This is a genomic window from Stenotrophomonas maltophilia (assembly GCF_900186865.1).
In the GTDB taxonomy this organism is placed as follows: Bacteria; Pseudomonadota; Gammaproteobacteria; order Xanthomonadales; family Xanthomonadaceae; genus Stenotrophomonas; species Stenotrophomonas maltophilia.
In genome coordinates this window covers 4,803,474-4,918,121 of sequence record NZ_LT906480.1, presented here as the reverse complement: position 1 = coordinate 4,918,121, position 114,648 = coordinate 4,803,474, and the positions used below count along the sequence as shown (strand labels likewise).

Annotated in this window: 95 protein-coding genes, 1 tRNA gene, 3 pseudogenes and 1 riboswitch (2 of these 100 running past the window's edge); of the genes and pseudogenes, 66 read left to right on the top strand and 33 right to left on the bottom strand. The window is 67.5% G+C overall.

What is annotated here, in order from left to right; translation table 11 throughout:
* Nucleotides 1-311 carry the final stretch of an autotransporter assembly complex protein TamA gene (locus CKW06_RS23065; protein WP_024957781.1) on the top strand. It extends 1,486 nt beyond the left edge of the window, so the window shows 311 of its 1,797 coding nt (coding positions 1,487-1,797); the start codon falls outside the window, past its left edge; it ends in the stop codon at nt 309-311.
* Entirely contained in the window at nt 308-4,165 is a 3,858-nt protein-coding gene (locus CKW06_RS23060; protein WP_024957782.1) for a translocation/assembly module TamB domain-containing protein, read from the top strand. The genes CKW06_RS23065 and CKW06_RS23060 overlap by 4 nt, the downstream gene beginning before the upstream one ends.
* A 19-nt stretch (nt 4,166-4,184) precedes the next feature.
* Here the strand turns inward: CKW06_RS23060 and CKW06_RS23055 are convergent, their stop codons facing one another.
* Both CKW06_RS23055 and CKW06_RS23050 read right to left on the bottom strand, forming a co-directional pair.
* Nucleotides 4,185-5,798, bottom strand: coding sequence for a J domain-containing protein (locus tag CKW06_RS23055; protein ID WP_024957783.1), 1,614 nt, complete (start codon nt 5,796-5,798; stop codon nt 4,185-4,187).
* Nucleotides 5,795-7,483 carry a molecular chaperone HscC gene (locus tag CKW06_RS23050; RefSeq protein ID WP_024957784.1) on the bottom strand — a complete coding sequence of 563 codons (1,689 nt, stop codon included), beginning with the start codon at nt 7,481-7,483 and terminating at the stop codon, nt 5,795-5,797. The genes CKW06_RS23055 and CKW06_RS23050 overlap by 4 nt, the downstream gene beginning before the upstream one ends.
* Before the next feature lie 127 nt (nt 7,484-7,610).
* Between CKW06_RS23050 and CKW06_RS23045 the strand changes: the two genes are divergently transcribed.
* A complete protein-coding gene (locus CKW06_RS23045; RefSeq protein WP_024957785.1) occupies nt 7,611-9,758 on the top strand; it encodes a S46 family peptidase in 2,148 nt (715 codons plus the stop codon).
* A gap of 207 nt (nt 9,759-9,965) precedes the next feature.
* Nucleotides 9,966-13,412: a hybrid sensor histidine kinase/response regulator gene (locus tag CKW06_RS23040; protein ID WP_005411664.1), complete on the top strand. Its 3,447-nt coding sequence runs from the start codon at nt 9,966-9,968 to the stop codon at nt 13,410-13,412.
* 46 nt (nt 13,413-13,458) lie between these two features.
* On the opposite strand, the gene CKW06_RS23035 is transcribed toward CKW06_RS23040, so the two are convergent.
* The 3 genes from CKW06_RS23035 to acs all read right to left on the bottom strand — a co-directional run bounded on the left by CKW06_RS23035 (nt 13,459) and on the right by acs (nt 17,134).
* The gene (locus tag CKW06_RS23035) at nt 13,459-14,034 is read right to left on the bottom strand and encodes a manganese efflux pump MntP (protein ID WP_024957786.1); all 576 of its coding nucleotides are present in this window, start codon (nt 14,032-14,034) and stop codon (nt 13,459-13,461) included.
* An 88-nt stretch (nt 14,035-14,122) separates the two neighbouring features.
* Nucleotides 14,123-14,212: riboswitch (yybP-ykoY riboswitch) on the bottom strand.
* A 233-nt stretch (nt 14,213-14,445) separates the two neighbouring features.
* Entirely contained in the window at nt 14,446-15,111 is a 666-nt protein-coding gene (locus CKW06_RS23030) for a response regulator transcription factor (protein ID WP_005411662.1), read from the bottom strand.
* Nucleotides 15,112-15,190: 79 nt separating this feature from the next.
* Nucleotides 15,191-17,134: an acetate--CoA ligase gene (acs, locus tag CKW06_RS23025; RefSeq protein WP_024957787.1), complete on the bottom strand. Its 1,944-nt coding sequence runs from the start codon at nt 17,132-17,134 to the stop codon at nt 15,191-15,193.
* Between the two features lie 245 nt (nt 17,135-17,379).
* Between acs and CKW06_RS23020 the strand changes: the two genes are divergently transcribed.
* From CKW06_RS23020 to xth, 4 genes are all read left to right on the top strand, one after another.
* Nucleotides 17,380-18,807: a DcaP family trimeric outer membrane transporter gene (locus tag CKW06_RS23020; RefSeq protein ID WP_024957788.1), complete on the top strand. Its 1,428-nt coding sequence runs from the start codon at nt 17,380-17,382 to the stop codon at nt 18,805-18,807.
* 227 nt (nt 18,808-19,034) lie between these two features.
* Nucleotides 19,035-20,696 carry an MFS transporter gene (locus tag CKW06_RS23015; protein ID WP_005411659.1) on the top strand — a complete coding sequence of 554 codons (1,662 nt, stop codon included), beginning with the start codon at nt 19,035-19,037 and terminating at the stop codon, nt 20,694-20,696.
* Nucleotides 20,697-20,909: 213 nt separating this feature from the next.
* Nucleotides 20,910-22,319, top strand: coding sequence for a coniferyl aldehyde dehydrogenase (locus CKW06_RS23010; RefSeq protein WP_024957789.1), 1,410 nt, complete (start codon nt 20,910-20,912; stop codon nt 22,317-22,319).
* 131 nt (nt 22,320-22,450) lie between these two features.
* Complete coding sequence (gene xth / locus CKW06_RS23005; protein ID WP_024957790.1) at nt 22,451-23,218, top strand: exodeoxyribonuclease III; 768 nt, start codon at nt 22,451-22,453, stop codon at nt 23,216-23,218.
* Between the two features lie 72 nt (nt 23,219-23,290).
* Here xth and CKW06_RS23000 read toward each other — a convergent pair whose 3' ends face one another.
* Nucleotides 23,291-23,542, bottom strand: a complete 252-nt coding sequence (locus CKW06_RS23000) for a GlsB/YeaQ/YmgE family stress response membrane protein (protein ID WP_005411656.1) — start codon at nt 23,540-23,542, stop codon at nt 23,291-23,293.
* A gap of 84 nt (nt 23,543-23,626) precedes the next feature.
* Here CKW06_RS23000 and CKW06_RS22995 point away from each other — a divergent pair, with 84 nt between their 5' ends.
* The 9 genes from CKW06_RS22995 (at nt 23,627) to CKW06_RS22955 (ending at nt 32,230) form a co-directional block, all read left to right on the top strand.
* Nucleotides 23,627-24,226 carry a 4'-phosphopantetheinyl transferase family protein gene (locus CKW06_RS22995; protein ID WP_005411655.1) on the top strand — a complete coding sequence of 200 codons (600 nt, stop codon included), beginning with the start codon at nt 23,627-23,629 and terminating at the stop codon, nt 24,224-24,226.
* A gap of 39 nt (nt 24,227-24,265) precedes the next feature.
* Nucleotides 24,266-24,904: a 16S rRNA (guanine(527)-N(7))-methyltransferase RsmG gene (gene rsmG / locus CKW06_RS22990; RefSeq protein ID WP_005414912.1), complete on the top strand. Its 639-nt coding sequence runs from the start codon at nt 24,266-24,268 to the stop codon at nt 24,902-24,904.
* A gap of 113 nt (nt 24,905-25,017) precedes the next feature.
* Nucleotides 25,018-25,815, top strand: coding sequence for a ParA family protein (locus CKW06_RS22985; protein ID WP_005411653.1), 798 nt, complete (start codon nt 25,018-25,020; stop codon nt 25,813-25,815).
* Nucleotides 25,815-26,738, top strand: a complete 924-nt coding sequence (locus CKW06_RS22980) for a ParB/RepB/Spo0J family partition protein (RefSeq protein ID WP_005411652.1) — start codon at nt 25,815-25,817, stop codon at nt 26,736-26,738. The genes CKW06_RS22985 and CKW06_RS22980 overlap by 1 nt, the downstream gene beginning before the upstream one ends.
* Before the next feature lie 125 nt (nt 26,739-26,863).
* Nucleotides 26,864-27,598, top strand: a complete 735-nt coding sequence (locus CKW06_RS22975; protein WP_024957791.1) for a suppressor of fused domain protein — start codon at nt 26,864-26,866, stop codon at nt 27,596-27,598.
* A 45-nt stretch (nt 27,599-27,643) separates the two neighbouring features.
* Nucleotides 27,644-28,609, top strand: a complete 966-nt coding sequence (locus tag CKW06_RS22970; RefSeq protein ID WP_005411650.1) for an NAD-dependent epimerase/dehydratase family protein — start codon at nt 27,644-27,646, stop codon at nt 28,607-28,609.
* Between the two features lie 89 nt (nt 28,610-28,698).
* A complete protein-coding gene (locus tag CKW06_RS22965; RefSeq protein WP_005420380.1) occupies nt 28,699-29,421 on the top strand; it encodes a glycosyltransferase family 2 protein in 723 nt (240 codons plus the stop codon).
* Nucleotides 29,421-29,768 carry a lipid-A-disaccharide synthase N-terminal domain-containing protein gene (locus tag CKW06_RS22960; protein WP_005414908.1) on the top strand — a complete coding sequence of 116 codons (348 nt, stop codon included), beginning with the start codon at nt 29,421-29,423 and terminating at the stop codon, nt 29,766-29,768. The genes CKW06_RS22965 and CKW06_RS22960 overlap by 1 nt, the downstream gene beginning before the upstream one ends.
* Nucleotides 29,769-30,457: 689 nt before the next feature.
* Nucleotides 30,458-32,230, top strand: a complete 1,773-nt coding sequence (locus CKW06_RS22955; protein WP_024957792.1) for a DUF885 domain-containing protein — start codon at nt 30,458-30,460, stop codon at nt 32,228-32,230.
* 133 nt (nt 32,231-32,363) lie between these two features.
* Here CKW06_RS22955 and CKW06_RS22950 read toward each other — a convergent pair whose 3' ends face one another.
* The 5 genes from CKW06_RS22950 to CKW06_RS22930 all read right to left on the bottom strand — a co-directional run bounded on the left by CKW06_RS22950 (nt 32,364) and on the right by CKW06_RS22930 (nt 39,021).
* On the bottom strand, nt 32,364-35,573 hold the full coding sequence (locus CKW06_RS22950) for an efflux RND transporter permease subunit (RefSeq protein WP_024957793.1): 3,210 nt from the start codon (nt 35,571-35,573) through the stop codon (nt 32,364-32,366).
* A gap of 10 nt (nt 35,574-35,583) precedes the next feature.
* Nucleotides 35,584-36,789 (bottom strand): efflux RND transporter periplasmic adaptor subunit, encoded by a 1,206-nt coding sequence (locus CKW06_RS22945; protein ID WP_024957794.1) that lies wholly within the window; start codon nt 36,787-36,789, stop codon nt 35,584-35,586.
* Nucleotides 36,786-38,039 (bottom strand): TolC family protein, encoded by a 1,254-nt coding sequence (locus CKW06_RS22940; RefSeq protein ID WP_024957795.1) that lies wholly within the window; start codon nt 38,037-38,039, stop codon nt 36,786-36,788. The genes CKW06_RS22945 and CKW06_RS22940 overlap by 4 nt, the downstream gene beginning before the upstream one ends.
* A gap of 56 nt (nt 38,040-38,095) precedes the next feature.
* The gene (locus CKW06_RS22935) at nt 38,096-38,428 is read right to left on the bottom strand and encodes a hypothetical protein (RefSeq protein WP_024957796.1); all 333 of its coding nucleotides are present in this window, start codon (nt 38,426-38,428) and stop codon (nt 38,096-38,098) included.
* Nucleotides 38,429-38,631: 203 nt separating this feature from the next.
* The gene (locus CKW06_RS22930) at nt 38,632-39,021 is read right to left on the bottom strand and encodes a RidA family protein (RefSeq protein WP_024957797.1); all 390 of its coding nucleotides are present in this window, start codon (nt 39,019-39,021) and stop codon (nt 38,632-38,634) included.
* A 108-nt stretch (nt 39,022-39,129) separates the two neighbouring features.
* Here CKW06_RS22930 and CKW06_RS22925 point away from each other — a divergent pair, with 108 nt between their 5' ends.
* On the top strand, nt 39,130-40,023 hold the full coding sequence (locus CKW06_RS22925) for a LysR family transcriptional regulator (protein ID WP_012481623.1): 894 nt from the start codon (nt 39,130-39,132) through the stop codon (nt 40,021-40,023).
* A gap of 55 nt (nt 40,024-40,078) precedes the next feature.
* Nucleotides 40,079-40,588: a DNA polymerase III subunit epsilon gene (dnaQ, locus tag CKW06_RS22920; RefSeq protein ID WP_005411640.1), complete on the top strand. Its 510-nt coding sequence runs from the start codon at nt 40,079-40,081 to the stop codon at nt 40,586-40,588.
* Between the two features lie 13 nt (nt 40,589-40,601).
* Here dnaQ and CKW06_RS22915 read toward each other — a convergent pair whose 3' ends face one another.
* Nucleotides 40,602-41,816 (bottom strand): nucleotide disphospho-sugar-binding domain-containing protein, encoded by a 1,215-nt coding sequence (locus CKW06_RS22915; RefSeq protein ID WP_024957798.1) that lies wholly within the window; start codon nt 41,814-41,816, stop codon nt 40,602-40,604.
* Between the two features lie 278 nt (nt 41,817-42,094).
* On the opposite strand from CKW06_RS22915, the gene rpmB reads away from it, so the two are divergent.
* The 6 genes from rpmB (at nt 42,095) to CKW06_RS22885 (ending at nt 48,396) form a co-directional block, all read left to right on the top strand.
* On the top strand, nt 42,095-42,331 hold the full coding sequence (gene rpmB / locus CKW06_RS22910; protein WP_005411638.1) for a 50S ribosomal protein L28: 237 nt from the start codon (nt 42,095-42,097) through the stop codon (nt 42,329-42,331).
* Nucleotides 42,332-42,341: 10 nt separating this feature from the next.
* Nucleotides 42,342-42,509, top strand: coding sequence for a 50S ribosomal protein L33 (gene rpmG / locus CKW06_RS22905; protein ID WP_169411268.1), 168 nt, complete (start codon nt 42,342-42,344; stop codon nt 42,507-42,509).
* Between the two features lie 301 nt (nt 42,510-42,810).
* A complete protein-coding gene (gene cls, locus CKW06_RS22900; RefSeq protein WP_005414897.1) occupies nt 42,811-44,229 on the top strand; it encodes a cardiolipin synthase in 1,419 nt (472 codons plus the stop codon).
* Nucleotides 44,230-44,274: 45 nt separating this feature from the next.
* Entirely contained in the window at nt 44,275-45,696 is a 1,422-nt protein-coding gene (locus CKW06_RS22895) for an FAD/NAD(P)-binding protein (protein WP_024957799.1), read from the top strand.
* Between the two features lie 9 nt (nt 45,697-45,705).
* Nucleotides 45,706-47,898 (top strand): DNA helicase II, encoded by a 2,193-nt coding sequence (gene uvrD, locus CKW06_RS22890; RefSeq protein WP_024957800.1) that lies wholly within the window; start codon nt 45,706-45,708, stop codon nt 47,896-47,898.
* A gap of 171 nt (nt 47,899-48,069) precedes the next feature.
* Nucleotides 48,070-48,396 (top strand): low molecular weight protein tyrosine phosphatase family protein, encoded by a 327-nt coding sequence (locus CKW06_RS22885; protein ID WP_024957801.1) that lies wholly within the window; start codon nt 48,070-48,072, stop codon nt 48,394-48,396.
* 91 nt (nt 48,397-48,487) lie between these two features.
* Here CKW06_RS22885 and CKW06_RS22880 read toward each other — a convergent pair whose 3' ends face one another.
* A complete protein-coding gene (locus CKW06_RS22880; RefSeq protein WP_024957802.1) occupies nt 48,488-49,114 on the bottom strand; it encodes a hypothetical protein in 627 nt (208 codons plus the stop codon).
* Nucleotides 49,115-49,261: 147 nt separating this feature from the next.
* Between CKW06_RS22880 and CKW06_RS22875 the strand changes: the two genes are divergently transcribed.
* Together CKW06_RS22875 and CKW06_RS22870 are read left to right on the top strand one after the other, a co-directional pair.
* Nucleotides 49,262-49,816, top strand: a complete 555-nt coding sequence (locus CKW06_RS22875) for a hypothetical protein (RefSeq protein ID WP_012481617.1) — start codon at nt 49,262-49,264, stop codon at nt 49,814-49,816.
* 381 nt (nt 49,817-50,197) lie between these two features.
* Nucleotides 50,198-50,644, top strand: a complete 447-nt coding sequence (locus tag CKW06_RS22870) for a universal stress protein (protein ID WP_005411629.1) — start codon at nt 50,198-50,200, stop codon at nt 50,642-50,644.
* Between the two features lie 210 nt (nt 50,645-50,854).
* Here CKW06_RS22870 and CKW06_RS22865 read toward each other — a convergent pair whose 3' ends face one another.
* Nucleotides 50,855-51,139 (bottom strand): DUF2782 domain-containing protein, encoded by a 285-nt coding sequence (locus CKW06_RS22865; protein WP_005411628.1) that lies wholly within the window; start codon nt 51,137-51,139, stop codon nt 50,855-50,857.
* A 98-nt stretch (nt 51,140-51,237) separates the two neighbouring features.
* Here CKW06_RS22865 and polA point away from each other — a divergent pair, with 98 nt between their 5' ends.
* Complete coding sequence (gene polA / locus CKW06_RS22860; RefSeq protein ID WP_024957710.1) at nt 51,238-54,012, top strand: DNA polymerase I; 2,775 nt, start codon at nt 51,238-51,240, stop codon at nt 54,010-54,012.
* Between the two features lie 340 nt (nt 54,013-54,352).
* Complete coding sequence (locus CKW06_RS22855; RefSeq protein WP_024957711.1) at nt 54,353-54,832, top strand: DUF421 domain-containing protein; 480 nt, start codon at nt 54,353-54,355, stop codon at nt 54,830-54,832.
* A gap of 42 nt (nt 54,833-54,874) precedes the next feature.
* On the opposite strand, the gene CKW06_RS22850 is transcribed toward CKW06_RS22855, so the two are convergent.
* The 6 genes from CKW06_RS22850 to CKW06_RS22820 all read right to left on the bottom strand — a co-directional run bounded on the left by CKW06_RS22850 (nt 54,875) and on the right by CKW06_RS22820 (nt 63,276).
* Complete coding sequence (locus CKW06_RS22850; RefSeq protein ID WP_024957712.1) at nt 54,875-56,038, bottom strand: hypothetical protein; 1,164 nt, start codon at nt 56,036-56,038, stop codon at nt 54,875-54,877.
* A 95-nt stretch (nt 56,039-56,133) separates the two neighbouring features.
* Entirely contained in the window at nt 56,134-57,030 is an 897-nt protein-coding gene (gene hemF, locus CKW06_RS22845; protein WP_005414887.1) for an oxygen-dependent coproporphyrinogen oxidase, read from the bottom strand.
* A 54-nt stretch (nt 57,031-57,084) separates the two neighbouring features.
* Complete coding sequence (locus CKW06_RS24145; protein WP_024957713.1) at nt 57,085-58,698, bottom strand: hypothetical protein; 1,614 nt, start codon at nt 58,696-58,698, stop codon at nt 57,085-57,087.
* Nucleotides 58,699-59,896: 1,198 nt separating this feature from the next.
* Nucleotides 59,897-60,457 (bottom strand): hypothetical protein, encoded by a 561-nt coding sequence (locus CKW06_RS22830; RefSeq protein WP_024957714.1) that lies wholly within the window; start codon nt 60,455-60,457, stop codon nt 59,897-59,899.
* A gap of 30 nt (nt 60,458-60,487) precedes the next feature.
* A complete protein-coding gene (locus tag CKW06_RS22825) occupies nt 60,488-60,907 on the bottom strand; it encodes an NUDIX hydrolase (RefSeq protein WP_024957715.1) in 420 nt (139 codons plus the stop codon).
* Nucleotides 60,904-63,276, bottom strand: coding sequence for a S9 family peptidase (locus tag CKW06_RS22820; RefSeq protein WP_024957716.1), 2,373 nt, complete (start codon nt 63,274-63,276; stop codon nt 60,904-60,906). Before CKW06_RS22820 ends, CKW06_RS22825 begins: the two co-directional genes overlap by 4 nt.
* 168 nt (nt 63,277-63,444) lie before the next feature.
* Between CKW06_RS22820 and CKW06_RS22815 the strand changes: the two genes are divergently transcribed.
* Genes CKW06_RS22815 through CKW06_RS22805 form a run of 3 tightly spaced genes read left to right on the top strand, consistent with a single transcriptional unit; the run spans nt 63,445 to nt 64,676 of the window.
* Nucleotides 63,445-63,774: a hypothetical protein gene (locus tag CKW06_RS22815; protein ID WP_024957717.1), complete on the top strand. Its 330-nt coding sequence runs from the start codon at nt 63,445-63,447 to the stop codon at nt 63,772-63,774.
* 36 nt (nt 63,775-63,810) lie between these two features.
* Nucleotides 63,811-64,464 (top strand): RNA polymerase sigma factor, encoded by a 654-nt coding sequence (locus tag CKW06_RS22810; protein WP_024957718.1) that lies wholly within the window; start codon nt 63,811-63,813, stop codon nt 64,462-64,464.
* The gene (locus tag CKW06_RS22805; RefSeq protein ID WP_005411616.1) at nt 64,461-64,676 is read left to right on the top strand and encodes a hypothetical protein; all 216 of its coding nucleotides are present in this window, start codon (nt 64,461-64,463) and stop codon (nt 64,674-64,676) included. The genes CKW06_RS22810 and CKW06_RS22805 overlap by 4 nt, the downstream gene beginning before the upstream one ends.
* Before the next feature lie 90 nt (nt 64,677-64,766).
* Here CKW06_RS22805 and CKW06_RS22800 read toward each other — a convergent pair whose 3' ends face one another.
* Entirely contained in the window at nt 64,767-65,309 is a 543-nt protein-coding gene (locus CKW06_RS22800; RefSeq protein WP_005411615.1) for a hypothetical protein, read from the bottom strand.
* A gap of 307 nt (nt 65,310-65,616) precedes the next feature.
* Between CKW06_RS22800 and CKW06_RS22795 the strand changes: the two genes are divergently transcribed.
* From CKW06_RS22795 to CKW06_RS22685, 23 genes are all read left to right on the top strand, one after another.
* The gene (locus CKW06_RS22795; RefSeq protein WP_024957719.1) at nt 65,617-67,014 is read left to right on the top strand and encodes a cytochrome ubiquinol oxidase subunit I; all 1,398 of its coding nucleotides are present in this window, start codon (nt 65,617-65,619) and stop codon (nt 67,012-67,014) included.
* A 1-nt stretch (nt 67,015) separates the two neighbouring features.
* The gene (gene cydB / locus CKW06_RS22790; protein ID WP_005414876.1) at nt 67,016-68,029 is read left to right on the top strand and encodes a cytochrome d ubiquinol oxidase subunit II; all 1,014 of its coding nucleotides are present in this window, start codon (nt 67,016-67,018) and stop codon (nt 68,027-68,029) included.
* 217 nt (nt 68,030-68,246) lie between these two features.
* Complete coding sequence (locus tag CKW06_RS22785; RefSeq protein WP_024957720.1) at nt 68,247-68,990, top strand: beta-ketoacyl synthase chain length factor; 744 nt, start codon at nt 68,247-68,249, stop codon at nt 68,988-68,990.
* Nucleotides 68,983-69,780, top strand: a complete 798-nt coding sequence (locus CKW06_RS22780) for a lysophospholipid acyltransferase family protein (protein WP_005414875.1) — start codon at nt 68,983-68,985, stop codon at nt 69,778-69,780. The genes CKW06_RS22785 and CKW06_RS22780 overlap by 8 nt, the downstream gene beginning before the upstream one ends.
* On the top strand, nt 69,767-70,024 hold the full coding sequence (locus CKW06_RS22775; protein ID WP_005411610.1) for a phosphopantetheine-binding protein: 258 nt from the start codon (nt 69,767-69,769) through the stop codon (nt 70,022-70,024). The genes CKW06_RS22780 and CKW06_RS22775 overlap by 14 nt, the downstream gene beginning before the upstream one ends.
* A gap of 17 nt (nt 70,025-70,041) precedes the next feature.
* Nucleotides 70,042-70,299: an acyl carrier protein gene (locus tag CKW06_RS22770; RefSeq protein WP_005411609.1), complete on the top strand. Its 258-nt coding sequence runs from the start codon at nt 70,042-70,044 to the stop codon at nt 70,297-70,299.
* A gap of 22 nt (nt 70,300-70,321) precedes the next feature.
* Nucleotides 70,322-70,873, top strand: a complete 552-nt coding sequence (locus CKW06_RS22765) for a COG4648 family protein (protein ID WP_005414874.1) — start codon at nt 70,322-70,324, stop codon at nt 70,871-70,873.
* On the top strand, nt 70,866-72,551 hold the full coding sequence (locus CKW06_RS22760; RefSeq protein ID WP_024957721.1) for an ApeI family dehydratase: 1,686 nt from the start codon (nt 70,866-70,868) through the stop codon (nt 72,549-72,551). The genes CKW06_RS22765 and CKW06_RS22760 overlap by 8 nt, the downstream gene beginning before the upstream one ends.
* Nucleotides 72,541-73,311 (top strand): glycosyltransferase family 2 protein, encoded by a 771-nt coding sequence (locus CKW06_RS22755; RefSeq protein WP_024957722.1) that lies wholly within the window; start codon nt 72,541-72,543, stop codon nt 73,309-73,311. Before CKW06_RS22760 ends, CKW06_RS22755 begins: the two co-directional genes overlap by 11 nt.
* 1 nt (nt 73,312) lies before the next feature.
* Nucleotides 73,313-74,254: a lysophospholipid acyltransferase family protein gene (locus CKW06_RS22750; RefSeq protein WP_024957723.1), complete on the top strand. Its 942-nt coding sequence runs from the start codon at nt 73,313-73,315 to the stop codon at nt 74,252-74,254.
* A complete protein-coding gene (locus tag CKW06_RS22745; RefSeq protein ID WP_005411604.1) occupies nt 74,244-75,794 on the top strand; it encodes an HAL/PAL/TAL family ammonia-lyase in 1,551 nt (516 codons plus the stop codon). The genes CKW06_RS22750 and CKW06_RS22745 overlap by 11 nt, the downstream gene beginning before the upstream one ends.
* Nucleotides 75,781-76,212, top strand: a complete 432-nt coding sequence (locus CKW06_RS22740; RefSeq protein ID WP_024957724.1) for an acyl-CoA thioesterase — start codon at nt 75,781-75,783, stop codon at nt 76,210-76,212. Before CKW06_RS22745 ends, CKW06_RS22740 begins: the two co-directional genes overlap by 14 nt.
* The gene (locus CKW06_RS22735) at nt 76,209-76,838 is read left to right on the top strand and encodes an outer membrane lipoprotein carrier protein LolA (RefSeq protein ID WP_005411602.1); all 630 of its coding nucleotides are present in this window, start codon (nt 76,209-76,211) and stop codon (nt 76,836-76,838) included. The genes CKW06_RS22740 and CKW06_RS22735 overlap by 4 nt, the downstream gene beginning before the upstream one ends.
* Nucleotides 76,810-79,185, top strand: coding sequence for an MMPL family transporter (locus CKW06_RS22730; protein WP_032964027.1), 2,376 nt, complete (start codon nt 76,810-76,812; stop codon nt 79,183-79,185). Before CKW06_RS22735 ends, CKW06_RS22730 begins: the two co-directional genes overlap by 29 nt.
* A 51-nt stretch (nt 79,186-79,236) precedes the next feature.
* Nucleotides 79,237-80,487 carry an NAD(P)/FAD-dependent oxidoreductase gene (locus CKW06_RS22725; protein ID WP_024957726.1) on the top strand — a complete coding sequence of 417 codons (1,251 nt, stop codon included), beginning with the start codon at nt 79,237-79,239 and terminating at the stop codon, nt 80,485-80,487.
* Nucleotides 80,475-81,032: a DUF3261 domain-containing protein gene (locus CKW06_RS22720; protein WP_005411599.1), complete on the top strand. Its 558-nt coding sequence runs from the start codon at nt 80,475-80,477 to the stop codon at nt 81,030-81,032. The genes CKW06_RS22725 and CKW06_RS22720 overlap by 13 nt, the downstream gene beginning before the upstream one ends.
* The gene (locus CKW06_RS22715; protein ID WP_005411598.1) at nt 81,029-82,213 is read left to right on the top strand and encodes a beta-ketoacyl-[acyl-carrier-protein] synthase family protein; all 1,185 of its coding nucleotides are present in this window, start codon (nt 81,029-81,031) and stop codon (nt 82,211-82,213) included. Before CKW06_RS22720 ends, CKW06_RS22715 begins: the two co-directional genes overlap by 4 nt.
* On the top strand, nt 82,210-82,665 hold the full coding sequence (locus tag CKW06_RS22710; RefSeq protein WP_005411597.1) for a hotdog family protein: 456 nt from the start codon (nt 82,210-82,212) through the stop codon (nt 82,663-82,665). The genes CKW06_RS22715 and CKW06_RS22710 overlap by 4 nt, the downstream gene beginning before the upstream one ends.
* Nucleotides 82,662-83,393, top strand: a complete 732-nt coding sequence (locus tag CKW06_RS22705; RefSeq protein WP_005414863.1) for a 3-ketoacyl-ACP reductase FabG2 — start codon at nt 82,662-82,664, stop codon at nt 83,391-83,393. Before CKW06_RS22710 ends, CKW06_RS22705 begins: the two co-directional genes overlap by 4 nt.
* Complete coding sequence (locus tag CKW06_RS22700; RefSeq protein ID WP_024957727.1) at nt 83,393-84,631, top strand: beta-ketoacyl-ACP synthase; 1,239 nt, start codon at nt 83,393-83,395, stop codon at nt 84,629-84,631. The genes CKW06_RS22705 and CKW06_RS22700 overlap by 1 nt, the downstream gene beginning before the upstream one ends.
* Nucleotides 84,632-84,693: 62 nt before the next feature.
* Complete coding sequence (locus CKW06_RS22695; RefSeq protein WP_005411594.1) at nt 84,694-85,134, top strand: hypothetical protein; 441 nt, start codon at nt 84,694-84,696, stop codon at nt 85,132-85,134.
* 160 nt (nt 85,135-85,294) lie between these two features.
* Complete coding sequence (locus CKW06_RS22690) at nt 85,295-85,555, top strand: YcgL domain-containing protein (protein WP_005411593.1); 261 nt, start codon at nt 85,295-85,297, stop codon at nt 85,553-85,555.
* The gene (locus CKW06_RS22685) at nt 85,548-88,886 is read left to right on the top strand and encodes an ankyrin repeat domain-containing protein (RefSeq protein WP_024957728.1); all 3,339 of its coding nucleotides are present in this window, start codon (nt 85,548-85,550) and stop codon (nt 88,884-88,886) included. Before CKW06_RS22690 ends, CKW06_RS22685 begins: the two co-directional genes overlap by 8 nt.
* 169 nt (nt 88,887-89,055) lie before the next feature.
* Here CKW06_RS22685 and CKW06_RS22680 read toward each other — a convergent pair whose 3' ends face one another.
* Nucleotides 89,056-90,834, bottom strand: a complete 1,779-nt coding sequence (locus CKW06_RS22680) for a monovalent cation:proton antiporter-2 (CPA2) family protein (RefSeq protein ID WP_005411591.1) — start codon at nt 90,832-90,834, stop codon at nt 89,056-89,058.
* 343 nt (nt 90,835-91,177) lie between these two features.
* On the opposite strand from CKW06_RS22680, the gene mgtE reads away from it, so the two are divergent.
* Together mgtE and CKW06_RS22670 are read left to right on the top strand one after the other, a co-directional pair.
* Nucleotides 91,178-92,548, top strand: coding sequence for a magnesium transporter (mgtE, locus tag CKW06_RS22675; protein WP_005411590.1), 1,371 nt, complete (start codon nt 91,178-91,180; stop codon nt 92,546-92,548).
* A 177-nt stretch (nt 92,549-92,725) separates the two neighbouring features.
* A complete protein-coding gene (locus CKW06_RS22670; protein ID WP_024958511.1) occupies nt 92,726-95,452 on the top strand; it encodes a bifunctional acetate--CoA ligase family protein/GNAT family N-acetyltransferase in 2,727 nt (908 codons plus the stop codon).
* Nucleotides 95,453-95,487: 35 nt separating this feature from the next.
* Here CKW06_RS22670 and CKW06_RS22665 read toward each other — a convergent pair.
* Nucleotides 95,488-95,598: pseudogene (locus CKW06_RS22665) on the bottom strand (YbjQ family protein); the annotation flags it as partial.
* Between the two features lie 630 nt (nt 95,599-96,228).
* Nucleotides 96,229-96,429 (bottom strand): annotated as a pseudogene (locus CKW06_RS23785) (transposase); the annotation flags it as partial.
* A 159-nt stretch (nt 96,430-96,588) separates the two neighbouring features.
* Between CKW06_RS23785 and CKW06_RS23695 the strand changes: the two are divergent.
* The 3 genes and pseudogenes from CKW06_RS23695 to CKW06_RS22645 all read left to right on the top strand — a co-directional run bounded on the left by CKW06_RS23695 (nt 96,589) and on the right by CKW06_RS22645 (nt 98,731).
* Nucleotides 96,589-96,912: a hypothetical protein gene (locus tag CKW06_RS23695; RefSeq protein ID WP_143568532.1), complete on the top strand. Its 324-nt coding sequence runs from the start codon at nt 96,589-96,591 to the stop codon at nt 96,910-96,912.
* 224 nt (nt 96,913-97,136) lie between these two features.
* A pseudogene (locus tag CKW06_RS22650) lies at nt 97,137-97,902 on the top strand (transposase).
* Between the two features lie 127 nt (nt 97,903-98,029).
* On the top strand, nt 98,030-98,731 hold the full coding sequence (locus CKW06_RS22645) for an alpha/beta fold hydrolase (protein WP_024958515.1): 702 nt from the start codon (nt 98,030-98,032) through the stop codon (nt 98,729-98,731).
* A gap of 119 nt (nt 98,732-98,850) precedes the next feature.
* Here the strand turns inward: CKW06_RS22645 and dkgB are convergent, their stop codons facing one another.
* Together dkgB and CKW06_RS22635 are read right to left on the bottom strand one after the other, a co-directional pair.
* On the bottom strand, nt 98,851-99,660 hold the full coding sequence (dkgB, locus tag CKW06_RS22640) for a 2,5-didehydrogluconate reductase DkgB (protein WP_024958516.1): 810 nt from the start codon (nt 99,658-99,660) through the stop codon (nt 98,851-98,853).
* 125 nt (nt 99,661-99,785) lie between these two features.
* Complete coding sequence (locus CKW06_RS22635) at nt 99,786-101,069, bottom strand: MFS transporter (RefSeq protein ID WP_231910840.1); 1,284 nt, start codon at nt 101,067-101,069, stop codon at nt 99,786-99,788.
* 36 nt (nt 101,070-101,105) lie between these two features.
* Here CKW06_RS22635 and CKW06_RS22630 point away from each other — a divergent pair, with 36 nt between their 5' ends.
* On the top strand, nt 101,106-102,008 hold the full coding sequence (locus CKW06_RS22630; RefSeq protein ID WP_024958518.1) for a LysR family transcriptional regulator: 903 nt from the start codon (nt 101,106-101,108) through the stop codon (nt 102,006-102,008).
* 83 nt (nt 102,009-102,091) lie between these two features.
* Here the strand turns inward: CKW06_RS22630 and CKW06_RS22625 are convergent, their stop codons facing one another.
* Nucleotides 102,092-104,212 (bottom strand): methyl-accepting chemotaxis protein, encoded by a 2,121-nt coding sequence (locus CKW06_RS22625; protein WP_024958519.1) that lies wholly within the window; start codon nt 104,210-104,212, stop codon nt 102,092-102,094.
* Nucleotides 104,213-104,394: 182 nt separating this feature from the next.
* Here CKW06_RS22625 and CKW06_RS22620 point away from each other — a divergent pair, with 182 nt between their 5' ends.
* Together CKW06_RS22620 and CKW06_RS22615 are read left to right on the top strand one after the other, a co-directional pair.
* The gene (locus tag CKW06_RS22620) at nt 104,395-104,850 is read left to right on the top strand and encodes an Rrf2 family transcriptional regulator (protein WP_024958520.1); all 456 of its coding nucleotides are present in this window, start codon (nt 104,395-104,397) and stop codon (nt 104,848-104,850) included.
* Nucleotides 104,840-105,745: an NAD(P)/FAD-dependent oxidoreductase gene (locus CKW06_RS22615; RefSeq protein ID WP_024958521.1), complete on the top strand. Its 906-nt coding sequence runs from the start codon at nt 104,840-104,842 to the stop codon at nt 105,743-105,745. The genes CKW06_RS22620 and CKW06_RS22615 overlap by 11 nt, the downstream gene beginning before the upstream one ends.
* A 95-nt stretch (nt 105,746-105,840) precedes the next feature.
* Here CKW06_RS22615 and CKW06_RS22610 read toward each other — a convergent pair whose 3' ends face one another.
* From CKW06_RS22610 to CKW06_RS22595, 4 genes are all read right to left on the bottom strand, one after another.
* Nucleotides 105,841-107,061, bottom strand: a complete 1,221-nt coding sequence (locus CKW06_RS22610) for an RtcB family protein (protein WP_024958522.1) — start codon at nt 107,059-107,061, stop codon at nt 105,841-105,843.
* A gap of 56 nt (nt 107,062-107,117) precedes the next feature.
* A complete protein-coding gene (locus CKW06_RS22605; protein ID WP_005411579.1) occupies nt 107,118-108,242 on the bottom strand; it encodes a slipin family protein in 1,125 nt (374 codons plus the stop codon).
* Nucleotides 108,243-108,599: 357 nt separating this feature from the next.
* Nucleotides 108,600-108,673: transfer RNA gene (locus tag CKW06_RS22600), tRNA-Thr, on the bottom strand.
* Between the two features lie 649 nt (nt 108,674-109,322).
* Nucleotides 109,323-110,279, bottom strand: coding sequence for an aldo/keto reductase (locus CKW06_RS22595; RefSeq protein WP_024958523.1), 957 nt, complete (start codon nt 110,277-110,279; stop codon nt 109,323-109,325).
* A gap of 169 nt (nt 110,280-110,448) precedes the next feature.
* Between CKW06_RS22595 and CKW06_RS22590 the strand changes: the two genes are divergently transcribed.
* From CKW06_RS22590 to CKW06_RS22580, 3 genes are all read left to right on the top strand, one after another.
* On the top strand, nt 110,449-111,306 hold the full coding sequence (locus CKW06_RS22590) for a class I SAM-dependent methyltransferase (protein WP_012481578.1): 858 nt from the start codon (nt 110,449-110,451) through the stop codon (nt 111,304-111,306).
* A gap of 95 nt (nt 111,307-111,401) precedes the next feature.
* A complete protein-coding gene (locus CKW06_RS22585; protein ID WP_231910838.1) occupies nt 111,402-111,668 on the top strand; it encodes a hypothetical protein in 267 nt (88 codons plus the stop codon).
* A gap of 64 nt (nt 111,669-111,732) precedes the next feature.
* Entirely contained in the window at nt 111,733-112,272 is a 540-nt protein-coding gene (locus tag CKW06_RS22580) for a pseudouridine synthase (RefSeq protein ID WP_024958525.1), read from the top strand.
* A gap of 90 nt (nt 112,273-112,362) precedes the next feature.
* Here CKW06_RS22580 and CKW06_RS22575 read toward each other — a convergent pair whose 3' ends face one another.
* Together CKW06_RS22575 and hrpB are read right to left on the bottom strand one after the other, a co-directional pair.
* Entirely contained in the window at nt 112,363-112,737 is a 375-nt protein-coding gene (locus CKW06_RS22575) for a hypothetical protein (protein ID WP_005411574.1), read from the bottom strand.
* Between the two features lie 211 nt (nt 112,738-112,948).
* Nucleotides 112,949-114,648: the 3' portion of an ATP-dependent helicase HrpB gene (gene hrpB / locus CKW06_RS22570; protein WP_024958526.1), read on the bottom strand. It continues 805 nt past the right edge of the window; 1,700 of the gene's 2,505 nt are visible here — the last part of the coding sequence; its start codon lies off the right edge, out of view — the gene reads right to left on this strand; it ends in the stop codon at nt 112,949-112,951.

Genomic DNA, 114,648 nt, shown 5'->3' with positions numbered 1-114,648 from the left:
GCATCCGCGGCTATGCCTACCGCGAGGTGGGCCCGCGGACCCCGGCACCGGACAAGTACGCGCTGGGCGCCAAGAACCTGGTGATCGGCTCGGCCGAGTATGAGCACTACTTCAATGGTGGCCCCTGGGGTGCGGCGGTGTTCGTCGATACCGGCAGCGCCTTCGACAACACCATTGATCTGCACACCGGCGTCGGCTTCGGCGTGCGCTGGAAATCGCCGGTGGGCCCGGTGCGCGTGGATATCGCGCATGGCCTGAACAACCCGGATTCGCAGTTCCAGCTTTACCTCAACATCGGAGCGGACCTGTGAGCACGCCCGCACCCACCCCGAACACGCCGCCGCCGCGCGTGCGTTTCTACCGCCGCCGCCGCTTCTGGGCGTGGTCCGGCGTGGGCGTGATCGGCCTGGTGCTGCTGGCGTTGCTGGCGGTGTACTGGCTGCTGCAGACCGTGGCCGGCCGCGATGTGCTGTTGGCACAGGTGGTGGCGCGGCTGCCGGTGGGCGCCAGCTTCACCTGGGACAAGGTGGACGGCCCGGTGGCCGGTCCGCTGACCCTGTACAACGTCGACTTCCGCTACGACGACATCCATTTCCACGCCGAGCGCGCGCACCTGGAGCCGGACCTGCGTCCGCTGCTGGGCCGCAAGCTGCTGCTGGACAAGCTGGAGCTGACCAACGCCACGCTGAACCTGGCCAAGAGTGACGAGCCGTTCAAGCTGCCGTCGTGGCCCGATTCGCTGCCGCAGATCGAAATGCCGCTGGCGATCCAGGCCGATGCCATTGCCATCGACGGCTTCCGCATCAGCCAGGCCAACGAGCCGGTGATCGACATCAGCCGTGTGCGGGGTGGCATCGAGATCGCCAACGGCGAGTTCCAGGCGCACAAACTGGTCGTGGACAGCGACATGGGCAATTTCACCGCCCAGGGCCGCTACATCCCGGCCAAGGACTACGACACCGACGTGACCGTCACCGCAGTGTTGCCGGCCCCGCGTGGCCGTACCGCAGCGACGGTGGGGCTGGTGGCACGCGGTGACCTGGCGCACATGGAAGTGGCCGTAGCCGGGCGCGCGCCGAAGCCGCTGCACGCGATGCTGGTGTTCGATGGCCGCACCGATCCGAGCTGGAGCGCCAGCATCCGCAGCGACGAACTGGATCTGGCGCTGCTGTCGCCGGCACTGGCCAGCTCGGCGATCGCACCACTCGCACTGGACTTCACCGCGGCTGGCAAGGGCGGCAACGCCAACCTGCGTGGCAAGGTGAAGCAGGGTGATCAGGAGCTGGAGCTGGCACCGTCGGTGGTGTCGCTGCAGGACCAGGTGCTGAAGGTGTCGCCCCTGCTGGTGAAAGGGCTTGGCGGTGAGGCACGGCTGGAAGGCACCGCCGACTTCAGCCAGGAAGACCAGCAGAAACTCAATTTCTCGGTGGTCGCCCATGACCTGACCTACGTGCCGGCGCCCGATCCGAACACGGCCGGCAGCGCACCGGTGCCGGTCACCCTGAAGGAAGCGCGCTTCGGCCTGGCCGGTACCTTGAAGGCGTGGGCCGCGATCGGCCGTGCCGATGTCGAACGCGAAAAGCAGAAGGCACAACTGCAGTTCGACGTACGCGGCAATGACCAGGCCGCGTCGATCCACCAGCTGCAGGCGCAGACGCCGGGTGGGCAGCTGCAGGTGGAAGGCCAGGTGGCGTGGGCACCGCAGCTGGACTGGGATGCCAAGGCCACGCTGAAGGACTTCGACCCCGGCTATTTCGTGCCGGGCTGGAACGGCCGCCTGTCCGGCAACCTGGCCTCCAAGGGCCGCCAGCTGCCGCCGCCGGCAAACGCGCCGCCGGGCACGGCCGGCACGCTGGAAGCCACGGTCGACCTGCCGTCGCTGAAGGGCATACTGCGCCAGCGCAATCTCGACGCACAGGGCAAGTTCGCGCTGCAGGGCGCGCAGGGCCAGGGCGATCTGAAGCTGTCGCTGGGCAGCAGCCGGGTGACCGCGTCGGGCAAGGTGGGTGATCGCCTCGACATCGACGCGCGTTTCGAACCGCTGCAGCTGAGCGATCTGCTGCCCGGCGCCGATGGCGGCCTGCGTGGACAGGTACAGGTGAAGGGCCCGCGCGATGCGCCGGACATCACTGCCGACCTGGTCGGCAACAACCTCCACTGGGACGGCTACGGCGCCGAGAGCGTGAGCATCAAGGGCCACCTGCCATGGCGCGGCGACAGCGGCACGCTGGCGGTGCAGGGCCAGCAGGTCAACGCCGGCATGCTGCTGGAACGCTTGAACGTGGATGCGCAGGGCAGTGTCTCCAACCTGCGCCTGGCCGCGCAGACCCGCAACGAGATGGGCGCGATCGAGCTGCAGGGCAGCGTCCGCCAGCAGGGCGCGCAGTGGCGCGGCGAACTGGCGTCGCTGCGTATCGCACCGGTGAAGGGCGATGCCTGGTCGTTGCGTGCACCGGCGGCGTTCGCGATCAACGGCAGCACCTACACCCTGTCCGAAGCCTGCCTGGCCGCTGCCAGCAGCGGCGCGCTGTGCGCACAGGCCAACTGGCCGCGTGAGGGCCTGGTGGTGCGCAGTGATGCGCTGCCGCTGGCGCTGGTGCAGCCGTGGCTGCCGCCGCAGTCCGGCCGCCGCATCTACCTGCGTGGCGATGTCAGCCTGGACGCGCAGATCCGCCCGCGCGGCAATGCCTGGGAAGGCCATGTAGAGGTGCGCTCGAAGGAAGGCGGCGTGCGCCTGGGCGAGAACCGCAACACCGTGGGGGATACCACCCGCGGCGAGCTGGTGCGTTATGACCAGTTCTCGCTCAAGCTCGACATGACCCCGGCCAGCATCAAGGGCTACCTGGGCATGGGCTTCCAGGGCAACGGCTTCGTCGATGCCAGGATGCAGACCGGCTGGGAGGCCAGTGCGCCGCTGAACGGCGAGCTCTACCTCAACATGTCGCGACTTTACTGGCTGGAGCTGTTCTCGCCGGACATCGTGCGCCCGACCGGCCTGATCGAGGGCCACGTCAGCCTGCGCGGTACGCGCGGCCAGCCATCGCTGGGCGGTGACGCCCAGCTGAGCAACTTCAAGGGCGAATTCCCCGCGCTGGGCCTGACCTTCGACCAGGGCAAGGGCAGCTTCGTGGCCCAGCCCGACGGTTCGGCAAAGATCACCGCGCAGGCCAACTCGGGCCAGGGCACGCTGTACGTGGATGGTGGCCTGTCGTGGTTTGGTGATGCACAACCGCTGCAGCTGAAGATCCACGGCGAGAACGTGCTGCTGTCCAACACCAGCGAGCTGCGCATCGTCGCCAACCCCAACCTCGACTTCACGTTGGCCAAGGCAGCGATGGAGCTGCGTGGCACCGTGCACGTGCCCGAGGCCGAGATCGACCTGGAGCGCCTGGACCGCGGCACCTCGGTGTCCGAAGACGTGGTGGTGCTCGACCCGGCCGATCCGGAAGAGTCGCGCACCTCGCCGCTGGACATGGACCTGACCGTCAGCCTCGGTGACAAGGTGAAGATGACCGGCTTCGGCCTGAAGGGCGCACTGACCGGCAAGATGCAGGTCTGGGCCAAGCCTGGCCGCGAAATGACCGCCAATGGTGGCCTGGAAGTGAGTGGTCGCTACAAGGCGTATGGGCAGGACCTGACCATCACCCGTGGCAACCTCACCTGGAACTACAACGCGGTGTCCGACCCGCGCATCAACATCCGTGCCGAGCGCCGGATCGGTGATGTCACCGCCGGCATCGACGTGACCGGGCGTGCGCAGCAGCCGCGCGCGGACGTGTGGTCCGAGCCGGCGATGTCGCAGTCCGAGGCACTGGCCTACCTGGTGCTGGGCCGCAGCCTGACCGGTGCCAGCAGCGACCAGGCCCAGCAGGTCAACGCGGCCTCGGCGGCGCTCTCGGCTGGCAGCGACCTGCTGGCGTCGCAGCTGGGCGCCAAGCTGGGCCTGGACGATGCCGGCGTGAGCCAGTCGCGCGCGCTGGGCGGCTCGGTGATCGGTGTTGGCAAGTACATCTCGCCCAAGCTGTACGTCGGCTACGGCGTGTCGCTGGTCGGTGCCGGTTCGGTGATCACGCTGAAGTACCTGCTGCGTCGCGGCTTCGACGTGGAAGTGGAGTCGAGCACGGTGGAAAACCGTGGGTCGATCAACTGGCGGCGGGAGAAATAACCCGCCGCACATGGATGCATCATTGCGGCGATCTGCGCCGCAGCACCTGGGTGCGGGCCCAATAGCCCAGCACGATCACCAGCCCCAACCAGGGAAAAATCAGGCCGGGAATCATGCTGACGCGGTCCAGGGCGCCATGGTCGGCCATACCGAGCCGCTGGCGCTGCGTGGTGGTACCGATGAATGCCACCAACCAGAGCGCGAACACCAGTCCACGAGCCAACAGGATCCCAGACATATCCGGGAACGACTCATGCTGGAACAGCAGCAGAAGGCCGGCACCGACAACGACAGTAACTGGAAGCGAGGCGACCTGCCGCCAGCTTCCAGCCGCAACCGGGTTCACCTGCCAGCTGATCAGCATCCGTAATCCGCAGATCAGGTACCAGCCGAATGGAATCAGCAGCGTGCCGATCGCGAGGCTGAGCGCGGCCTTCGCACCGCCGGTCATGCCGCCCTCGGTGGAGGCCAGTGGCCAGCTGTTGATCACGCCGACCAGGCAGATCGTGCCGCACAGCAGGCCGGCCAACCAGGCCCGAAGGGCGGCCACCTGCGAACGCAGAGGATCCTGACGGCTGCCGAAGCGACTCCAGAACGCCACCTGCGTGGCGGACAGGCCTGGCGGCAGCTCACGATCGGGCCAGTAACGCAGTGCCGCCAACGTCAGCACCGTGACGTCGGGCCGCGACCACGGCAGCGACTCCAGCAGGTTGCGCCAGCGGCTGCGCGGGCGGCGCAACCGGTCCAGTACCGGGCGCATATCCGGGCGCACGATGGAGGTGTCCAGCCGCGAAACATGCCACGCCAGGCGCTGCCGGCCCGCATCCGTGAGCATCCAGGCCTGATCGTAGCGACGCACGATCCGCTGCAGATCCTCGGCATCGAGTCCGTTGCCGATATCATCCCAGCCGAAGCTGCTGGCCACGTGCTCGACCACCTCCCGCGGCAGAGGCGGGGACGCCTCGCGCAGTTGCTCCAGCAGGGACGCCGCGATGAGCGGCTTGTCATGCAGGGACCATAGCTCGGGTTGAGCCTGCAGCCAGGTTTCCAGCGCGGGCACGGTCGTGTCATCGTCGCTGCCCCGGGCAGCTGCAGCCAGTCGGATCAGGATGGCCGCGACCATCTGATCCACTGAACGCAGTGGCGATCGCTCGCCGTCGCCAGCAGGGGCGAGCGTGGGCTGCGGTGCCAGGGCGTGCGCCGTTGGTAACGCGTCAGGCCCGTGCGGATCGCTCTGCGACGGCTCTACCACCTTGTCCAACCCGGTGTCGGCTGGCGGCATCGGTGTGGTCTGCACGATCCGGACAGGGTCATGGCCGTATGGCCCGCGTTCCTGCTCCAGCTGGCGATCCAGCGCGATCGCTGCGTGTATCGCATCGATATGTGCACGCGACGCCGGTTCCAGCGATGGATCCTGCATCGGCGGCAAGGCGTGCTTGTCCTGATCGATGTCGAGGGGCTGAGCGCGTTGTTTCACCCATGACAACGCAGACTGGTAAGCCTCATGCAGGTGCTGGAACGCAACCGGATCATCGTCAGGCCGGGTTACCCGCAACAGCCTGGCGTAGGCTCGCTTGATCGCCCGCTCGTCAGCATCCTCGTCCAGTTCGAGGACGTCCAGCCCCCGCCTCATGCATCGATCTCCAGCGAATCCATGGCGTGGGTCAATTCCTCGCGGTGGCGTTCGATACGGGCCAGGTCCTGGCTCTCCAGCGCAGCATGGAACTGCGACAGCCATCTCTGCAGGGTATCGCGCTGGTCGAGGCACTCTTCGTAAAGCCGACCCAGTCGGGCCACTACGGCCAGGTTCGGTTGATCGTCGCGCGGATGCACTTTCAATGACTGCAGTGCCGCGAGCCGCTGCTGGATCTCGTCCGGTGACAGCAAGCCGGGGTTCTGTTCCAGGATCAGCTCATGCCGGGTCCCGCTGGCATGTTCGGTCACCTCCACCTGCAGCAATCCGTTGACGTCGTAGGTGAAGCGGGCAGTCACGCTTTTTGCCTGGGCCGGGCCCTTTCCCTTCAACGGAATGCGGATTTCACCCAGTTTGATGTTGCGGTCCACGGTGGGGCTTTCGCCCTGGTAGATGTCCAGTACCAGCTGTGTCTGTGCATCGTTGATTGGGCAGAAATCGTCCTCGCGGCTGACCGGCACCACGCTGTTGCGCTGGATGATCGGATGGAAGTAGCCGCCGCGCTCCTGGCCGGATGCATCGCGACGGCACACCTGTATGCCCAACGTATAGGGGCAGACATCGGTCAGCACGGTTTCGCGCAGTGACTGGTCGCGCGCTTTAAGGCCGGCCGCCACGGCCGCGCCCATGGCGATGGCCTGGTCCGGGTTGACATGCCGCAATGGCAGGCGACCGAACATGCGGGTCACCAGCCGGCTGATCATCGGCATGCGGACGGCACCGCCCACCAGCACGATGTCGTCCAGCGCCTCCGGCTTCAGGCGGGCATCACGGATGGCCCGTTCGATGGGCGCACGCATGCGCTGCAGCAGGGGGTCGCACAACTGCGCGTAGCGTGCCTCATCCAGCTGCCAGTCCAATTCGCGGCCTTCCAGGTTGAACTGCAGGTGGCCGCTGCCCTGTTGGCTCAGTTCGCGCTTGAACAGTTCCAGCCGGCGCAGCAGCTGTGCACGTTCGCCCGGGGCGATCATGGCCGCCCGCAGGCCCTGTTCGGCCAGCAACGCCTGCTCGAGCACCCGCAGGAAGTCTTCCCCGCCAAGGAAGTTGTCGCCGGCGCTGGCATGGACTTCCACCACACCTTCGAACAGCTCCAGGATGGAGACATCGAAGGTGCCACCGCCAAGGTCCAGTACCAGCACCCGAGCTTCCTCCTCGCGCTGCTGCAGGCCATAGGACAGCGCGGCGGCGGTGGGTTCGTTGATCAGGCGCTCGACCCGGATGCCAGCCAGTTCGCCGGCGGCGCGGGTGGCCTTGCGCTGGGCGTCGGAAAAATACGCAGGCACGCTGATGACCGCTTCTTCCACTTTCTGCCCGAGCACGGCTTCCGCATCGGCCAGCAATGAACGCAGCACCAGCGCCGAAAGCTCCTCGGGACGGAATACGCGATCGCCCAGCCGGGTTTCACGGTTGCTGCCCATCCAGCGTTTGAAATGGGCCACGCTCTGATCAGGATGGCTGATCAGGCGATCGCGAGCGGGAGCACCCACCAGCACGATGTCGCCGTCGAGACTGACTACCGACGGGGTCAACAGCTCGCCATGGGCATTGGGGAACAGGCGCGGTCCATCCGACGAATGCACACCGATGAGCGAGTGCGTCGTGCCCAGGTCGATTCCAACAATCATCTGCTGACGTCCGTTGTGCAGGGAACCGCGATTGTAGGAGTGGCCCCGACCCCCTGACCATCGGGCGTTGCCCGACAGCGCCCCACGGGCTATGGTCCCGGGCTGTTCTGTCGTACCGGATTGCCTCATGTCATCACGCAAAGCCCTTCCCACCGCCCTGGCCCTGGGCCTGACCCTCGCCGCCGGTGCCCACGCCGATGAAGGCATGTGGATGCCGACCCAGCTGCCGGAACTGGCCAAGCCGCTGCAGGCCGCAGGTTTCAAGGGCAATCCGGCCGACCTGGCCAACGTCACTGCGCCGCCGCTGAGCGCCGTGGTGCGTGCCGGCGGCGGCACCGGTTCGTTCGTGTCCGCCGACGGCCTGCTGCTGACCAACCACCACGTGGCGATGGGCGTGATCCAGTACAACAGCTCGCCCGAGCACGACCTGATCACTGGTGGCTTCATCGCCAGGGACCGTGCCGATGAGCGCCCGGCCAACCCGGACTTCCGCGTGCTGGTCACCGTCGGCTTCGACAAGGTGACCGACCAGGTGCTGGCGCAGGCGCGTGGCAAGACCGGCCGCGCCTACTTCGATGCCGTCGATGCGGCCAGCAAGCAGATCGTGGCCGAGTGCGAGAAGGACGGCAGCGTGCGCTGCTCGGTGGCCAACATGTACTACGGCACCGACTTCTACCGGATCGCCCAGCTGGAACTGAGCGACGTGCGCCTGGTGTACGCGCCGCCGCGTGCGATCGGCAATTACGGCGACGAGATCGACAACTTCATGTGGCCGCGCCACACCGGCGACTTCACCCTGCTGCGCGCCTACGTGGGCAAGGACGGCAAGCCGGCCGCCTACAGCAAGGACAACGTGCCCTACCAGGCCCCGGCACACCTGCAGATGTCGGTGGAAGGCCCGAAGGAAGGCGACTACGCGATGCTGGCCGGTTACCCGGGCATCACCTACCGCCATCGTACCGCGGCCGAATTCGCTGGCCAGATCGATACCGTGCTGCCGCGCCGCGTGTCGGTGTTCCAGCAGATGATCGACACCATCGAGGCGGCCAGCGCCAAGGATGCACAGGCGCGCACCCGCTACGCTTCGCAGCTGCAGTCGTTGAAGAACAACCGCAAGCGCGCTGCCGGTGAGCTGGAAGGCCTGCTGCGCAGCGACGCGAAGGCCCAGCGTGCCGCCGACGAGACGGCGATGCTGGCGGCCACCGACCGCAGGTACCAGGGCGACATCAAGGCGCTGCTGGCCAACCTGTCGCAGGGTGCGGCGGTGGGCGAGCGTGACTTGCTGCTGGACCAGATGGCCGCGCAGAGCCAGCTGCTGCGTTCGGCGTTGCTGCTGGAGCGCCTGCGCATCGAATCGGCCAAGCCGGACGCGCAGCGCGAAAGCGGCTACCAGCAGCGCGACCAGGCGATGATCGAAGGCGTGCTCAAGCAGGTCCAGCGCCGTTACGCGCCGGAGGTCGAGAAGGCGCTGCTGACCACCCTGCTGACCCGCTACCAGCAGCTGCCGGACGCGCAGCGCGTGGCCGAGTTCGACGCGGCCTTTGGCCGTACCCCGCAGCAGCTGGCCAAGGCGCTGGATACCCTGTATGCGGGCACCCAGCTGGGTGACGAGGCGCAGCGCCTGTCGCGCTTCGCTGCCGCACGCGAAGGCAAGGCGCTGGCCGCCGATCCGCTGATCGCCGTGGCCGGCCCGCTGGTGGCCGCGCAGCTGCGCATCGAGAACGAGAGCAAGACCCGCGAAGGCGAGCAGCTGCGCCTGCGCCCGGCCTACATGCAGGCGCTGTTCGCCTGGCGTGCCAAGCAGGGCCGCGCCGTGTACCCGGATGCCAACCGCACCCTGCGCATCAGCTACGGCAAGGTGGAGGCGCTGCACCCGCGCGACGGCGTGACCTACTCGCCGGTGACCACCGTGGCCGGCATTGTCGAGAAGAACACCAACGCCTATCCGTTCGATGCACCCAAGCCGCTGCTGGCGGCGATTGCCAAGGGTGACTTCGGCAGCACCGCCGACCCGGCGCTGAAGACCCAGACGGTCAACTTCCTGACCAACCTGGATACCACCGGCGGCAACTCCGGCTCGCCGGTGCTCAACGCCAAGGGCGAACTGATCGGCCTGAACTTCGACAGCAACTGGGAATCGGTCAGCGCCAGCTGGTGGTTCGACCCGCGCTACAAGCGCGCTGTGCACGTGGACATGCGCTACCTGCGCTGGCTGCTGGCCAAGGTCTACCCGGCGCCCGAGCTGCTGAAGGAAATGGGCGTGCCGGCCCAATAACGCCGGTACCTGGCAGGTGCCCACCGCTTCCTGGTGGGTGCCCATTGATTCCCGGTAGGTGCCCACTGTCAGTGGGCGCGGATGTCCCCGTCACGACCAACGGTCGTGACCCACCAGACGGGCCAACGGTCGTGACCCACCGCCATGACCTACCCTCACGACCAACGGTCGTGATCTACTGGCCCCTGTTCCGACGGAAACGCACGCGTGGTCTCCAGCTGGATCCTGCTGCTGGTCTCGGTTGCCTATGCCGCGCTGCTGTTCGGCGTGGCGTGGTGGGGTGACCGCCGGCCGATGTATCCCGACCGGCCGTGGCTGCGGCCGGTGGTGTACAGCCTGGCGCTGGCCGTGTACTGCTCGTCGTGGACCTTCTACGGCGCGGTGGGTACCGCCGTGCGCAACGGCGTGGGCTACCTGCCGATCTATATCGGTCCGTTGCTGCTGCTGTTGTTCGGCTGGCGCATCATCGAGCGCCTGGCGCTGATCGCGCGCAGCCAGAACGTGGTCTCCATCGCCGATTTCATCTCCTCGCGCTTCGGCCGCTCGCGGCGGTTGGCGGCACTGGTGGCGATCATCGCCCTGATCGGCATCATCCCGTACCTGGCCCTGCAGTACAAAGCGGTGGCGATGAGCCTGCAGGTGCTGACCGGCAACAGCGGCCCGACCGGCTTCTTCACCGATCCGGCGCTGTACGTGGCGCTGCTGATGGCGCTGTTCGCCACCCTGTTCGGCACCCGCCAGGTCGACGCCACCGAGCACCACCACGGCATGATGCTGGCGATCGCCTTCGAATCGGTGATCAAGCTGCTGGCGATGCTGGCCGTGGGCGTGTTCGCCTACCTGTGGCTGAGCAACCGCACCGACGCGGTCGTCGAGTCGGTGCATACACTGTTCACCGGCCTGCCGCCGGTGGGCTTCATCTCGCAGACCCTGCTCAGCTTCCTCGCCATCATCTGCCTGCCACGCCAGTTCCACGTGGCCGTGGTCGAGTGCGGTGACGTGCGCGACGTACGCCGCGCGCGCTGGATGTTTGGTGGCTACCTGGTACTGATCTCGGGCATGGTGCTGCCGATCGCCACCGCCGGCGTGACCCTGTTCGGCACCGGCGGCAGCGTCGCCGACGACTCGATGGTGCTGGCCCTGCCGCTGGCCGAAGGCCGCAACGCGCTGGCGCTGATCGCCTATGTGGGCGGCTTCTCCGCTGCCACCGGCATGGTCATCGTCTCGTCCATCGCGCTGGCCACCATGGTCAGCAACGACCTGGTGATGCCGGTGCTGCTGCGTCGCAGTGGCGACCATCAGGAAGCCGCCGACGTTGCCTCGCGCGTGCTGTGGATCCGCCGCCTGGCGATCCTGCTGCTGGCGCTGATGGCCTACAGCTACTATCGCACCAGCAGCAACGACAGCACGCTGGCCTCGTACGGTCTGATGGCGTTCGCGGCGGTGGCGCAGTTCGCGCCCGGGCTGATCGGCGGCCTGTACTGGCGCGGCGCGAGCCGGCGTGGTGTCGAGGTGGGCATGCTGCTGGGCTTCGCCACCTGGCTGTACACACTGCTGCTGCCGGCGATGACCATGGCCGGCTGGGTCGATGCTGGCTGGGTGCAGCACGGCCCGTTCGGCATCGAGTGGCTGCGCCCGCAGCAGCTGTTCGGCATGACCGGCTGGGACCCGCTGACCCATGGCACGTTCTGGTCGCTGCTGGTCAATGCGGCGACGATGATGCTGGTGTCCGCACGCTGGCGGCCCGGTGTGGACGAGCGGCTGCGCGCCGCGCCGTTCCTCGACCCGTATGCCGAGCGCCCGTCGGTGGCCGGTGGCTGGCCCGGTCATGTGCACGTGGGCGACCTGCTGGCACTTGCCTCGCGCGTGGTCGGCGAGCGCCATGCGCGGCGTTCGTTCTTTGAGCAGGCACAGTCGCTGGGCCGCGAGCTGCAGTCTTCCGCGCCCGCTGACCGACCGTGGGTGCAGTTCACCGAACGCCTGCTGGCCGCGTCGATCGGCGCGGCGTCGGCGCGCCTGCTGCTGACCAGCCTGCTGCGCGGCTCGGGCATGGACCTGGGCGAAGTGGTGGCGGTGCTGGACGAAGCCGGGCAGGAACTGCGCTTCAACCGCGAGATCCTGTCGACCACTCTGGAGAACATCAGCGCCGGGGTCAGCGTGGTCGATCCGGACATGCGCCTGACCGCATGGAATCGTCGTTACCAGGACATGTTCGGCTACCCCGACGGCATGCTCTACGTAGGTCGCCCGGTGGCCGACCTGATCCGCTACAACGCCGAGCGCGGCGAGCTGGGCGAGGGTGATATCGAAGTGCAGATCAACCGACGCATCGGCTACATGCGCGCGGGGTCACCGCACGTGTTCGAGCGCACCCGCAGCGATGGCAAGGTGATCGAGATGCGTGGCCAGGCGCTGCCCGGCGGCGGTTACGTGACCAGCTACAACGACATCACCGACTACAAGCACGCGGAAAAGGCCCTGCTGGAAGCCAACGAGACGCTGGAACAGCGCGTGGCAGAGCGTTCGCATGAGGCCGAGGTCGCGCAGCAGTCGAAGACCCGCTTCCTGGCGGCGATCAGCCATGACGTGCTGCAGCCACTGAACGCCGCACGCCTGTTCGCTTCCGCGCTGCGCGACAGCGATCACGTGAGCGATGAGCAGAAGCACCTGGCCGAGCGCGTGGATGCATCGCTGCGCGCGGCTGAAGAACTGCTCGATGGCCTGCTGGACGTATCGCGCCTGGACGCCGGCGGCCTGCACCCAGTGATCGGCGAGTTCGACGTGAGCGCGCTGATGCGCGAACTGGCTGCGCAGTACACTCCGGTCGCCGCCGGCCGTGGCCTGCGCCTGGACCTGTTCGCACGCCCGGCATGGGTGCGTAGTGACCGCCGCCTGCTGCGCCGCGTGCTGCAGAACTTCCTGGCCAATGCGCTGCGCTACACGCGCCAGGGACGCATCGTGCTGGCCGTGCGCCAGCGCGGCGACGAAGTGGAGCTGCAGGTCTGGGATACCGGGCCCGGCATTCCCGAGCACCACATGCGGCAGATCTTCGACGAGTTCCACCGCTACCAGCAACCGTTCGATTGGGGTGAGCAGGGGTTGGGGCTGGGCCTGTCGATCTGCCAGCGCATCTCGCGTCTGCTTGACCATCGCCTCAATGCGCGGAGCCGGGTCGGCAAGGGATCGATGTTCTCGATCATCCTGCCGCGGGTCGCACCGCTGCCGGGCTACACCGAACTGGCCGCGCCGGTACAGGCCGTCGCCGCGCCGGTGCGCAGCGATTCGCTGGCGGGCCTGCGCGTGCTGTGCGTGGACAACGACGAGGAGATCCTCGACGGCATGCGCGCACTGCTCGGCCGTTGGCAGGTGCAGGTGATCACGGCATCGACGGTGGATCAGGCGTTGGAGAAGGTGGCCGAACGACCACAGGTGATGCTGGTCGACTACCACCTGCACGACCGCATGGATGGCCTGGACGCGCTGGTGGCCCTGCGCGAAGCCGCCGGTTACCCGCTGCCGGGTGCGCTGCTGACCGCCGATGGTCGCGACGAGCTGAAGCGGATGGCGCGCGAGCGTGGCTATCGCGTGCTGACCAAGCCGATCAAGCCGGCCTCGCTGCGCGCCTTCCTCGGCGCGCTGCGCGACGCGCAGTAGTGCCGGCCGCTGGCCGGCAACCACGCAATCGCTCGCCTCTGGCGCGTTACCCCACGCCGTGCAGGTGTTCGTACAGGATCGTCGCGCCGATGATCACCAGGATCACGCCACCGATGATCTCGGCACGCTTGCCCACCATGCTGCCCAGCACGCGGCCGAGCATGATGCCGACGGTGACCATGGTCAGCGTGCACAGGCCGATGACCGCGGCCATCACGCCGATATGCACGTCCATGAAGGCCAGGCCGATACCCACCGCCATCGCATCGATGCTGGTGGCGAAACCGGTCAGCGCCAGCTTCCAGAAGCCGTGGTGCTGCGAAGGGTCTTCGTCTTCCTCGGCACTGTCCGGGCGCAGGCCGTTGTAGATCATGTGGATGCCCAGCGCGCCGAGCAGGCCGAAGGCGATCCAGTGGTCGAAAGCTTCCACGTACTGCAGCGCGGCGCGGCCGAGCAGCCAGCCGATGATGGGCGTGATCGCCTCGATGACGCCGAAGATGATGCCGGCACGCAAGGCATCGCGGAACACCGGTCTGCGCATGGCCGCACCCTTGCCGATCGCGGCGGCAAAGGCATCGGTGGACATGGCAAAGCCGATCAGGAGGATCGAAATGGGGGACATGGACAGCGGCTGAGGTCGGGCCAGGACGGACGCACGGCCTGCGCTCGCGCCCAACCTGACGTTGCGCGCGCGGGCCGCTGGTCTCGCCAACCATCATGGTTGTCCACGCCACGGCGCACTGGCCGAGTATGTTGACGTGGACGATTCCTGCGAAGGAATCCGGCTACTCCCCAAGGGGACGCGAAGCTTAGCATCGCGATTCGCGCGTGGCGCATTTCCAGCGAAACGCGCAGGCAGGGCTGGTTTGTATAGCGATGGCTATATCGCGGGCGCAGCGGTGCCGGGTAGTGCCGGCCGCTGGCCGGCATGCGCAACGGCGAGAGCGTGCCAAGCAAGCTTGGCACCTACCGAAGCGGTTTCGGGTGATTTCAGGGGCTGAAGGCGATTGCCGGCCAGCGGCCGGCACTACCGTCAGTCTTCTTCCGGCGGCAGCACGATGGCGTCGTCGTCGATCGCCAGCTTGCCGGCCATCAGCACGGCCTGGGTGCGGTTGGTGACGCCCAGCTTGCGCAGGATGGCGGTGACGTGGGCCTTGATCGTCGCTTCGGAGACATTGAGGTCGTAGGCGATCTGCTTGTTCAAGCGGCCGGCGCCCAGCATCTGCAGCACGCGGAACTGCTGCGGGGTGAGCTCGCGCAGTCGCTGGCCGACTTCGCGTTCCTCACGCTCGGTGGGCGGCACGTTGTGCGCTTCCGGCGGCGCCCAGGTCTCGCCATCGAGGATGGTGCCCAGTGCGTGGCCGATGGTGTCCGAATCCGCAGACTTCGGAATGAAGCCCAGCGCGCCGTGGTCGAGCGCGCGGCGCATCACCGTCGCCTCTTCGCGCGCGGACACCACTACCACCGGCAGGTGCGGATGCAGCGAGCGCATGTGCACCAGCGCGTTGAAACCCTGCGCACCGGGCATGTTGAGGTCCATCAGGACCAGGTCGGCGTCGTTGTGCTGGTCGGCCAGCGCATACAGCGCTTCCACGCTGTCTGCCTCGAACAGCTGCACGCCGGGGATGACCCGCTGCACGGCCCCACGCAGGGCTTCGCGGAACAGCGGGTGGTCATCGGCAATCAGGAGGGTGGTCATGGTCGGGGGGAACCGTGGGGGAAAGCAGATGGGGTCAGAGCCCTTTCCTTGCGGAAAGGGATCCGACCCCGGTCGTACATCAGCGCACCTTGCGCTCGTCCACCAGTGACGCCACCACCGACGGATCGGCCAGGGTCGAAGTGTCGCCGAGCTGGTCCGGCGCGTTCTCGGCGATCTTGCGCAGGATGCGGCGCATGATCTTGCCTGAGCGCGTCTTCGGCAGGCCCGGCGCCCACTGCAGGTGGTCCGGCGTGGCGATCGGGCCGATCTCCTTGCGCACCCAGGCAACCAGTTCCTTCTGCAACTCGTCGCTCGGTGCCTCTTCGGCCACCAGGGTGACGTAGGCGTAGATGCCCTGGCCCTTCACGTCGTGCGGGAAGCCGACCACGGCCGCTTCGGCCACCTTCGGGTGCGAGACCAGCGCGCTTTCCACCTCGGCGGTGCCGATGCGGTGACCGGACACGTTGATCACATCGTCGACGCGGCCGGTGATCCAGTAATAGCCGTCCTCGTCGCGTCGGCAACCGTCGCCGGTGAAGTAGCTGCCCGGGTAGGTGCGGAAATAGGTATCGATGAAACGCTGGTGGTCGCCGTACACCGTGCGCATCTGGCCCGGCCAGGAATCACGGATGATCAGGTTGCCCTCGGTCGGGCCGTCCTGGATCTCGCCATCGGCATTGACCAGCGCCGGCTGCACGCCGAAGAAGGGCAGGGTGGCCGATCCCGGCTTGAGGTCCATCGCACCGGCCAGCGGCGAGATCAGGATGCCGCCGGTCTCGGTCTGCCACCAGGTATCGACGATCGGGCAGCGGCTGTCGCCGACCACCTCGTAGTACCAGCGCCAGGCTTCCGGGTTGATCGGCTCGCCGACGCTGCCGAGCAGGCGCAGCGAGGCGCGCGAGGTCTTCTTCACCGGCTCCTCGCCTTCGCGCATCAGCGCACGGATGGCGGTCGGGGCGGTGTAGAAGATGGTCACCTTGTGCTTGTCGATGACGTTCCAGAAGCGCGACGTGTCCGGGTAGTTCGGCACGCCTTCGAACATCAGCGAGGTCGCGCCGTTGGCCAGCGGCCCGTACACGATGTAGCTGTGGCCGGTGACCCAGCCGACGTCGGCGGTGCACCAGTAGATGTCGTCCTCGCGCAGGTCGAACACCGCTTCATGGGTGTAGGCCGCGTACAGCAGGTAACCGCCGGTGGTGTGCAGCACGCCCTTCGGCTTGCCGGTGGAACCGGAGGTGTAGAGGATGAACAGCGGGTCTTCCGCGTTCATGCGTTCCGGCTCGCAGCTGGCCGGCTGGCTGTCCACCACATCGTGGAACCAGCGGTCGCGCGGGGCCTGCATGTCCACCGCGCCGCCGGTGTGGCGCACCACCAGCACGGTTTCAACCGTGTTCGTGCCCGGCAGCTTCAGCGCGGCATCGACGTTGGCCTTCAGCGGAATCTTCCGACCACCGCGCAGGCCCTCGTCGGCGGTGATGATCAGTTTGCTCTGGCAGTCGCTCACACGGTCGGCGATCGAGTTCGGCGCGAAGCCACCGAACACCACCGAGTGGATCGCACCGATGCGCGCGCAGGCCAGCATGGCCACCGCGGCGTCGACGATCATCGGCAGGTAGATGGTGACCCGGTCGCCCTTCTTGACGCCGAGGTTGCGCAGCGCGTTGCCGAGGCGGCAGGTGCGCTCGTACAGCTCGCGATAGGTCACGTGCTGGGCCGGTGCATCCGGGCCGTCCGGCTCGAACAGCAGGGCGGTCTTGTCGCCGCGCGTTTCCAGCTGGCGATCCAGGCAGTTCACGCTGGCATTGAGCTCGCCATCTTCGAACCACTTGATGTGGAAGTCGGACAGGTCGTAGCTGACGTTCTTGATCTTCGTCGGCTTGCGCATCCATTGCAGGCGCTCGGCGGCCTTGCCCCAGAAACCATCCGGGTCGGTCACCGAAGCCTGGTACTGCTGTTCGTACGACGTCTTGTCGATGCGTGCCTTGGCGGCGAATTGCGGATCGACGGGGTAGATATCAGCCATGGCACCCTCACTTGCACGTTGACTTTGTATGTGCGGTCGCAGCATCGCAGCGACCGATCCCCTTCAGTTTGCCCCATCCACCCCCGGCCGCGTCACCACCTTGGTTAGACCATGGTCGAAAGTGAGCGCCCAGCAGGGCCGGGTTCGACCAATGGCCAATAGCCGCTGTGCGTGAACGCCCCGCAGTCTCGGCTCGACCGTGCCCCACGCGCGGCATCACCTTGCCACTTGGGAGAGAGGGCAACATGAGCCACCGTACGTTGAAAGCCGTGCGCAAACCTCTGGCGGCCTGCCTGTTGGTCGCCCTGGTCGCACCGGGCATGGCGTTCGCAGAGACCGCCAAGGAGAAAGCACTGGAAGCACGCGTTGCCGAACTGGAACGCCAGGTCCAGCTGCTGCTGTCTTCGCAGCAACAACAACAGACCCAGATCAGCCAGACCCAGCAGGCGGTGACCGAAGTCCGCACGGTGCAGGCCGGGCAGAAGCCGGTCGCCTCGGTGCCGGCGGGTAAGCAACCGATCCAGGTCACCACCATCACCCCGGGCGCGGCGCCGGGCACCACGGTCAAGATCGGCGGCTTCATCAAGGCCGACTTCCTGGCCACCCAGACCAGCGATGGCCAGCTGGCCGACGACGCCACCGGCCGCTCGCTGTACCTGCCGGGCCAGACCCCGGTGGAAGGCGCCGGCGGCAGCGGCAAGCGTTCGGGCACCGACTTCAACGCCCATGCCAAGTTCTCGCGCTTCAACCTGGGCATCGACAACGTGAGCGAATCGGGCAACAAGGCCGGTGCGTTCTTCGAGATGGACTTCTTCGGCAACTCGCTGGGCAACCAGACCGCCACCAATACCTATGGTGTGACCCTGCGCCACGCCTACATGTACTGGAACAACTGGATGGCCGGCCAGACCTGGTCCAACTTCATGGACGCCGCCGCACTGCCGGAAGCGGTCGACTTCGTCGGCCCCACCGACGGCGTGATCTTCGTGCGCCAGGCCCAGGTGCGCTACACCCAGGGTGGCTTCAGCGTCGCGCTGGAAAACCCGGAAACCACCACCCTTACCGGTACCCGCAACCCGGTCACCGGCGCCTGGACCAACACCAGCGCCAACTCCGACCGTGGCAGCCTGCCCGATCTGACCCTGCGCTATGGCTGGAAGGGTGACTGGGGCACCTTCGGTGTCGGCGGCATCGTCCGTCAGCTGAAGGTCGACAACCAGGCCACCGGCGCCAAGGCCGACAAGGTGGCTGGCGGCCTGACCCTGGGCGGCAAATGGGTGATGGGCGACAGCGATTCGCTGCACTACCAGCTGACCGGCGGCGAAGGCATCGCCCGCTACATCGGTCTGGGCATCACCGCCGACAGCGCCTGCGACGTGGCCCGCGACGAGCTCAACCCGACCGGCGTGCTGGCCGGCTACGTGGGCTGGCGGCATGCGTTCTCGCCGAAGCTGCGCACCAACCTGATCTATGCGCGCAGCGACTACGACAACGACAGCATCCTCGGCCCGCTGGTGACCAAGAGCGTGCAGAGCATCCGCGGCAACATCTTCTATTCGCCGCTGCCCAAGGTCGATATCGGCGCCGAACTGATGTACGGCCGTCGCGAAGTGGAGAACGGCAACAAGGGTGACATCACCCGATTGCAGTTCACCACGAAGTACAGCTTCTAAGAGCGTGCCGGCCAGCGGCCGGCACCTACCGAGATGGGGTGCCGGCCAAGGTCGGCATCTACCGAGATGGGGTGCCGGCCAAGGTCGGCATCTACCGAGATGGGGTGCCGGCCAAGGTCGGCACCTACCGAGATGGAGTGCCGGCCAAGGTCGGCATCTACCGAGATGGGGTGCCGACCAACGGTCGGCACCCACCAACAACGATTGCTTCGGAGGGGAAGCGTCCCATGTCCAGTACACCCAGCACCGCACATAAAGCGGGCACCCTGACCAAGGGCCACAAGAAGGTCATCTTCGCCTCGAGCCTCGGCACGGTCTTCGAGTGGTATGACTTCTTCCTGTACGGCTCGCTCGCGGCCATCATCGCCAAGCAGTTCTTCAGCGGCGTCAATGAAACCACGGGCATGATCTTCGCCCTGCTGGCGTTTGCCGCCGGCTTCTTCGTGCGTCCGTTCGGCGCGGCCTTCTTCGGCAGCCTCGGCGACCGCATCGGCCGCAAGTACACCTTCCTGGTCACCATCCTGATCATGGGCATCTCGACCTTCCTGGTCGGCGTGCTGCCCAACTACGCCTCGATCGGTTTCGCCGCACCGGTGATCCTGATCATCCTTCGCCTGGCCCAGGGTCTGGCGATGGGCGGCGAGTACGGCGGTGCCGCCACCTACGTGGCCGAGCATGCGCCGGACGACAAGCGCGGGCTCTACACCAGCTTCATCCAGTGCACCGCCACGCTCGGCCTGTTCATGTCGCTGCTGATCATCCTGGCCTGCCGTTACTTCCTGGGCAATGAAGCCTTCGAAGCCTGGGGCTGGCGCATCCCGTTCCTGGTCTCGATCCTGCTGCTGGGCGTGTCGGTGTGGATCCGCCTGCAGCTGAGCGAGTCGCCGCTGTTCCAGCAGATGAAGTCGGAAGGCAAGGGCTCCAAGACGCCGTTCCGTGACAGCCTGAAGGGCGGAAACCTGAAGCTGATGCTGCTGGTCCTGCTCGGTGCGGCGGCCGGCCAGGCCGTGGTCTGGTACGGCGGCCAGTTCTACGCGCTGTTCTTCCTCAGCAGCATGCTGAAGGTCGATGCCACCACCTCCTACCTGCTGATCGCGGCCGCGCTGGCGCTGGGCGTGCCGTTCTTCATCTTCTTCGGCTGGCTGTCCGACCGCATTGGCCGCAAGAAGATCATCCTGGCCGGCTGCCTGCTGGCGGCCATCACCTACATCCCGATCTTCAAGGGCCTGACCCACTTCGCCAACCCGGCCATCGAAGAAGCGCGTGCATCCTCGCCGGCGCTGGTCGTCGCCGATCCGAACACCTGTTCATTCCAGTTCGATCCGGTGGGCCTGCGCAAGTTCACCAGCTCCTGCGACGTGGCTACCGCCGCGCTGACCAAGGCTGGTGTGCCGTACGACGTACAGCCCGCTGCCGCCGGTTCGCTGGCAATGGTGAACGTGGGCAGCGCCAGCGTCACCTCGTATGAGGCCGCCGGCCTGACCAAGGAAGAAGGCAAGGCCAAGGCCGATGCATTCGGTGCGGAACTGAAGACCGCCCTGACCACCGCCGGCTACCCGGCCAAGGCCGATGGCGCCCGCATCAACATCGCCGGCACCATCTTCATGCTGTGGCTGCTGGTGCTGTACGTGACCATGGTCTACGGCCCGATCGCCGCTTACCTGGTCGAACTGTTCCCGACCCGCATCCGCTACACCTCGATGTCGCTGCCGTACCACATCGGCAACGGCTGGTTCGGTGGCTTCCTGCCGGCGATCTCGTTCGCGCTGGTGGCCGGTACCGGCAACCTCTACTACGGCCTGTGGTACCCCATCATCATCGCGCTGATGTCGGTGGTGATCGGCGGCCTGTTCCTGCGTGAGACCAAGGACGTGGATATCACCAAGTAACCGGTATGCCGACCAACGGTCGGCACTCACCGGGTTTCAGGGGCCGCGGTGCAGACCGCGGCCTTTCTGTTTGTGGGGCGTGCCCACTCGGCTCGCATTCCGGTAGTGCCGGCCGCTGGCCGGCAACCTCATGAATCTCCGCGGACATGAAGCCGTTGCCGGCCAGCGGCCGGCACTACCATTGCGTTGCGCAGCACCCCGTATAGTCGGCCCATGACCACCACTACGCCGGAAGACCTTCCCGCCCTCCTGCACACCCTGCGCAGCGCCTGGCAGTCGCAGCGCCCGTCGCTGGACCAGCGCGAAGCTGACCTGCGCCGCCTGCGCGAGGCGCTGAAGCCACGCCTGGACGAAATGGCGCAGGCCATCGCCGAGGATTTCGGCCATCGCGCCCACGTGGAATCGAAGCTGGCCGATGGCATGAGCGTGCTGTCGGCCATCGATCACCTGCGCCGCCACCTGCGGCGCTGGTCGAAGCCGCAGCGGGTCGGTGCAGGCTGGAAGCTGTGGCCGGCGCGTGCGCAGCTGCGGCCGACGCCGCTGGGCGTGGTCGGGGTGATCTCGCCCTGGAACTACCCGGTCACGCTGGCATTGGTGCCTTTGGCCACCGCCATCGCTGCGGGCAACCACGTACTGCTGAAGCCATCGGAACACACGCCGCGCACCAGCGCGTTCCTGGCCGATCTGCTGGCCAGCGTGTTCCCGCCCGATCGGGTGGCGGTGGTGCAGGGTGGGGCGGACGTGGCCTCCGCGGTGTCCTCGCTGCCGCTGGACCATCTGCTGTTCACCGGCTCGACGGCCGTTGGCCGCAAGGTGATGGCGGCCGCCGCCGAACATCTGGTGCCGGTCACGCTGGAACTGGGCGGCAAGTCGCCGGCCATCGTCTGCCGCGATTTCCTGCTGGAAAAGGCCGCCGCGCGGCTGGCCACCGGGAAATGGTTCAACGCCGGCCAGACCTGCATCGCGCCGGATTACGTGCTGATCGATACCGCGCGCCAGCGCGAGTTCGTGCAGGCGCTGCAGCAGCAGGTGCGCGAGCGCTATGGCGACTTCAGCGATGCCGACGACTACACCCGCATCATCAATGAAGGCCAGTACCGGCGTCTGCAGGGCTACCTGGCACAGGCGCGGCAACGCGGGGTGCCGGTGATTCCGCTGGCGCAGGTGGATGAGGCGCGTGCCGACCGCGAGCGCCTGCTGGTGCCGACCGTGGTGCTGGACCCGCCGGACGACCTGGACCTGATGCGCGAGGAGATCTTCGGGCCGATCCTGCCGGTGCGGGCCTATCCGGATCTGGAGGCGGCGCTGGCCGACGTGTTGTCCCGTGACCGGCCGCTGGCACTGTATCCCTTCAGCCACGACACGGCGACGGTGGAACGCATCCTCGGTCAGGTGGTGGCCGGCGGGGTGACGGTGAATGACACGCTGCTGCACTTCGCCGCCGATGGCCTGCCGTTCGGTGGGGTGGGGGCCAGCGGCATGGGCGCGTACCATGGCCGGGCCGGGTTCGATGCGATGAGCAAGCGGCTGCCGGTGCTGTGGCAGTCGCGCTGGGCGGCCAGTGACCGGCTGCGGCCGCCGTATTCGAAGATTGCGGGGTTGTTGAAGCTGCTGCTTCGGTAGTGCCGGCCGCTGGCCGGCAACTGCGGGGTCTTGCCCACGGTTCATGGGGTTGCCGGCCAGCGGCCGGCACTACCGGTGGGTGCCCACCTGGGGTGGCACGCGTGCCAAGCCCACCCGGGTAGAATGCCCGCATGAAGATCGCCTCGTGGAACGTCAATTCGCTCAATGTCCGCCTGCCGCACCTGGAGCAGTGGCTCAAGGAGTTCGGCCCGGACATCGTCGGTATCCAGGAAACCAAGCTGGAGGACCACAAGTTCCCCGATTCGGCGCTGATCGCCGCCGGCTACCGCAGCGTGTTCGCCGGCCAGAAGACCTACAACGGCGTGGCGCTGCTGTCGCGTGAGTCGGCGCAGGACGTGCAGATCGGCATTCCCGGCTTCGAGGACGAACAGAAGCGCGTCATTGCCGGTACCTTCGGCGACCTGCGGGTGATCAACCTGTACGTGGTCAATGGCCAGGACATCGGCACCGACAAGTACGACTACAAGCTGCGCTGGCTCGAGGCGGTGCATGCCTGGATCGCCGAAGAACTGCAGCGGCATCCGAAGCTGATCGTGATGGGTGACTTCAACATCGCCCCGGACGCGCGCGATGTGCACGACCCGGAGGTGTGGAACGACAACCACATCCTGACCTCCACCGCCGAGCGCGGCGCGCTCAACAAGCTGCTGCAGCTGGGTCTGCACGATGGCTTCCGCCTGCACAACGACGAGGCGGGCACCTTCAGCTGGTGGGATTACCGTGCCGCCGGCTTCCGCCGCAACCTGGGCCTGCGCATCGACCTGACCCTGGTCTCCGATGCGCTGAAGGGCAGCGCGGTGGCCTCGGGCATCGACCGCGAGCCGCGCACCTGGGAACGCCCGAGCGACCACGCGCCGGCGTGGGTGCAGATCGGTTGAACGAACAGGGCCCGACGATTGCCGGGCCCGTTCTGGAACATCCGCCGGCCAGTGGCCGGCACTACCCTCGGATCACCGTATGCTCTTGCGGGTGAACAGGTTGACGATCGCCAGCAGGATCACCGCGCCGATCAGCGAGAACAGGAAGGTGCGGATGGTGATCGCTTCGTTGATGCCGCCGCCGAACAGCCAGCCGGAAATCAGCGCGCCGACGATGCCGACCACGATGTTGAGGATGATGCCCTGCTGGGCATCGCGCTTCATGATGATGCTGGCCAGCCAGCCTACGATGCCGCCGACGATCAGCCAGATGATGATGCCCATGATCGAACCTCCGGTGGGGAACTGTGACCAGTTGACGCGCAGGGCTGTGAACCCGTCGTGCAATTGCGTGATGGGCGCGTGCGGATGAGCCTGCCAGCCACCCTCGACGGTCCGTGGCGCTTCGGTCCGGTAACGGTCTGGCGGCGTCCGCACGTGCCGGGCCAGCGCGGTGAACCGCAGGCCCGGCAGGTACTGGCGCAGGCGCTGGGCACCGATCCGCAGACGCTGCCACTGGTCCGTGACGACAAGGGCCGGCCGGAGCTGAGCGGCCCGTTGGCCCACTACGGGACCGGCTGGAGCCACAGCGGTGAGGTGCTGCTGGTGGCGCTGGGCGAAGGCGTGCGGCTGGGCGTGGACCTGGAACTGCTGCGGCCGCGGCCGCGTCTTCTGGAAATCGTGCGGCGCTTCTTCCACCCGCAGGAGGTGGCCTGGCTGGAACGCCTGGACGAGGCCGACCGCGAGCACTGGTTCTTCCGCGTATGGTGCGTCAAGGAGGCCATCCTGAAGGCGCACGGGCAGGGCATCTCGTTCGGGCTGCACCGCCTGCAGCTGGCGCCGGGGGCCGATGGCGCTCTGCACCTGCGCTGGTGCGCCCCGGAACTGGGCGAGGCCGCGCGCTGGCACCTGCACGAATGGCAGGCCACCGGCCAGTTCCGTGCGGCGTTGGCCTGGTATCCGCACTGAAGCGGGGAATCAGCGCGCAAAACCGGCGATAATGGCGGCATGAGCGAACACCCACTTCCCGCCAGCGTGGTTGCCACGCTGGAACAGGGCCTGGCCAGCATGGGCCTGGACGCCGCGCTGGCGCCGCCGCTGCTGCGCTACCTGGCCCTGCTGCACCGCTGGAACGGCACCTACAACCTCACCGCCATCCGCGACCCGCAGGAGATGGTTACCCGCCACCTGCTCGATTCGCTGGCGATGCAGCCGTTCGTGGCTGATGGCAGCCTGGCCGACCTCGGTACCGGCCCCGGGTTGCCCGGCATCCCGCTTGCGATCGCCTGCCCGGGCCTGCAGGTCACCCTGGTGGAGAGCAACGGCAAGAAGGCGCGCTTCATGCGCGAGGCCGTGCGCCAGCTCGGCCTGGGCAACGCCCGCGTGGCCGAATCGCGGGCCGAAGCGCTGGACGAGGCCGGTCGTTACGACCAGCTGACCGCGCGCGCAATGGATACCCTGGCTGGCATCGTCCGCGTCGGTGGCCATCTGCTGCGCCCCGGTGGCGTGCTGCTGGCCATGAAGGGCGTCTACCCGCATGAGGAGATCGCGGAACTGCCGGCTGGCTGGCAGGTGCGTGAGGTGACCCCGCTGAGCGTGCCCGGCCTGGCCGGCGAACGCCACCTGGTCACCGTTACAGGTCCCTGATTCCCGCCGCCAGCCCTTTGTGGAACAACGGGTTGGCGATCCACGATTTCCGCAAGGGGCCGGTTGTACGCATAATGACCGGTCCCAACCATCCGTCGACGAGGCACACCCGCATGGCCCGCATCATCGCCATCGCCAACCAGAAGGGTGGCGTCGGCAAGACCACGACCGCCGTCAACCTGGCCGCTTCCCTGGCCAACGCACCCAAGCGCGTGCTGTTGGTCGACCTGGACTCGCAGGGCAACGCGACCATGGGCAGCGGCGTGGACAAGCGTGAGCTGGCGGCCTCCACCTGCGATCTGCTGCTGGGGGAGAACAGCGCCGCCGATGTGCGCGTGCAGACCGCCGAAGGCTACGACCTGCTGCCGGGCAACATCGACCTGACCGCCGCCGAGATCCAGCTGATGGGCCAGAGCGAGCGCGAGCAGCGCCTGAAGCGCGCATTGGCGCCGATCCGCGACGAGTACGACTACATCCTGATCGATTGCCCGCCGGCGTTGTCGCTGCTGACGCTCAACGCGCTGGCCGCCGCCGATTCGGTGATCGTGCCGATGCAGTGCGAGTACTACGCACTGGAAGGCCTGAGCGCGCTGGTGGAAACCATCGAAGCGCTGCGCACCAGCCTGAACCCGGCGCTGGAGATCGAAGGCGTGCTGCGCACCATGTTCGACGTGCGCAACAACCTGGCCAACGCAGTGTCGGCCGAGCTCACCGAGCACTTCGGCGACCGCGTGTTCCGCACCATCGTGCCGCGCAACGTGCGCCTGGCCGAGGCGCCCAGCCATGGCCAGAGCATCGTCGGCTACGACCGCGCCTCGCGCGGTGGCGTGGCCTACCTGGGCCTGGCCGGCGAGATCATCCGCCGCAACAACGAACGCAACAAGGCCGCCAAGGCCGTGGAGACCGTCTGATGACCAGCAGCAAGCCGGCAGCCAAGAAGCGAGGCCTCGGCCGTGGCCTGGACGCGCTGCTGGGCCCGAAAGGCGCGGTCAGCCAGGTGCAGGCCACCACCGCGGTGATTGAGCCGCTGCCGGGTGAAGTGCTGCGCAAGTTGCCGGTCGGCCAGCTGCAGCCGGGCAAGTACCAGCCGCGCCGCGAGATGGACGAGGGCAAGCTCTCCGAGCTGGCCGACTCGATCAAGTCGCAGGGCGTGATCCAACCGATCCTGGTGCGCCAGCTGCCGGCAGGCAACTACGAAATCGTCGCCGGTGAGCGCCGCTGGCGCGCATCGCAGCTGGCCGGCCTGGACGAAGTGCCGGTGGTGGTGCGCGAGCTGGAAGACCGCACCGTCATCGCGATGGCGCTGATCGAGAACATCCAGCGCGAAGACCTCAACCCGCTGGAAGAAGCCGAGGCGCTGCAGCGCCTGATCAGCGAGTTCACCCTGACCCATGCCGAGGCCGCCGAGGCCGTCGGCCGCTCGCGCGCGGCGGTGTCCAACCTGCTGCGCCTGCTGGAGCTGCCGGTTGCGATCCGCTTGCTGCTGGAAACCCGCCGCCTGGAAATGGGCCACGCCCGCGCGCTGCTGACCCTGGCTCCCGAGCTGGCTGGCAAGCTGGCGCAGGAAGCTGCCGATGAAGGCTGGTCGGTGCGCGAGGTCGAGCGCCGTGCGCAGGCCTTCGCGGCCGGCAAGGTGCCGAGCAACCGCCCGGTGGCGACGCCGAAGGTGCAGCAGGCCGACATCGCCTCGCTGGAAACCGAACTGTCCGAAGCACTGGGTGCCAAGGTGGCGATCAACCACGGCCGGGGCGGCAAGGGCAAGCTGATCATCCACTACACCGACCTGGATACCTTGGACGGCGTGCTGGAAAAGCTGCGTACGCGCCAGGGCTGAGCCCGGCGCAGCGCCAGGGGGTGCGGCCTGTTCCCGCCGCGTCCTGCAGATGACAGGGAACGCACCGCCGCGCGTGCCGGGGATGCACTGCTCTCCGGTCCGTGGCCTCATCCAGGGAACAGGACATGAGCAACGAATACGAGGACGTCAGCCCGGACGGCACCCAGATACTGGTACATCGCCGCGAAAAGGACTTCGTGCCCGCCATCGGCGAAGAACAGCACATCGAGGCGATCAGCGCCCATCTCGAACGCCATCTGGGCCCGGTGTCCGGTGTCTTCCACGAGATCATCTCCGATCTGGTGCACATCGACGTGCACGTGGTGCCGGCCAATGACCACTGCCCGTACCTGCGCCTGGTCACCTCCGGCATGAGCGACCTGCCGATGACCGTGCCCGCCGAGGTGGACGCGGACGTGCCGCGCTACATGGAACTGATGGTGACCCTGCCGGCCGACTGGCCGATCTCCCAGGACGCCTTCGAGGACGAGCGCAATTACTGGCCGGTGCGCCTGCTGAAGGGCATGGCACGGTTGCCGCACGAGTACGACACCTGGCTGGGCTTCGGCCACACCATTCCCAACGGCCATCCCAGCGAGCCCTACGCGCCGGGCGTGGGTTTCGACGGTGCCATCGTGCTGTCGCCGGTGACCGCCCCGGAGGACTTCGCCACGCTGGCGCTGGAGGACGGCAGGACCATCAGCTTCATGAGCCTGGTTCCGCTGTACCCGGAAGAGATGGACCTGAAGCTGAGGAAGGGCGCCGAGGTGCTGCTCGACCGCTTCGATGCGAAGAACATCCAGGACGTGATCGAACCCGGCCGCACCAACGTGGCGAAGAAGCGTTTCGGTTTGTTCTGAGACCGGTAACATCAGGGGCCTGAACTTCGTTTCCAGGCCCCTGTCATGACCATCCTGCTCACCGGCGCTGCCGGCTTCATCGGTGCCTACACGGCCCGCGCGCTGCTGGAGGCCGGCCAGCCCGTGGTCGGCCTGGACAACTTCAACGACTACTATGACCCGCAGATCAAGCGCGACCGCGTGGCTGCGCTGTGCCCGGCGCTGGACCTGCGCACCCTGGACCTGACCGACCAGCAGGGCCTGGCGGCACTGTTCGACGAGGTGAAGCCGACTGCGGTGATCCACCTGGCCGCGCAGGCCGGCGTGCGCTATTCGCTGGAAAACCCGCACGCCTACGTCGACAGCAACCTGGTCGGCTTCGTCAACATGCTCGAACTGTGCCGTCACCGTGGCGTGCAGCACCTGGTGTATGCCTCCAGCAGCTCGGTCTACGGTGATTCGGCCACGCCGCCGTTCTCCGAGGACCAGCGCGTGGACCAGCCGCGCTCGCTGTACGCGGCGACCAAGGCGGCCAACGAGCTGATGGCCTACACCTACGCGCAGCTGTACGGCCTGCATGCCACCGGCCTGCGCTTCTTCACCGTGTATGGCCCGTGGGGCCGGCCGGACATGGCACCGCTGCTGTTCTCGCGCGCGGTGCTGGCCGGGCGGCCAATCGACGTGTTCAACGAGGGCCGCATGCAGCGCGATTTCACACATGTCTCCGACATCGTGTCGGGTATCCTCGGCGCGCTCGCGCATCCGGCCGATGGTCCGGTACCGCACCGGGTGTTCAACCTCGGCAACCATACGCCGGTCGAGCTGGAGCGCTTCATCAGCGTGATCGAGCAGGCCGCCGGTCGTCCCGCGCAGAAGGTCTACAAGCCGATGCAGCCGGGCGACATGGTGCGCACGATGGCCGATACCCGGCGCGCCCATGACGCATTCGGCTTCGACGCGGTGACCCCGATCGAAGAAGGGTTGCCCCCCGTCGTGCAGTGGTGCCGCGAGTATTTTGGCGACCGCGCCTGAGGACGGATCCTCACACAGCCGGATTCATCTTCGGATAACCTCGGCTTCGGAGAATGCGCGGTCTTTGTCCCCCTTTGGCCGAGTGCCTTATGAGCCAACCCGAGCTTTCCGTTGTCGTCCCGGTGTTCAACGAACGCGACAACGTCGCCCCGCTGGTTGCCGAAATCACCGCTGCACTGCGTGGCCGGCTGCCGTTCGAGATCGTCTACATCGATGATCACTCGCGCGATGACACCCTGGCGGTGCTGCAGGGCCTGAAGGCGACCACACCGGAACTGCGGGTGCTGCACCATGTGAACCAGAGCGGGCAGAGCACCGCCGTGCGCACCGGTGTCAAGCATGCGCGGGCGCCGTGGATCGCCACCCTGGATGGCGATGGCCAGAACGATCCGGCCGATATCCCCAAGCTGCTGGCCGCGCGCGATGCCGCCGAGGCGCAGGTGAAGCTGTTCGCCGGCTGGCGGGTCAACCGCCAGGACAGCGGCAGCAAGCGCTGGGCCAGCAAGTGGGCCAACGCCATCCGCGCACGCATGCTGCGCGACGATACGCCCGATACCGGCTGCGGCATCAAGCTGTTCGAGCGCAGCGCGTTCCTCGACCTGCCGTACTTCGACCACATGCACCGCTATCTGCCCGCGCTGATGCAGCGTGCCGGCTGGAAGACCACCAGCGTGCCGGTCAACCACCGCCACCGTACCGCCGGCGTGTCCAAGTACAACAACCTGGGCCGTGCACTGGTCGGCATCCGTGACCTGCGCGGCGTGGCGTGGCTGATCACCCGCAGCAAGCGCACCGCAGTGGAGGAGCGTTGATGGATCTGGAGCTGCACTGGCTCGACCAGCCGCTGACCTGGTTGTACTGGACCGGCCTGCATGTGACCGGCTGGAAGCTGATCGGCTATACCGGCGCGCTGATGTTCGGCGGCCGCTGGCTGGTCCAGTTCATCGCGTCCAAGCGTGCGGGCAAGCCGGTGATCCCGCGCCTGTTCTGGTACATGAGCGTGGTCGGCAGCCTGATGACGCTGAGCTACTTCCTGTTCTCGGCCAAGCAGGACTCGGTGGGCGTGCTGCAGAACCTGTTCCCGGCGTTCACCGCGCTGTACAGCCTGCAGCTGGACATCAAGCACCGCGGCTGGAAGCGGGACAAGGCCAGCCATTGAGGCTGCGCCGGGATGCGGTCTGCCGTGGGTAGAGTCGACTGTCAGTCGACTTTCGCGCGGAGCGCGGGGTTTGCTGCATATGGCGGAAGAGCAGCCGACTGACAGTCGGCTCTACCACGCGCCTCCGGCGCTGGGCCCCGGCCTGCGGCCGGTTCCCGGTCCTGCCTGCTGTGGGTAGAGTCGACTGTCAGTCGACTTTCGCGCGGAGCGCGGGGTTTGCTGCATGTGGCGGAAGAGCAGCCGACTGACAGTCGGCTCTACCACGCGCCTCCGGCGCTGGGCCCCGGCCTGCGGCCGGTTCCCGGTCCTGCCTGCTGTGGGTAGAGTCGACTGTCAGTCGACTTTCGCGCGGAGCGCGGGGTTTGCTGCATGTGGCGGAAGAGCAGCCGACTGACAGTCGGCTCTACCACGCGCCTCCGGCGCTGGGCCCCGGCCTGCGGCCGGTTCCCGGTCCTGCCTGCCGTGGGTAGAGTCGACTGTCAGTCGACTTTCGCGCGGAGCGCGGGGTTTGCTGCATGTGGCGGAACAGCAGCCGACTGACAGTCGGCTCTACCACGCGCCTTCGGCGCTGGGCCCCGGCCTGCGGCCGGTTCCCGGTCCTGCCTGCGCTGCAGGCAGGACCTTCGTCCCATGCCGTGGGCCGTGGGCGGTGCCATCATCGGGGTCTGCCTTCCCGGGAACCTGTGCTCGTGAAAACCCGTCTTGCCGTTGCCCTGCTGATTGCCCTGTCCGCGCCCGCCGTGGCCCTGGCCGCGCCGCCCGCCGCCGCCGCGCCGGCCAGCGTCGCTACCGAATCGCCCGCCGATGCCGCCTTCCGCGCGCTGTACGAGAAGGAATGGAAGTGGCGCCAGCAGGGCGGCGGCGAGGCCAGCGAGGACGAAGACGCGCCGGCCAATGCCACCCGCATGCCCGATGTCGGCCCGGCCGCGCAGCAGGCGCGCCTGAAGGTGTGGGACGAGACCCTCGCCGCGCTGAAGAAGATCGACCCGAAGACCCTGTCGCCCGACAACCAGGTCAACTACGCGATCTACCACGACCAGGTGTTCAACCTGGCCGAAGAGACGCGCCTGCGCGGCTACGAGATGCCGTTCAACGCCGACTCCTCGTTCTGGTCCAACCTGTCCTTCATGGCCCGGCGCGAGATGAAGACCGTGCAGGACTACCAGAACTACATCGCACGGCTGAACGATGTGCCGCGTTACTTCGGCCAGCAGACCGAGAACATGCGTGCCGGCCTGAAGCGTGGCTTCAGCGTGCCGCGTGCCGTGCTCGATGGCCGCGAAGTGTCCATCGCCACCGTCGCCGAGCTGAAGGACCCGACCGGATCGCCGTTGTACGCGCCGTTCAAGAGGCTGCCCACCACCATCCCGGCCGCCGAGCAGGCCAGGCTGCAGGCGCAGGCGCGTGAAGCGATCAGCGGCAAGGTGGTGCCGGCGTTCCAGCAGCTGCGCACCTTCTTCGTCAACGAGTACGTGCCGCAGGCGCGCACCACCCTGGCCGCCGAAGCGATGCCCGATGGCAAGGCGTACTACAAGCAGCAGATCCACGAATACACCACGCTGGACCTGTCGCCGGACGAGATCCATCGCATCGGCCTGGATGAAGTCGCACGCATCCAGAAGGAAATGAACGACATCATCAAGCAGGTGAAGTTCAAGGGCAGCTTCGCCGAGTTCCTGACCTTCCTGCGTACCGATCCGCAGTTCTATGCCAGGACGCCGGAAGAGCTGCTGTCGCGTGCCGCGTGGATTTCCAAGCGGGCGGACGGCCAGCTGGGCAAGTACATGACGTTGCCGCGCGCGCGCTTCACCATCGTGCCGGTGCCGCCGGATATCGCGCCGTTCTGGACCGCCGGCCGTGGTGGCATGGGCACCTACTGGCTCAATACCTACAACCTGCCGTCGCGCCCGCTGTACAACCTGCCGGCACTGACGCTGCATGAGTCCGATCCGGGCCACGCGCTGCAGGGCGCGATCGCCGCCGAACAGAAGAACCTGCCCGAGTTCCGCCGCAACGCCTACATCTCCGCCTATGGCGAAGGCTGGGCGCTGTACTGCGAGAAGCTGGGCGTGGAAATGGGCATCTACGAAACCCCGTACGAGGATTTCGGCCGCCTGACCTATGAGATGTGGCGCGCCGCGCGCCTGGTGATCGACACCGGCGTGCACAGCAAGGGCTGGACCCGCGAGCAGGCGCTGGCCTACCTGCGTGACCACACCGCGCTGAGCGAGCATGAAGTGACCACCGAAGTGGACCGCTACATCTCCTGGCCGGGCCAGGCACTGAGCTACAAGCTGGGCGAGATCGCCATCGTGCGCCTGCGCGCGCAGGCCGAGAAGGAACTGGGCGACAAGTTCGACATCAAGGGCTTCCACGACACCCTGCTCAAGCAGGGCTCGGTGCCGCTGCCGGTGCTGGAACAGCAGATCCAGGCCTACATCGCCGAGCGCAAGAAGGCCTGACCGCTACCGGGTAGTGCCGGCCGCTGGCCGGCAACCTGCACGCACCGCGATCGTTCGACATTGCCGGCCAGCGACCGGCACTACCTCGGACCGGAAAACGGGGTCGGATCACAGGATCCGACCCCGTGGTCTTTCACCCCACCGCCCGCGGCTTGGCTACCCGCGCCGCGAAGGTCGGCAGCACCAGCAGGGTCAGCACGGTGGCGGTGATCAGGCCACCGATCACCACCGTCGCCAGCGGCTTCTGCACTTCCGCACCGGAACCGCTGGCAATCGCCATCGGAATGAAGCCGACGATCGCCACCAGCGCGGTGGTCAGCACCGCGCGGATGCGGCTGGAGGCACCGTTGATCGCTGCCTGCAGCGGCAGGTCACCGGCATCCAGGCGTTCGCGGATCGCCTGCATCAGCACCAGGCCGTTCAACGTGGCCACGCCGGAGACGGCGATGAAGCCGACCGCCGCCGATACCGAGAACGGCATGCCCCGCAGCAGCAGCGCGAGGATGCCGCCGACCAGCGCCAACGGCACGCAGCTGAACACCAGAATGGCTTCCTTGCCGCTGCGCAGGGCCATGAACAGCAGGCTGCCGATCAGCAGGAATACCACCGGTACCACCGTCGCCAGCCGCTTTTCCGCGCGCTGCAGGTTCTCGAACTGGCCACCCCAGGTCAGGTAGGCACCCGGCGGCAGTGCCACGTCGGCCACCGCTGACTGCGCCTCGCCGACGAAGCCACCCAGATCGCGACCGCGCACGTTGGCCTGCACCACCACGCGGCGGCTGCCGTTGTTGCGGCTGATCTGGTTCGGTCCTTCGCTGACCGTGATGCGCGCCACCGACGACAGCGGAATCACCAGCCCCGAAGGCGTGGCGATCGGCAGCGAGGCCAGCTGGTCCGGATCGTTGCGCGAGGCATCGTCCAGGCGCACCACTACGTTGAAGCGGCGATCACCTTCGAAGATCTTGCCGGCCGCGGTACCACCGATGCCGGTGGACAACGCATCACTCACGTCTGCGGCGGTCAGCCCGTACTGCGCCGCCGCCACGTGGTCGATCGCCACGTTGAGCGTCGGCAGGCCGGAGATCTGTTCCACCCGCACGTCGGCCGCGCCGTTCACCGCACGCAGCTTCAGCGCCACCTGGTCGGCCACCTTCTGCAGCTGGCTGAAGTCATCGCCGAAGATCATCACTGCCAGGTCGGTACGCACGCCGGAAATCAGCTCGTTGAAGCGCAGTTCGATCGGCTGGCTGAACTCGAAGCTGTTGCCCAGCTGCTGCCCGGCCAGCTTTTCAAAGCGCGCCACCAATGCCTCCTTGTCCAGCTTCGGATCGGGCCAGTCCTTGCGCGGCTTCAGCACGATCACGCTGTCGGAGATGTTGGTCGGCATCGGGTCGATGGCCGCCTCGGCGGTACCGGTACGCGAGAAGACGGTTTCCACTTCCGGCTGCTTGGCAATTGCTTTTTCCAAAGCCAGCTGCATCGCCAGCGACTGCTCCAGCGAGGTCGACGGCACGCGCAGGGCCTGCATCGCCACGTTGCCTTCGTCCAGGGTCGGCATGAACTCGCGGCCCAGCAGCGAGAACGAACCGATGCCCACCACCACCATCATCACCGCGCCGGCAAGCACCGTGCGCGGATGCGCCACGGCCTTGCGCACCATCGGCTCGATGCGCGCACGCAGCACGCGGATCAGCTTCGTCTCGTGCTCGCCATCTTCGGCATGCGCATCGCCGTCCTTCACCTTCGGCTCGCGCACCAGCAGCGCGGCCATCGCCGGCACGAAGGTGAAGGAGAAGATGAAGGCACCGACCAGGGCCAGCATGAAGGTCGCCGCCATCGGGTGGAACGTCTTGCCCTCCACCCCTTCCAGCGTGAGGATCGGCGCGAACACCAGCAGGATGATCAGCTGGCCGAAGGCCGCAGGGCGCGCCATCTTCATCGCCGAATCGGCGGCCACGCGCAGCCGCTCCATCGCGGTCAATGCACGGCCCAGTTCGGCGCGGCGCTGGCCCAGCATCAGCAGCGTGGACTCGACCACGATCACCGCACCGTCCACCAGGATGCCGAAGTCCAGCGCACCCAGGCTCATCAGGTTGCCGCTGATGCCGAAGCGGTTCATGCCGATCACTGCGAACAGGAACGACAGTGGAATCACCAGCGCGGTGATCGTTGCTGCACGCAGGTTGCCCAGCAGCAGGAACAGCACCACCACCACCAGCAGCGCGCCCTCGGTGAGGTTCCTGGCCACGGTCTTGATGGTGGAATTGACCAGCACGCTGCGGTCCAGCACCGGCGCGGCCACGATGTCGGCCGGCAGCGATTTGTTCACCTGTTCCAGGCGCGCCGCAGCGGCCTGCGCCACGGTGCGGCTGTTGCCGCCGGCAATCATCAGCGCGGTACCCAGCACGGCTTCATGGCCGTTGCGGCTGGCCGCACCCAGGCGCGGCGCGCGGCTCAGCTCGACCTCGGCCACATCGGCCACGCGCACCACCACGCCATTGCGGGTCGCCACCGGGGCCTGTGCCAGATCCTCGGTGGTCAGCGCCAGGCCATCGGCACGCACCACCAGTCCTTCGCCGGCGCGCTGCACGAAACCGGCACCGGCCTGCACGTTGGAACGCTGCAGGGCGGTGACCAGATCGGCCAGGCCGAGGCCGTGCGCGGCCAGCCGGGCGCTGTCCGGATGCACGCCATATTCCTTGACGTAGCCACCGACCGTATCGACGCCGGCCAGCCCCGGGCTGGAACGCATCTGCGGCGCGATGATCCAGTCCTGCACGGTGCGCAGGTAGGTGGCACGTTCTTCCGGTGTACGCAGCAGATTGCCTTCCGGCGTGCGGTAGACCTCGCCGGCCTGCCAGCCGGCTTCACCGGGCTTGGCCAGCCTGGCCGGATCGAACGCGGTGAAGTCCACCGTCCACATCAGCACCTCGCCGAGGCCGGTGGTGACCGGCGACAGCATTGGCGACGCACCATCGGGCAGGTCTTCCGATGCCTCGCGCATGCGTTCGGCCACCTGCTGGCGCGCGAAGTAGATGTCGGTCGCATCGGTGAAGATCGCGGTGACCTGCGAGAAGCCATTGCGCGACAGTGAACGCGTGGTGGTCAGGCCGGGGATGCCGGCCAGCGCGGTTTCCAGCGGGTAGGTCACCTGCCGCTCGATCTGCTCCGGGGTCAGCGCCGGTGCCACCGTGTTGATCTGCACTTGGCGGTTGGTGATGTCCGGCACCGCGTCGATCGGCAGCTTGCCCAGCTGGAACAGGCCCACCGCAGCAATCAGCGCCGCCAGGAACACCACCAGCCAGCGGTGGCGCACCGCTGTTTCAATGATCAGCTTGAACATGGTCGCCTCCTCAGTGGCCGTGCTCGGCTTCGCCCTTGGCCAGTTCGGCCTTGAGCAGGAAGGCGTTGGCACCGACGATGCGCTCGCTGCCGGTCAGCCCACCGAGGATCTCGATGCGGTCGCCGGCGCGACGCCCAGCCAGGACCGGCTGCGCCTTGAAGCCACCTTCGACGGCGACGAACACCGCGCTGCTGCCATCGACGTTCTGCACTGCATCGGCCGGGACGCTGAGCGAGCCGTCCTGGCCTTCGGTGACCACTACGGCCGATACCGGCGAACCGGCCGGCGGCAGCGACGCATCCACCGGCGTGGCACGGATGACCGCGACGCCGCCCTGCTGGCGCACATCGGCGGCCGAACCGGTGACGGTGGCGGTGAAGCTGCCACCCGGCACGCTGACTTCCAGCTTCATACCGGGCGTGACCTGCGCGGCCAGCGCCGGCGGTGCGGTGAACACCAGCTCGTTCATCGTCGGGTCGGCGACATCGGCGACTGCACTGCCGGCGGCGACCACGCCGCCCGGGGTGACCTGCACGTTGCCGACGATGCCGGCCACCGGGCTGGTGATGCGCACGCGACCGCTGGCATCGGGCGCACCGTTGGCGGCGGCCTGGGCCTGCGCGGCAGCAGCCTGGGCCTGTGCCGCCAGCGAACGTGCACGCGAGGCTTCCATCTCCTGGCGGGCGACCACGCCCTGGTCGACCAGCGCCTTGTCGCGGCCATAGGCCAGCCGCGCGGCTTCGGCTTCGGCCGCTGCGGCCAGCGCATTGGCGCGGAACACCGCCGCTTCGCTGCTGACCACGATCGCCAGCGCCTGGTTCTGCTTCACCGCGGTGCCCGGCGCGACCAGCACGCGCTCGACGCGGCCGGTCAACGTGGAGGCCACCGACGCGCGTGCGCCGACCGACGGTTCGACCCGGCCGGACAGGCGCGTGGAACCACCGCCACCGCGACCGATCGCGACCACTTCAATACCGGAGGCCTTGATCTGCTCCGGGGTCAGCTGCACCACGCCTTCGTCGGCGTCAGCAGGCGCCTTCGCGGTTTCTGCCTTGGCTTCCTTGCTGCCGGCGGCATGGCCGTGGCCATCGTCGGTGCCGGCCTTGGCCGCAGCGGGGTTTTCATTGGCAGGCGTCTGCGCGTTGCCGGCGCAGCCAGCCAGCAGGACGGTCAGCAGCACGCCGCCGATCAGCGGGAAAGTACGGGAGAGAGTCATGGAGCCTCCACAAAGGGTGCGCGCCCTTCCAGGCGGGCAAGATCGATTTCCGCGGCGACGCGCGACAGGCGCGCATCCACGGCGGTGCCGCGGGCGGCGATGAGGGCGCTGCGCGTGCTGCGCAGTTCCAGCTGCGAGATGCGTCCGGCGTCGAAGCCAATGCGGGCCAGGCGATATGCCTCTTCGGCGGCGACCACGCTTTCATCGGCGGCGCGGGTACGGCTACTGGCGGCCTTCAGCCCGGCCACGGCGGACAGGCGCTCGGCCTCGCTGTCGCGGCGCTGCTGGTCCAGACGCGCTTCGGCCGCGCGCTGGTCGGCATTGGCGGCGCGGATGCCACCGCGGTTGCGGTCGAACAGCGGGATGCTGAGGCTGACCCCGAGGTTGTAGGCACGCTCGCCGCCTTCGCGGAAGCGGGTCTGCGCGGCGGTGACACTGAGGTCGGGCAGGGCGCGCTTGCGCTCCACCTCGACCAGCTTGCCCGCCGCATCGGCTTCGGCTTCGGCGATGCGCACCGCCAGTGCCACGTCGGTGGCACCGCGCGGCAGCGGCGGCGCACGGTCGAGCAGGCTGTCGTCGATCGACTGCACCGGTGCATCCAGCAGTGCAGCACCGGCCAGGCGGGCCAGCGCGGCATCGCGGAACGCCTGCGCTTCATCCAGCGCGGCGCTGGCGTTGGCCACCTCGCTCTGCGCCTGCACCGCGCGCAGCTGCGGCTCGCGGCCCTGCTTGACCATCGCGTTGACGGCGTTGGCGTCAGCGCGGGTGAGGGTCAGTGCTTCTTCGGCCAGGGTGTAGCGGCGCAGTGCACTTTCCGCCTGTGCGTAGACCACCGCCAGCTGGCTGGCCACGTCGCTGCGGCTTTGGGCACCACGCAGGTTGGCGGCCTGTGCTTCGGCCCGGGCCGCACGGACGCGCGCGCCACGCTGGCCCCAGACCTCCAGCGGCTGGGACAAAGTGAGCACGGTATCGGCCTTGCCCATGCCGCCATAGGAGCCGGTGCCCCAGGCGTTTTCGGCGGAATAGGAGAGGGAAGGATTGGGCAACGCACGCGCCTGGTCGGCGCGCGCATCGGCGGCCTCGGCCAGTGCCGTACCCACGCGGGTACCCGGCAGCTGGTCCAGGCGTTCAAGCAGGGTGTCGTAGGAAGGGGCGGCTTGCGCCGACGCCTGCATTGCCGGGGCCAGGCCCAGCAACACGGCGACGAACAGCCCGGCCGCGCGCGGCGACCGAGGTGTCAGGATCGACATAGGGGGATTCCGGTTGTGAGTGAAACGGGAGCCCGCAATCGCGGGACGCGCTCAACTCACGCCCGGGGGGGACGCGTCAATTCATCCTGGGCGACCGCATAGGTCGCCGCGTCGCCGGCATTCATCCAGCGCGCCGGCAGTGGCGCACCGAAGGCGGCGAGGGTACTGGCCGGCAGGCTCAGGTTGGAGTGGTGGCAGTGGTTGTGGCCACAGGCACCAACATGCTTGCCGTCGGTATCGCCATCGGCATCCGGTGCGGACTCCACGTGCACCGTGCTGGCGTGCGGTTCCACCGTGCAGGCCAGCGCGTCGGCCACCGGCACGACCACGAATGCCGCCATCAGCAGCATCAGCAGGTACGAGCGAAGGTGGCGGGAGATCCGGCGCATGGAAGGGAGGCTAGCAAGCGGTTTTCGCCGGATACAATATCAATGGCCGCTTCGGGAATACGTCGGAATCTCCCGTTCAGGTGGACGGCCTGGGGGCATCCTGCCCTGGTGGGTGCGGACTTCCTGCCTTGGTGGGTGTCGACCTTGGTCGACACGCTTTTCGACCCCACCGCGTTGCCGGCCAGCGGCCGGCACTACCCGTATCACGGCAGCTTCGCGATCACCTTGATCTCGAACTGGAACCCGTACAGCCAGGTCACGCCGATGCCGGTCAGGGTCGGGTGCGGCGCCTCGCCCCAGTACTCGGGCACGATCGCCCAGGCCTTCTCGAAGTTCTCTTCCGGATCGACCAGAAATACAGTCACATCGATCACGTCATCGAACGTGCAGCCGGCAGCGGCCAGCACCGCATTGAGATTCTCGAACGCGCGGCGCACTTGGGTTTCGAAATCCGGCTCGGGCGAGCCGTCCTCGCGGCTGCCGACCTGGCCGGAGACGAACAGGAAGCCATTGGATCGGATCGCCGGCGAGTAGCGGTTGCGCTCGTACAGGGCCTGGCGGCCGGCGGGGAAAACGACATCACGCTGTGACATGGGGAAGATCCCGTGGGAGAGAACGCCATCCTCCGCGCCAGTGCTGTCTGGATAAACCGCGATGATCGGCCTAGATTGATTGCCAATTCCAAACAATCATGGGCCGCCATGGACCGTTTCGAGGCGATGCGGGCGTTTGCACGGGTTGTGGAAACCGGCAGCTTCACCCGCGCAGCGCACACGCTGCAGATCAGCCGAACCACGGTCACCCAGCTGGTGCAGCAGCTGGAGGCACACCTGCGGCTGCGCCTGCTCAACCGCACCACGCGCCGGGTCAGCGTCACCGCCGACGGCGCGGCCTACTACCCGCGCATCGCCCGCCTGCTGGCCGAGCTGGAAGAGGTGGAGGGCGGGCTGGACGACGCGGCCACCCAGCTACGCGGGCGGCTGCGCGTGGATGTGCCCGGGCCGTACGCGCGGTTGCGGCTGGTGCCGGCGTTGCCGGATTTCCAGGCGCGCTACCCGGAGATCCAGCTGGACATCGGCGTCAGCGACCGTGAGGTCGACGTCATCGCAGACAACGTCGATTGCGTGATCCGGGGTGGCACCCCGGCCGACCCGGCACTGGTGGCGCGACCGCTCGGCGCGCTGCCGATCGGTTTCCACGCCGGTACGGGCTATGTGCAGCGCTTCGGCCTGCCGACCGACCCGCGCGCGCTGGAAGGACCCGACCACCACATGGTCGGCTTCCTCAGCCCGCGCAGTGGCCGGGCGCGGGTGTTCAGCGCACAGCGCGGCGATGAGCGCGTTGAGGTGCAGGGCCGCTATACGGTCGGCTTCGATGATGGAAACGCCTATCTGGCCGCTGCGTTGGCGGGGTTGGGCGTGGTGGCGCTGCCCAGCTACATGGCCGAACCGCACGTGGCGCGCGGCGAGCTGCTGCCGGTGTTGCAGGACTGGCAGCTGCCGCCGATGCCGATGCATGTGATGTTCCCGCCGAACCGGCACATGAGCCAGCGGCTGCGGGTGTTCATCGATTGGGTGGTGGAAGCGTTGGGGTGAGTGCATCGGTCGCGTGCGAAAATCGGCGTGCACGTACTGGAGAACGCACACCTTGATGAGCCGCATCGTTGCACTGGATACCGAAACCACCGGCATCTCCCACCGCCTGGGGCACCGGGTGATCGAAATCGGTGCCGTCGAACTGATCGATGGCCAGCTCACCGGCCGCCAGTTCCACACCTACCTGCAGCCGCAGCGCAAGGTGGATTGGGGCGCACAGCGCGTGCACGGCATCAGCGATGCGATGCTGGTGGGCAAGCCGCTGTTCTCCAGCAAGGCGGCCGAACTGCTGGAGTTCCTGCGCGGCAGCGAGATGGTCGCGCACAACGCTACCTTCGATGTGGGCTTCCTGGACAACGAGCTGCGCCTGTCCGGCATCCCCGGCACGCTGGCCCAGCACTGCCGCATCACCTGCAGCCTGAAGCTTGCGCGGGGACGCTGGCCGGGTCAGGGCAACAAGCTGGATGATGTGCTGCAGCGCCTGCGCATTCCCAGCCAGCGCGGCCTGCATGGCGCGTTGAAGGATGCGCACCTGCTGGCGCAGGTGATTCCGCACCTGCGCTGAGGCCTGGCCGCTGTCACACCGGCCGCAACCATCGCTCGATCATTGCAACGCCACAGGCCACCCCGTCCTCATGGCGCATCGCCACGCCCAGGGCCGCCGCGCGTGCGCGTGTTGCGTCGGTTTCAACGAAGGTGATGGCTGCCGCCAGCGTTGCTGCGTCCAGCCGCTTCGGTGACAACGGTGCCGGTGCCACGCCCAACCGATACAGACGATCAGCCCAGAAGAACTGATCGGCGGCGAACGGCATCACCAGCGAGGGAATGCCGGCGCGGCAGGCCGAATGCGTGGTGCCGCTGCCACCGTGGTGGATGGCGAATGCGCAACGCGGGAACAGCGCTTCGTGTGGAGTCGGCCCCAGTACGAAGACCGAATCGGGCAAGCGCATCGCAGGCAGTCCCACCCAGCCAGGAAACAGCAGCACCCGGCGTGGCGCCAGCGCCTGCAGCAGGGCCGGCAACACGCGCTCGCGATCAAAGCCGGTCATGCTGCCGAAGCCCAGATACACCGGCGGCGGACTGGCATCGAGGAAGGCCTGCAGATCGGCCGGGGGTATCCAGGGCGCATCGGGAAGGCGCCATTGGCCACAGACGATGTGGTCGGCCGGCCAATCCGCCGGTGGCGGCAGCAGCTGCGGCGAGATGCCATAGAGCATCGGCAGGCCGGGCCACAGCGAGCGGCGCGGCGATTGCCCCAGCTGCTTGCGGGCTGCGTTGATCGGCCGACGGAACTGGCGCCAGATCAGGCCGTTGACCAGCCCATAGCTGGCGCGGTTCAACCAGCCCGGCGAGCGTCCCGGTGGCAGGAACGGAGAGCGGAAGGCCCGCGTCGGGGTCAGCGGGATCATGCCGGTGCCGATGACCGGCATTCCGCGGCGTTCGCCCACGCTCATGCCGACAAAGGCCGCCAGGCCACCGGTCAGAATCGCATCGCAGCCTTCGGCAGCGGCATCGGCCTGGCGCATCCAGCCGCTGACATGCTGCAGCGCCATCCGTGCCAGCCCGCTACTGGCGGCGGCAACACCGTTGCCACGCGAGACCAGCGCGACCACTTCGTCATGGATGTCACCTTCAAGAGCCGCATGGGGCACATCCAGTGCCTGCGCGCTGCCCAGGGTGCCGCCATCGGCAAGCAGTGTCACCTCGTGGCCTGCGCCGATCAGGCCATGGCAGAGCATGGCCAGGGGACGCGTATCGCCTTCGGTTCCGTAGGTCAGGGCCAGCAGCCGCATGGAAAGCTCCGCAGTGAACCGGAGCAGTATGCCGGTTGGCGGGCTCCCGGCCCTGCCGGTTCAGCCGCAGCCTGTGGGTAACTTGCGCAAGTGCTTGAACCCGTGCATAATGCGCGGCTCGCTGTGTCCGGTTTTCTACCGGGCGGCGCCCCCGGGAGCACGTCCCCGGCCGCCCAACGCCAGCGTAACCCTTTGATTCTCTTGACGTGTGGTGGGCAACCATCGAGGCCGCCGTCTCCCGGGCTACGGGCTGACAACTACTACTATCGAGGTGCGCAATGTCCCGCGTATGCCAGGTTTCCGGCAAGCGAGTGCAGACGGGTAACAACGTCTCGCACGCCAACAACAAGACCCGTCGTCGTTTCCTGCCGAATCTGCACGAGCGCCGTTTCTGGGTGGCCAGCGAGAACCGCTGGGTCAAGCTTCGTGTTTCCGCGCATGCACTGCGCACCATCGACAAGAACGGCATTGATTCCGTTCTGGCTGAGCTGCGTGCGCGCGGCGAAAAGGTCTGAGGAGTAAAGCATCATGGCAGGCAAGCGCGATAAGGTCCGTATGATTTCCTCGGCCGGTACCGGCCACTTCTACACGACCGACAAGAACAAGAAGAACACCCCGGGGAAGATGGAATTCCTGAAGTACGATCCGGTCGTGCGCAAGCACGTCTTGTACAAGGAAGGCAAGATCAAGTAATCCGCAAGGATTGCTGGTCCCCGCGAAGAAACCCGCCCTTGTGGCGGGTTTCTTCATGTCTGGCATCCAGGTGGTGGGTGCCGACCGTTGGTCGGCACGCTGTTCCCACACCCGGTGGCTGCCAACCTTGGCCGACACGCTGTCCCCGTGCCCGGTAGGTGTCGACCTTGGTCGACACGCGGTCCCCGCCCCCGGTAGGTGCCAACCTTGGTTGGCACGCTGCTTCAACGCAGTCGAGCGCGGCTCGACTCTACAAAGGCCGGTGGGCAGAATGGCCCATCACCTCCCGACGGGCGACACGATGCTGTTCGAGTGGTTGCTGGGTTCCTACCTGCTGCTGATCGACTGGCTGATCCGGCTGGTCGCGCTGTGCTGGATTCCCACCCGCACCACGCCCGGCGCGGCGCGCAGCTGGCTGCTGCTGGTCGGCTTCGTACCGCTGCTGGGCCTGCCGCTGTACCTGCTGTTCGGCCACCCGTGGCTGTCGCGCGAGCGCATCCGCCGCCAAGCCGAGGCCTCGCAGGTGATCCGTGAGGAGCAGGCGCTGCAGCATCGCCTGCGCTGGACCCCACAGCCCGACACCGCCAGCGCCGAGATCGTGCCGCTGGTGCAGCGCCAGGGCGATTTCATGCCGGTGCACGGCAACGCCGTCGATCTGCTGACCGACTACGACGAGTCGCTGCACACGCTGATCGCCGACATCGACCAGGCCGAAGACCGCGTGCACCTGCTGTACTACCTGATGTTCGATGACGCGGTCGGCGAGGCCATTGTCGAGGCCTTGCAGCGTGCCGCCGCGCGTGGCGTGCAGTGCCGCGTGCTGCTCGATGCGGTGGGCGCCAAGCGTGGCCTGCGCGCCTATCGCAAGCGCCTGCAGGCGCGCGACATCGAAGTGCGCGCGATGCTGCCCGGTGGCCTGCGCTGGCGCCGCAGCGGGCGCATGGACCTGCGCAACCACCGCAAGATCGCGGTGATCGACAACGAAGTGGCCTATGTCGGTTCGCAGAATCTGGCGGGCCCGCAGTTCGTGCCGGGCCACCCGAACCGCGAGCTGGTGGCGCGCGTGCGCGGCCCGGCGGTGGCGCATCTGGAAGCCGTATTCGCCAGCGACTGGTACATGGAGACCGGCCAGCGCCTGGATGTGATCACCGATGTGCCCGAATGCGGCGACGACATCGCCACCCAGCTGCTGCCCAGCGGCCCGGCCTACCCGTACAGCAACGCGCGCGACGCGGTAGCCGCGCTGATCCACCTCGCACGGCGCCGGCTGGTGATGGTCACCCCGTACTTCGTGCCTGACGAAGCCACGCTGAGTGCGCTGCGTATCGCCGCATTGTCCGGCGTGCAGGTGCAGCTGATCCTGTCGGCCAGCAACAACCAGCGGCTGACGTCGTGGGCGCAGGAGGCCTACTACGATGAACTGCTGCGCTGTGGCGTGCGCATCGCGCTGTACGAGCCGCAGTTCCTGCACGCCAAGCACATGAGCGTGGATGAGGACATCGCCGTGCTCGGCTCCATCAACATGGATATCCGCTCGTTCGCGCTGAATGCCGAGATCGGCCTGATCTGCTACGACCGCGCGCTGGTCCAGCAGCTGTGCGCGATCGAGGACGGCTACCTGCGCGAGTCGCGGCAGCTGGACCTGCAGCAGTGGCGCAGCCGTCCCACGTGGCGGCGCAGCCGCGAAGGTATTGCACGGCTGGCCGATGCGTTGATGTGAAGCAATGCCGGCCGCCCATTCCGGCAATCCGGCCCGTCATCGCCGATGGCCTACAATCGGCACATGACTGATTCACCGCGTAATGGCGAACTGGACCTGGCAATCATCGGTGGTGGTGCGGCCGGGGTGCTGGTGGCGATCCAGGTGTTGCGCCAGGCCAAGGCGCCGCTGGCGCTGGCCATCTTCGAACCCGCCTCGCAGCTGGCGCAGGGCATCGCCTATGCCACGCCATGGCCGGAGCATCTGCTGAACGTGCCGGCGGCGAAGATGAGTGCGTTTGCCGACCAGCCCGGCGATTTCCTCGACTACCTGATGGCCGCCAATGCCTACCCGGGCGAGGCGCGCGAGGTGCTGGGCGAGCGCTATGTGTGCCGCCACTACTTTGCTGCCTACCTGCAGCAGCGCCTGCAGGAGGCCGCTGCGACCAGCCCGGCACAGCTGCAGGTGATCGCGCAGCCGGTGCTGGGCCTGCAGCCGGATGACCATGGCTACCAGCTGACACTCGGCGATGGCAGCACGCTGCACGCCGCGCAGGCGGTGCTGGCCACCGGCAACAGCATGCGGCCGCTGCCGGTGGCCGGTGCCGAGGCACTGCCCGCCGATGACGTGATCGAGGCCTGGGACTACGACGGCGTACGCACCCTGGCCGGCGAGCAGGCCGTGGCCATCGTAGGCTCCGGCCTGAGCATGGCCGACACCGTGTTGGCATTGGTCGCCGCCGGCCACACCGGCCCGCTGCATGTGATCTCGCGCCACGGCCTGCTGCCGTTGCCGCATGCGCATGGTGGCCTGCCCAGGTTCGACCCGGCCACGCTGCTGCCGATGAACCTGCGCCAGCGCCTGCGCGCGTTGCGTGGGTTCGCACGCCAGGCACAGGCCGACGGCCTGCCGTGGCAGGGCGTGATGGACCGCATCCGTCCGCACGGGCAGGCGCTGTGGTGCAGCCTCGACGCGGCCGACCAGCGCCGCTTCCTGCGCCATGTGGTGCGCTACTGGGACGTGCATCGCCACCGCATCGCCGAAGAGGTCGACGCACAGCTGCAGGCGCTGATCGAAAGCGGCCAACTGCGTGTTCACCGGTCCCGCCTGCAACGCGTCGGCCGCGAAGGCGATGCCCTGCGGCTGTCGGGTCGCGATGCCACCGGCAATGAACAGCAGTGGACGATCGGCGGCGTGATCAACGCCACCGGTGTGGAAACCCGCGCCAGTGCGCTGCGCAATCCGTTGCTGCAGCAGCTGCAGGCCGATGGTCTGGCGCGCCCCGGCCCGCATGGGCTGGGCCTGGACAGCACGGTGCCGGGCGACCGCCTGTGTGCTGCCGGGGGCCAGCCGCAGGCACGGCTGGGCGTGCTCGGCAGCCTGCGCATCGGCAGCCTGTGGGAAAGCCTGGCGGTGCCTGAACTGCGTCAGCAGGCGCAGGCACTGGCCACCCAGGTGGTCGCAGGAGCCGCGACGGCGATGCCGTAAAATGGGGGCATGGATGTCTCCCACCTGCTTGATGGCCTGAACCCGGCCCAGCGCGAAGCCGTCTCCGCTCCCCCCGGCCACCACCTGGTGCTGGCCGGTGCCGGTTCCGGCAAGACCCGCGTACTCACCCACCGCATCGCCTGGCTGCATGAAGTCGAAGGCGTGCCGACCCACGGCATTTTCGCGGTGACCTTCACCAACAAGGCGGCCGGTGAAATGCGCCACCGCATCGACGCGCAGCTGCCCAATGGCAGCCGCGGCATGTGGATCGGCACCTTCCACGGCCTGGCCAACCGCCTGCTGCGCCTGCACTGGCAGGACGCCAAGCTGCCCGAAGGCTTCCAGGTGATGGATTCAGATGATCAGCTGCGGCTGGTCAAGCGCGTGGTGCAGGCGCTGGAACTGGACGACGGCAAGTACCCGGCCAAGCAGATCGCCTGGTGGATCAACGAACAGAAGGATGAGGGTCGCCGCCCGCAGCACATCCAGCCCGAGCCGCATGATGCGTGGCTGGAAACCATGCGCCAGGCCTACATCGAGTACCAGGCGCGCTGCGACCGCGCCGGCCTGGTCGACTTTGCCGAGCTGCTGCTGCGCGCGCACGAACTGCTGCGCGACAACCCGGCGCTGCTGGCGCACTACCGCGCCCGCTTCCGCGAGATCCTGGTGGACGAGTTCCAGGACACCAATGCCATCCAGTACGCCTTCGTGCGCGTGCTGGCCGGCGATTCCGGCCACGTGTTCGTGGTCGGCGACGATGATCAGGCCATCTACGGCTGGCGCGGTGCCAAGGTCGAGAACGTGCAGGGCTTCCTGCGTGATTTCCCAGGTGCGCAGACCATCCGCCTGGAACAGAACTATCGCTCCACTGCCAACATCCTCGGCGCTGCCAATGCGGTGATCGCGCACAACCCGGATCGCATCGGCAAGCAGCTGTGGACCGACAGTGGCGACGGAGAACCGATTGACCTGTACGCGGCGTACAACGAGATGGACGAGGCGCGCTACATCGTCGAGCGTGCCCGCCAGTGGGTGCGCGACGGTGGCAGCTACACCGAAGTGGCCGTGCTCTACCGCAGCAACGCGCAGTCGCGCGCGCTGGAAGAGGCGCTGCTGAGCGAACAGGTGCCCTATCGCGTGTACGGCGGCATGCGCTTCTTCGAACGTGCCGAAATCAAGGACGCGCTGGCTTACCTGCGCCTGCTGTCCAACCGCAACGATGACGCCGCCTTCGAGCGCGCGGTCAACACGCCTACCCGGGGCATCGGCGACCGCACGCTGGACGAAGTGCGCCGCGAGGCGCGCGCGCAGGGCATCTCGCTGTGGGAAGCAACGATGCTGGTCACCCAGGGCAACGCGCTGGCCGCACGCGCGCGCAATGCACTGGCCGGCTTCCTGGGGCTGGTCAACGAGCTGCAGGCGCAGACCGTGCACATGACCCTGGCCGAGCGCGTGGACCACGTGTTGGCCCGCTCGCAGCTGCGCGAGCACTGGAGCAAGGAAAGCCGCAATTCGCTGGATTCGGAATCGCGCACCGACAACCTCGACGAACTGGTCTCGGTCGCTTCGCGCTTCGTGCGCCGCGCCGACGACATCGAGGAAGTGGGCGAGGACATGGACGAGCTGGTCGCGTTCTTGGCCTACGCCGCGCTGGAGGCCGGTGAAGGCCAGGCGCAGGCCGGCGAGGACGGCGTGCAGCTGATGACCCTGCATTCGGCCAAGGGCCTGGAATTCCCGCTGGTGTTCCTGGCAGGCATGGAAGACGGCCTGTTCCCCAGCGCACGTTCGCTGGAGGAAAGCGGGCGACTGGAGGAAGAGCGTCGCCTGGCCTACGTCGGCATCACCCGCGCGCGCCAGAAGCTGGTGCTGAGCTACGCCGAATCGCGCCGCATCCATGGCCAGGACAACTACAGCCTGCCGTCGCGCTTCCTGCGCGAGATTCCGCGCGAGCTGCTGCACGAAGTGCGCCCGAAGGTGCAGGTCTCGCGGCCGGCCTCGCTGGGCAGCAGCCGGGTGATGGGCCATGCCTCGATCGAGGCGCCGCCAGTCAAGCTCGGCGCGCTGGTCACCCATCCCAAGTTCGGAGAAGGCATGGTGACCGACTACGAAGGCAGCGGCGCCCACGCCCGCGTGCAGGTCGAGTTCGCCGACGCCGGCAGCAAGTGGCTGGTGATGGCCTACGCCAACCTGACGGTGATCTGATCACCGTCGGGGGGCGGGATCCCTGTAGAGCCGAGCCATGCTCGGCTGCTGTTGGCGGGGAAGAACAGCCGAGCATAGGCCCGGCTCTACAAAAGCGGTTGGACGTTACACGTATGGGGTCAGAGCCCTTTTCCGTTGGAAGAGGGATCCGACCCCGATTAGGCTGCGCCCATGACCCGCAACGTGCTCTTCCTCTGCAGCCAGAACCGCCTGCGCAGCCCGACGGCCGAGCAGGTATTCGCCGATTGGCCGGGCATCGAGACCGCCTCGGCCGGGCTGCTGGCCGACGCCGAGGAAGTGCTCAGCCCTGAGCTGCTGCAGTGGGCGGACCTGGTGTTCGTGATGGAGAAGGCGCACCGCAACCGCCTGTCCAGCCGCTACAAGACATGGATGAACGGCAAGCGGGTGATCTGCCTGGATATTCCGGACGACTACGAGTACATGGACCCGGTGCTGGTGGAGTTGCTGAAGCGCAAGGTGACGCCGTTCCTGCGTTGAGCGTTGGTGGTGTAGAGCCGAGCCCATGCTCGGCTGCTTCTGGCGGGAAAGGCAGCCGAACATGGCTCGGGTCTACCAGAAAGACAGAGCGTCAGTCCTGCGCCTTTGAACCGGCCGTCGCATCCTGTTCGGACATCGACTGCTGCAGGCTGCTGGTGAAACTCTTTACCGCGCGCTCCAGTGCGATTTCCCAGTTCTCGCGTGATGGCACCTGGAAGATGTTCGCGCCATGCCCGGTGGCGGTGAAGGTACGGGTCTGGCCTTCCTTCCGCGCAACGACCTGCACCGAAATGTCGGCCAGCATCTGTTGTGTGGATGACACCATCCGGAAGAAGTTCGCCGGCATCTTGACCGAGAAATCGGTGAGCGAGGCCTCCAGTTGCGTACATGAGGTTTCGCACTGATCGGCGGTGCGATAGCCCATGTTTCGCAATGCCTGGATCATGATTGCGCGTGTCTTGTCCGCCGCTGTGGTGGACTCGATGGAGACAAGGACGCCGTTGCCTTGACGAACCACCCCGGCAATGTTCTTCGCACGGTCGGCTGCCGCAACTTCCGGGTAATAGACCGGACGGACGTCGCGCACCGGCCCCACCACCACTACCGGACCCTCTTCGGGATTCACCCGGATATCGGGCACGTTCACGCGCACCACTTCGGTGCGGATGCCGCAGCCGGTGAGGAGCAGCAGCAGCGAAAGACCAATGATCGACTTCATGTATTCCCCCTGTTGGAATGGTGTCCTTGCCATGCGCATTATCGCGTGGCTCGCCGGCAGCGGGAGTGTCGTTGGTCAGGGCAGGGAAAAGCAGCTGAGCATGGCTCAGCTCTACAATAGGCGGCGACATCTTCCAGGAACGCCCCCATGACCGAACCCACGCTGCACGTCACCGTGAAGTTGAACGCCCGGCTGCAGCCCGAGCATCGCCACGAACTGTTCGAGGACCCGCTCGACGCGCTGTTGCAGGCGGCCCAGGTGGGCGAGCTGACCGGTGGTGGCACTGCAATATCCGACCTCGGTGAAGTCGAGTACGGCGACATCGAAGTGGCGCTGGTCGATGCGGACGGCGTGCCGAAGCTGATCGACCTGCTGGAACAGCTGGGTGCACCGAAGGGTTCGCAGCTGCAGGGCGCGGGTGAAACCGACCGCAGCTTCGGCGTGACCGAAGGCCTGGGCATCTACCTGGATGGCCTGAACCTGCCGGACGAAGTCTACGAGCAGTGCGATTCCAACCACGTGTTCGAACAGCTGTCGGAGAACATCGACGGCCTGGGCGAGATCTGTAGCTGGTGGCAGGGCCCGACCGAGACCGCGCTGTACATGTACGGCGGATCGTTCGAAGCGATGCGTGATGCGATTGCCGAATTCGTGGGCAGCTATCCGCTGTGCCAGAACGCACGCGTGGTGCAGATCGCCTGAAGGTAGGGGGCGCTGAAGAGTCGAGCAAGCTCGACTCTACGGCAGCAGGTTATCGGCCGGCTGACTGCCGGGCGTTGTCGCGCAGTGCCATGTCCTTGCCGATCTGGTAGCCGCCGAACAGCACCGCCAAGGCGATGATCGCGGCGACCATGATGGATTTCTGGGAACTTCAGACGGGCGGCTTGTTGTCCTGCATGTCGGTCGTCCTTGGGCGCGGCAGTGCGCCGCCCGCCGAGCATGCGCCGCCCGACCGGTGCGTGCAAGCGGGCGGTGCGCACACGCCAATGCGCGGCGCCGGATTGATTCTGCTCAAGGCGCGGCCTGCACATCCGGTGTGCAATGGTGTCGTTCCCATCTGGCAGACCGCCACGGAGCCCCACCATGTACAAGCGCATCCTGATTGCCACCGACGGATCCGAGCTGGCCGACAAAGGCCTGGCCAAGGGCCTGGAGCTGGCCAAGGACCTCAACGCCGAGGTCGATATCGTGACTGTTTCCGAGCCGTGGGCCGTCGGCATGTACGACGCCATGGGCTGGAGCGTGGGCTACATGAACAGCCCCGAGTACAAGGCCGACCGCGAGGAAGGCGCGCAGAAGGTGCTGCAGCCGGCGCTGGCCAAGGCCGCCGAGCAGGGCATTACCGCCAACCCGGTGCACGTGCTGGACCGCTATGCGGCCGACGGCATCATCGAGACGGCGGGCGAGCGCAACAGTGACCTGATCGTGATGACGTCGCACGGCCGCCGTGGCGTGACCCGCGTGCTGCTGGGCAGCCAGACCGCCGAGGTGCTGGCACGCAGCACGCTGCCGGTGCTGGTCATCCGCTGATTCAAGCGTTCCCGGGGAGGGGACCCGACGCCGGCCGCAGGATGCGCGCCGGCGTTGTTTTTTGTGGGGGGCGGGGAAGGCCATATCCACGCATGGCGTGGATCTACTGATAGGCGGTCACCCACGCATGGCGTGGATCCACGTTCGTTGTCCCGGTAGATCCACGCCATGCGTGGATACGCCGTGCCGATCGCTCTGACCCCGGTCACCTCACCAGCTGTACAGCTTCCAGTACACCGGCGACACACCGTCCTTGTCGTTGTCGAAACGGCCGTCGCCGTTCTTGTCGTACATGTAGAACGGAGCACCGCGCGATGGCGTCACCTTGACCATGCGCAGCTGGCCGGACACACGGTATTCCTCGATGACATCGCCGTTGTCCATGGTGCGCTTGGAGACATCGGCGCCCTTGACGTCCACCGGGGGAGCACCTGCGCCACCCATGCTGGCGCAGCCAGCGAGCAGGAGCAGGGAAGCCAGCATCAGGGTCTTCATCGGCGGGGGCCTTTGCCTGGAGAGAGCCCTGATTATGCCCCATCGCCAGGTGCGTGCCGTGTCGTCGCGGTGCAGGCACGGGCGCGTAGAATCGGCCCATGAGCAGATTAGTCCTGATCGACGGGTCCAGTTACCTGTACCGCGCGTTCCACGCGCTGCCGCCCCTGTCCAATGCACAGGGTGAACCCACTGGCGCACTGTTCGGCGTGGTCAACATGCTGCGTTCGACGCTGAAGGAACGCCCGGCCTACGTCGCGTTCGTGGTCGATGCGCCCGGCAAGACCTTCCGTGACGACCTGTACGACCAGTACAAGGCCAACCGCCCGCCGATGCCCGATGAGCTGCGCAGCCAGGTCGAGCCGATGTGCCGCATCGTCGAGGCGCTGGGCATCAGCATCCTGCGCGTCCCCGGCGTGGAAGCCGACGATGTGATCGGCACGCTGGCCCTCCAGGGCCTGGCGCAGGACCTGAAGGTGACCATTTCCACCGGCGACAAGGACTTCGCCCAGCTGGTGCGCCCGGGCATCGAGCTGGTCAACACCATGACCGGCAGCCGCATGGATTCGGATGCGGCGGTGATGGAGAAATTCGGCGTGCGCGCCGACCAGATCATCGACCTGCTGGCGCTGATGGGCGACGCGGTCGACAACGTGCCGGGCGTCGAGAAGTGCGGGCCGAAGACCGCTGCCAAGTGGCTGGCCGAGTACCAGCACCTGGATGGGGTGATGGCGGCCGCGCCCACCATGAAGGGCAAGATCGGCGAAAACCTGCGCGCGGCGCTGGAGCGTCTGCCGCTGAACCGCGAGCTGGTGACCATCCGCACCGACCTGGCGCTGGACGCCAGCCCGACCACGTTGGCCCTGCGCGAGCAGGACGTGCCGGAGCTGACCGAGCTGTATGCGCGCTACGGCTTCACCCAGGCGCTGAAGGAGCTGGGTGCGCCGGTGCCGGCACCGGTGGCCGCCAGCGAGGCGACCCCGAGCCTGCGCGGCACTGCGGCCGGCTTCGCGCGTGGCAGCGTCGAGGCGCCCGCCGCCGGCACGCTGGATCCGGCACTGTCCGCGCCGGGTGAATACGAGACCGTGCTGAGCGCCGAGCAGCTGCAGGCCTGGGTCGAACGCCTGCAGCAGGCCGACCTGATCAGCTTCGATACCGAGACCGATGCACTGGACGCGATGCGCGCGCGGCTGGTGGGCATCAGCCTGGCCGTCGAGCCGGGCAGGGCGGCGTACATTCCGGTCGGCCACGATTACCCGGGCGCGCCGGCCCAGCTGCCGATGCAGCAGGTGCTGGACGCACTGCGCCCGGTGCTGCAGGACCCGGCGAAGAAGAAGCTGGGCCAGCACGGCAAGTACGACCTGCACGTGCTGCGCCGCCACGGCGTGCAGGTGCAGGGCTACCACGACGACACCATGCTCGAGAGCTTCGTGCTCAATTCCACCGCCACCCGCCACGACATGGATTCGCTGGCGCTGCGCTACCTGGGCTACAGCACCATCAAGTTCGAGGACGTGGCCGGCAAGGGCGCCAAGCAGATTCCGTTCTCGCAGGTGGGCATCGACGAGGCCAGCCGCTACGCCGCCGAGGACGCCGACATCACCCTGCGCCTGCACCACGCGCTGCAGCCGCAGCTGCTGGCCGAGCCGGCGCTGGACAGCGTTTACCGCGGCATCGAGATGCCGCTGGTGCCGGTGCTGGCCAGCATCGAAGCCAACGGCGTGCGGGTCGACACCGACGAACTGCGCCGGCAGAGCCAGGACCTGTCTTCGCGCATGCTGGCCGCGCAGCAGAAAGCCACCGAGCTGGCCGGGCGCAGCTTCAACCTGGATTCGCCCAAGCAGCTGCAGGCGGTGCTGTTCGACGAGTTGAAGCTGCCGGCGGTGGTGAAGACTCCCAAGGGCCAGCCCAGCACCAATGAAGAGGCGCTGGAGGCGATTGCCGACCAGCACGAGCTGCCGCGCGTGATCCTGGAGTACCGCGGGCTGGCCAAGCTGCGCAGCACCTACACCGACAAGCTGCCGGAGATGGTCAACCCGGACACCGGCCGCGTGCATACCAGCTACCACCAGTCCGGTGCCGCCACCGGCCGCCTGTCCTCGTCGGACCCGAACCTGCAGAACATCCCGATCCGCACCGAGGATGGTCGCCGCATCCGCCGCGCGTTCATCGCCCCGGAGGGCTTCCAGCTGCTGGCGGCCGACTATTCGCAGATCGAACTGCGGATCATGGCCCACCTGTCCGAGGACCCGGGCCTGGTGCGTGCCTTCGAGCAGGGCGCCGACGTGCACCGTGCCACCGCCGCCGAGGTGTTCGGGCGCACGCTGGAGGAAGTGACCCCGAACGAGCGCCGCGCCGCCAAGGCGATCAACTTCGGGCTGATGTACGGCATGAGCGCCTTCGGCCTGGCCCGCAACCTGGGCATCGACCGTGGCCAGGCGCAGGACTACGTGGCGCTGTACTTCAGCCGCTACCCGGGCGTGCGCGATTTCATGGAGCGGATGCGCCAGCAGGCCCGCGACCAGGGCTATGTGGAAACCCTGTTTGGTCGTCGCCTGTACCTGAACGACATTCATGCACGTAACCAGGGCCTGCGCGCCGGTGCCGAACGCGCGGCGATCAACGCGCCGATGCAGGGCACCGCCGCCGACATCATCAAACGCGCGATGGTGGACGTGGACCAGTGGCTGCGTGACAGCGGCGCACCGGCACGGATGATCCTGCAGGTGCACGATGAACTGGTGTTCGAAACCGAAAGCAGTTTCGTTGAAGACTTGCGTTTGCAGGTGGTCGAGCGCATGTCGCAAGCGGCCAAACTGCGGGTGCCGCTGGTGGTCGATACCGGCGTCGGCAACAACTGGGACGAAGCGCACTGAGGGCATTTCAGGCCGAAAACGACGTGAATTCGTTCATTCGTCAGAGGTTTCTGACTCGATCATGAATGTTGTCCTGATCGAGGTTCATTAAATTGGGCCCCTTCACGAACCGTTAGTGTTCGGAGTGCTTCTATAACTCTCGACAGGCGCAACGCCTGTTGTGGATCTCTCCCATCCCCTGGAGCAGATCTCGGAACGGGGACTCCTCCCCAAGTGCCCGTTCCCCGGCCCCGTTGACCTCCCCCTGGTCAGCGGGGCTTTTTATTTGTGCCGCCGCAGCACCAGGGATGGGGTCAGATCCTTGGTGCTAGGCTGGGCTACCGTTCCACAGGGGAAGACCATGCCCGATCTGTTTGCACTGGCAATGCCCTGGTGGGAGTTCATCCTGCGCGCGGTGGTGGTCTATGTCGTGGTGCTGGGCATGGTCCGGCTTGGCGGCAAGCGGGCTCTAGGGCAGATCACGCCCTTCGACGTGCTGTTGATCGTGCTGCTGGGCAATGCGGTGCAGAACGCGCTGCTGGGCACCGATACCTCGCTGGGCGGCGGCCTGCTGCTGGCCGCGACCCTCATCCTGCTCAACTATGGGGTGGGCTGGCTGACCACCCGGAATCGACGCATGGAGCGGATGATCGAAGGAGAACCTACCGTAATCGCGCGCGATGGCCGGCTTTTGGAGGGTGTTCTCCGCCGCGAACTGATCAGCCGGGCCGATTTCGATGCTGCGTTGCGCCAGCAGGGTGGCCTGCGGATCGAGGATGTGCAGATCGCCCTGCTGGAGACGACCGGGCACATCACCATCCTTCCGCGGAAGGGCACCTGATCGTGCAGCACCGAGCATGGGCTCGACGCTACAGGGCATCATTCACGGTGTGCAGCGGGTAGTGCCGGCCGCCGGTTTGCGCTCGTAGTAGGCGAATCGATTGCCGCTGTCGATACCGACCAGGTTGCCGTTCTGCAGCAGCTGAAGAACGAAGTCGCTGCCGATATCGCGGTGGATCAGGATGCGGCCATCGCGCAGGCTTGTCCGCAGTGGCTGTTCGCGGCCACCGGCCTCAACCACACCACCCTCGAGGAAACGCAGCTGCGACAGCACGCTGCGCTCGGCTTCAAAGCTGCCACAGGGCAGTGCGGCGGCCGGCACCGGCGTGAGCGCTGCCGCGGGGGCGCTGGCGAGAACGGCAAGGTCTTTGGCCGGACCGCAGGCCGGGGCATCCGCGCGCTGTGCACAGGATCGCTGCAGCGCATCGCGGGCCTCCTGCAGGCGGCCACTGCTCCACAAGGTTTCGGCGGTGTCGGCGCAGAACGTTTCGCCCTGTTGCACGCGGCAAAGGTCGATCAGTTCATCAAGCTGTGCAGGTGGCAGAGGCGCATCCACGGAATGCTGCAGGCCGAGCAGGGCTTTGCCCATCATTTCCGAGGCAATCTCCTTGGCTGCCGTCATGCAACCCTCGGCGTCGAACGAGGGCAGCTCCTCCCTGCAGATCTCGGGAATCGGCGGTTCTTCCTTTCTGGGCGCTGCGTCCTTGGCCTGCTGCTGGTAGGTCTCCAGCAGGCGCATGCAGGCTGCGCCCACGCCCTCGGCGCACCAGGCGTGCAGTTTCACGGGTGCGGCCTCTGGCAGCGCCTCCAGGCACTCGGAGGTGTTCATCACGCAACCGTCCTCGACGGGCTGCGGCATCGTCTTGCAGGCGGCGGCGTGCTCACGGGTGAACTCGCGATAGGGCGTGCTGATCGTGCGGTCGTTGTCCGAGAAGTACCAGTTTTCCAGCTGGCCCGTGGAGAGGTTGCCGGTACCGAGCACGTCTTCCTGGCGGGCGATGCGCAGCTCCTCGGTGGCCTGGTAGGGGCCGGACAGGAAGCCGTGGCCTTCGCTCTCCAGGGTCAGCGTGGTGTTGCCGTTGCTGTCCTTGTAGGTGCCGCAGGCCATCGACTGCGCGGCGGCCGGCAGGCTGGCCGAGGCCAGCGCGAGCACCAGCAGGGCACGCCAGCCCGCGGCGCGAGGGCGGGGGGAAACAGCAGCGGGCATGGGGTCATCCTTGAAGGAAGTGAGCAGGGCCTGTCCGGTGCGGGGCGCACCACAGGCAGGAGAGGGCGCCACGGGTCAGGCGTGGCGCCGGAAGATCACAGCCAGTCGCGCGGCACCAGATAGTCGGCCAGGCGCGCCTCGGCGCTGCCCGCTTCCGGCGCGAAGCCGTACTCCCAGCGCACCCGTGGCGGCAGGCTCATCAGGATGCTCTCGCTGCGGCCGCCGCTCTGCAGGCCGAACAGCGTGCCGCGGTCGTAGACCAGGTTGAACTCCACGTAGCGGCCGCGGCGGTACAGCTGGAACTCGCGTTCGCGCTCGCCATAGAGGGCGTCCTTGCGCTGCTGCACGATCGGCAGGTAGGCGTCGAGGAAACCATCGCCGACCGCACGCAGATAAGCGAAGTCGCGCTCGAAGTCGCCGTGCAGGTCGTCGAAGAACAGCCCGCCGACGCCGCGCGTTTCATTGCGGTGGCGCAGGAAGAAGTACTCATCACACCAGCGCTTGTGCGCGGCATAGCGTTCGTCGCCGAACGGCGCACACAGATCGCGTGCCACCTTGTGCCAGTGCTGCACATCCTCGTCGAACGGATAGAACGGGGTCAGGTCGAAGCCGCCGCCGAACCAGCTGGCCACCACTTCACCATCGCGCTGCGCCTGGAAGAAGCGCACGTTGGCATGGGTGGTCGGCACGTAGGGGTTGAGCGGGTGGAACACCAGCGACACGCCGGTGGCGCGCCAGGAGGCGCCGGCCAGTTCCGGGCGGTTGGCCGAGGCCGACGGCGGCAGGCGGCTGCCGGACACATCGGAAAAGCCGATACCGGCCTGCTCGAACACCGCGCCGTCGCGCAGCACGCGGGTGCGCCCACCGCCGCCCTCGGCACGCTGCCACAGGTCTTCCTGGAAGCGGGCCCGGCCATCGACGGCCTCGATCGCCGCACAGATGCGGTCCTGCAGGTCGGTGAGGTAGGCGCGCACGCGCTCGAATTCGTTCATGGCGCGTACTTTACCGCAGGGCCCGCCCGAAGCTGCGGACAGGCCCTGGCCGGCTCAGCGCTTGCGGTTGGAATGGCGTGGCGGCGGGGTGTCGTCTGATGCCGCGTCATCGGCCGCCTTCTGCAGCGCGCGGCCCAGATCGATCAGTTCCCAGTTCTGGGTGCCGAGCACGTCGCAGGCCACGTGCAGGCCACTGCGGTCGGCCTTGCACAGCCGGTCCAGCAGTGCATGTGCATCCACCTCGGCATCGTTGCCCTGGGCCGTGACCAGGTTCTCGCAGCCCTCGCGGACGCCGGCGCGGCAGACCGTGGTGTAGTGCTCGGCGGCCTGCAGCCAGTGCCCGGACAGCGCAAGGCGGTTGCCGAGTACGTTGCAGCCCTGCAGCTTGCCCTGCGCGCAGCAGGCTTCCGCCCCGCCGGCAGCGAGCGCCTGCGGGCAATCCTGGGGTAGCGGCAGCACGGTGTATTGCTTCGGTGCACTGCAGCGGCCCGGGCCATCGCCAGTGGGGGTGAACACCTGGAAGCGGGTCCAGGTATCCAGGCCCAGCAGTTGGCCGCCAGGCAGCGGACGCAGCACGAAGTCGCCGCCCCTGTCGTGGCGGATGCGGATGTCGCCCTCTTCGACGCGGGCGCGGAGATGACTGTTCCAGCCAACGCCGACCAGGCCGTTGTCACCGAAGTCCAGCGTGTCCATCAGACCGCCATCGGCCCGGTAGTTGCCGCAGGGCAGGGCCGTTGCCGGTTGCGGTTGCAATGATGCGCCCAGCGCCTGCAACGCCGGTAGACGCTCGCAGGTGGCGGTGTCGTTGCCCGGTGTACAGGCCGCAGCCAGCGCCTGCACCGCCAGCAGGGGATCTCCCGCGTCCCAGGACAGTTCGGCCACCCGCTCGCAGAAGCCGCCATGCGCTACCTCGCGGCACAGCCGCAACAACTGTTGCCGCCGCTCAGCCGGAATGATCACCGGCACGGTCGGCGCCGTCATCGTCACCATGGCTTCGGTCATGGCTGCCGTCATCGCGGCCTTGACCAGCTGCGCCTGCACTGCGGGGTCGGCCTCGAGCGCGGCGGCACATGCCGGGGTTTCCTGTTCGAAGCCACCGTTGTCACAGGCAGCGGGGAGCTTGATACCGGACAGGGCGGCGTCGAGGGCCGCCTTCTGCTGGACAGGATCGGCTTCGACGACAGGTTTAGCCTCCTCATGCCAACGATCAGCCAGTTGCAGGCACATGCCGGGCACGCCTTCCCGGCACCCTGCTTCCAGCGCGGCCGGAGTGGCTTCGTGACGGTTGTCCAGGCAGGCCACGGCATTGGCCAGGCAGCTGCCTTCAGCCGGTGTGGCTGCGGCGGCGCATTGTTCGGGGGCCAGCAGGATGTAGGTCGTGCCATCCACCTCGACCGTGCGGCCACGGTCGCGCACCTGCAGCGCGCTGGGCAGGCCATGTTCCAGGTTCACCAGTTGCAGCTTTCCGTCGATCTGCTGGAACGCGACCGGAGACGGTGCACTGCCGAAGTGCTTCTGCTCGCCACGGTTGGGTGAGCTGATGCGCAGCGTGCTGCTGCCTTCGTCGGCCTTGAACAGGCCGCATTGTGGTGACTGTGCGGCGGCCATCGGTGCGGCCAGCAGCAACGCCCAGGCCAGCCAGCGCTGGCGCGGTGCGGGTGAATGCATGTCGTCTCCTTGACGATCGAACGGGAAACTCCAGGCGCTACGGCGAACCAGGGCCCTCGCGCGGGGGCGTACATTCTGCCGTGCCGTGCCGGGCACGGGCTGGTAACGCTGGTAGGCGGTCTGCGCATCCATGCCGAGCAGATCGCCGTTGCCGAGCTGGCGCAGCACAAGGGTTTCGCCGTTCTGCTGCATGTGGATGGCGCCGTTCTGCAGGCGGGCCCGGGTGCCATCGCCGAAGTCGAGCCTGTCGATCACGCCTCCATCGGCCTGGTAGCGGCCGCAGGGCACCTGCTGGGCCGGGACGAGGCGCAGGTCGGTGCCGGGACCGCGCAGCGGTGCGATGCGTTCGCAGGCGCTGGCGCGGCCGGCATCGCAGACCACCTGCAGCGCCTGCACCGCCAATGCGGGCTCCAGCGCGATCAGCTGCTGTGCGGCTACTTCGACGCAGAAGCGGCCACCACGTTGCTGCAGGCACAACTGCTGCAGGCGATCGCGTGCAGCGGCCGGAAGCGGTGAATCCGGCATGTCTTCGTCTTCCTGTTGCAGGCGTTCACCGACCTTCTGCATGGCGGCGGCTAGCGCATCGCCGGTCAGCGTCTCGCAGGCCTGCGGGTCATGGCCGGGCGTGTGTTCGCGGCAGATGGGCGGGCGTTCGAAGCGCGCGGGGCTGGTGTCATCGCTGCCGGCTACAGTTGTTCCATCGCGAAGCTGGCGCAGCAGCGCCGAGCAGCCCGCGCCAACGCCTTCGCTGCACGCACGCTGGGCCTGGCCGGGTGAGGCCGTGGGCAGCCGTGCAACGCAGTGGCTGCCGGCGGCGCGGCAGCTGCCGTCCATCGCGCTGGGCTCGCTGGCGCAGGCGCGGGGCTGGCGCAGGATGTAGAGCACCACCCCGTCGTGCTCGATGCGCTGCCCATCGGCGCTGATCCGGATCGGCTGCGCCACGCCATCGTCGAGCATGACCAACCGCGTCTGTGCCGCACCGCGATCAACCCACAGCGGCTGCGGCTCGCTGCCATCATCGTGGTGGTAGCCGCTGCCGGGACTGGTGAACACCAGCGCCATGCCGCCATCGGCGCTGCGGTATTCGCCACATTGCAGCGCGTCGGCGCTGGCAGGCAGCGCAGTCAACAGCAGCAATGCGGGGAGAAGGGTCGGTAAGCGCAAGCGACGGTCCTTGTCGTGCGGGAAAGGGGGGGGCTCAGTGGAAGCGCGAGCGGAGGTCCGGCCGCAACAGGCGCCAGGCCAGCCAGCCCTGCAGGCCGAGGAGCACCAATGACATGGCCACCACGGTCAGCGTGATCAACCCGCGTTTCAGATGGAGTTCCTGCTGCAGGACGGCGTCGTCGGAGAGAAACGGGATGACGTCACGCATGAACACGTCCAACCAGCCGGCGATCGCAAAGTTGGCCAATGCGCTCAGCAGCAGGATCACCACAAAGCTCCACAGGCCCCAGCTGCGCTCGCGCAGCAGGCCCCAGCTGGCCAGCGTCGAGGCCAGGCACAGCAGCGCGGCAATCATCGACGCGACCACCGGATGCGCCAACAGCCAGGTCAGGCTGTGCAGGTGCTGGTCTTGTACTTCCCTCTCAACCAGATGCCAGATCGGAAGGTTGTGCAGCGGCCACAGCAGCAGCCCCTGCATCACGAAGTACACCGTGAGCAGCAGCGACAGCCAGAACGAAGCGTGTGCGATCGGGCGCACCCAGGCGTGATAGGTCGGCTGGACCAGCGAGGGAATCGGCGGGATCGACATTGACATCCGGTGTCCTTGCAATCGGTGCCCGCGCGATCAGCGGGCCGTCACCCGGGTGGCGACGGCCGGCAGGATATGGTGTTCGCTCAACGGTGCCAAGGGCTGGCCATGCGGCGGCTGCAGTGGCACCCAGGCCAGTTCGGCGATCTCGGCACATGCCTGTGGCGTGCCGTCCACCCGCACCCACCAGGCCTGTGCCTGCACCCGATGGCCGGGTTCGTTCACCGCCCAATCCTCGAAGGTGCCCAGCGCGATGGCGGTTTCGGCGCACAGCTGCACACCGAGTTCTTCGTCCAGTTCGCGGGCCAGCGCCTGCAGCGGCGCTTCGCCGGGTTCGGGCTTGCCGCCCGGTTGGATGAAGCGGCTGGCGCCGTGCTTGCGCACCACCAGCGCCCGGCCGCGGTCATCCAGGATGACCGCGGCCACGATGTGGACCGTGGCCGCGGCGTTGCTCACTTCAGGTTCTGCTCGAACAGCTTGAGGATGCGCTTGTACTGGTCCAGCCAGGAATCGGCGCGCACATAGCCGTGGCGCTCCAGCGGGTACGGTGCGATCGACCAGTTGTCCTTGTGCAGTTCGATCAGGCGCTGGGTGAGGTTCACCGAGTCCTGGAAGAACACGTTGTCATCCATCATGCCGTGGGCGATCAGCAGGTTGTCCTGCAGGTTCTGCGCGTATTCGATCGGCGAGGACACGCGGTACGCCTCCGGATCGATGTCCGGGGTATTGAGGATGTTGCTGGTATAGCCGTGGTTGTACTGGTGCCAATCCACCACCGGGCGCAGCGCGGCGCCGGCCTTGAACGTGCCCGGCGAGCGGAACAGGGCCATGAAGGTCATGAAGCCGCCGTAGGAACCACCGTAGATGCCGGCATGGTCGCGGTCACCCTGCTGGGTGTCGACCAGCCAGTCCAGGCCGTCCTTGTAGTCTTCCAGTTCCGGGTGGCCCATGTTGCGGTAGATCGCCGTACGCCAGTCGCGGCCGTAGCCCTCGCTGCCGCGGTAATCCATGTCCAGCACGATGTAGCCCTTCTGCACCAGCAGGTTGTGGAACATCTGCTCGCGGAAGTAGGCCGGGTAGCGCTGGTGCACGTTCTGCAGGTAGCCGGCGCCGTGCACGAACATCACGATCGGGTACTTCTTCCCCGGTTCCTTGTTTTCGGGCTCGTAGTACTTGGCCCAGACCACGCCGGCGCCATGCTTGGACGGCACCGCCACCAGCTTCGGCTGGATCCACTGGCGCGCCTTGAACTCGGCAGTGCGGGTGTCGGTCAGCACGCGGGCCTGGCCTGCGCCGGTGCTCGGTACCACGGCCAGCTGCGCCGGCAGGTAGGCGCCGGAGTAGCGCACCAGCAGCTGCTGGCCGTCTGGGGACAGCGAGAAGTCTTCCACGCCGTTGAGGCTGGTCAGCTCGCGCACCTGGCGGCTGCCGGTGTCGACCGCGCAGACCTCGTAGTCATGCGGCGCCTGCTGGTTGCACAGGAAGTAGAAACCCTTGCCATCGGCCGAGGGCACCGGCGCCGAGGTTTCCCACTTGCCGCTGGTCAGCGCCTGCGGCTTGCCCGTACCGGACTGGGTATACAGGTGCGAGAAGCCCGATTCCTCCGACAGCAGCCACAGCGTGCGGCCATCGGCCATCCAGCCGAAATCATTGAAGCCCCAGTTGATCCAGGCGTTGTCGGTCAGGCGATGGCGGTTCTGCACGCGGCCGTCGGCGGCGTTGACGCTGATGATCCAGCGGTCCTTGTTGTCGTTGGCACGCAGCATCACCGCGGCCTGCTGGCCATCGGGGCTCCAGCGGATGCCACCGCCCATGAAGTCGCTCATCACCTGCAGGCTGCGCTCGCCCTTCAGCGCGTCCTTGCCGGCCTTGCGGCGCAGCTCGGCCAGCGGATCGGTGCTGATGCCCGGCAGGCCGGCCAGCGAAACCTTCTCGGCCTTGCCGGTGCGCACGTCCACGTACCAGAGCGTGTGCGGCTCGAAGCCGTTACGGCCGACGCGGGTGCGGGTGTCCTCGGTTTCCTCGTAGCCCGACTCGGTCACGTACAGCGGCATCTTGCCGCCACGGCCGTCATCGAAGTCCTTTGGCTTGGTCACCACGATCAGGTGGGTCAGGTCAGGCGACAGCACGCTGTCGGCGATCTCCACGTCGGCGCCCAGGTACACCGGGCCCGGCGCGCGGGTCGGGTCAGCCTGGCGCCAGCGCTGGTCCTGGTCCTTCAGTGCTTCGCGCTGGTCACGGTCGCGGCGAAGGGTTTCCAGCGTGCGCAGCTGCTGGTCGCGCAGCACGTCGGCCTTCGGCGGCGTACGCGGGTCCTTTTCGGCCTTCAGGCTGGCCACCTGCTGCACGCCGCTGGCGGCGGTCCAGTGGAACCAGTTCTGGCCGACGCGCCAGATCACGCCATTGTCGGCGGCGAAGTTCACGTTGCCCGCGCGCTCGTTGCTGCGGGTCAGCTGGGTCAGCGCGCCGCTGCGCAGGTCGCGCACGAACACATCGCCATTGCGCACGAAGGCGCTGCGGCTGCGGCTGCGGTCGTAGACCGGCTCGGCCACGTCCAGGGTGCCGCGCTGGTCATCGGCCACCTGCGCGGCCACGCCACCGGCCACCGGCTGGCGGAAGGTATCGCGCACCGGGCTGCCGTTGCGCTTGAGCTGGTACTCCACCTGCTGGCTGTTCCACGACCACCAGGCCTTCTCGACCGGCGGGCCGATCCAGTCCGGGTCGGCCATGGCCTGTTCGATGGTGATCGGCGTCGGCGCGGCATGCGCGGCCGGTGCGGCCAGCACGGCCGACAGCAGGAGGGACAGGGGCAGCACTCGGGACATGGGCGGACGGCACCAGTAGAGGAAAACCGGCCAAGCGTAGCAGCCGCAAGGGCCGGGGGCAGGGGCCACAGGTCATGGCAGCGGGATTGGCAAAGTAGTGCAACCGCTGGCCGGCCTCGCGCATCCATTCTCCTGAACCCGCATCATCCACCGAACAGGAGCCCGACCATGCAGGAACTCATCCCGATCACCCTCTTCATCTGCATCGCCTACGCGATCAACGCCATTGCCGATGCCCGCGCGCGTAGCAAGCTGGTGGCCCCGCACGTGCCCGAGGAAGTGATCCGCTCGCTGGCCGTGCTGGAAGAAGAGCGGCGCCGCCAGGGCGCGCTGCGCTGGGGCATTAGCCTGGTCTGCCTGGCGCTGGCCATGGCCCTGCTGGAAGCGATGGGTGCCCGTGACCTGACCTTCGGCGCCGCCGCCGCACTGGTCGGCAGCGCCGGCCTCGGCCAATTGCTGGCCTGGCACTTCACCCGCCCTGCCGCACGCAAGGGCTGAGGCAGGCGTGCCACGGGCACAGGGGGCGCCCCGTAGATGAGCCTGCTCGGCGAAGCACTGTCGGCACTGCAGGGCCGTCGCCGCCACGATACAGCGGCGACGGCGGCACCCGCTGCACCGCTGGATGCGGACCAGGCCCTGGTGCGGGCCATCATCGATGGCTCGCAGGCGGCCTTCGCGCAACTGGTTGAAGCCCACCAGCGCACCTGCGCGCATGTGATCGGGCGCATGGTGGGCGACCGCGATCAGGTGGCCGACCTGCTGCAGGAAACTTTCCTTGCCGTGTTCCGCCAGCTGCACCGGTTTCGTTTTGAATGCTCGCTGCGTACCTGGGTATCCCGGGTCGCTTACACCACGGCGCTGCAGCACCTGCGCCGGCGGCGGCTGGAGGCGCAATGGATGGTGGCCGTGAAGGTGCCGGAGGAACTGGGGATCGGCGATGAAGGCCCGGGCCCGGTGGAGTTGAGCGAGGCGCTGCAGGCCGGGCGCCAGCTCGGCGCGGCGCTGGATCGGCTGAGCGCGCCGCAGCGTCTGATCGTCGGCCTGCATTACCTGGAGGATTTCGATCTGGCCGAGATCGAGCAGGTGACCGGACTGGCACGCGGTACCATCAAGAGCCACCTGCACCGCGCGCGCCAGGTCCTGAAGCAGGAACTGACGCGGCATGCCACTGCCGGAGAGCTGCTGTGAACCCATCGACCGACCCTCGCGATGCGGAAGCGCGCGCGCTGGCGCAGGCGTTGCGTGAGCAGGTGCAGCGGGAAGAAACGCCGGATGTGAGTGAGGCGCTGCAGAAGCGCATTGCCGCTGAGTCACGCGACAGTGGCGTGGGCTATGTGGTGGTGCAGGTGCTGTTGTTTGGCGCACTGCTGGCTGCAGCGGCCTGGTATTTCTGGCACTGATTGAAGATCAAGCCCGGGGCCGTATATGGAGCCGCCGTGCTTCGAACCAGATCGAACCAATCTGAAATCCGTCCACGGGGATCACTTGGATCAGACCTTCGATTTCTCAATATCTTCAGGATTCAGATCGATGCTCTTGGACTTCCATTCGTCCAGCTGAAGTTGGTTGACGAACGCCCTGATCAGCGGATGATTGTCAATCTCTGCTTCGACCTCCTTCGTGACCAGCAGCGTTTGGCGTGTTGGACCCAGCTGATCGATCATCTCATCGGTCACCACTTCCTCGACAACTAATCTTTCGAATTCCTCAGGGATGAAGTCAAGCGATTCTGAAGATTCATCGGTCAGGAAAAGCACCAGGGAATCCAAGGCCAGAACGAACGCCTCGCCTTTATTGTCAGCGGCTGAAACACCGTACTGGTCGAGTGGAACGGCGTTCTCGAGATAGAGATGGGTCTCGCTCATCAGACGTTGTGAAGGCATGTCGCCTGTAGCAACCAAGTTCCACAATGAATCCAGAAAGTTACGCGCTGGCTGCTCCTGGAAAATCGACGAGGCTGAGAAGCCAAGGTAGAGCCTTTCGGTGGAATAGAGTGCGCGCAGAAGCTCACGGCGTTGCGGAGTTGTGATCATTGGCTATCTGAATGATTTGGCTGATTTGAGCGATGTTCTGTGAGGATTCGGCAAGAACGGAGACACCACCTGTCGAGCTTGGCCGACTGCAGTCAGCAACCCAGGACTGCAAGAGCCTCGCACGTCAGAAGGCCCGCAGGTATGGGACGAGTTGCAGTTTGTCCGGCCAATCTGAAATCGCGCCCGTTCCTGAATCCGCCTCCCCCTGCGACAAAGTGAAGCAGCGCGTCACCCGGTCGCATCCCGTCTTAACGAAATCCTCCTAAAGTGGTCCGGTATCCCACCGGTCACAGGCAGGAGGCGTCCCTTGGACGCGTTGTTGTTGTCCCGGATCCAGTTCGGATTCGTCATCAGTTTCCATGTGCTGTTCCCCGCCTTCACCATTGGCACGGCCAGCTGGCTGGCCTTCATCGAATGGCGCTGGCTGCGCACGAAGTTGCCCGTGTGGCGCGAGCTGTATTTCTTCTGGCAGAAGATCTTCGCGGTGTCGTTCGGCATGGGCGTGGTCAGCGGCATCGTCATGGCCTTCCAGTTCGGAACCAACTGGCCACGGCTGAGCGAGGTGGCCGGCACGGTCATCGGCCCGCTGCTGACCTACGAAGTGCTGACCGCGTTCTTCCTGGAAGCCAGCTTCCTCGGCGTGATGATGTTCGGCTGGGGCCGCGTCTCGCCGCGCCTGCATTTCCTGTCCACCTGCATGGTGGCGCTGGGCACGCTGTTCTCCACGTTCTGGATCCTGTCGTCCAACAGCTGGCTGCATACGCCGGCCGGCTACGAGATGGTCAACGGCGTGGTGCATCCGGTGGACTGGTGGCAGGTGGTGTTCAATCCTTCGTTCCCGTACCGGCTGGCGCACATGGCGCTGGGTTCGTTCATCACCACCTGTTTCGTGATCGGTGGCGTCGGCGCGTGGTACCTGCGCAAGGGCACGCACGTGGAAGCGGGCCGGCGCATGTTGATCGCAGCGGTGGCGTTCGCGGCACTGACCGTGCCGGTGCAGATTTTCGTCGGCGACATGCATGGCCTGAACACGCTCAAGCACCAGCCGATGAAGATCGCGGCGATGGAAGCGCACTGGCATGAAACCAAGGAGGGCGAGGGCGTACCGCTGGTGGTGTTCGCGCTGCCGAACGAGAAGGAAGAGCGCAATGATTTCGAAGTTGCCATTCCGAAGCTGGGCAGCGTGATCCTCACCCACAGCCTGGACGGCACCTTCGACCCGCTCACTTCGGTACCGTCCAGCGAGCGGCCGCCGGTGACGCCGGTGTTCTTCGCCTTCCGGATCATGGTCGGGCTGGGCACGCTGATGCTGCTGCTGGCCTGGGTGTCGGCGTTCCAGTTGTGGCGCAGGAAGCTGCTGGATTCGCCGTGGCTGCTGCGCGGCTGGAACTGGATGCTGCCCAGCGGCTTCATCGCGCTGCTGTCCGGGTGGTTCGTCACCGAGATGGGCCGCCAGCCGTGGGTGGTGTATGGCGTGCTGCGCACTGCTGATGCGGTCGGCCCGCAGAGCGCGTGGATGACCGCGCTGTCGCTGGGTGTCTACGTGGTCGGCTACGCCTTCGTGTTCGGCTGGGGCATCTGGTACCTGGTGAAGATCCTGCGCCACGGACCGCGGCCACATGATGATGGGCCGTCGCTGGACCACGGCAGCCACACCCCGGCACGCCCGCTGTCGGCGGCAGACGAACCGCTGGAGGAGCGCTGACATGGACCTGATGACCTGGCTGCCGGTGGCGTGGTTCGCGGTGATCGGCTTCGGCGTGCTGATGTACGTGGTGCTGGACGGTTTCGTGCTCGGCATCGGCATCCTCGCCCCGTTCGCCGAGGACGAGGAACAGTTGGACCTGATGATGAACACCGCCGCGCCGATCTGGGACGGCAACGAGACCTGGCTGGTGCTGGGTGGCGCCGGCCTGCTGGCGGCGTTCCCGAAGGCGTATGCGGTGCTGCTGTCGGCGCTGTACCTGCCGGTGCTGCTGCTGGTGGTGGCGCTGGTCTTCCGCGGCGTGGCGTTCGAGTTCCGCTTCAAGGCGCATCGTTCGCGCCGGCTGTGGAGCGTGGCGTTCGGCCTCGGTTCGCTGCTGGCCACGTTTGCCCAGGGCGTGATCCTCGGCACCCTGGTGCAGGGCATCCCACTGGTGGACGGTGTCTATCAGGGCGGGCCGTTTGCCTGGTTCAGCCCGTTCGCGATGCTGACCGGCGCCGCGCTGGTGGCCGGCTATGCGCTGCTGGGCAGCACCTGGCTGATCCTGAAGACCGAAGGGCGCGTGCAGGCGCTGGCGCGGCAGATGACCCGGCCGCTGGTGGTGGCGGTGATCGCGGCGATGGGCCTGGTCAGCAGCTGGCTGCCGTTCCTCGATTCGCGGCTGATGGCCCGCTGGTTCAGCGACGGCAACTTCTGGTGGCTGTCGCCGGTGCCGCTGTTGACCCTGGCGGTGGCCGCCGCGCTGTGGCGCAGTGCGACCCATCCGCGCCGGGACCTGCCGCCGTTCCTGCTCAGCCTGGCGCTGTTCGTGCTTGGTTTCCTTGGCCTGGTGCTGGGCATGTGGCCGTACCTGCTGCCGCCGTCGATGACCCTGTGGCAGGCCGCCGCGCCGGCCTCCTCACTGGGCTTCACCCTGGTCGGGCTGGTCATTCTGCTGCCGGTCATCCTCGGCTATACGGCGTGGTCGTACCGGGTGTTCCGCGGCAAGGTGCACGCCGACACCGGTTACCACTGATGGATTGAAGGCGGGGCCCGCCGGTGCCGGGCCCCGTGTTGGGGAATGTGAAACCTGCACACCCCGGGCGGGACGTGCTAGCGTGCGCTCCTTTCCGGCAGCCAGGGGGGCAGCCGGCGACGTCCTGGACGGACGCACGGCTGCAGGAATGGGGGGCCGCCGCGCGTCGCCGTAATGGCTCGTGCCTATCGTTCTCCCGTTGAAGCACCAACGCTAAATGATTGAATTCTCCATCGTCGACTGGGCCGCGTGGGCGCCCGGCCTGAGCGAGCGTAGCCAGTGGCTGGGCTGGGCCGAAGCGCCGTACCTGCCGCACGGCGGGGATACGCCGGCACTGGCAGAGGTTCCGGCAATGCAACGCCGTCGCATCGAGCGGTTGGGCCGCATGGCGATCCAGACCGCGTGCTGGTGCGAGGACGGGCAGGGGGCCGACAGCGACGTGCCGCTGGTGTTCGCCAGCCGCCATGGCGACGTCGCACGTTCGATGGACCTGCTGGGGGCGCTGGTCGGCGACCAGCCGTTGTCGCCCACCGGATTTGGCCTGTCGGTGCACAACGCGATCGCCGCGCTGTATTCAATCGCCCGCGGCCATCGCGGCAACTACCTGGCATTGGCTGCTGGCCAGGCAACGGTCGAAGCCGCGTGCCTGGAGGCCGTCGGCCTGCTGGCCGATGGCGCCCGCGAGGTACGGGTGGTGGTCTACGAGTCGCCGCTCCCGGAGGTTTACGCGACGTTCGCCGACGAACCCGACCCGTTCTTCGCCTGGTGCTGGCGTTTGACCGCGCCAGCAGAGGGCCGGCCGACGCTGGCGCTGCAGTGGCAGCCGGCCGACGGCCAGGCCAGCACTGTGCCCGGCCTGCTGCCGCACGCGCTGGACCTGCATCGCTTCCTGTTGTCCGGCGCGCCAGCGCTGGAGCACGTGGCCCATGGCCAGCGCTGGCGCTGGGGCCGCCGTGAGTGAGCTGCCGCGCCGCCTCGACCACGCCTGGCGGGTGTTTGGCACCGGCCTGAGCTTTGTTGCGTTTGGCCTGGGCGGGCTGCTGCTCGGCGTCCTGGTGATGCCGGTACTGCTGCTGATGCGGGACCCGGTGGCCCGTCGCCGGCGCGCCCGGCGCGTGGTCCAGGTCGCGTTCGCCAGCCATCTGCGGCTGATGCGCGGGCTGGGGGTGATGACCTACGAGATCGAGGGCGGTGAACGCCTGCAGCGTGACGGCCTGCTGGTGCTGGCCAACCACCCGACCCTGATCGACGTGGTCTGCCTGATCTCGCTGCTTCCCAACGCCGACTGCGTGGTCAAGCGGGCCGTGGCCTGCAACCCGTTCATGCGCGGTCCGGTACGGGCCGCCGGCTACATTTCCAATGACGATGGCGCCGGCCTGGTCGATGACTGCGTGGCCGCGGTGCATGCCGGCGGCACCCTGGTCATCTTCCCGGAGGGCACCCGCAGCGTGCCCGGGCAGCCGCCGCGCCTGCAGCGCGGGGCCGCCAACATCGCCGTACGGGGCCGCATCGACGTCACCCCGGTGCGGATCACCTGCAGCCCGCCAACCCTGACCAAGGGACAGAAGTGGTATCGTGTCCCCTCACGTCGCTTTCACGTTCGGCTGCAGATCGGCGAAGATATCCCGATCGCGCCTTTCTTGGCCGAAGACGACTCGCCAAGGGGGGATGCCTTGGCGGCACGCCGCGTTACCGAGCACCTTTCTCGTTATTTCGACCTGTCTGGAGAGCCGCCCCGTGCAAGCACTTGAGCACGAGATCAAGGAATTGATCATTTCCTCCCTTTCGCTGGAGGACATCACGCCGGAGGACATCGATCCGACCGCGCCGCTGTTCGTCGAGGGCCTCGGCCTGGATTCGATCGACGCGCTGGAGTTGGGCCTGGCGCTGCAGAAGAAGTACGGTGTCAGCCTCTCGGCCGATTCGGAAGAAACCCGTCGCCATTTCTCCAGCGTGCGCGCGCTCGGCGAGTTCGTCGCCGCCCGCCAGTCGTAACGGCGCCAGGAATTGCCATGACCAAGAATGAACTGTTCGAACGCATCGTCAGCATCCTGACCGACAGCTTCGAGATCGAAACCGCCCGGATCACCCCCGAGGCACGCCTGTACGACGACCTGGATATCGACAGCATCGATGCGGTCGACCTGATCGTGCAGCTCAAGCCGCTGCTGGGCCGCAACCTGCAGCCGGAAGCGTTCAAGGCCGTGCGCACCGTGCAGGACATCGTCGATGTCGTGCATGGGTTGCTGCCGGACCAGGCAGCCGCCTGACCGCAGCGCCGGCGGCTCCGCCATGGCACGCGCACGCACGGTCGTGGTGGCTGCGATCTCGCTGGCCTACCCGGTGCTGGTGTACCTGGCGATGGGCCGTTTCGAGCCACGCTGGCTGTCGCTGCTGCTGTTCACCCTGGCCCTGCTGCGTGCGCTGAGTACGCGCCAGCCGCTGTGGTGGGCCGCCGCCGCGGGAACCGGCCTGCTGGCCGTGTTGGCCACCGTGCTGAACCAGGCCCTGCCGCTGAAGCTGTATCCGGCGCTGGTCAACATGGTGATGCTGGCGGTGTTCGGCACCAGCCTGCGCTTCGGCCCGCCGCTGGTGGAACGCCTGGCGCGGTTGCAGGAGCCGGACCTGCCGGCGTTCGCGGTGGCCTATACCCGCCGCGTCACCCAGGTGTGGTGTGGCTTCTTCGTTCTCAACGGCAGCCTGGCCCTGCTGACCGCGCTTTACGCGTCGGACCGGGTCTGGATGCTCTACAACGGATTGTTGGCGTACGTGATGATGGGCGTGTTGTTTGCAGGTGAGTGGCTGGTGCGGCGTCGGGTCAAGGCAGCGCACGCGCATGGCTGAGTGGATTGCCCTGGACCGGCTGCTGGTGGACCCGCAGCCGCAGCGCAGCATCGGCGTGTGCGATGGCGAGGTGATCGACCATGCCCGCTTCCGCCAGCGGGTGCTGGCCTGGCGTGCGGCCTTTGCTGCTGCCGATGGCCGTGACTGGGCCCTGTACTTCGATGAGGCGGTGGCCTTCGCTGCTGCGCTGTTCGGCGCCTGGCATGCCGGCAAGCGGGTGTTCCTGGCTGCCGACAACCTGCCGGCCACGCTGCAGGCGCTGCGGCCACAGGTGAGCGGTTTCGCCGGCGATGTTTCCGCCGACTACCGAGCGCTGGTTGCCCCCACCGTTGGCGTGGACGGCGAACTGCAGGTGCTGGACGAGCGCGCCTGCGAGCTGTGCGTGTTCACCTCCGGCAGCACGGGCCAGCCCAGTGCGATCAACAAGCGCATGGACCAGCTGGCGCGCGAGGTGGATGCGCTGCAGGCTGCGTTCGGCGCGCAGCTGGAAGGCGTGCAGGTGCATGGCACGGTGTCCCACCAGCACATCTACGGCCTGCTGTTCCGGGTGCTGTGGCCGCTGGCCGCCGGCCGCCTGATCCATCCGCGCCGGTTCTTCCACGAAGACCTGGTGGGCGCGCTGGCCGGTACCGACACGGTGCTGGTGGCGACGCCAGCCCACCTCAAGCGCCTGCCCGAGCAGCTCGACTGGGCCAGCCTGCACGGCCGCCTGCGCGCGGTGTTCTCCTCCGGTGGCCCGCTGCCCGAAGAAGCCGCACGCCAGGTACGGCAATGGCTGGGCGTGGCACCGACCGAGGTTTACGGCAGCAGCGAAACCGGTGGTATCGCCTGGCGCCGCTGGGATACCGACCTGCCACCGTGGCAACCGTTGCCGGGCGTGCAGTGGCGCATCGAGGATGGCTGCCTGGCCGTCGCCTCGGCGCATCTGGAAACCCTCGACTGGTGGCGCACCCAGGACCGTGTCGAAGCCCTGGCCGATGGCCGCTTCCGCCTGCTGGGCCGCGCCGACCGCATCGTCAAGATCGAGGAGCGCCGCGTTTCGCTGGATGCGCTGGAACGCGCGCTGCGCGAAGACACCGAAGTGGACGATGTGAGAGTGCTGGTCCTGCCGGGACAGCGTGAGCAGCTGGCAGCGGTGGTGGTACCGGCCAGCCTGGCGCTGCTGGAGGGCGGTGACGCCGCGCGCCGCGCGCTGGGCCAGCGCCTTGGCGCGCGCCTGGCACAGGCGCATGACGCGGTCACCCGGCCGCGCCGCTGGCGCCTGGTGAAGGCGCTGCCGATCAATGCACAGGGCAAGGTCACCCAGGCGGCACTGGCGGCGCTGTTCCAGCCGCTCATGCCGGTGCCGGTCTGGGATCACCGCGATGCTGCCAGCGCTACGTTGCGCATGACCCTCGACCCGGCGCTGCGGCCGTTCCAGGGCCACTTCCCGCAGGCGGCGATCCTGCCCGGCGTGGCGCAGCTGGACTGGGCCGTGCGTTTTGGCCGCCAGGCGTTCAGCATGCCGGCCGGATTCCTGCGCATGGATGCGGTGAAGTTCCAGCACGTGGCCCGCCCGGGCGATGAGCTGACCCTGCAGCTGGACTGGGATGCCACGCGCAATGTGCTGGCCTTCCGCTACACCTCCAGCCACGGTGTGCATGCCAGCGGCAAGGTGGTTTTCGCAGATGCGGACTGATCCGGCCGTTGCCGGTGCCGCGTTCGCGCCACTGGTGGTGATTCCCGTCTACGACCACGAGCACGCCATCGGGGCGGTGGTCGACGGCGTGCAGGCCGCCGGGCTGCCGTGCCTGCTGGTCGACGATGGCTCGCATGAAGCGTGCGCGACGGTGCTGCGTTCGCTGGCACAGCGCCAGGGCGTCGACCTGCTGCGCCTGGACATCAACCAGGGCAAGGGTGGGGCGATGCTGGCCGGTTTTGCCGAGGCCGCTGCGCGTGGCTACAGCCACGTGCTGCAGATCGATGCCGACGGCCAGCACGATACCGCCGACCTGCCGCGTTTCGTCGAGGCGGCGCGTGCGCACCCGGGTGCGGTGATCTGCGGCATTCCGGCCTACGACGCCAGTGTTCCCAAGGCGCGCCTGTATGGCCGCTACGCGACCCACATCTGGGTCTGGATCAACACACTGTCGCTGCACCTGCGCGACACCATGTGCGGCTTCCGCGTGTATCCGCTGCCGCCGGTGCTGCGCCTGGTCGGTGAAGAGACCATCGGCCGCCGCATGGATTTCGATACCGAGGTGATGGTGCGCCTGTACTGGCGACAGCTGCCGGTCGAGCACCTGGCCACGCGGGTGACCTATCCCGCCGATGGCGTGTCGCACTTCGATGTGTGGCGCGACAACGTGCGCATCAGCCGCATGCATACCCGCCTGTTCTTCGGCATGCTCTGGCGCGCACCGCGCCTGCTGTGGCGCCGCCTGCGGGGGCAGCGCTGAGATGGCGGCCGCGCAGGGCGCTCCGCACTGGGCCGACATCGGCGAATCGACGTCGGTGGCCGGCGTGTTGTTCCTGTGCTGGGTGCACCGCTGGTTCGGGCGCTGGCCGTTCCGTCTGTGCGTGTGGCCGGTGGTGGCCTGCCACTGGCTGGGCAACCGCGTCGGCCGCCAGGCCTCCATGCAGTACCTGCAGCGCCTGCAGGCACACAGCGGTGTGCTGGGCCGTGCGCCGACCCGGCGCGACAGCCTGCGCCACTTCTTCGCCTTCGCCGACACGATGCTGGACAAGATCCTCGGCCTGGGCGGGCGCTATCCGGCCGAACGCATCCACCTGCATCGCGACCTGGTGCTGGACAAGATCGCGCGCCGCGAAGGCGGGCTGATCCTGACCGCGCACATCGGCTGCCTGGAACTGTGCCAGGTGCTGGCCGAACAGGTGCCGGGGTTCCGCATCACCGTGCTGGTGCACACCGCGCATGCGCAGCGCTTCAACCGCCTGCTGCAACGGCTGGACCCGCTGGCGGCGGTGGAACTGGTGCAGGTAACCGAAATGGGCCCGGCCACGGCAGTGATGCTGGCCGAGCGCGTCGCGGCGGGGGGCTTCGTCGCCATCGTCGGCGACCGCACGCCGGTGCAGGGCGGACGCAGCGTCACCGCCGATTTCCTTGGCCACCGCGCCCCGTTCCCGATCGGTGCCTATGTGCTCGCCGCCGCACTGGGCTGCCCGGTCTACACAATGGCCTGCCTGCACCAGGGCGAGGGCTACCGCGTGGCATTCGAACAGTTCGCCGAACGCATCGTGCTGCCGCGCGGCTCACGCGATGCGGCACTGGCCGAACAGGCACAGCGCTTCGCGCGCTGGCTGGAACTCCAGGTCATCCAGTCCCCGTTGGACTGGTTCAATTTCTTCCCCTTCTGGGATCAGGCTCCGCATGACGACTGACGCCGTACCCGCGTGCCGCTTTGGCGATGCACCGTTGACCATCGAAGACGTGGTTGCCCTGGCCCAGCGCCAGTGCGAGGCCGCACTGAGCGACGCGCCGGCGTTCCGCGCCCACATCCAGCGTGGTGCCGACTTCCTCGACCGCCTGCTGCGCGAGGATGGCGTGATCTACGGTGTGACCACCGGCTATGGCGATTCGTGCACGGTGAACATCCCACCGGCACTGGTGGCTGAACTGCCGCACCACCTGTACACCTACCATGGCTGCGGCCTGGGCCGTTACCTGGACCCGGTCGAGACCCGTGCGGTGCTGGCGGCGCGCCTGGCCTCTCTGGTGCGCGGCATGTCCGGTGTAAGCCTGCCGCTGCTGGAAGGCCTGGCCACGCTGCTGCAGCACGACGTGCTGCCGATGATTCCGGCCGAAGGCTCGGTCGGTGCCAGTGGCGACCTGACGCCGCTGTCATACGTGGCGGCGGTGCTGTGCGGCGAGCGCGAGGTACTGCACGACGGCCGCGTGCAGCCGGCGGCGGACGTGCTGGCGAAGATCGGCATGACCCCGCTGAAGCTGCGGCCGAAGGAAGGCCTGGCGATCATGAACGGCACCGCGGTGATGACCGGCCTGGCCTGCCTGGCCTGGCAGCGCGCCGACTACCTGGCACGCATGGCTACGCGCCTGACCGCGTTCAACGTGCTGGCCAGCGACGGCAACGCGCACCACTTCGACGAAACCCTGTTCGCCGCCAAGCCGCACCCGGGCCAGGGCCGCATCGCCGCGCGCCTGCGCAGCGACCTGCACAGCGAGCGCCCGCCGCGCAATGAACAGCGCCTGCAGGATCGCTACTCGCTGCGCTGCGCACCGCATGTGATCGGCGTGCTGGAGGACAGCCTGCCGTTCCTGCGCCAGCTGATCGAGACCGAACTGAACAGCGCCAACGACAACCCGCTGATCGACGCCGACGGCGAGCGCATCCTGCATGGCGGCCACTTCTACGGGGGCCACATCGCGCTGGCGATGGACACCCTGAAGAACACCGTGGCCAACGTTGCCGATCTGCTCGACCGGCAGCTGGCGCTGGTGGTGGACGCCCGTTACAACCATGGCCTGCCGGCCAACCTGTCGGCGGCCACCGGTCCGCGCGCGGCCATCAACCATGGCCTGAAGGCACTGCAGATCAGCGTGTCGGCCTGGACTGCCGAAGCGCTGAAGCAGACCATGCCGGCCAGCGTGTTCTCGCGTTCCACCGAATGCCACAACCAGGACAAGGTCAGCATGGGCACCATCGCCGCGCGCGACTGCCTGCGCGTGATCGAGCTGACCGAACAGGTGGTGGCGGCAATGCTGATCGCCGCGCGCCAGGGCCTGGCCCTGCGTGAACGGGTTGGCCTGAATGCGCAGCTGCATGGCAGTCTGGCCGACATGTACGCCGACCTGGGGCAACGCATCGCCCTGGTCGAGGAAGACCGCGCGCTGGATCGCGAACTGCGGGAACTGCTGGTGGAGATCCGCGCGCAACGTTGGGAGCTGTATGCCGGTGAATGAGGCCATTGAACGGGTTGGCGAGATTGCGTTGACCCCCGCCTTCCATGACTGCGATCCGATGAACGTGGTCTGGCATGGCAACTACTTCAAGTACTTCGAGATCGCGCGCTGCGCGCTGCTCGGTCGCTACGACTACGACTACCCGCAGATGCTCGAATCGGGCTACCTGTGGCCGGTGGTCGACGCGCGGGTGAAGTACGTGCGCCCGCTGCTGTTCAACCAGGCGCTGCGCGTGGTCGCGCGCATCGTGGAATGGGAGAACCGGCTGAAGATCGAGTACGAAATCCTCGATGCGGAAAGCGGCCAGGTGCTGACCCGGGCGATGACCATCCAGGTCGCGGTGGACGCGGCCAGCAAGGAAATGCTAAACCAGTGCCCGCCGGTACTGTGGGAACGCCTGGGAGTGCCTGCGCCATGAACCGAGCGAACCGTTTCGCGCGTGCGCTGCTGTGCGCGCTGCTGCTGGTGGCCGCACCACTGGTGCAGGCGGCCGACCCCGCCATCGATGCGATTACCCAGGCGGTGGCGCGGCCGGATGTGCTGCGTGGCCAGTTCACTCAGGAAAAGCAGGTGAGTGGCTTCAGGAACCCGCTGCGCTCGCAGGGCCGGTTCGTGGTCGCGCGCCAGCACGGCGTGATCTGGACCACGCTCAAGCCGTTCCCCTCGGAAGTAGTGGTCACCGCCGATCGCATCCTCAGCCGGCAGCGTGATGGCAGCACCCGCGTCGAACTGGACGCGCGGCAGCAGCCGGCGATGCGTTCAGTGAATGCGATCATGTTCGCGTTGATGAGTGGCGACGTGCAGGCACTGTCCAGCCAGTTCAACGTGGCGGCCAGCCGTGAAGGGCAGGGCTGGCGGCTGCGCCTGACGCCGAAGTCGGCGATGCTGGCCAAGGCCTTCGAATCGCTGACCCTGCAGGGCGACCGCTACGTGCGCCAGGTCGAGATCGTCGAGGCCAACAAGGACCGCACGCAGATCCAGTTCAGCGCGTTGAGCGAGGCGCCGGCCACGCTCAATGCCGACGAGGCCCGCCGCTTTGAGTGAGGCCGTGGCATCGAACGCACCGGACCGGTTGCGGCGCTGGTGGCACTGGCTGGGCATTGCCTGGCTGCTGGTGCTGCTGGCGCTGGGCGCACAGCAGTGGCAGCTGTGGAGCCAGCAATCGCGGATCGACACCGACATCCTCGCCCTGCTGCCGCAGGATGCGCACGACCGCCTGTTGAGCGACGTCACCCGGCGCATTGCCGATGGCAGTTCGCGGCAGGTCGTGGTGCTGCTCGGCAGCAAGGACAGCGCGGCTGCCAAGCGCGCGCAGGCGGCCTTTGCGGCGGCCATGGCCAAGGATGCCGACCATGCCTTGCTGGTACCCAGCGGTTCGATCGAAGGCTGGTTTGACGAGGCGCGCGCGTTCTACGCGCCGTACCGCGACCGCCTGCTGACACCGGCCCAGCGCGAGCAGTTGCTGGGCAGCGAACCGGGCGTGTTGGCCGAGCAGGCGCTGGCTGCGCTGTATGGCCCGATGGGTGCGCCGCGATTGACTGAATGGCGCCAGGATCCGTTGTCGCTGTGGCCGCAGTGGTGGCAGCAGCAGGCGCAGGGTTCGGGCCTGCGGTTGGGCGATGACGGCCTGCTTGAAGCCGAGGGCAGGCATTGGGCCGTGCTGCAGTTCGATACGCCCGGCTCGGCGTTCCAGCTGGATGGCGAGCGCCACCTCGATGGCCTGCTGGAACGTGCCGGGCAGGCCGCCACGGCGGCGGCGCCTGAGCTTGAAATCCTGCATGCGGGCGTGCCGCTGCATGCCGAGGCCGCTGCGGTGCAGGCCAACCAGGAGATCAACACCATCGGTTGGGGGTCGCTGGCGGCGGTGCTGCTGCTGGTGTGGCTGGCATTCCGCTCGCTGCGCCCGATCCTGCTGGTGGCCGCCTCGCTGCTGATCGGCTGTGGCGTGGCGCTGGCGGTGACGGTGCTGGTGTTCGGCAAGGTGCATGTGCTGACCCTGGTGTTTGGTGCGTCGCTGGTGGGTGTGGCCGAGGATTACGGCATTCACTGGTTCGCCTCGCGCCAGGCCGAACCGGCCGATCGTCGCTGGAAACTGCTGCGGCATCTGCTGCCCGGCCTGTGGCTGGCCCTGCTGACCAGTGCGCTGGCCTACCTGGCATTGGGCCTGGCCCCGTTCCCCGGCCTGCGCCAGATGGCACTGTTCTCGGTGGTGGGCCTGGCCGCAGCTTTCCTCACGGTGATCTTCTGGTTCCCGTGGCTCGACGGTGGCGAGATCCGCCAGACCCGCTTCTCGCAGTGGCTGGGCAATACGCTGGAGCGCTTCCCGCGCCTGCATGGCCGCCGCGCGGTGACGATGTTCGTGGTGATCACGCTGGCGCTGTCTGCCATCGGCATCGCGCGCCTGCAGAGCAACGACGACCTGCGCAGCCTGCAGTCCTCGCCGCCGGCATTGATGGCGCAGCAAATCCGCCTGAGCCAGTTGCTGGGCATGCCCAGTCCGGCGCAGTTCTACCTGGTGCAGGGTGTCGATGCCGCGCAGCTGCTGCAGCGCGAGGAAGCACTGACCGAGCGCCTGCGTGTGTTGGCCACCGACAAGCGCATTGGTGGCTATCGCGCGATCAGCGATTGGCTGCCATCACCGGCACGCCAGCAGGCCGATGCTGCGCTGACCGCGAAGGTGGAACCCGGCGTGCTGTCGGCCGTGTCCGAGGCGGTGGGCGAGCCGCTGCAGCGGCCGCAGTTCGCCGGCGCGCCGCTCACCGCCGAAGCCTTCCTGGCCTCGCCGGCCTCGCAGCCGTTCCGCCACCTGTGGGTGGGTGAAGTCGGTGGGCAGATGATCAGCGTGGTGATGGTCGATGACCTGTCGCGCGCCGATGCCCTGGCCACGCTGCAGGGTGCTGCCGAAGGCCTGCCCGGCGTGCGCTGGGTAGACCGCACCTCCGATTTCTCCAAGCTGCTGGGCCACTACCGCAAGCTGATGGGCGGGCTGCTGCTGGTCGGCATCGCACTGGTGTTCGGTGCGCTGTGGCTGCGCTACCGCCGCCAGGCCTGGCGCGTATTTGCCCCCACCCTGATTGCCGGCGCACTGACCCTGGGCCTGCTGGGCCTGTTCGGCCAGCCGCTGCAGCTGTTCAACGTGCTGGCGCTGATGCTGCTGCTGGGCATGGGCATCGACTACGGCATCTTCCTGATCGAACACCGTGGCGATGCCAGCGCATGGCTGGCGGTCTGCGTGGGTGCGGCCAGCACCTGGCTGTCGTTCGGCCTGCTGGGCCTGTCGCAGACCCCGGCGCTGCGCGCGTTCGGCCTGACCCTGCTGTTCGGCATCGGCCTGGTCTGGCTGATCTCGCCACTGTTCCGGCCGCCACCGCATGACCTGCCGCCGGCCTGAGTCCGCCTTCCGCTTTTCTTCTTTCCCTGATCGAGCAACAAGGACGCCCCGATGAGTACTGCTGTGGATGCTGTCGAACGCACTGAAATCCTGATCATCGGCGCAGGCCCGGCCGGCTCCGTGGCCGCGGCGATGCTGCGCCAGCAGGGCCGACAGGTGCTGATGCTGGAGCGCCAGCAGTTCCCGCGCTTCTCCATCGGCGAAAGCCTGCTGCCACAGAGCATGGAGTACATCGAAGCAGCCGGGCTGCTGCAGGATGTGGTCGAGGCCGGTTTCCAGTACAAGAACGGCGCGGCCTTCGTGCACGGTGAAGCGCGTACTGCCTTCGACTTCCGGAAGAAGTCCTCGCCGGGCTGGGGTACCACCTACCAGGTGCAGCGCGCCGACTTCGACAACGTGTTGGCACGCGGCGCCGAGCGCATGGGAACCACGCTGCGTTTCGGTGATGAAGTGCTGTCGGTCGAACCCGGTGAACAGCCTGCGGTGAACGTGCGCCGCCCGGATGGCAGCGAATACCGCATCGAGGCCGATTTCATCCTCGACGCATCGGGCTTCGCGCGCCTGCTGCCGCGCCTGCTGCAGCTGGAATCGCCATCCAATTTCCCGGTGCGCGGCGCGATCTTCTGCCACGTGCGCGACAACATTCCGGCCGAAGCCGACTTCGACCGCAACAAGATCCTGATCACCACCCATCCCGAACACATCGACGTCTGGTACTGGACGATTCCATTCTCCAACGGCTGCTGCTCGCTGGGCGTGGTCGCCGAGCCGTCGTTCTTCGAGCGCTACGAAGGCGACGACCTGCAGAAGCTGCAGGCCATCGTCGGCGAGGACCCCAACCTGACCCGCCTGCTGGCCAATGCCGAATGGGCGGTGCTGCCGGTGCGCCGCATCACGGGTTACTCGGCCAATGTCAGCTCGCTGTGGGGCCCCGGCTACGCGTTGCTGGGCAACGCCGGCGAGTTCCTCGACCCGGTGTTCTCGTCCGGTGTGACCATTGCCTTCAAGTCCGCGCAGCTGGCCAGCGAGTGCCTCAAGCGCCGTTATGCCGGCCAAACCGTCGACTGGGAAGCTGAATTCTCGATCCCGCTGCGCGCCGGCGTGAAGACCTTCCGCCGCTTCGTGGAAAGCTGGTACCAGGGCGGCTTCCAGAAGATCATCTACCACCCGCAGCAGCAGCCCGAAGTGCGCGACATGATCAGCTCCATCCTGGCCGGTTACGCCTGGGACACCAAGAATCCGTATGTGGCCGATGAAAGTGGTCGCCGCATGCGCGTGCTGGAGGAATTGTGCAGCGCCTGATCTTCCGTACTGCGGCCCTGCTGCTGTGCCTGCTGCTGGCCGCCTGTGCCGGGCGCATGCCCAAGCCCCAGGTGGAGCTGCCGCCGCTGCGGCTGTCGCCGGCCAGCCTGCCGGCGCCGCTGGCCCTGCAGCAGCAGCTGCATTTCCGCTTCGGCAGCCATGAGCGCGACCTCGACGCGCTGCTGGAAGCCGACGCGCAGCAGGTGCAGCTGGCGGTGCAGGCGATGGGCCAGACCGGCGTGCGCCTGCAGTGGGACGGCCAGCAGCTGACCCAGCAGCGCGCGCCGTGGCTGCCGCCGCAGGTACGTGCCGAGCGTGTGCTGGATGACCTGCAGTTCGCGCTGTGGCCGACCGCGGCCATCGCCGCCGCGCTGCCGTCCGACTGGCAGGTCAGCGACGACGGCCAGCAGCGCAGCCTGTCGCGCGATGGCACGGTGTGGCTGCAACTGCAGCGCCTGGACGATGGCAGCGTGCAGCTGGACAACCGTGCCGAAGGCTATGCGCTGCGCATCGAATCGATCGACATGGCCGGACAGGACCGATGAGTGCACCGATCTACCTGAACGACCTGGGCGTGGTCTGCGCGCTCGGCGATGGCCGCGCCGCTGTCGCGTCGGCGATGTTCGCCGACGTGCCGGGCGGGCTCAGTGACAACGACAGCCTGTTGCCGGGGCGCACCCTGGCGCTGGGAGAAGTACGCACGCCACTGCCGGCGCTGGAGGAACTGCCGGTGGCCCTGCGCGGCCGCAACAACGCCCTGCTGGACGTGGCACTGGCGCAGATCGCTCCGGCGGTGGCCGCCGCGATCACCCGCCATGGCGCCGAGCGCGTGGCGGTGGTGCTGGGCACCAGCACCTCGGGCATCGGTGAGTCCGAGCAGGCCCTGCGCACCCACGCCGAACAGGGCCAGTGGCCGCAGGGCTTCGATTACGCCCAGCAGGAAATGGGTACTGCCGCGCAGTTCGTGCGCCAGCGCAGCGGCGCTCAAGGGCCCGCGTGGACCCTGTCCACCGCCTGTTCGTCCAGTGCCAAGGCGCTGATGTCGGCTGCACGCATGCTGCGAGCCGGTATCGTCGACGCCGTGATCGCAGGCGGCGCGGACTCGCTGTGCCGCTTCACCGTGGCCGGTTTCAGCGCGCTGGAATCGGTGTCGGCCCTGCGCTGCAATCCGTTCTCGCAGCACCGCGCCGGTATCAACATCGGCGAGGGCGCCGCGCTGTTCCTGCTCACCCGCGAGCCGGGTCCGGTGTGCCTGGCCGGGTGGGGCGAATCGGCCGACGCCCACCACATGTCCGCGCCGGACCCGCAGGGCCTGGGTGCCATCGATGCACTGCAGCAGGCGCTGCAGCGCGCCGGCTGGGCGGCCGATGAAGTGGACTACGTGAACCTGCATGGCACCGCCACCGGGCACAACGATGCGATGGAAAGCCTGGCGGTTTCGCAGGTGCTGGGCAACGGCATTCGGGCCAGTTCGACCAAGCCCCTGACCGGCCATACGCTGGGTGCGTCAGGCGCGATCGAAGCTGCATTGTGCTGGATCGTGCTGGCCGAGAACCCGCAGCAGCAGCTGCCACCGCACTGGTGGGACGGCGTGGCAGACCCCGCGCTGCCGGCACTGCCGCTGGTCGCACCGGCCACCCGCCTGGCGCAGGCACCGCGGCGGGTGCTGAGCAATTCGTTCGCCTTCGGCGGCAGCAATGCCGTGCTGGCGCTGGAGCGTCGATGAACATGCTGTATGCAATTGAAGAGGTGGTACCGCACCGCCAGGACATGTGCCTGCTGGAGCGCATCACGCACTGGGACCAGGACACCATCGAGGCGGAACTGGTGGTGCCCGAGGCCGGCCTGTTCGTGGAAAACCACGAAGTGCCGGCCTGGGTGGGCATCGAATACATGGCACAGGCCATCGCGGCCTGGGCCGGCTGCCGTGCGCGTGCAGCGGGCAAGCCACCGCAGCTGGGCTTCCTGCTCGGCAGCCGCCGCTACAACAGCGCGCGCTGCAGCTTCCCCAGCGGCTCGCGGCTGCGCGTACAGGCGCGCTGCGAGCTGTTGGGTGACAATGGATTGGGGATGTTCGCCTGCCGCATCCTGGCGGGCGAGGACGAATGGGCTACAGCCAACGTGTCGGTGTTCGAACCGGCCGATGCGATGGCCTATCTGGAGAGTGGACAGGCATGACAGGGAATCGAAGCGTGCTGGTGACCGGCGCCAGCCGGGGCATCGGCCGGGCCATCGCGCTGCGCATCGCGCGCGATGGCTTCGACGTGGTGGTGCATTGCCGCAGCCGCCTGGATGAGGCACAGGCCGTGGTGGCCGAGATCCACGCGTTGGGCCAGCAGGCCCGCGTACTGATGTTCGACGTGGCCGACCGCGAGGCCGCACGCGCCGCGCTGGAGGCCGATGTCGAAGCGCACGGCGCGTACTACGGCGTGGTCTGCAATGCCGGCATCGCCCGTGACGGCGCCTTCCCGGCACTGTCGGCGGAGGATTGGGACCAGGTCATCCACACCAACCTGGATGGCTTCTACAACGTGCTGCATCCGCTGATCATGCCGATGGTGCGGCGGCGCAAGCCGGGCCGCATCGTCACCCTGTCGTCGGTGTCCGGACTGGCCGGCAACCGCGGGCAGGTCAATTACAGTGCCGCCAAGGCCGGGATCATCGGTGCCACCAAGGCCCTGGCGCTGGAACTGGCCAGCCGCCAGATCACCGTCAACTGCGTGGCCCCGGGCCTGATCGAGACCGAAATGCTCAACGATGAAGTGATCGAACACGCGCTCAAGCTGATTCCCGCCGGCCGCGTCGGCCGTCCCGACGAAGTGGCGGCCACGGTGGCGTTCCTGCTGTCCGAACCGGCCGGCTACATCACCCGCCAGGTGATCTCGGTGAACGGGGGCATGCTCTGATGGCCACCGATCGTCGCGTCGTGGTGACCGGTGCGTCCGCGATCAGTCCGCTCGGCCATGACTGGCCGACCATCGAGGCGCACCTGCGCAGCTGCCGCAACGCGGTGCGCGCGATGCCCGAGTGGGATGTCTATGCCGGGCTGAACACCAAGCTGGCTGCGCCGGCGCAGGACTTCGCGCTGCCGCCGAACTACAACCGCAAGACCACCCGCTCCATGGGCAAGGTCGCGATCATGTCGGTGCGTGCCACCGAAGTGGCGCTGCGCGAAGCTGGCCTGCACGAGCACCCGGTGCTGCGCAGCGGTCGCACCGGCGTGGCCTATGGTTCCTCGTCGGGCAGCCACGAAGCCACCGGCGAGTTCGGGCGCATGCTCAACGAGCTCACCACCGAAGGCATCAGCGCCACCACCTACCTGAAGATGATGAGCCATACCGCGCCGGTCAACATCGGCGTGTTCTTCGGCCTGTCCGGGCGTGTCTACACCACCTCCAGTGCCTGCACCTCGGGCAGCCAGGGCGTGGGCGCGGCCTATGAAGCGATCCGCAGCGGCAAGCAGACGGTGATGGTCGCCGGTGGTGCCGAGCAGCTCGACGCTACCGCTGCGGCGGTGTTCGATACCCTGTTCGCCACCAGCGTGCGCAACGACGCGCCGCAGACCACGCCGCGCCCGTTCGATGCCGGCCGCGATGGCCTGGTGCTGGGCGAGGGTGCCTGCACGCTGATCCTGGAAGACCTGGAGCACGGGCAGGCGCGCGGTGCCACCATCCTTGCCGAGGTGGTCGGCTACGGCACCAACAGCGACGGCCAGCACGTCACCCAGCCCAGCGCCGACACCATGGCCCAGGCCATGCGCCTGGCGCTGGAGGATGCGGGCCTGGAGGCGGCGCAGATCGACTACGTCAACGCCCACGGCACCGCCACCGATCACGGCGACATCGCCGAGACCCAGGCCACCGCGCAGGTGTTCGGCAGCCGCGTACCGATCAGCTCGCTGAAGAGCTACGTCGGCCACATGCTCGGTGCCTGTGGTGCGTTCGAGGCCTGGCTGAGCATCGAGATGATGCGTGCCGGCTGGTTCGCCCCCACGCTGAACCTGGCCGAGGTTGACCCGCGCTGCGGCCAGCTCGACTTCATCACCGGGCAGGGCCGCGAATTGCAGGCCGAGTACGTGATGAGCAACAACTTCGCCTTCGGCGGCATCAACACCTCGCTGGTGTTCCGCCGCTGGAGCGAATGATCCACCGTCCCATCCCGCCTTTTTCCTCAACCCACCCGCACCCCCGACAAGGAGATGTTCCGATGCGCCGCACCCTGATGATCGCCACGGCCACTGCACTGCTGGCCCTGACCTCCACCGCCTCCGCCCGCGACACCCGCGTTGAGCAGTCCCTGCAGGAGCTGGTCACCTCGCAGGCCGCCCGGGACGCCGGCATCGACGGCAGCGTGCGCTTCTACCTGGCCGGCCAGCCGGTCAGCGTGCAGCAGCGCTTGGGCGAGGACGTGACCAACAAGAAGACCAACGCCGCCAACAAGAGCGATGCCGAGGCCTGCCGCTGGGTCGCGCTGTCGGCGCTGCGCGCACTGCAGGACGGCGCCAAGTCGCGCGGTGCCAACGCGGTGGTCGACATCGTCAGCTACTACAAGAAGAACGAGTTCAAGAGCAGCACCAACTACGAATGCTATGCCGGTACGATCCTCGCTGGCGTGGCGCTGAAGGGCACCTACGCCAAGGTCAAGTAAGCGACCGCAGGGCAGCGGCGTTGCCTGAACGCCGCCGCCACATTGCTGAACCCCGTCGGGGAAACGCCGTCGATCACGCCGCCATCGTCGGCCGACGGCTTTCCCCGGTGTCGGCTTTCCGACACAATCATGGCTCTTCCCGGGTTATCGTCCCGCGGACATGCACGCCTACGTCTATAAAAGCCAACTCAAGCCTGACACCTACGTCTACGTTCCCCGACGCGATGATTTCAGCGCGCTGCCTGCGCCGCTGCTCACCTCGCTGGGTGCGCTCACCTTCGTCCTGGACGTGGCCCTGGATGCCCAGCGTCGCCTGGCCCAGGCCGACCCGGACAAGGTTCGCAGTGACATGAGCGAGCGCGGGTTCTACCTGCAGGTGCCGCCGTCGGTGGCCAGCCTGATGCCGCGCCACTATGACTGACGTCTCCCGTCCGCGCGCCCTGTCGATCGCCTTCGCCGTGGGCGCCGTGCTGGCACTGGGTGCTGCCGTGGGCGGCGTTGCGGGTGCCATCCTCGCCGCCCTGGCGCAACCGGCGTTCGCGCTGGGCGTGTCCTGGTGGCGGCGCAGCCGTGCGCTGCTGCCGCTGAAGGTGGTTGCACGCCAGGACCTGCCGGCGCTGCTGGCACTGTGGGCGGCCGCACCGCTGCTGCTGGCGCTGCTGCTGGCCTGGCCGCTGGCGGCGCTGCGTGACAGCGGCAGCCTTGCGGCGGTGCTGGGCCTGAGCGTGCTGGTCAGTGCCGGCCTGCTCGCTGCCTGGCGCACCTGGCCGTTGTGGAACGATGTCGAACGGCTTGATGGCCGCCTGGCCCATCATTGGCAGGCGCTGGCCGGTCGCGACCTGACCGCTTGGCGCGGTCTCGGCGTGGCGGCGCTGGTGATCGCGCTGGCCGCGCTGGTGGTGCTGCCGGCCTGGCCGGGACTGCTGCCGGAGAGCGCGCGCTGGCCCGCTGCGCTGGCGGTGGTGGTGGTGTCTCCCGTGCTGCACCTGCTGCTGCAGCGGGTCGCGCCGGCGCCGCTGGTGTCGTTGCGCCCCAGCCCGATGGCGACGTCCAGCGCAGAACACGAACCGATGCTCGCTGCCGCAGCCGAGACCGCGCCGCTGGAGGCGATGGCTCCGCAGGAGCTGACCCCGGCCCTGTATGAAGCCGCCCGCCACGGCCGCATCGACCGCGGCCTGCAACTGCTGCAGGCCGGCGCCGATCCGTATGCGCTGCCCGACCCGAGCTGGCGCGACCAGCGCAGCCTGGCGGTGCTGGCGGCGGTGCTGCCGGACCTGCGCCTGCTGCGCGAACTGATTGCCCGCGGCGTTGACGTGAACGCGCCGCACCGGGGCATGACCCCGCTGCTGGCCGCCACCCGCGACAGCTGGCATGGCCGCCCCGAAGCCGTGATGACCCTGCTCGCCAACGGTGCCGATTCGCGTGCCACCGACAGCGATGGCAACACCCCGCTGCACCATGCCGCGCGCAGTTCCGACCCAGGCGTGGCCGCGCTGCTGCGCGATGCCGCCGCCGAAGTCGATGCGCTGAACAACGAGGGCTGGTCGCCGCTGGCCGTGGCCTGCCAGGTCGGCAACTGGCGCCTGGCCCGCTTCCTGCTCGAACGCGGTGCGCGCAGCGAACCGGCAGAGGGCACCCCGGTGCTGCTGGCCGCCGCCGCCACCGAAGACGACGATCCGGCTGGCGTGCAGCTGCTGCTCAAGCACAAGGCGCGTGCCGACGCGCGTGATCGCCAGCGCCGCAGCGCGCTGCACGAGGCGGCGCTGGCCGGCCACGTTGAAATCATCGGCGTGCTGCTGGCCGCCGGTGCCAACCTGGAAGCACGCGATGCACTGGGGCGTACGCCCTGGCTGGAAGCCGCCCGTGCCGGGCGCGCCGCGGTGGTCGAACACTTGCTGCCGCACAAGCCGGACCTGGTTGCCGTCGACGGCGAAGGGCGCAACGCAGTGCAGCTGGCGGTGATGGCAGAGGATGTCTCGCCGTTGCTGGTCAAGCGCCTGGTGGAGCTGGGCATCGCCGCCGACGCGACCGATCCGGTCGGTCGCCGTGCAGTGGACTACGCTGCCGAAGCCGGGCGCTGGGCGATTGTCGCCCTGCTGGATCCGTCCTATCCGTTGCCGGCCGCGGTCAGTGACGGCCTGGCCGAGCGTGGCGAAGCCGCCAGTGCCAGCGGCCTGCTGCCGGACCGCCCGCCGCTGACCCTGCTGCGCGAGGCGCTGGGCTTCGGCAACACCGAAGGCATGGCCGCGCTGGCCAAGCTCTGCCAGCCGGAAGAACTGGGCGGCCTGCTGCTCGACCCAGAGCTGGCGCTGGAGCCGCGCGCGGTGGATTGGCTGCTGGGCCACGGCGCCGATCCCTACGTGCGCGACGCCTGTTCCGATACGCCGATGTTCGCGTTGCTGTCGCGCGGAATCGATGCGGTGCCGGCGTTGCAGGTGATGTTGCAGCGTGGCTTGTCGCCGGCCGGACGCGGTGGCCTGGCACGCTTCCTGGCGGCCTGTGCGCAGCACGACCAGGCCGCCCGTGGCCTGGAACAGCTGGCGCTGGAATTGCTGGAGCGTGGCGCCGATCCGTTCGCGGCTTCGCCGGCCGGTGATCCGCCGTTGTCGCTGGCGGTGCGCCTGGGCTGGCTGCGCCTGCAGCAGGCGCTGCTGAAGGCGGGCGTCGATCGTGAAGCGCGCGACAGCCATGGCATGACCGCATTGCATCTGGCCACCGCATTGGCCCGCGAAGGCGCGCTGAAGCTGCTGGTGCAGCACGGTGCCTCGCCGGAAGCACGCGCCGCCGATGGACAGACGCCGCTGGGCGTGGCGCTGTCGATTGGTCGCCGCGATCTGGCCGACTGGCTGGACTGGCGGGTGTGGCCATTGCCGCGCCGCACCCTGCGCGAGTCCGATCTGCCGGCCGCCGCAATGGCCGGTGACGTCGACGCGGTGCGCCGCCTGATCGATCTGGGCTTCGCCGTCGATGCGGTTGATGCGCAGGGCTGCACCGCGCTGCTGCGCGCCGCCGGCGGTGGCCATCTGGCGGTGACCGACCTGTTGCTGGCGCGTGGCGCTGATCCGCAGCACGCAGCGGCCAGTGGTGCCACGCCGCTGTCGGCGGCGGTCAGCATGCGCCAGGTGGACATCGTCTCGGCCCTGCTCGACGCTGGCGCCAAGCTGGAACACCGCCTGCCGGGCGGAGTGACCGTGCTGATGCTGGCGTCCGCGCTGGGTCTGCCGGACATCGTTGCGCGCTTGCTCACCGCCGGTGCCGACGTGCACGCCGGTGACGCCCAGCAGCTGGGCCCACTGCACTGTGCCGCGCTGTATGGCTTCAGTGCCCGCGACCGCTCGCGCCTGCTCGCCCTGCTCGACACCCTGCTGCTGGCCGGTGCCGAACCGGACCAGGCCGCGGCTGGTTCGGTCACGCCGCTGCTGCTGCTGCTGGGCGCACGCGCCGAGCCCGGCACCGCCTGCGACGAACAGGTGGTGATGGCCGCAGTGGAACGCCTGCTGGACGAAGACGTGAGCCTTGAGGTGCGTGATCCGCGCGGCTTCGGACCGCTGCACCTCGCGGCCCTGCACGGCCTGCCGCTGCTGGTGCAGCGCCTGCTGCGCGCTGGTGCCGATCCGGAGGCGCGCGACAGCCTCAACCGCAGCCCGCGCGAGATCGCGGTGATGCGTGGCTTCATCGACGTGGCCGGCGAGTTTGAACCGCGCGTGCCGGGTGTCTCGTCGATGGCGCGGTTCCTGCGCGACAACGGTTGAGCCGAGGTCTGCGACATCCACGCATGGCGTGGATCTACGGCCGGAATCCGCAGTGGGTAGTGCCGGCCGCTGGCCGGCAATCTCCTGAAACCTTCGGGATCCCGAGGCTGCCGGCCAGCGGCCGGCACTACTGCAATCCGTGGTGGGTGCCGACCGTTGGTCGGCACGCCTACTTGCCGTCGCTTTCCGCGTCGGCCTCGAACAGATGCATCAGGTCGTTGCGTGCGTCGCGCGAGGTCTGGATCACCGCTGCCTCGTCGTCGTACACCAGGTACTGGTCGCGCAGCAGCTGCTCATCGTGCTCGCGGAAGCGCTGCACGTGGCGCTCGGCCACATCCGGTGCCACGCCCAGCGCGGTCAGCACGCGGCCGCTCATCTCCAGGCTGGTGCCGAACACTTCGCGGAACGGCTCGGCCGACATGTCCATCAACCGCCACGCATGCTGGCGGTTGCGTGCACGCGCCAGCACCGTCGCGTCCGGGTACAGCCGGCGCACCATGCGCACCGCGCGCAGGTTGGTTTCCGGGTCATCCACGGTGATCACGAACACATCGATGTGCTCGCCCCCGGCCGCGCGCAGCATCTCCGGCCGGGTCGGGTCGCCGTAATACAGCTGGTTGCCGAATCGGCGCAGGTCGGCCACGGTATCCGGGTTCGCCTCCAGCGCCACGAACGGCACCTTCTGCGCGGTCAGCAGGCGCGCGATCACCTGGCCGAAGCGGCCCATGCCGGCGATCAGCACCTTGGGCCGGTTGTCCGGCGCCACCTTGTCGGCCTCGGCCGGCTCGCGCGGAGTGGCTTTCTCCTGGCCGAGCAGTTTCAGCAGCGCGATCATCAACAGCGGCGTGATCGCCATCGACAGGCCGACGATCGCCACCAGCCGGTCGTGGTTGGCGTTGCCCAGCAGGTGCGCGCGCTGTGCCTCGTTGAACACCACGAAGGCGAACTCACCGCCCAGCCACAGCACGCTGCCCAGCAGCAGCGATTGCCGCGAGCTGAGCCGGGCGACACGTCCAACCGCGTAGAGCAGGCTGAACTTGACCACCAGCAGGATGCCGACACCTGCGGCGATCAGCCACGGCTCGGCGGCGATGCGGTCCAGGTCGATGCCCATACCCACCGCGATGAAGAACAGGCCCAGCAGCAGCCCCTTGAACGGCTCGATCTGCGCTTCCAGCTCATGCCGGAACTCCGAATCGGACAGCAGCACGCCGGCCAGGAACGCGCCGAGGCTGGGGCTGAGGCCGGCTTCCTGCATGAACCAGGCGGTGCCCAGCACCACCAGCAGGGCGGTGGCAGTGAATACTTCCGGGCTGCGGGTGCGCGCGATGATGCTGAACACCTTGCGCAGCACCGGTCGTCCGCACAGGATCACCACCGCCAGCGCACCCAGCGCCACGGCCGCATCTTCCCAGCGCAGGGTCTCGTTCTTGACCCCGCCCAGCAGCGGGATGGCCGCCAGCAGCGGGATCGCGATCAGGTCCTGGAACAGCAGGATGGCAAAGCCCAACCGGCCGTGGTCGCTGTTGATCGCCTTGTGCTCGGACAGCAGCTGCAGGCCCACCGCCGTGGATGACAGCGCCAGCGCCACGCCTACCACCAGCGCGCTCTTCCACTGGAAGTGGTCGAGCAGCAGCAGGCCGCCCAGCACCAGCCCGGACAGCGCCACCTGCGCCGCACCGGCACCGAACACCGAGCGCCGCATCACCTTCAGGCGTGCCGGCGACAGCTCCAGGCCGATCACGAACAGCAGCATCACCACGCCGATCTCGGCGGCGCCGAGGATGCGGTCGGCGTCCTGCACGAAGCCCAGCCCGTCCGGGCCCAGCACCACACCGGCCGCCAGGTAGCCCAGCACCGCGCCGAAACCGAACTTCTTGAACACCGGCACGGCGATGACTGCCGCCAGCAGCAGCACCAGCGCCAGTTCCAGACCACCGCTATGCATGGGAATACCTGGTCATCGGGGGAGCCGCTGTGCGTCCGTTCGGGTTGGGAAAAGCGTGGCGAACACCACCGCGCCATTATGCGCGCCGGCCTGTGTACGCACGAGAACAACCTGCGGGCAGGGTGCTGCCGCGGCGGGACCGGGTTGACCTGCATGGTCCACGGGTCCAGACTGCCCGCCGCTGGCGGCGCGTCCGTCGGCACACGCATCCCGGAGTCCCCAACCCATGTCCAGCGACAGTAGAAGTCGACCTCGTTCGACGCCAGCGATGGCCACCGCCTGACATCGGGACGGTTTGCCTGCGTTGGCGTTGCGCGAGGTCGCACCCCACAAGGCAAACCCGATGAACCAGAAGCAATTGCTGCGCCCGGTGGCCGATGCCGCCGCACTGGCCGCGCCGCTGGCGAACTTCAACACCGCCGATGCGGTGGAATTCCTCAACACGCTGGAACTGACCCGCGCCGCGGAAACGCTGGCTGCGCTGCCGTTGCCGCGTGCAGTGAAAATGCTGGAAGCGCCGGAACTGCACCGCAGCGGCGAACTGGTGGCTGCGCTGCCGCCGGCGCGCGCTGCCGCCCTGCTCGGCTTGATGGCCGACGACCGCGCCACCGACATCGTCCATGAGCTGGATGAGGAAGAACGCGCCCGGTTGATCCCGCTGCTGGGCACCGACGCCCGCCAGGCCATCCAGAAGCTGCTCAGCTACCCGCCGAACACCGCCGGCGCGCTGATGACCACCGAGTACGTGGCGGTACCCGCCAGCTGGACCGTGGCGCAGACCCTGCAGCACATCCGCCAGGTCGAGCGCACCCGTGAAACGGTGTACGCGATCTACGTCCTGGACCCGGCCAGCCAGCAGCTGCAGCAGGTGGTGACCATGCGCCGGCTGATCACCGGCCTGCCGGAGGAGTCGATCCTGGACGTGGCCCAGGTCAATCCACCGGTGACGGTGGACGCACTGATGGACCAGGAAGAAGTGGCACGGCTGATCCGTCGCCACGACCTGCTGGCGATCCCGGTGGTCGATGCGCAGCAGCAGATGCTCGGCATCGTCACCGTCGATGACGTACTGGATGCGCTGATCGAGGAATCCACCGAGGACGCGCACAAGTTTGGCGGCATGGAAGCGCTGGACAAGCCGTACATGCAGATCGGTTTCTTTGAGATGCTGCGCAAGCGCGCCGGCTGGCTGAGCGTGCTGTTCCTGGGCGAGATGCTGACCGCCAGCGCGATGCAGCACTATGAGGACGAACTGGCGCGCGCGGTGGTGCTGACCCTGTTCATTCCGCTCATCATGAGTTCGGGCGGCAACTCCGGTTCGCAGGCCACCTCGCTGCTGATCCGCAGCCTGGCGCTGCGCGAACTGCGCCTGCGCGACTGGTGGAAGGTGGCCCTGCGCGAAGTGCCCACCGGCATGGTGCTGGGCGCGATCCTCGGCTGCCTGGCCATCGTGCGCATCGTCATCTGGCAGCTGGGTGGCCTGCATGACTACGGCGAGCACTGGATCCTGCTGGCGATCACCATCGGCGCCGCGCTGGTCGGCATCGTCACGTTCGGCTCGCTGTCCGGATCGATGCTGCCGTTCATCCTGAAGCGGCTCGGCTTCGACCCGGCCAGTGCCTCGGCCCCGTTCGTGGCCACGCTGGTGGACGTGACCGGACTGGTGATCTATTTCAGCATCGCCGCGATGATCCTGCACGGCACACTGTTGTAAACCGGGGTCGGTTAGGGGGTCGGGTCCTTCGCGCAGCGAAGGGCTCTGACCCCTGAAGCACCGTGCTCCGGTAGTTGCCGACCTTGGTCGGCACGCAAGGGTCACGCAAGGGTCAGATCCCTTTCCTGGGGAAAGGGATCTGACCCCATCGTCATGGAATTTGGTTACCGTAGGCGCATGAGTACCTACCACCTGCAGTCCGTGTTCCGTCCGCAGTCGGTCGCGGTGATCGGCGGCAGCCCGCGTCAGCGCTCGGCCGGACGTGCGGTGATGCGCAACCTGCGCGGCACCGGCTTCCCCGGCAAGGTGGCGTGGATCAACCCGCGGCATGCCGAAATCGATGGCATCCGCACCGTGAAGCGGCTGAAGGACCTGGACTGGGTGCCGGATCTGGTGGTTATCACCGCGCCGGCGTCGATCGTGCCGCAGGTGGTGCGCACCGCTGCCGAACGCGGCGTGCAGGCCGCAATCATCCTCACCGCGCACCTGGGGGAAGGCCCGGGCTCGCTGTCGGCGCAGGTGGAGGCGGTGGCGCGCAAGCATGGCCTGCGCATCCTCGGCCCACACTGCCTGGGTGTGATTGCACCGCACGCGCGGCTCAATGCCAGCATCGCCGCGCACTTCCCGCAGGCCGGTGATCTTGCGTTGATCTCCGAATCCTCGGCCATTGCCGCCGCGCTGGTGGAGTGGGGCGTGGCCCGCTCGGTCGGGTTTTCCGCGGTGGTCTCGCTGGGCGACACGATGGACGTCGACTTCGGTGACCTGCTCGACTACTTCGCCACCGACTACCGCACCCGCGCCATCCTGCTCTACGTCGAGCAGATCAAGGATGCGCGCAAGTTCATGTCGGCCGCGCGTGCCGCCGCCCGCGCCAAGCCGGTAGTGGTGGTGAAGTCCGGCCGCGCCGAGCGCGTGCAGCCGGGCAGCCGCGATACCCATGTGCAGGCCCTGGCCCGCGCCGACGACGTGTATGGCGCCGCGTTCAACCGCGCCGGCCTGCTGCGCGTGGGCGCGCTGGACGAACTGTTCACGGCCGCCGAATCGCTGGGCCGGTTGGGGACCTTCCCCGGTCGTCGCCTGGCCATTCTCAGCAATGGTGGCGGTGTCGGCCGCCTGGCCGTGGACCAGCTCATTGCACTGCGTGGCACGCTGGCCAACCTGTCCGACAGCACGGTCGAGAAACTCGACGCCGTGCTGCCGCAGGGCTGGTCGCGCAGCAACCCGGTCGACATCGTGGTCGACGCCGATGGTGACCGCTATGCCGCCGCCATCGAGGCGCTGCTGGCTGACAACGAGAATGATGCGGTGATGGTGGTCAACGTGCCGACCGCATTCACTTCATCCGCAGACGCCGCACAGGCGCTTACCCGCACGCTCGGACTGCGCCCGCGCCATCACCGCGACAAACCGGTATTCGCGGTGTGGCTGGGCAACGATGACCAGGCCACCGCCACGCTCAACGCGGCACGGGTGCCGACCTATCCGACCGAGGCCGAAGCGGTGCGCGGCTTCCAGCATCTGGTGCGTTACCGCGAAGCGCAGAACGCGCTGATGGAAACACCGCCCAGCCTGCCGCAGGACTTCAGTGTCGACGCGGCGGCCGCACGCGCGCTGGTCGATGCGGCATTGGCCAACGGCCAGCAATGGCTGGACCCGTTGGCCACCCACGAACTGCTCAAGGCCTACGGCATTCCCTCCGCGCCGGTGATGCACGCGCGCGATGCGCACGAGGCAATGGACCTGGCGCAGCCGTTGCTGGAGCGTGGCGCCAGCGTGGCGCTGAAGATCCTGTCGCCGGACATTCCGCACAAGTCGGAAGTGGACGGCGTGCGCCTGAACCTGTCCACGCTGCCGGCGGTGCAGAGCGCGGCCAACGCGATCCTGTCGCGCGCACGCCAGCTGCGGCCGGATGCGCGCATCGATGGCCTGCTGGTGCAGCCGACCATCGTTCGCCCGAAGGCGCGCGAGTTGATCGTCGGCATTGCCGATGACGCGACGTTCGGCCCGGTGATCGTGGTCGGCCGTGGCGGTACCGCGGTTGAAGTGATCAATGACAAGGCGTTGGCGCTGCCGCCGCTGGACCTGCGCCTGGCCCACGAGCTGATCGGCCAGACCCGCGCCTCGCGCATCCTCAAGGCCTATGGCGATGTGCCTGCCGCCGACGAGCGCGCACTGGCATTGGCGCTGGTCAAGCTGGCACAACTGGCCGCCGACATTCCCGAAGTGCGCACGCTGGACATCAATCCGTTGCTGGTCGACGGCAAGGGCATCCTCGCCCTCGACGCACGCGTGGCGGTGGCGCCGTCGCGCATCCTGCACAAGGGCCGTGGCCATCCGCGCTTCTCGGTGTTCCCGTACCCGAAGGAGTGGGAGCGCACCATCGAACTGTCCGATGGCGGCCGCGCCTTCGTGCGTCCGGTGCGGCCGGAGGATGACGCGTTGTTCCGTGCGTTCTTCGCCCGCGTCAGCGACGAGGATCTGCGCCTGCGCTTCTTCCAGTCGGTGAAGCACTTCAGCCACGAGTTCATCGCGCGCCTGACCCAGCTCGATTACGCACGCTCGATCGCACTGGTGGCGATCGAACCGCGTAGTGGCGAAATGCTCGGCGCGGTGCGCCTGCACGCCGATGCCGATTACCACCGTGGCGAGTACGGCATCTTGATCCGCTCGGACCTGAAGGGCCACGGCATCGGCTGGCGGCTGATGGCGATCATGATCGAGTACGCCAAGTGGCTGGGCCTGGACGTGGTCGAAGGCCAGGTGCTGCGCGAGAACAGCACCATGCTGGCGATGTGCCAGAGCCTGGGCTTCAAGACGAAGCTGGACCCGGATGACCCGACGGTGATGATGGTGGCCCTGCCGGTGCAGCAGGTAGAGGTGCCCGAGATCCCGCCAGCGGCGTGATTCCGGGTAGCGCCGGGCCATGCCCGGCGGCCTTGTCAGCGCAACGGTTCCACCACCACCGCCGTGCCATAGCACAGCACCTCGGTCAGTCCAGTCATCACATCGGTGGCGTCGTAAAGCAAGCTCATGCTGATGATTGCGCTGCTGTCAGTCGTTCCGACGATTGAATATAGACTACAACGATGGCTTATACCCTACGCCAGTGACGTCCGAGTGGTCCACGCATGTCGGCGTACCGGGTGCCTGCTGTGTCTCTTGCGTAGGAGTGACTGAATCACCAGAAGGAAAGAAGCGGCTACTGACGCATTTCGCTCTTCAACTCAGCGAAGAAGCAACGCTACCATTGCGCCACGGCGTGGCGGCGACGCCATCTGCGTGTGCTGCCTAGCTATGGTGGCGGCAACTGCAGACGGTCGGACCTTGCCGTTCTTGTTCATAGGAGCGGTTGTCATTGTGATAGCCAGGCGTGTCGACGTCAGGCGCGAGCGGATTCGGGAAGAGCACGCGTCGAAATGATCACTTTGCAAGGATGCCGCTTGAGCTGCAGCTGCAGCTGCGGCTGATTCCTGCAAGGACGCCAAGTCCGTATTGGTTTCAATGCGGCAGTTGATGGACCAGAGCAATCGTCATGACTCTTCTCGACGCTTGGCATGGAGTCCACGCGAGTTATGCAGGGCATCTTGACCTGAGAACGACTGGTGAGCCGTTCGAACAGCCGCATCGAATCAATCTCGTGCAACGCTTGCTACATGCCCGAATTGCTCAAACGCATATCACTGCTGCAGCAGGTGGATGCGCAGCATCGTCTCCATCGCATACGGTGACCGACCCACGCGACCCGAACGCGGGTAATGTGGCTCGATCCGGGCCGGTAGTGCCTTCCATGGCACTACCTAGTCCACCTCGTAAAGGAGAATCTCGCGCCGGGTCTGCTTGCGCTTGCCCAGGCCCTGCGCATCCCCAAATGTCAGCCGTATGATGTATTCCACTACGCGAATCAATAGTGTCCCCCGAAGCGGCAATCTGTGGCGGGCACTGCTGCACAGTTCGCAGGGAGCTGTTCAGAACATCCTTAGCGCTGGTAAATCATTGGCTGGATCGCGGGGCTTTCGCCCTGCGATCCTTTGAGGGTCGATATGAAGATTACTGATGGATTTGATGGGCGGCATGGCAAGTTCTATTTTATTTCCCTGGTAGCAATGGCGTTTGCCTCAGCGCTGATGCTGGTGGCGGCGCTTCGGGGTGCTGAGCCTTTGCAGGTTCCTCAGGAGGTCGGAGTTTCTGTTGCCGCATTCTCGCTGATGTGTTCGACGGCAAGTTACCTGCTAATAGGGAAATTAAGTGCTCGTTCCTGCTGCTTGGGGCTTCGGCTGCCGTGTTTTCGGCCGCTCTATGGTCGTTCGGCGCGCCTTTGTCGTTCGTGCTTCTTTTGGGGCTTCCAGCTCTGCTCCTGTCTTTAATTTCAATTATTTTTCGGGATAAGATCGATATACAGGTCGAGGGGGATGACTAACGTTATTTATCTATAGATTGGCTTATTCTTAGTCCATTGGTCGCTGATGGCTGAGCGAGATTTGCCGTCCTCATGACCTGCATCTAGGATGCTCTGAACAACTACTTCGGTAGTGCTGTCCGCTGGCCGGCGGCCTGAGAGACAATAGAGACACACGTTGAGAAGCCATCCATGCAGCTGACATTTGGCGATACGCAGGGTCTGGGCAAGCGCAAGCAGACCCGGCGCGAGATTCTCCTTTACGAGGTGGACTAGGTAGTGCCATGGAAGGCACTGCTGGCTCGGATCGAGCCACATTACCCGCGTTCGGGTCGCGTGGGTCAGTCGCAGTATGCGATGGAGACGATGGTGCGCATCCACCTGCTGCAGCAGTGATATGCGTTGGAGCGATCCGGGCATGTAGCAAGCGCTGCACGAGATCGCTTCGATGTGGCTGTTCGCCCGGGTCAGCGAGCTTGATGCGATCCCGGATGACCAGTTGTTTGCAGGAAGCATTGCCGACAACATCAGCGGCTTCGACAGTGGCTTCGATGAACAGCGCATTGAGGAAGCTGCTCGAATGGCCGCGGTGCATGATGACATCGCGGGGATGGCGATGGGTTACCACGGTCTTATCGGCGACATGGGCAACTCGCTCTCAGGCGGTCAGAAGCAGCGAGTGATTCTGGCCCGCGCCCTCTACCGCCGGCCACGGATTCTGTTTCTAGATCAGGCCACCAGCCATCTTGATATCATGCGCGAGCGCTTGGTCAACGAAGCCGTGCAGCGTATGGAGCTGACCAAGGTGATCGTGGCCCATAGGCCGGAGACCATAAACAGCGCCGACCGCGTGCTCGTGATGGAGCAGGGGCGGATCGTCCAGGAGGTGCGGCCCCAGCGTGGGGCGTCGACGGCGCCTGCTTCCGACGCCGAGGAATGCGCCGCGGCATCGGTTTGACTGGCGTCCCACAGGGTATCCAGAAGCGGGCGCGGGTCCGGCGCGCCTGTTTCATCCGGGGCATGTCGCCGCGCTTGGCGCGGTCGCTGGCATGGCGCCGCCACCGCACCGGCGCGACAATACCCCCATGACCGACCGTATCCCCATGCTGCTGCTGCCTGGCCTGCTCAACGACGCTGAGCTGTGGCGCGCGCAGTTGGCCGATCTGGCCGACATCGCCGATTGCACGGTAGGCGACCAGACTCGCGGCGAGACCCTGCAGGCGGTGGCCGAGGACGTGCTGGCGCAGGCGCCGGAACGCTTCGCCCTCGCCGGTTTCTCGCTGGGTGGCTTCGTCGCCCAGCAGATCCTGGGCATCGCGCCCGAGCGTGTGCTGCAGCTGGCGCTGGTCGATACCTCGATCCACGCCGATTCACCGGAACGTGCCGAACAGCGCCGCAGCCAGCGCGCCAGCGTGCGCCTGCCCGGCAAGTTCCATGGCTTCGGCGATGTGCTGATGCGCAGCTACATCGATGCCTCGCGGCTGGATGATTACGTGCTGGTGCAACGTGTGCGTGACATGACCGCCCGCCTGGGCGCGGACGTGTTCCTGCGCCAGAGTGCGCTGGAACGCCGTGACGGCCATGACGTGCTGGCTGGCTACCGCGATCCGCTGTTGATCATCTGCGGCGCCAACGATCGCATCACGCCGCTGGCAGTGAGCGAGGAAATGCACGCCCTGGTGCCGCACTCGCAGCTGGTGGTGGTGCCCGATTGCGGGCACCTTGCCCCGATGGAGAAGCCGGACGAGGTCAGTGTGGCGATGCGCGGGTGGTTGCTGCAGGGCTAGGCCAAAGCCGCTTCTGGTGGGTGCGGACCTTGGTCCGCACGGTGTTTCAATGATCCATCAGAGGTCAGTGCCGACCAAGGGCGGCACCTGCCGATTCCGAGCCGTAACCGCAGTTGGAATCAATCCCAGGCGGGTGCAATCCCTTCCGGATTCGCCAGGCGATGGCCACGGTCCAGCTTGGCGATCTGCGCCATGTCTTCGTCGGTCAGGCGGATCGCTGCCGCTTCCAGGTTGCTCGACAGGTTCTCGCGCCTGGTCGACGACGGGATCACCGAGAAGCCCTGCTGCAGCGCCCAGGCCAGCGCGATCTGCGCCGGGGTGGCCTGGTGGCGGCCGGCAATGGCCTGGATCACCGGGTCCTTGATCACCTCGCCATAGGCCAGGCTCATGTAGGCGGTGACGTGGATGCCGTTGTCCTGCAGGAACTTCACCAGCAGGCGGTTCTGCAGGTAGGGATGGATCTCGATCTGGTTGGTGGCGATGGCATCGGCGCCAAGGATCTCGATGGCCTTGCGGGTCTGGGCGATGGTGAAGTTGGAGATGCCGATCGCCTTCGTCAGGCCCTGTGCCTTGGCCTCGGCCAGCGCCGGCAGGTACTCCTCCATCGGCACGTCGACCTTGTCGTTCGGCGACGGCCAGTGGATCAGCGTCAGGTCCACATGATCGGTACGCAGCTTTTCCAGACTGGTATGCAGGCTGGCCAGCAGCGCTTCGCGCTTGAACGCGGTGATCCAGACCTTGGTGGTCAGGTAGATCTCTTCGCGCGGCACGCCGGAATCGGCGATGGCCTGGCCGACCTCGGCTTCATTGCCGTAGATCTGCGCGGTATCGATGGCGCGGTAGCCGACATCCAGCGCATTGCGCACGGAATCGATCACGGTCTGGTCTTTGAGGCGGAAGGTGCCGAGACCGAAGGCGGGGACAGTCATGGGGAGCTCCAGCAGAGGGGAGAGGTGCGAATATCCGGCAAAGGGTAGGCCAGTGGCCGCATGCGTGCCGGCAACGGTGCATTGCACCACCGTACCGGCAGGGCGCCGGCACGGCATGACTTATCTCAATGCGCGGCCACGGCGATGCCATCGGCGCGGTCATCGATGCCGTCGCGGCGGTCCAGGCGGCCGCTGAGCACGGTCAATGCATACGCGCCCACCACCACCAGCGCGCCCAGCCACGGCGTGTGCATCAGGCCGATGTTCTCCACCACCAGGCCGCCGAGCGAGGCGCCCAGCGCGATACCGATGTTGAAGGCGGCGATGTTCAGCCCCGAGGCCACGTCGGTGGCCTGCGGCGCATAGCGCTGAGCCTGCTTGACCACATACACCTGCAGGCCGGGCACGTTGCCGAACGCCACCGCACCCAGTGCCAGTACCGTCAGCAGCATCAGCCAGGTGTTGTAGGCGGTGAAGGTGAGCACGAACAGCACGACGGCCAACAGGGCGAAGATGCGCTTCAGTGCGGGCACCGGGCCCATGCGGTCGGCCATGCGCCCGCCCCACAGGTTGCCGATCGCCACCGACACGCCGTACACCAGCAGCACCAGGCTGACTGCGTTTGCCGAGAAACCAGTGACGTCCTGCAGGATCGGCGCCAGATAGGTGAAGGCCAGGAAGGTGCCGCCGTAGCCCAGCGCGGTCATCGCATAGACCAGCAGCAGGCGGGGTTGGGCGAGTACGGCCAGCTGCTGGCGGAAGCTGGCCGGCGCACTCTGCGGCACGCTGCGCGGCACGAACAGCAGCGCGCCGAGCAGGGCGACCAGGCCCAGCGCGGCCACCGCCAGGAAGGTGGCGCGCCAGCCCAGGTGCTGGCCGATGAAGGTGCCCAGCGGCACACCGGTCACCAGCGCCACGGTGAGGCCGGTGAACATGATGGCGATCGCGCTGGCGGCCTTCTCCTTCGGCACCACCGCGGTGGCGATGATCGAACCGATCGAGAAGAACACACCGTGGGCGAGGCCGGTGAGGATTCGGGCGACGATCAGCGAGGTGTAGCCCGGCGCCAGGAAGGCGATGACGTTGCCGAGGGTGAACAGCACCATCAGCGCCACCAGCAGCGACTTGCGCGGCACGCGGCCGGTGAGCGCGGTCAGCACCGGCGCACCGATGGCCACGCCGAGGGCATACAGCGAGACCAGCAGGCCGGCCGAGGGCAGGCTGACCTGCAGGTCGGCGGCAATGGTGGGAATCAGGCCGACGATGACGAACTCGGTGGTGCCGATGGCGAAGGCACCGAGGGTCAGCGCCAGCAGGGCGAGGGGAATGCCACGGATCATGGCCGGCTCCGGAGGGAAGGAAGGCGCGCAGTGTGCGCGGCGCACCTTTGCCGAAAAACCGGTCTTCACGCCAATCACTATTGCCGCCCAGTCAATAATGGCGGCATGAAAACCACTCTCGATGAAATGCAGGCCTTCCTCGCGGTGATCGACAGCGGGTCGATCAGTGCTGCCGCCGAACAGCTGGGGCAGACGCCGTCGGGCGTGAGCCGGGCGCTGGGGCGGCTGGAAGACAAGCTCGGCACCACCCTGTTGACCCGTACCACGCGCCGCCTGCACCTGACCGCCGAGGGCGAGGCCTACCTGCGCCATGCACGGGCGATCATCGATGCGGTGGAGTCCGCCGAGGAACAGATGGCCGCCCGCCGCGAGCGCCCGGCCGGGCGCCTGCGCGTGGATGCGGCGATGCCGTTCGTGCTGCACGTGATCGCGCCGCTGGTGGCCGGGTACCGCGCGCGCTACCCGGAGGTGCAGCTGGAGTTGAACAGCTCCGAGCGCTACATCGACCTGCTGGAACGGCGCACCGACCTGGCGATCCGGATCGGGCCGCTGGCCGACTCCACCCTGCATGCGCGGCCGTTGGGTCGCTGCCAGCTGCGGCTGGTGGCCAGTCCGGCCTACCTGGCGGCACACGGCGAACCGGCCAGCGTCGCCGCGCTGGGCCAGCACACGCTGCTCAGCTTCAACGAACCGGAATCGCTGAATCACTGGCCGCTGCCGGGCGGTGTCGATGGCCTGCTGCGGGTGCGTCCGGATATCGCGGTGTCCAGCGGCGAAACACTACGCCGACTGGCGGTGGAAGGCGTGGGCATCACCTGCCTGTCCGACTTCGTGACCGACCGCGACCGCGCCGCCGGCACTCTGGTGCCGGTGCTGGCGACGCAGACGCTGGATGTGTACCAGCCGATCCACGCGGTGTATTACCGCAACACGGCGGTGTCGGCGCGGATCAGCTCGTTCCTGGATTACCTGGGTGAAGCGATGGCGCGGAGCGATTACCTGCGCTGAGGTCGTGGTGGGGTTGCCGGCCAGCGGCCGGCACTACCGTTCATCGCGGGGTAGTGCCGGCCGCTGGCCGGCAACCGGATCAATCAGGCCGCGCGCGCCAGCGCGTCCTTCGCTGCGGCGGTGGTCGACAGGTCGAACACATCCACCGCGTCGATCAACCGGTTCGCCTGCTGCTCCAGGCTGCGTGCGGCGGCGCTGGCTTCCTCCACCAGCGCGGCATTCTGCTGGGTGGTGCCGTCCATCTGGATCACGGTCTGGCTGACCTGTTCGATGCCCGCGCTCTGCTCCTGCGAGGCGGCGGAGATCTCGGCCATGATGTCGGTGACGCGCTGCACCGACGCCACGATCTCGGCCATGGTGTCACCGGCCTCGCGCACGCGCCGTGCACCGTGGCCGACCTGTTCCACCGACGCTTCGATCAACGCCTTGATCTCCTTCGCGGCTGCCGCCGAACGCTGTGCCAGGGTACGCACTTCGCTGGCAACCACCGCGAAGCCGCGGCCCTGCTCGCCGGCGCGTGCCGCTTCCACCGCGGCGTTCAGCGCCAGGATGTTGGTCTGGAAGGCGATGCCGTCGATCACGCTGATGATCTCGGCGATCTGCCGCGACGAGGTTTCGATCGCGCCCATCGTCGTCACCACCTGGCCGACCACGCTGCCGCCGTGAGAGGCAACGGTGTGCGCGCCGATCGCCAGCTGGTTGGCCTGGCGCGCATGCTCGGCGTTCTGGCGCACGGTGGAGGTCAGTTCCTCCATCGATGCCGCCGTCTCTTCCAGGTTGGCGGCCTGTTGTTCGGTACGGCGCGACAGATCGTTGTTGCCGGCGGCGATCTCCGCCGCCGCCGTGTGGATGTTGCCGGAGGCGTGCTTGATGTCGGTGACGATGGTTGCCAGCTGCGTAGCGGTGGTGTTCGCGTCGCCGGCGATACGCGCGAACACGCCCTGGAAATCACCGTGCATGCGCGCGCCGAGGCGGCCATCGGCAATCGCGCGCAGCATGCTGGAGACCTCGCCGAGGTTCAGTTCGGTGGTCTGCATCAATCGGTTCAAGCCGTCGACCATTGCGCGGAAATCATGCTCGAAGCGTGCGCTGTCGCCGCGCTGGCTGAAGTCACCGGCGGCGGCGGCTTCGGCCAGGCGGCGGATCTCGCCGTTGATCATGCCGAGATTGGCCTTGGCCGTATCCAACGCGTTGGTGATCACGGCCTTTTCGCCGGGCAGGCGTTCCATGTCCTGGCTGAGGTCACCGACGGCATAGCGGCCCATGATCGAGATCGCGCGCATCTTCACCTGGATGTGCGCGTCAACCAGCGTGTTGCAGTCGGCCACCATGGTGCCGAACGCGCCCGGGAACGCACTGGCATCCATGCGATGGCTGATGGTGCCGGCGTCATGCGCCTGCGCCATCGTCGCCTGTGCGTCCAGTACGCCGCGCAGCGTGGACTGCACCGCCTGCATCGCCTGCGCGAGGCGACCGATCTCGTCGCGGCTGCGCACCTGCACCACGTGCTGCAGATCACCGGCGGCCACGGCACGCGCAGCGGCTTCCACCGCCAGCACCGGCTGCACCACCGCGCGCCGCAGCCACCAGGCCAGGCCCATCAGCAGCAACACGGCGGCCAGCACGGTCAGCGCCGCGCACAGCAGCAGGGTCTGCCGCGCCTGCTGCGACCGCGCCGCTACGGTTGCTTCGGCCACCTGCGTGGCATGCGTGCTCAGCGCATCCAGTGCGGTCGCCACCGGGCGGTCCTTGCCACGCACCAGATTGTCGCCGGCGGCGGGATCGTAGCCGGCTTCCGCAAACGCCTGCAGGGCGGCGTGGTAGTCCTTCTGCAGCTGCGTGTGCAGGCCGATGAAGGACTGTGCCAGTTCGCGCGTGCGTATGTCCGGGCTGGCTACGAGGCCCCTGGCCAGCTGCTCGACCAGGCGGCCCTCGCTGTCAAAGGCGTCCAGATGGCGCTGGCGCAGCGCGTCGTCGTGGCCGCGCAGCAGCACGTTCTTCCATTCCTGCACCTGGCCGCGGAACTCGCGCTGCAGGCGTTCGGCGTCGCGGCTGTGCGCGACTTCGGGTGGAACCTCGGTGGACAACTTCAACCAGGCGGAGGCCAGGCCCGCCAATGCGCACAGCAGGACCACGGCCAGACCAACGGAAACCGCGCCGAGCAGCTTGGACTGCAGGCGCGGAGCACGGACAGACGCTTTCATGGAAGGGACTCTCGGGAAGGGGCAATGCGGTATCGACCTGTCCCCACACGTCTGAAGTGCCACGCTCATCACATTACCGTTTCGTTTAGTGATGTGAAGGGGATGTTTCATAGGACAAATGTGTCCATATGGAACGAAAGAAGACCCTCGACAGAGAATTTAAATGTAACTATCGTTGTTACATGAAATCCGCGAATCCACTGTCCGACGCCCTGCATGTGATGGCGCACCTGGTCGGCCATGCCGCCCCGCGCACGTCCGAGCAGCTGGCGTCCTGCCTGCCGACGCATCCGGTGGTGATCCGTCGCCTGCTGGCGCAGCTGCACAAGGCTGGCCTGGTGCGCAGCACCCGCGGCCACGGCGGCGGCAGCCTGCTGGCACGCGATGCCGCGGCGATCACCCTGCATGACATCTACCTGGCGGTGGGCGCACCACCGCTGGTCCAGGTCGGCGCCCGCGACTCCGGCGGTGGCTGCCCGATCCAGCGGCTGGTCAACAGCGCCTTGCTCGAAGGGGCGCGCGAAGCGCAGCGCCTGCTCGAAGCGCGGCTGCAGGCGACCACGCTGGACCAGCTCGGCGCCGACTTCGCCCGCCATCTCGCCCATCACCGTTCCCTGGAAGGTCACCATGAATCCTGACGTGCTCATCGTCGGCGGCAGCTATGCCGGCATTGCCGCCGGCCTGATCCTGGCCCGTGCCCGTCGCCCGGTCACCGTCATCGACGCCGGTTCGCCGCGCAACCGTTTCGCCAGTCATTCGCACGGGGTGCTCGGGCTGGATGGCATCAGTGGCGCCGAGCTGCTGAAGACGGCGCGCCAACAGCTGCTGGACTACCCCACGGTGCGTTGGGTGCATGCCGAAGCCGTGCAGGCCACCGCCAGCGCCGAAGGCGTGGAAGTGCGTACCGCCGATGGCCAGGTGCTGGCCGCGCGCAAGCTGCTGCTGGCCAGCGGTATTGCCGACCAGTTGCCGGCGTTGCCGGGCCTCGCCGAGCGCTGGGGCAGCACCGTGCTGCACTGCCCGTACTGTCATGGCTATGAAGTGGGTGGTGGTGCCATTGGCCTGCTTGGTGGTCATCCGATGTCCGCCAGCAAGGCGCCGCTGTTCGCGGACTGGGGCAATGTCACGTTCTTCAGCATGGGACTGGACATCACGGATGAGGAGCGCGCCGCCATGCAGCAGCGCGGCGTGCAGATCGAGACGTCACCCGTGCTGGGCGTGCAGGGCGACCAGCCGACCTGGCTGGAAGTGCAGCTGGCCGACGGCCGCCGAATCGCCCAGCGTGCGTTGTTCGTGCCGGCCACCCAGGCGATGGCCACGCCATTGGTGCAGCAGCTGGGCTGCACGTTGGTCGAGAGCCCGCTGGGCGTGCTGATCGAGGTCGATGCGATGAAGCAGACCTCGGTGCCGAACGTGTATGCCGCAGGCGATGCGACCACGGTGGGCAACATCACCCTGGCCATGGCCGAAGGCGTGCGCGCGGGCATCGGCGTGCACCATGCGCTGGTGGCCGAGGACAGCGTGCCGCGCTGAATGTGCCGGGGTCAGATCCCTTTCGCAGAAAGGGATCTGACCCCCGACGCGACGTGTTGCTCTGGTAGAGGCCGACCTTGGTCGGCACCGCTCCATTACCCCTTCACGCACAGCACCTGGCGCAGCGTGTGCACCACGTCGACGAGGTCGAGCTGCGCGGCCATCACATCGTCGATCGACTTGTACGCGGCCGGTGACTCGTCCAGCACGCCGCTGTCCTTGCGGCATTCCACATGCGCGGTGGCCTCGCGGTGCTGGGCCAGCGTGATCTGCTGGCGCGCCGTGCCACGGTTCATCACCCGGCCGGCGCCGTGGCTGCAGCTGTGGAAGCTGTCCGCGTTGCCCTTGCCGCGCACGATGTAGCTGCGCGTGCCCATGCTGCCGGGAATGATGCCCAGCTCGCCCTCACGCGCGCTGACCGCGCCCTTGCGCGTCACCAGCAACTCCTGGCCGTGGTGCGTCTCCTTCTGCACGTAGTTGTGGTGGCAGTTCACCGCCATCGCCGCCAGCTGGAACTTCGGCAGCCGGTGGCGCATCTCGGCCAGCACGCGCGACATCATCGCCTCGCGGTTCTGCCGGGCGTAGTCCTGCGCCCACGACACCGCTTCGACGTAGTCATCGAACAGCGGCTCGCCTTCCATGAAGAACGCCAGGTCCTTGTCCGGCAGGTGGAAGCCCAGCACGCGCCGGGCCAGTTCCTCGCGCGCCTTCTCGATGAAGTAGGTGCCGATCAGGTTGCCGGTACCGCGTGAGCCGCTGTGCAGCATCACCCACACCGTGTCCGTCTCGTCCAGGCACAGTTCGATGAAGTGATTGCCGCCGCCCAGCGTACCCAGCTGGCGGTCCAGCTTGTCGGTGCGGATGCGGCGGTGCTTGTCCTTGATCTTCTCCAGGCCGGCGGCCAGCCCGGACTGCACCAGCCGGGTGTGGATGCTGTCGGGCATGCGGTGATGCTCGCCGCCACGGCCATTGCCGACCGGGATGCTGCGCTCGATGCTGTTGCGCAGCTGCCGCAGGTCATCGGGCAGGTCATCGGCGCGCAGCGTGGTACGCACCGCCGCCATGCCGCAGCCGATGTCGACGCCGACCGCGGCCGGGATGATCGCCCCGCGGGTCGGGATCACCGAGCCTACGGTCGCGCCCTTGCCCAGGTGCACGTCCGGCATCACGGCCACCCACGGCCCGACGAACGGGATCGCAGCGATGTTGCGCAGCTGCTCATGCGCCTGCGCTTCCAGCGGCACACCGTTGACCCAGCCCTTGATCGGCGTGGTGCCCTCGGCATGCAGCCATTGATAGTTCTGTTGAGTGTCCATGTCTTCTTTATTGTCCTTGATGGGCCGGCGGCGCGTCCCTGCGCCACCGCTACCCCCTACCTGATCGTAACCAGCTGCTTCAGCACGCCATCCAGGCCGCCGAACACGGTGAGCGTGTCGATCTTCTCGGTGACCTTCTCCAGTGCCTCCAGCTCCTTCAAGCGCATCAGCACCGGGTTGTCCTCGATCAGCTTTGCGGTGTTGAGCTGCGAACGCGTGGCGTTGGCCTCCTCGCGGCGACGGATCACGCTGGCCTGGGCCTGCTTTTCGGCCAGCACCACGCCGTTGAGGATCTCCTTCATCTCGCCCGGCAGGATCACGTCCTTGATGCCGACGCCGAGCAAGCGCACGCCGTGGCCTTCGATCGCCGCCTGCACATGCGCAGCGATCTCGCCGTCCAGTGCCGCCTTGTCACCCAGCAGCTCGTCCAGGCTGCGCGCGGCAATTGCCTGGCGCAGGCCGAACTGCAGCTGCCGGTAGACGAACTCATCGGCATTGCTGAGCGTGCGGTGCGCACGCACCGGGTCGACCACCTGCACGGTCGCGGCGAGGTTCACCCGCAGGGTCACCTTGTCGCGGCTGAGCAGTTCCTGGCCGGACACGTCCAGTGAACGTGCACGCAGTTCCACACGCTCCACCGACACGTTGCCGTTGAAGTTCCAGAACGCGTGCAGGCCGGCGTCCAGCGTCTGCCGCAGCGTGCCATCGATGAACAGCAGGCCGACCGACTCGCTCGGCACCGTGCTGATCACCGCCACACGCGGCAGCACGCCCAGCTGGCCCAGCCGCTGCTGCACGTCCGCCGGAATGCGCGGCTCGTCACCCAACGCCATTACCTGCACCTGGGTATCGACCGAACCGCGCCAGTACAGACGGCGGCTGCCCGGCGGCAGCACTTCATCGATGCGGCCGTTGCGCAGCAACAGGCCGACCTCGCTGGCGCCGACGTTGGCCAGCACGAAGTGCGTGTCCAGCTGTGCGCCCAGCGCTTCGATCAGGCTGTCCTGGTCGCTGCCAGTGTAGGCCGCGCCCTTCGATGCAGTGTGGATGTCCACGTGCGGCCGGCCGCCGAACGGCGACAGGCGGTGCACGCCCGGCAGCAGGATCTGCTGGAAACGACGGTTGCGATACACCAGGCCGCGCTCGCCGTCGCCGATCACGACCTTGATGGTCCAGAACATGGGAGTCTCTCCTTGTATGGCTCTGGTGGTTCGACCCGTTGCGGATGAATCGCCATGACCCGGGTCGATCCGGTCGTGGCGAGGCTGCCTGCACATCACGTGCAGGCAGCGGAAGAGGGCGGCCATCGGCGGACGGTCCGCGCGCGGAGCCTTCGATGCGCCGGCAGTGCTGCCATCGTCGTTCCCGGCAGGCAGCACCGGTGCGGAACGTGGCTGGCAGTGGCGGCGGGCCGGGGCCCGGCGTGCGGTCCGTTGCCTTCCACGTTCCTGCCCGAAGGCGATGTCGGTGGACGGCGACGATGGCCGCTGGGGCTTGCGCTCCGGGTGTTGCTTCAAGTCATGACGTGACAGGTCATGTGGTTTGGAGTGGGAATCGAACCCACGACAGACGGATTACGGATCCGTTGCTCTGACCAAGCTGAGCTATCCAGTTGGGGACCGCGCGGAATCGAACCGCGTACCGGCGAACCGGTGCCTGCCTCCAGCAGGCGATCCAGGCGATGGCATGTCCGCGACCTCCGGCATACGCCACGGCAACGCCGCGCGCACCAGCCCGTGGTTGAAACGGGACCGTTGGATAATCGAGGGTGCAGGCCACCGACATTATCGGCGAGCGATAATGTTCTGATGCGATGCAGATAATGTCCAGGCGCTGCCAGTCGCGCGAAGTAAATCCTTCGGCGGGGCGGGAAAAGCCTGGGTCAGTGAGCGGCGGGTCGCCGCGCGGGGTGCAGTTCTGGCATCGCGGGTCCTTGTGTCGACGCAAGCGAAAACGCCCCCGGGACTTGCGTTCCGAGGGCGTCGTCAGGCCTCGGAGATCGGGGTGGCCGATCTCCGCAGGGCGGGTATCAGGCCGTTGTCAGCTGGTCTTCCTTGCCGAACGCGCGCGCCGGCCCGTCCATGCGCAGGCATGGCAGCAGTTTGGCGATGGCGACGGAATGCGCGTTCAAGGGAAGTTTCCAGTGGTTGTTGAAACGAGGTGCGCACGATAAACCACGATTTAGTCGTGCGCAACCATTTTGTTCAATTATTTTCTGCGGTATGTGTGCAATGCCGGCCAGCGGCCGGCACTACCGGCCCTCACGCTTCCGCGCTGGCGGCATCCAGCTGCGCGACATCGTGCACGCTCAGCGACACGTTGGCCGCCGCCAGCAGATCGTGCAGCTGCTCGACGCTGGTGGCGCTGACGATCGGCGCGGTGATCGACGGCCGTGCGATCTGCCATGCCAGCGCGATCTGCGCGGCACTGGCGTTGTGCTTGCTGGCCACGTCATCCAGTGCCTGCAGGATGCGCAGGCCACGCGGATTCAGATAGCGCTTCACGACGTTCTCGCCACGCGCCGGGCTCTTGGCCGCATCGGCCGGCGTGCGGTACTTGCCGCTGAGGAAGCCACTGGCCAGCGCGTAGTAGCCGATCACGCCGATCTGTTCGCGCTGCACCAGCGGTTCCAGTTCCTTTTCGTAGCCGGCGCGGTCATACAGGTTGTACTCCGGCTGCAGGGTTTCGTAACGCGGCAGCTTGTAGTCGGTGGACACCTTCAGCGCATCGGCCAGGCGCGTGGCGCTGTAGTTGGAAGCACCGATCGCACGCACCTTGCCAGCTTCGATCAACCGGCCGAATGCAGCCAGGGTCGCTTCCAGCGGCGTCGACTCGTCATCCTCGTGGGCCTGGTACAGATCGATCACGTCGGTCTGCAGGCGGCGCAGCGAATCCTCGACCGCCGCATTGATGTTGTCCGGGGTCAGGCCGGGGCGTTCGGCCCACTTGGCCACCTTGGTCGCCAGCACCACCTTGTCGCGCTTGCCGCTGCGGGCAAACCACTTGCCGATCAGCGTCTCCGATTCGCCGCCGGCATTGCCCGGCACCCAGGCCGAATACACATCGGCGGTGTCGACCAGGTTGAAGCCGGCGTCGAAGAAGGCATCGAGCAGGGCGAAGCTGGCCTTCTCATCGGCGCTCCAGCCGAACACGTTGCCACCGAAGGCGAGCGGACGTACATGCAGGCCGGAACGGCCCAGTTCGCGGGTTGCCGTCATGGGCACGGACTCCTTGGGGGAAGTGCTCCAGAATAAAACGCGTAGTGTGACCGTGCTGCGGCGGCGACCACAAAACAGTGTTCCGCGATACGCACGCAGCTAACGTTTTGTGAACACCTGGGACACCGCGGCTGCTAGTCTCGCCGCATCTTCCGCTGGAGTCGCTCCGATGATGCCTGCTTCGTCCCTGCGTGGTTGCCGCCTGCTGCTTGCTTCGGCCCTGTTTGCCGCTGTTCCCGCGTTCGCCGCACCGGCCACGGTGGCGCCGGCGAAGATCCAGGTGTCGCCGGCCATCGACGCGGCGGTGAAGGCACCCACCCGTGATGCCAACAACGTCAAGCGCGACGGCTTCCGCCACCCGGCGCAGACGCTGTCGTTCTTCAAAGTGACGCCGGAAAAGACCGTCATCGAGATCACCCCCGGCAACGGCTGGTACTCGGAGATCCTGGCGCCGCTGCTGCACGACAAGGGCCACTACGTTGCTGCGGTGGTCGATCCGATGGCGGTGCCCGAAGGCCGCGGCCGTGACTACCAGCAGCGCAGCCGCGACAGCCTGGAAAAGAAGTACGCCGCTGCACCGGCACAGTTCGGCAAGACTGCCGTGGTGGCCTACGATCCGGCCAAGCCGGTGTTCGGCCCGGCCGGTTCAGCCGATGTGGTGCTGACCTTCCGCAACGTGCACAACTGGCGCAAGGCCGGCCAGGCGCAGGGCATGTTCCAGGGCTTCTTCAACGTGCTCAAGCCGGGCGGCGTGCTGGGCGTGGTCGAGCACCGCGCCAAGGCGGACGTGGCCGACGACGATGACACCGGCTATGTCGGCCAGCAGCAGGTGATCGCGATGGCCGAGGCCGCCGGCTTCAGGTTGGACGCGCGCAGCGAGGTCAATGCCAACCCGCGTGACACCAAGGACCACCCGAACGGCGTGTGGACGCTGCCGCCGACCAACCAGCACGACAAGGCCGACGATGCGAAGTACCAGGCGATCGGCGAAAGCGACCGCATGACCCTGCGCTTCATCAAGCCGTAAAGCGGGGCGCCGGGCCGTGCCTGGTGAGCGCGCAGCGCGGTGTTGGGCGGAATGGGTAGCGGCCGGGCAATGCCCGGCGCTGCCACCAATGGAGTGTGCTGTTGAAGAAAGTGCTGTACTTCGCCTTCGCATTGATGGCGCTGCCGCGGTTGTATAACTTCGTGTTCCATGCGGGTCACGTGCATGATCTCGTGGCGGCGGCAGGTTTTGCGGTGCTGCTCGTGGGCTGCCTGTGGGACGAACGTGCGCGCAGGGCCTGCCCACCGGTAGCGCGGCTACGGTATCGCGCCAACGCTGCCGCAACGTGCGGCGCCGTGGTGGTGCTCGTTGCGCTGTTGATGGAAAGGAAGGTCTTCGGCTGAGTGGTGATCGCGGCGGCGATGCGGGAATGGGACAATGCCCCACCCGCCGACTGCCGTGCCCGCAATGCTGATCGCCTTCAACAAGCCCTTCAACGTGCTCTGCCAGTTCACCGACCGCAGCGTACCGCCGCGGCCGACCCTGGCCGGGTTCGGCCTGCCGCCGCGCGTGTATGCCGCCGGTCGCCTGGACCATGACAGCGAAGGCCTGCTGCTGCTGACGGATAACGGTACGCTGGCGCACAAGCTCACCGACCCCAGGCACAAGGCCGACAAGACCTACTGGGTGCAGGTGGAAGGCACGCCCAGCGAAGAGCAGCTGCAACAGCTGCGCGACGGCGTGGTGCTCAACGACGGGCCGACCCTGCCGGCGAAGATCGAGCGCCTCGATCCGGCGCCGTCGCTGTGGACGCGCGATCCGCCGGTGCGTTTCCGCAAGACCGTGCCTGACAGCTGGCTGGCGATCACGATCCGCGAGGGGCGCAACCGCCAGGTGCGGCGCATGACCGCCGCAGTGAACCTGCCAACGCTGCGGCTGGTGCGGGTGGCGATGGGGCCCTATCGTCTGGACGACCTGCAGCCGGGGCAGTGGCGGCAGATCGGTTGAAACAGAAAGGGCCGGATACCTCGCGGCATCCGGCCCCGGCTCGGGGTCAGATCCCTTCCGCAGGAAGGGCTCTGACCCGGTCGGTCACACTCAGGCGTCGCTGCCGATATCGCTGTGCTCGTCCACCACGGTGTCGTTGCGGCGGTCGCGTGCGTTGATGCGCTGCGCCTGCCCATTCACCACGTGGCCATTGGCAGCCTTCTTCTTCTGCTGCTTGCGGTACAGCGCATAGCCGAGCAGGCCGACGCCGACGGCAGCCGCGGCAATGGTCACGGCCGGGTTGCGGCGGGCGAACTTGGTGGCGACCTTGCCGCCGGTCTTCACTGCGCCGAGGGCTGCGCCGGTCTTGATCCAGTCCGCGTTGCGCAGGCTGCCACCGGCGCTCTTCAGGCCATCGCCGGCGGTGTGGGCCAGCTCCAGGGCGCGCTCCAGAGCGCGGTCGGTGATTACAGTCAGCTTGCTCATGCGGGGGTCCTTTGCCTCGGGTCGAAGTCCAGTGTCGCGTGTTGCCCGTAAACGGTATGTCAGTCGGGGACGCAGGCGGTGTGACTTTAGCGTAGCCATTCAGGATCAGGCAGGGTGGGTCGGATCCCTTTCCGTTGGGAAACGGCTCTGACCCCAGCGCCACGCCTGGGGTCAGAGCCCATCGCGATGCAATGGGATCCGACCCCGCCCTTCAGGTTCCGCGCGGCTTGGCCCGGTGCGTGGCCGTCGCCGTCCACGGATCATCCGGCCATGGGTGGCGCGGGTAACGGCCCTTCATCTCCTTTTTCACTTCGGCGTAGGTGCTTTCCCAGAAGTTGCGCAGGTCCTGGGTGACCTGCAGCGGGCGGCCACCGGGGGAAAGCAGGTGCAGGGTCAGCGGCACGCGGCCATCGGCGATGCGCGGCGTGTCGGCCAGGCCGAACAGTTCCTGCAGCTTCACCGCCAGCACCGGCGGCAGCGGATCGCCGCTCTCGCTGTCCAGCGCATAGGTGATCGGCCGCTCCAGTCCGGACGGCACGGTAATGCGGGTCGGCGCATGACGCTCGACCAGCTGCCGTTGTGACCACTCCAGTGGCGATTTCAGCGCTTCGCCAAAGCTGGATTCGTCCAGCGCATCCAGTCGCGTCTTGCCGGCGAACGCGGGCTGCAGCCACTGCGCACGGTTGGCCAGCAGGGCGTCGTCGCTGCAGTCGGGCAGGCCGAGCTCGGGCATCCAGCGGCGCAGCGATTCCACCCGTGCCTGCCACTGGCGCAGGCCTTCGGTCCACGGCAGCGCCTGCAGGCCGAGCTCGGCCACCGCATCGGTCAGCGCCTGCGCGGCGTGCTGCGGATCGACCCGGCCGGCCGAGCGGCTGTCCAACACGATCCGGTCGAAACGGGTCTCGCGCAGGGCCACCAGGGCGCGGCGCTCGCTGTCCCAGCGCACCACGTCTTCGGTGACGAAGCGCTCCGGCCACGCCCTGCGCAGCTGGCCTTCGTCCACCGGTGCGGCACGCAGCAGCAGCGCATCGCGTGCCTCAAAGCGAAGCTCGCTGGCCACCAGCCACGGTTCGCCACGCAGGTCGCTCAGCTCGTGCAGGCGCGCGCTGCGCCCATTGGCCAGCAGGTAACGCAGTGGATCGCTGGGATGCTGGAAGCCGATCCGATCAGGGAAGGCGTGAGCGAGCAGGTCGCCCAGCTCATGGGCCTCGATGCTGGCCGGCGGCGTGGCTTCGCAGCGCAGGCGGCGACGCCACTGCTTGGCGGCGGCATCGATGGCGGCCAGCCCGCTGCGGTTGGCATCGCCCGGTGTGCGGCCATTGCGGAACGCGGCCAGTGCGCGCCAGCGGCTCGCCAGCGCGTCACCGCCCTGGCGCAGCGGATCGCGCGCTTCCAGCAGCGCGGCCAGATCGGCGGCCAGCGCCTGCGAACGTGCATCGGGCGCGGCCAGCAGCATCGCCGCCATCCGTGGGTGCGTACCCAGCGCCAGTATGCGGCGGCCGAGTGCGGTGATCGCACCACTGCTGGACAATGCGCCCAACCGCTGCAGCAGTTCGCGGGCGGCGCCCATCGGGCCGGCAGGTGGCGCATCGAGGAAGCGCAGGTCGCTGCTGCCCCAGGCGGCCAGTTCCAGTGCCAGTCCGGCCAGTTCCACCTGGTCGATCTCGGCGCGGCGCTGCGGCTCCAATCGCTGCGACTGCGGCCACAGCCGCCAGGCCACGCCTTCGGCCACGCGACCGGCGCGACCGGCGCGCTGGTCGGCCGACGCCTGGGCGATGGACACCACGTCCAGCCGGGTGAAGCCGCTGTTGGGGTCGTAGCGCGGTTCGCGTGCCTGGCCGCTGTCGATCACCACGCGCACGCCGGGCAGGGTCACCGACGACTCGGCCACGTTGGTGGCCAGCACCACGC

What these genes read in the sequence shown, in the direction of transcription:
- CKW06_RS22895 (WP_024957799.1), top strand. Translation starts at nt 44,275, where the DNA reads ATGGCCTACAATCGGCACATGACTGATTCACCGCGTAATGGCGAACTG.
- CKW06_RS22855 (WP_024957711.1), top strand. Translation starts at nt 54,353, where the DNA reads ATGCCCGATCTGTTTGCACTGGCAATGCCCTGGTGGGAGTTCATCCTG.
- CKW06_RS22595 (WP_024958523.1), bottom strand. Translation starts at nt 110,279, where the DNA reads ATGACGGCAACCCGCGAACTGGGCCGTTCCGGCCTGCATGTACGTCCG.
- CKW06_RS22945 (WP_024957794.1), bottom strand. Translation starts at nt 36,789, where the DNA reads ATGACTCTCTCCCGTACTTTCCCGCTGATCGGCGGCGTGCTGCTGACC.
- CKW06_RS22850 (WP_024957712.1), bottom strand. Translation starts at nt 56,038, where the DNA reads ATGCCCGCTGCTGTTTCCCCCCGCCCTCGCGCCGCGGGCTGGCGTGCC.
- CKW06_RS22705 (WP_005414863.1), top strand. Translation starts at nt 82,662, where the DNA reads ATGACAGGGAATCGAAGCGTGCTGGTGACCGGCGCCAGCCGGGGCATC.
- xth (WP_024957790.1), top strand. Translation starts at nt 22,451, where the DNA reads ATGAAGATCGCCTCGTGGAACGTCAATTCGCTCAATGTCCGCCTGCCG.
- rpmB (WP_005411638.1), top strand. Translation starts at nt 42,095, where the DNA reads ATGTCCCGCGTATGCCAGGTTTCCGGCAAGCGAGTGCAGACGGGTAAC.
- CKW06_RS22970 (WP_005411650.1), top strand. Translation starts at nt 27,644, where the DNA reads ATGACCATCCTGCTCACCGGCGCTGCCGGCTTCATCGGTGCCTACACG.
- CKW06_RS22875 (WP_012481617.1), top strand. Translation starts at nt 49,262, where the DNA reads ATGACCGAACCCACGCTGCACGTCACCGTGAAGTTGAACGCCCGGCTG.
- CKW06_RS22815 (WP_024957717.1), top strand. Translation starts at nt 63,445, where the DNA reads ATGCAGGAACTCATCCCGATCACCCTCTTCATCTGCATCGCCTACGCG.
- CKW06_RS22690 (WP_005411593.1), top strand. Translation starts at nt 85,295, where the DNA reads ATGCACGCCTACGTCTATAAAAGCCAACTCAAGCCTGACACCTACGTC.
- CKW06_RS22885 (WP_024957801.1), top strand. Translation starts at nt 48,070, where the DNA reads ATGACCCGCAACGTGCTCTTCCTCTGCAGCCAGAACCGCCTGCGCAGC.
- CKW06_RS23020 (WP_024957788.1), top strand. Translation starts at nt 17,380, where the DNA reads ATGAGCCACCGTACGTTGAAAGCCGTGCGCAAACCTCTGGCGGCCTGC.
- CKW06_RS22700 (WP_024957727.1), top strand. Translation starts at nt 83,393, where the DNA reads ATGGCCACCGATCGTCGCGTCGTGGTGACCGGTGCGTCCGCGATCAGT.
- CKW06_RS22735 (WP_005411602.1), top strand. Translation starts at nt 76,209, where the DNA reads ATGAACCGAGCGAACCGTTTCGCGCGTGCGCTGCTGTGCGCGCTGCTG.
- mgtE (WP_005411590.1), top strand. Translation starts at nt 91,178, where the DNA reads ATGAACCAGAAGCAATTGCTGCGCCCGGTGGCCGATGCCGCCGCACTG.
- CKW06_RS23695 (WP_143568532.1), top strand. Translation starts at nt 96,589, where the DNA reads ATGAAGATTACTGATGGATTTGATGGGCGGCATGGCAAGTTCTATTTT.
- CKW06_RS22580 (WP_024958525.1), top strand. Translation starts at nt 111,733, where the DNA reads ATGCTGATCGCCTTCAACAAGCCCTTCAACGTGCTCTGCCAGTTCACC.
- CKW06_RS22880 (WP_024957802.1), bottom strand. Translation starts at nt 49,114, where the DNA reads ATGAAGTCGATCATTGGTCTTTCGCTGCTGCTGCTCCTCACCGGCTGC.
- hemF (WP_005414887.1), bottom strand. Translation starts at nt 57,030, where the DNA reads ATGAACGAATTCGAGCGCGTGCGCGCCTACCTCACCGACCTGCAGGAC.
- CKW06_RS22810 (WP_024957718.1), top strand. Translation starts at nt 63,811, where the DNA reads ATGAGCCTGCTCGGCGAAGCACTGTCGGCACTGCAGGGCCGTCGCCGC.
- CKW06_RS22685 (WP_024957728.1), top strand. Translation starts at nt 85,548, where the DNA reads ATGACTGACGTCTCCCGTCCGCGCGCCCTGTCGATCGCCTTCGCCGTG.
- CKW06_RS22615 (WP_024958521.1), top strand. Translation starts at nt 104,840, where the DNA reads ATGAATCCTGACGTGCTCATCGTCGGCGGCAGCTATGCCGGCATTGCC.
- dkgB (WP_024958516.1), bottom strand. Translation starts at nt 99,660, where the DNA reads ATGACTGTCCCCGCCTTCGGTCTCGGCACCTTCCGCCTCAAAGACCAG.
- CKW06_RS23010 (WP_024957789.1), top strand. Translation starts at nt 20,910, where the DNA reads ATGACCACCACTACGCCGGAAGACCTTCCCGCCCTCCTGCACACCCTG.
- CKW06_RS24145 (WP_024957713.1), bottom strand. Translation starts at nt 58,698, where the DNA reads ATGCATTCACCCGCACCGCGCCAGCGCTGGCTGGCCTGGGCGTTGCTG.
- CKW06_RS23050 (WP_024957784.1), bottom strand. Translation starts at nt 7,483, where the DNA reads ATGATTGTTGGAATCGACCTGGGCACGACGCACTCGCTCATCGGTGTG.
- CKW06_RS22625 (WP_024958519.1), bottom strand. Translation starts at nt 104,212, where the DNA reads ATGAAAGCGTCTGTCCGTGCTCCGCGCCTGCAGTCCAAGCTGCTCGGC.
- CKW06_RS22695 (WP_005411594.1), top strand. Translation starts at nt 84,694, where the DNA reads ATGCGCCGCACCCTGATGATCGCCACGGCCACTGCACTGCTGGCCCTG.
- CKW06_RS22820 (WP_024957716.1), bottom strand. Translation starts at nt 63,276, where the DNA reads ATGTCCCGAGTGCTGCCCCTGTCCCTCCTGCTGTCGGCCGTGCTGGCC.
- CKW06_RS22630 (WP_024958518.1), top strand. Translation starts at nt 101,106, where the DNA reads ATGAAAACCACTCTCGATGAAATGCAGGCCTTCCTCGCGGTGATCGAC.
- CKW06_RS22950 (WP_024957793.1), bottom strand. Translation starts at nt 35,573, where the DNA reads ATGTTCAAGCTGATCATTGAAACAGCGGTGCGCCACCGCTGGCTGGTG.
- CKW06_RS22870 (WP_005411629.1), top strand. Translation starts at nt 50,198, where the DNA reads ATGTACAAGCGCATCCTGATTGCCACCGACGGATCCGAGCTGGCCGAC.
- CKW06_RS22960 (WP_005414908.1), top strand. Translation starts at nt 29,421, where the DNA reads ATGGATCTGGAGCTGCACTGGCTCGACCAGCCGCTGACCTGGTTGTAC.
- CKW06_RS23055 (WP_024957783.1), bottom strand. Translation starts at nt 5,798, where the DNA reads ATGAGGCGGGGGCTGGACGTCCTCGAACTGGACGAGGATGCTGACGAG.
- CKW06_RS22975 (WP_024957791.1), top strand. Translation starts at nt 26,864, where the DNA reads ATGAGCAACGAATACGAGGACGTCAGCCCGGACGGCACCCAGATACTG.
- CKW06_RS22710 (WP_005411597.1), top strand. Translation starts at nt 82,210, where the DNA reads ATGAACATGCTGTATGCAATTGAAGAGGTGGTACCGCACCGCCAGGAC.
- CKW06_RS22740 (WP_024957724.1), top strand. Translation starts at nt 75,781, where the DNA reads ATGCCGGTGAATGAGGCCATTGAACGGGTTGGCGAGATTGCGTTGACC.
- CKW06_RS22765 (WP_005414874.1), top strand. Translation starts at nt 70,322, where the DNA reads ATGGCACGCGCACGCACGGTCGTGGTGGCTGCGATCTCGCTGGCCTAC.
- CKW06_RS23045 (WP_024957785.1), top strand. Translation starts at nt 7,611, where the DNA reads ATGTCATCACGCAAAGCCCTTCCCACCGCCCTGGCCCTGGGCCTGACC.
- CKW06_RS22940 (WP_024957795.1), bottom strand. Translation starts at nt 38,039, where the DNA reads ATGTCGATCCTGACACCTCGGTCGCCGCGCGCGGCCGGGCTGTTCGTC.
- CKW06_RS22925 (WP_012481623.1), top strand. Translation starts at nt 39,130, where the DNA reads ATGGACCGTTTCGAGGCGATGCGGGCGTTTGCACGGGTTGTGGAAACC.
- CKW06_RS22750 (WP_024957723.1), top strand. Translation starts at nt 73,313, where the DNA reads ATGGCGGCCGCGCAGGGCGCTCCGCACTGGGCCGACATCGGCGAATCG.
- rsmG (WP_005414912.1), top strand. Translation starts at nt 24,266, where the DNA reads ATGAGCGAACACCCACTTCCCGCCAGCGTGGTTGCCACGCTGGAACAG.
- CKW06_RS22715 (WP_005411598.1), top strand. Translation starts at nt 81,029, where the DNA reads ATGAGTGCACCGATCTACCTGAACGACCTGGGCGTGGTCTGCGCGCTC.
- CKW06_RS23035 (WP_024957786.1), bottom strand. Translation starts at nt 14,034, where the DNA reads ATGTCCCCCATTTCGATCCTCCTGATCGGCTTTGCCATGTCCACCGAT.
- CKW06_RS22610 (WP_024958522.1), bottom strand. Translation starts at nt 107,061, where the DNA reads ATGGACACTCAACAGAACTATCAATGGCTGCATGCCGAGGGCACCACG.
- CKW06_RS22730 (WP_032964027.1), top strand. Translation starts at nt 76,810, where the DNA reads ATGCCGACGAGGCCCGCCGCTTTGAGTGAGGCCGTGGCATCGAACGCA.
- dnaQ (WP_005411640.1), top strand. Translation starts at nt 40,079, where the DNA reads ATGAGCCGCATCGTTGCACTGGATACCGAAACCACCGGCATCTCCCAC.
- CKW06_RS23000 (WP_005411656.1), bottom strand. Translation starts at nt 23,542, where the DNA reads ATGGGCATCATCATCTGGCTGATCGTCGGCGGCATCGTAGGCTGGCTG.
- CKW06_RS22785 (WP_024957720.1), top strand. Translation starts at nt 68,247, where the DNA reads ATGATTGAATTCTCCATCGTCGACTGGGCCGCGTGGGCGCCCGGCCTG.
- CKW06_RS22965 (WP_005420380.1), top strand. Translation starts at nt 28,699, where the DNA reads ATGAGCCAACCCGAGCTTTCCGTTGTCGTCCCGGTGTTCAACGAACGC.
- CKW06_RS22755 (WP_024957722.1), top strand. Translation starts at nt 72,541, where the DNA reads ATGCGGACTGATCCGGCCGTTGCCGGTGCCGCGTTCGCGCCACTGGTG.
- acs (WP_024957787.1), bottom strand. Translation starts at nt 17,134, where the DNA reads ATGGCTGATATCTACCCCGTCGATCCGCAATTCGCCGCCAAGGCACGC.
- CKW06_RS22670 (WP_024958511.1), top strand. Translation starts at nt 92,726, where the DNA reads ATGAGTACCTACCACCTGCAGTCCGTGTTCCGTCCGCAGTCGGTCGCG.
- CKW06_RS22770 (WP_005411609.1), top strand. Translation starts at nt 70,042, where the DNA reads ATGACCAAGAATGAACTGTTCGAACGCATCGTCAGCATCCTGACCGAC.
- CKW06_RS22985 (WP_005411653.1), top strand. Translation starts at nt 25,018, where the DNA reads ATGGCCCGCATCATCGCCATCGCCAACCAGAAGGGTGGCGTCGGCAAG.
- CKW06_RS22620 (WP_024958520.1), top strand. Translation starts at nt 104,395, where the DNA reads ATGAAATCCGCGAATCCACTGTCCGACGCCCTGCATGTGATGGCGCAC.
- CKW06_RS22645 (WP_024958515.1), top strand. Translation starts at nt 98,030, where the DNA reads ATGACCGACCGTATCCCCATGCTGCTGCTGCCTGGCCTGCTCAACGAC.
- cls (WP_005414897.1), top strand. Translation starts at nt 42,811, where the DNA reads ATGCTGTTCGAGTGGTTGCTGGGTTCCTACCTGCTGCTGATCGACTGG.
- CKW06_RS23030 (WP_005411662.1), bottom strand. Translation starts at nt 15,111, where the DNA reads ATGACCACCCTCCTGATTGCCGATGACCACCCGCTGTTCCGCGAAGCC.
- CKW06_RS22590 (WP_012481578.1), top strand. Translation starts at nt 110,449, where the DNA reads ATGATGCCTGCTTCGTCCCTGCGTGGTTGCCGCCTGCTGCTTGCTTCG.
- CKW06_RS22760 (WP_024957721.1), top strand. Translation starts at nt 70,866, where the DNA reads ATGGCTGAGTGGATTGCCCTGGACCGGCTGCTGGTGGACCCGCAGCCG.
- CKW06_RS22575 (WP_005411574.1), bottom strand. Translation starts at nt 112,737, where the DNA reads ATGAGCAAGCTGACTGTAATCACCGACCGCGCTCTGGAGCGCGCCCTG.
- CKW06_RS22935 (WP_024957796.1), bottom strand. Translation starts at nt 38,428, where the DNA reads ATGCGCCGGATCTCCCGCCACCTTCGCTCGTACCTGCTGATGCTGCTG.
- polA (WP_024957710.1), top strand. Translation starts at nt 51,238, where the DNA reads ATGAGCAGATTAGTCCTGATCGACGGGTCCAGTTACCTGTACCGCGCG.
- CKW06_RS22745 (WP_005411604.1), top strand. Translation starts at nt 74,244, where the DNA reads ATGACGACTGACGCCGTACCCGCGTGCCGCTTTGGCGATGCACCGTTG.
- CKW06_RS22915 (WP_024957798.1), bottom strand. Translation starts at nt 41,816, where the DNA reads ATGCGGCTGCTGGCCCTGACCTACGGAACCGAAGGCGATACGCGTCCC.
- uvrD (WP_024957800.1), top strand. Translation starts at nt 45,706, where the DNA reads ATGGATGTCTCCCACCTGCTTGATGGCCTGAACCCGGCCCAGCGCGAA.
- CKW06_RS22830 (WP_024957714.1), bottom strand. Translation starts at nt 60,457, where the DNA reads ATGTCAATGTCGATCCCGCCGATTCCCTCGCTGGTCCAGCCGACCTAT.
- CKW06_RS22980 (WP_005411652.1), top strand. Translation starts at nt 25,815, where the DNA reads ATGACCAGCAGCAAGCCGGCAGCCAAGAAGCGAGGCCTCGGCCGTGGC.
- CKW06_RS23015 (WP_005411659.1), top strand. Translation starts at nt 19,035, where the DNA reads ATGTCCAGTACACCCAGCACCGCACATAAAGCGGGCACCCTGACCAAG.
- CKW06_RS22865 (WP_005411628.1), bottom strand. Translation starts at nt 51,139, where the DNA reads ATGAAGACCCTGATGCTGGCTTCCCTGCTCCTGCTCGCTGGCTGCGCC.
- CKW06_RS22725 (WP_024957726.1), top strand. Translation starts at nt 79,237, where the DNA reads ATGAGTACTGCTGTGGATGCTGTCGAACGCACTGAAATCCTGATCATC.
- CKW06_RS22995 (WP_005411655.1), top strand. Translation starts at nt 23,627, where the DNA reads ATGAGCCTGCCAGCCACCCTCGACGGTCCGTGGCGCTTCGGTCCGGTA.
- CKW06_RS22680 (WP_005411591.1), bottom strand. Translation starts at nt 90,834, where the DNA reads ATGCATAGCGGTGGTCTGGAACTGGCGCTGGTGCTGCTGCTGGCGGCA.
- CKW06_RS22605 (WP_005411579.1), bottom strand. Translation starts at nt 108,242, where the DNA reads ATGTTCTGGACCATCAAGGTCGTGATCGGCGACGGCGAGCGCGGCCTG.
- CKW06_RS22930 (WP_024957797.1), bottom strand. Translation starts at nt 39,021, where the DNA reads ATGTCACAGCGTGATGTCGTTTTCCCCGCCGGCCGCCAGGCCCTGTAC.
- cydB (WP_005414876.1), top strand. Translation starts at nt 67,016, where the DNA reads ATGGACCTGATGACCTGGCTGCCGGTGGCGTGGTTCGCGGTGATCGGC.
- CKW06_RS22800 (WP_005411615.1), bottom strand. Translation starts at nt 65,309, where the DNA reads ATGATCACAACTCCGCAACGCCGTGAGCTTCTGCGCGCACTCTATTCC.